This is a genomic window from Actinoplanes subglobosus, assembly GCF_042650585.1.
Lineage (GTDB): Bacteria > Actinomycetota > Actinomycetes > Mycobacteriales > Micromonosporaceae > Actinoplanes > Actinoplanes subglobosus.
This window is the reverse complement of the sequence record NZ_JBHSBL010000018.1, coordinates 510,908-623,006: the sequence shown is the minus strand read 5'-3', so window position 1 is coordinate 623,006 and position 112,099 is coordinate 510,908. Positions and strand designations below refer to the sequence as shown.

The 112,099-nt window shown below is 70.8% G+C and carries 106 protein-coding genes and 1 riboswitch (2 of these 107 cut by a window edge); of the genes, 40 read left to right on the top strand and 66 right to left on the bottom strand.

Annotated features, from left to right (window positions below):
* From ACFO0C_RS24755 to ACFO0C_RS24725, 7 genes are all read right to left on the bottom strand, one after another.
* A protein-coding gene (locus tag ACFO0C_RS24755) for a lysine N(6)-hydroxylase/L-ornithine N(5)-oxygenase family protein (protein WP_378069029.1) crosses the window boundary here: on the bottom strand, nt 1–913 show its 5' portion. 371 nt of this gene lie to the left of the window's left edge; the window shows 913 of its 1,284 coding nt (coding positions 1–913); its start codon is at nt 911–913; the stop codon falls past the left edge of the window.
* A complete protein-coding gene (locus tag ACFO0C_RS24750) occupies nt 910–2,271 on the bottom strand; it encodes a pyridoxal phosphate-dependent decarboxylase family protein (protein ID WP_378069028.1) in 1,362 nt (453 codons plus the stop codon). The genes ACFO0C_RS24755 and ACFO0C_RS24750 overlap by 4 nt, the downstream gene beginning before the upstream one ends.
* A gap of 341 nt (nt 2,272–2,612) precedes the next feature.
* Nucleotides 2,613–4,238, bottom strand: a complete 1,626-nt coding sequence (locus tag ACFO0C_RS24745) for a beta-1,3-glucanase family protein (RefSeq protein WP_378069027.1) — start codon at nt 4,236–4,238, stop codon at nt 2,613–2,615.
* Nucleotides 4,239–4,423: 185 nt separating this feature from the next.
* A complete protein-coding gene (arfA, locus tag ACFO0C_RS24740) occupies nt 4,424–5,935 on the bottom strand; it encodes an arabinosylfuranosidase ArfA (protein ID WP_378069026.1) in 1,512 nt (503 codons plus the stop codon).
* Between the two features lie 40 nt (nt 5,936–5,975).
* Complete coding sequence (locus ACFO0C_RS24735) at nt 5,976–6,821, bottom strand: carbohydrate ABC transporter permease (protein ID WP_378069025.1); 846 nt, start codon at nt 6,819–6,821, stop codon at nt 5,976–5,978.
* Nucleotides 6,818–7,750, bottom strand: coding sequence for a carbohydrate ABC transporter permease (locus ACFO0C_RS24730; protein WP_378069024.1), 933 nt, complete (start codon nt 7,748–7,750; stop codon nt 6,818–6,820). The genes ACFO0C_RS24735 and ACFO0C_RS24730 overlap by 4 nt, the downstream gene beginning before the upstream one ends.
* A complete protein-coding gene (locus tag ACFO0C_RS24725; protein WP_378069023.1) occupies nt 7,750–9,048 on the bottom strand; it encodes an ABC transporter substrate-binding protein in 1,299 nt (432 codons plus the stop codon). Before ACFO0C_RS24725 ends, ACFO0C_RS24730 begins: the two co-directional genes overlap by 1 nt.
* A 304-nt stretch (nt 9,049–9,352) precedes the next feature.
* Here ACFO0C_RS24725 and ACFO0C_RS24720 point away from each other — a divergent pair, with 304 nt between their 5' ends.
* Nucleotides 9,353–10,384, top strand: a complete 1,032-nt coding sequence (locus ACFO0C_RS24720) for a LacI family DNA-binding transcriptional regulator (protein ID WP_378069022.1) — start codon at nt 9,353–9,355, stop codon at nt 10,382–10,384.
* On the opposite strand, the gene ACFO0C_RS49050 is transcribed toward ACFO0C_RS24720, so the two are convergent.
* From ACFO0C_RS49050 to ACFO0C_RS24695, 6 genes are all read right to left on the bottom strand, one after another.
* Entirely contained in the window at nt 10,359–10,451 is a 93-nt protein-coding gene (locus tag ACFO0C_RS49050; protein ID WP_449191285.1) for an MFS transporter small subunit, read from the bottom strand. The two genes, ACFO0C_RS24720 and ACFO0C_RS49050, sit on opposite strands and share 26 nt — an antisense overlap.
* A complete protein-coding gene (locus tag ACFO0C_RS24715) occupies nt 10,448–11,845 on the bottom strand; it encodes an OFA family MFS transporter (protein WP_378069021.1) in 1,398 nt (465 codons plus the stop codon). The genes ACFO0C_RS49050 and ACFO0C_RS24715 overlap by 4 nt, the downstream gene beginning before the upstream one ends.
* A gap of 39 nt (nt 11,846–11,884) precedes the next feature.
* The gene (locus tag ACFO0C_RS24710; protein WP_378069020.1) at nt 11,885–12,895 is read right to left on the bottom strand and encodes a hypothetical protein; all 1,011 of its coding nucleotides are present in this window, start codon (nt 12,893–12,895) and stop codon (nt 11,885–11,887) included.
* A gap of 455 nt (nt 12,896–13,350) precedes the next feature.
* Nucleotides 13,351–14,310, bottom strand: coding sequence for a non-homologous end-joining DNA ligase (gene ligD / locus ACFO0C_RS24705; RefSeq protein ID WP_378069019.1), 960 nt, complete (start codon nt 14,308–14,310; stop codon nt 13,351–13,353).
* Between the two features lie 10 nt (nt 14,311–14,320).
* A complete protein-coding gene (locus ACFO0C_RS24700; protein ID WP_378069018.1) occupies nt 14,321–16,024 on the bottom strand; it encodes an acyl-CoA dehydrogenase in 1,704 nt (567 codons plus the stop codon).
* Between the two features lie 52 nt (nt 16,025–16,076).
* The gene (locus tag ACFO0C_RS24695) at nt 16,077–17,909 is read right to left on the bottom strand and encodes a diguanylate cyclase domain-containing protein (RefSeq protein ID WP_378069017.1); all 1,833 of its coding nucleotides are present in this window, start codon (nt 17,907–17,909) and stop codon (nt 16,077–16,079) included.
* Between the two features lie 193 nt (nt 17,910–18,102).
* Between ACFO0C_RS24695 and ACFO0C_RS24690 the strand changes: the two genes are divergently transcribed.
* From ACFO0C_RS24690 to ACFO0C_RS24680, 3 genes are all read left to right on the top strand, one after another.
* Nucleotides 18,103–19,836: an alpha/beta hydrolase gene (locus ACFO0C_RS24690; RefSeq protein WP_378069016.1), complete on the top strand. Its 1,734-nt coding sequence runs from the start codon at nt 18,103–18,105 to the stop codon at nt 19,834–19,836.
* 106 nt (nt 19,837–19,942) lie between these two features.
* Nucleotides 19,943–20,128: a hypothetical protein gene (locus ACFO0C_RS24685; protein WP_378069015.1), complete on the top strand. Its 186-nt coding sequence runs from the start codon at nt 19,943–19,945 to the stop codon at nt 20,126–20,128.
* An 18-nt stretch (nt 20,129–20,146) separates the two neighbouring features.
* A complete protein-coding gene (locus ACFO0C_RS24680; RefSeq protein ID WP_378069014.1) occupies nt 20,147–21,184 on the top strand; it encodes a WD40/YVTN/BNR-like repeat-containing protein in 1,038 nt (345 codons plus the stop codon).
* Nucleotides 21,185–21,272: 88 nt separating this feature from the next.
* Here ACFO0C_RS24680 and ACFO0C_RS24675 read toward each other — a convergent pair whose 3' ends face one another.
* Nucleotides 21,273–21,911: a response regulator gene (locus tag ACFO0C_RS24675; RefSeq protein WP_378069013.1), complete on the bottom strand. Its 639-nt coding sequence runs from the start codon at nt 21,909–21,911 to the stop codon at nt 21,273–21,275.
* Complete coding sequence (locus ACFO0C_RS24670; protein ID WP_378069012.1) at nt 21,863–23,149, bottom strand: sensor histidine kinase; 1,287 nt, start codon at nt 23,147–23,149, stop codon at nt 21,863–21,865. Before ACFO0C_RS24670 ends, ACFO0C_RS24675 begins: the two co-directional genes overlap by 49 nt.
* A 109-nt stretch (nt 23,150–23,258) precedes the next feature.
* Here ACFO0C_RS24670 and ACFO0C_RS24665 point away from each other — a divergent pair, with 109 nt between their 5' ends.
* The 6 genes from ACFO0C_RS24665 to ACFO0C_RS24640 all read left to right on the top strand — a co-directional run bounded on the left by ACFO0C_RS24665 (nt 23,259) and on the right by ACFO0C_RS24640 (nt 29,897).
* Nucleotides 23,259–24,275 carry a fatty acid desaturase family protein gene (locus ACFO0C_RS24665; protein ID WP_378069011.1) on the top strand — a complete coding sequence of 339 codons (1,017 nt, stop codon included), beginning with the start codon at nt 23,259–23,261 and terminating at the stop codon, nt 24,273–24,275.
* A gap of 108 nt (nt 24,276–24,383) precedes the next feature.
* Nucleotides 24,384–25,256, top strand: coding sequence for a CDP-alcohol phosphatidyltransferase family protein (locus ACFO0C_RS24660; RefSeq protein WP_378069010.1), 873 nt, complete (start codon nt 24,384–24,386; stop codon nt 25,254–25,256).
* Between the two features lie 103 nt (nt 25,257–25,359).
* Nucleotides 25,360–25,806, top strand: a complete 447-nt coding sequence (locus tag ACFO0C_RS24655; protein ID WP_378069009.1) for a hypothetical protein — start codon at nt 25,360–25,362, stop codon at nt 25,804–25,806.
* A 24-nt stretch (nt 25,807–25,830) separates the two neighbouring features.
* Nucleotides 25,831–27,429 (top strand): phospholipid carrier-dependent glycosyltransferase, encoded by a 1,599-nt coding sequence (locus ACFO0C_RS24650; protein ID WP_378069008.1) that lies wholly within the window; start codon nt 25,831–25,833, stop codon nt 27,427–27,429.
* Between the two features lie 38 nt (nt 27,430–27,467).
* The gene (locus ACFO0C_RS24645) at nt 27,468–29,126 is read left to right on the top strand and encodes a GMC oxidoreductase (RefSeq protein ID WP_378069007.1); all 1,659 of its coding nucleotides are present in this window, start codon (nt 27,468–27,470) and stop codon (nt 29,124–29,126) included.
* A 48-nt stretch (nt 29,127–29,174) separates the two neighbouring features.
* Entirely contained in the window at nt 29,175–29,897 is a 723-nt protein-coding gene (locus tag ACFO0C_RS24640) for an SDR family NAD(P)-dependent oxidoreductase (RefSeq protein ID WP_378069006.1), read from the top strand.
* Nucleotides 29,898–30,002: 105 nt separating this feature from the next.
* On the opposite strand, the gene ACFO0C_RS24635 is transcribed toward ACFO0C_RS24640, so the two are convergent.
* Together ACFO0C_RS24635 and ACFO0C_RS24630 are read right to left on the bottom strand one after the other, a co-directional pair.
* Nucleotides 30,003–31,469: a deoxyguanosinetriphosphate triphosphohydrolase family protein gene (locus ACFO0C_RS24635; protein ID WP_378069005.1), complete on the bottom strand. Its 1,467-nt coding sequence runs from the start codon at nt 31,467–31,469 to the stop codon at nt 30,003–30,005.
* Between the two features lie 11 nt (nt 31,470–31,480).
* Nucleotides 31,481–32,059, bottom strand: a complete 579-nt coding sequence (locus tag ACFO0C_RS24630) for a hypothetical protein (protein ID WP_378069004.1) — start codon at nt 32,057–32,059, stop codon at nt 31,481–31,483.
* 89 nt (nt 32,060–32,148) lie between these two features.
* Here ACFO0C_RS24630 and ACFO0C_RS24625 point away from each other — a divergent pair, with 89 nt between their 5' ends.
* Entirely contained in the window at nt 32,149–33,246 is a 1,098-nt protein-coding gene (locus ACFO0C_RS24625) for an MBL fold metallo-hydrolase (protein ID WP_378069003.1), read from the top strand.
* 51 nt (nt 33,247–33,297) lie between these two features.
* Here the strand turns inward: ACFO0C_RS24625 and ACFO0C_RS24620 are convergent, their stop codons facing one another.
* From ACFO0C_RS24620 to ACFO0C_RS24550, 15 genes are all read right to left on the bottom strand, one after another.
* A complete protein-coding gene (locus tag ACFO0C_RS24620; protein ID WP_378069002.1) occupies nt 33,298–34,200 on the bottom strand; it encodes a diacylglycerol/lipid kinase family protein in 903 nt (300 codons plus the stop codon).
* A 43-nt stretch (nt 34,201–34,243) separates the two neighbouring features.
* Complete coding sequence (locus tag ACFO0C_RS24615; RefSeq protein ID WP_378069001.1) at nt 34,244–34,420, bottom strand: hypothetical protein; 177 nt, start codon at nt 34,418–34,420, stop codon at nt 34,244–34,246.
* A 50-nt stretch (nt 34,421–34,470) separates the two neighbouring features.
* A complete protein-coding gene (locus ACFO0C_RS24610; protein WP_378069000.1) occupies nt 34,471–35,037 on the bottom strand; it encodes a GAF domain-containing protein in 567 nt (188 codons plus the stop codon).
* A gap of 46 nt (nt 35,038–35,083) precedes the next feature.
* Complete coding sequence (locus tag ACFO0C_RS24605; protein ID WP_378068999.1) at nt 35,084–36,361, bottom strand: hemolysin family protein; 1,278 nt, start codon at nt 36,359–36,361, stop codon at nt 35,084–35,086.
* Nucleotides 36,362–36,418: 57 nt separating this feature from the next.
* Nucleotides 36,419–37,321 carry a DNA-3-methyladenine glycosylase family protein gene (locus tag ACFO0C_RS24600; protein WP_378068998.1) on the bottom strand — a complete coding sequence of 301 codons (903 nt, stop codon included), beginning with the start codon at nt 37,319–37,321 and terminating at the stop codon, nt 36,419–36,421.
* A gap of 258 nt (nt 37,322–37,579) precedes the next feature.
* Entirely contained in the window at nt 37,580–38,752 is a 1,173-nt protein-coding gene (locus tag ACFO0C_RS24595) for a Pecanex-like protein 1 (protein ID WP_378068997.1), read from the bottom strand.
* Between the two features lie 43 nt (nt 38,753–38,795).
* Nucleotides 38,796–39,578 carry a DUF4142 domain-containing protein gene (locus ACFO0C_RS24590; RefSeq protein WP_378068996.1) on the bottom strand — a complete coding sequence of 261 codons (783 nt, stop codon included), beginning with the start codon at nt 39,576–39,578 and terminating at the stop codon, nt 38,796–38,798.
* A 34-nt stretch (nt 39,579–39,612) separates the two neighbouring features.
* Nucleotides 39,613–40,323: a hypothetical protein gene (locus ACFO0C_RS24585; RefSeq protein WP_378068995.1), complete on the bottom strand. Its 711-nt coding sequence runs from the start codon at nt 40,321–40,323 to the stop codon at nt 39,613–39,615.
* Between the two features lie 178 nt (nt 40,324–40,501).
* Nucleotides 40,502–41,275, bottom strand: a complete 774-nt coding sequence (locus ACFO0C_RS24580; protein ID WP_378068994.1) for a hypothetical protein — start codon at nt 41,273–41,275, stop codon at nt 40,502–40,504.
* The gene (locus ACFO0C_RS24575; RefSeq protein ID WP_093619758.1) at nt 41,272–41,952 is read right to left on the bottom strand and encodes a sigma-70 family RNA polymerase sigma factor; all 681 of its coding nucleotides are present in this window, start codon (nt 41,950–41,952) and stop codon (nt 41,272–41,274) included. Before ACFO0C_RS24575 ends, ACFO0C_RS24580 begins: the two co-directional genes overlap by 4 nt.
* A gap of 612 nt (nt 41,953–42,564) precedes the next feature.
* Nucleotides 42,565–43,536 carry a hypothetical protein gene (locus ACFO0C_RS24570; RefSeq protein ID WP_378068993.1) on the bottom strand — a complete coding sequence of 324 codons (972 nt, stop codon included), beginning with the start codon at nt 43,534–43,536 and terminating at the stop codon, nt 42,565–42,567.
* Entirely contained in the window at nt 43,533–46,022 is a 2,490-nt protein-coding gene (locus ACFO0C_RS24565; RefSeq protein WP_378068992.1) for an AAA family ATPase, read from the bottom strand. The genes ACFO0C_RS24570 and ACFO0C_RS24565 overlap by 4 nt, the downstream gene beginning before the upstream one ends.
* Nucleotides 46,019–47,173: an exonuclease SbcCD subunit D gene (locus ACFO0C_RS24560; RefSeq protein ID WP_378068991.1), complete on the bottom strand. Its 1,155-nt coding sequence runs from the start codon at nt 47,171–47,173 to the stop codon at nt 46,019–46,021. The genes ACFO0C_RS24565 and ACFO0C_RS24560 overlap by 4 nt, the downstream gene beginning before the upstream one ends.
* Before the next feature lie 21 nt (nt 47,174–47,194).
* Nucleotides 47,195–48,940, bottom strand: a complete 1,746-nt coding sequence (locus ACFO0C_RS24555; protein ID WP_378068990.1) for an ATP-binding protein — start codon at nt 48,938–48,940, stop codon at nt 47,195–47,197.
* A 131-nt stretch (nt 48,941–49,071) separates the two neighbouring features.
* Nucleotides 49,072–49,764 carry a pyrimidine reductase family protein gene (locus ACFO0C_RS24550; RefSeq protein WP_378069148.1) on the bottom strand — a complete coding sequence of 231 codons (693 nt, stop codon included), beginning with the start codon at nt 49,762–49,764 and terminating at the stop codon, nt 49,072–49,074.
* A gap of 368 nt (nt 49,765–50,132) precedes the next feature.
* Between ACFO0C_RS24550 and ACFO0C_RS24545 the strand changes: the two genes are divergently transcribed.
* Both ACFO0C_RS24545 and ACFO0C_RS24540 read left to right on the top strand, forming a co-directional pair.
* Nucleotides 50,133–50,843: an amino acid-binding protein gene (locus tag ACFO0C_RS24545; RefSeq protein ID WP_378069147.1), complete on the top strand. Its 711-nt coding sequence runs from the start codon at nt 50,133–50,135 to the stop codon at nt 50,841–50,843.
* An 87-nt stretch (nt 50,844–50,930) separates the two neighbouring features.
* Complete coding sequence (locus ACFO0C_RS24540; protein WP_378068989.1) at nt 50,931–51,971, top strand: GNAT family N-acetyltransferase; 1,041 nt, start codon at nt 50,931–50,933, stop codon at nt 51,969–51,971.
* 165 nt (nt 51,972–52,136) lie between these two features.
* Here the strand turns inward: ACFO0C_RS24540 and bsaP are convergent, their stop codons facing one another.
* Together bsaP and bioB are read right to left on the bottom strand one after the other, a co-directional pair.
* Nucleotides 52,137–52,304, bottom strand: coding sequence for a biotin synthase auxiliary protein BsaP (bsaP, locus tag ACFO0C_RS24535; RefSeq protein ID WP_378068988.1), 168 nt, complete (start codon nt 52,302–52,304; stop codon nt 52,137–52,139).
* On the bottom strand, nt 52,304–53,299 hold the full coding sequence (bioB, locus tag ACFO0C_RS24530; protein ID WP_378068987.1) for a biotin synthase BioB: 996 nt from the start codon (nt 53,297–53,299) through the stop codon (nt 52,304–52,306). Before bioB ends, bsaP begins: the two co-directional genes overlap by 1 nt.
* Before the next feature lie 84 nt (nt 53,300–53,383).
* Here bioB and ACFO0C_RS24525 point away from each other — a divergent pair, with 84 nt between their 5' ends.
* The 5 genes from ACFO0C_RS24525 (at nt 53,384) to ACFO0C_RS24505 (ending at nt 57,425) form a co-directional block, all read left to right on the top strand.
* Nucleotides 53,384–54,517, top strand: coding sequence for an 8-amino-7-oxononanoate synthase (locus tag ACFO0C_RS24525; RefSeq protein ID WP_378068986.1), 1,134 nt, complete (start codon nt 53,384–53,386; stop codon nt 54,515–54,517).
* Between the two features lie 437 nt (nt 54,518–54,954).
* Complete coding sequence (gene bioD / locus ACFO0C_RS24520; protein ID WP_378069146.1) at nt 54,955–55,662, top strand: dethiobiotin synthase; 708 nt, start codon at nt 54,955–54,957, stop codon at nt 55,660–55,662.
* Between the two features lie 56 nt (nt 55,663–55,718).
* Nucleotides 55,719–56,471: an ROK family protein gene (locus ACFO0C_RS24515; RefSeq protein ID WP_378068985.1), complete on the top strand. Its 753-nt coding sequence runs from the start codon at nt 55,719–55,721 to the stop codon at nt 56,469–56,471.
* Nucleotides 56,471–57,196, top strand: a complete 726-nt coding sequence (locus ACFO0C_RS24510) for an HAD family hydrolase (RefSeq protein WP_378068984.1) — start codon at nt 56,471–56,473, stop codon at nt 57,194–57,196. The genes ACFO0C_RS24515 and ACFO0C_RS24510 overlap by 1 nt, the downstream gene beginning before the upstream one ends.
* Before the next feature lie 67 nt (nt 57,197–57,263).
* Complete coding sequence (locus ACFO0C_RS24505; protein WP_378068983.1) at nt 57,264–57,425, top strand: hypothetical protein; 162 nt, start codon at nt 57,264–57,266, stop codon at nt 57,423–57,425.
* On the opposite strand, the gene ACFO0C_RS24500 is transcribed toward ACFO0C_RS24505, so the two are convergent.
* Nucleotides 57,347–57,988 carry a class I SAM-dependent methyltransferase gene (locus tag ACFO0C_RS24500; protein ID WP_378069145.1) on the bottom strand — a complete coding sequence of 214 codons (642 nt, stop codon included), beginning with the start codon at nt 57,986–57,988 and terminating at the stop codon, nt 57,347–57,349. The genes ACFO0C_RS24505 and ACFO0C_RS24500 overlap by 79 nt on opposite strands.
* 75 nt (nt 57,989–58,063) lie before the next feature.
* On the opposite strand from ACFO0C_RS24500, the gene ACFO0C_RS24495 reads away from it, so the two are divergent.
* On the top strand, nt 58,064–61,093 hold the full coding sequence (locus ACFO0C_RS24495) for a putative bifunctional diguanylate cyclase/phosphodiesterase (protein WP_378068982.1): 3,030 nt from the start codon (nt 58,064–58,066) through the stop codon (nt 61,091–61,093).
* Between the two features lie 306 nt (nt 61,094–61,399).
* Here the strand turns inward: ACFO0C_RS24495 and ACFO0C_RS24490 are convergent, their stop codons facing one another.
* Nucleotides 61,400–61,951, bottom strand: coding sequence for a hypothetical protein (locus ACFO0C_RS24490; RefSeq protein ID WP_378068981.1), 552 nt, complete (start codon nt 61,949–61,951; stop codon nt 61,400–61,402).
* A gap of 990 nt (nt 61,952–62,941) precedes the next feature.
* Between ACFO0C_RS24490 and ACFO0C_RS24485 the strand changes: the two genes are divergently transcribed.
* The 5 genes from ACFO0C_RS24485 (at nt 62,942) to ACFO0C_RS24465 (ending at nt 66,869) form a co-directional block, all read left to right on the top strand.
* Nucleotides 62,942–63,289 (top strand): histone-like nucleoid-structuring protein Lsr2, encoded by a 348-nt coding sequence (locus ACFO0C_RS24485; protein ID WP_378068980.1) that lies wholly within the window; start codon nt 62,942–62,944, stop codon nt 63,287–63,289.
* 65 nt (nt 63,290–63,354) lie between these two features.
* Complete coding sequence (locus ACFO0C_RS24480) at nt 63,355–64,212, top strand: SDR family NAD(P)-dependent oxidoreductase (RefSeq protein ID WP_378068979.1); 858 nt, start codon at nt 63,355–63,357, stop codon at nt 64,210–64,212.
* A gap of 168 nt (nt 64,213–64,380) precedes the next feature.
* Nucleotides 64,381–65,448, top strand: coding sequence for an NAD-dependent epimerase/dehydratase family protein (locus ACFO0C_RS24475; protein WP_378068978.1), 1,068 nt, complete (start codon nt 64,381–64,383; stop codon nt 65,446–65,448).
* 324 nt (nt 65,449–65,772) lie between these two features.
* Nucleotides 65,773–66,495, top strand: a complete 723-nt coding sequence (locus tag ACFO0C_RS24470) for a HipA family kinase (protein ID WP_378068977.1) — start codon at nt 65,773–65,775, stop codon at nt 66,493–66,495.
* A complete protein-coding gene (locus ACFO0C_RS24465) occupies nt 66,492–66,869 on the top strand; it encodes a DUF3037 domain-containing protein (RefSeq protein WP_378068976.1) in 378 nt (125 codons plus the stop codon). The genes ACFO0C_RS24470 and ACFO0C_RS24465 overlap by 4 nt, the downstream gene beginning before the upstream one ends.
* A 490-nt stretch (nt 66,870–67,359) precedes the next feature.
* On the opposite strand, the gene ACFO0C_RS24460 is transcribed toward ACFO0C_RS24465, so the two are convergent.
* Together ACFO0C_RS24460 and ACFO0C_RS24455 are read right to left on the bottom strand one after the other, a co-directional pair.
* Nucleotides 67,360–68,376, bottom strand: coding sequence for a transglutaminase domain-containing protein (locus ACFO0C_RS24460; RefSeq protein WP_378068975.1), 1,017 nt, complete (start codon nt 68,374–68,376; stop codon nt 67,360–67,362).
* Between the two features lie 5 nt (nt 68,377–68,381).
* A complete protein-coding gene (locus ACFO0C_RS24455) occupies nt 68,382–69,218 on the bottom strand; it encodes a MerR family transcriptional regulator (RefSeq protein WP_378068974.1) in 837 nt (278 codons plus the stop codon).
* 55 nt (nt 69,219–69,273) lie between these two features.
* On the opposite strand from ACFO0C_RS24455, the gene ACFO0C_RS24450 reads away from it, so the two are divergent.
* Both ACFO0C_RS24450 and ACFO0C_RS24445 read left to right on the top strand, forming a co-directional pair.
* Complete coding sequence (locus tag ACFO0C_RS24450) at nt 69,274–70,341, top strand: ATP-dependent DNA ligase (RefSeq protein ID WP_378068973.1); 1,068 nt, start codon at nt 69,274–69,276, stop codon at nt 70,339–70,341.
* Nucleotides 70,342–70,376: 35 nt separating this feature from the next.
* Nucleotides 70,377–71,945 (top strand): alpha/beta hydrolase, encoded by a 1,569-nt coding sequence (locus ACFO0C_RS24445; RefSeq protein WP_378068972.1) that lies wholly within the window; start codon nt 70,377–70,379, stop codon nt 71,943–71,945.
* On the opposite strand, the gene ACFO0C_RS24440 is transcribed toward ACFO0C_RS24445, so the two are convergent.
* Nucleotides 71,896–72,357, bottom strand: a complete 462-nt coding sequence (locus tag ACFO0C_RS24440) for a potassium channel family protein (RefSeq protein WP_378068971.1) — start codon at nt 72,355–72,357, stop codon at nt 71,896–71,898. The genes ACFO0C_RS24445 and ACFO0C_RS24440 overlap by 50 nt on opposite strands.
* 56 nt (nt 72,358–72,413) lie before the next feature.
* On the opposite strand from ACFO0C_RS24440, the gene ACFO0C_RS24435 reads away from it, so the two are divergent.
* A complete protein-coding gene (locus ACFO0C_RS24435; RefSeq protein ID WP_378069144.1) occupies nt 72,414–72,881 on the top strand; it encodes a GNAT family N-acetyltransferase in 468 nt (155 codons plus the stop codon).
* Here ACFO0C_RS24435 and ligD (ACFO0C_RS24430) read toward each other — a convergent pair.
* The 3 genes from ligD (ACFO0C_RS24430) to ACFO0C_RS24420 all read right to left on the bottom strand — a co-directional run bounded on the left by ligD (ACFO0C_RS24430) (nt 72,870) and on the right by ACFO0C_RS24420 (nt 75,128).
* The gene (ligD, locus tag ACFO0C_RS24430) at nt 72,870–73,889 is read right to left on the bottom strand and encodes a non-homologous end-joining DNA ligase (RefSeq protein WP_378068970.1); all 1,020 of its coding nucleotides are present in this window, start codon (nt 73,887–73,889) and stop codon (nt 72,870–72,872) included. The two genes, ACFO0C_RS24435 and ligD (ACFO0C_RS24430), sit on opposite strands and share 12 nt — an antisense overlap.
* Nucleotides 73,890–73,959: 70 nt before the next feature.
* On the bottom strand, nt 73,960–74,463 hold the full coding sequence (locus ACFO0C_RS24425; protein WP_378068969.1) for a hypothetical protein: 504 nt from the start codon (nt 74,461–74,463) through the stop codon (nt 73,960–73,962).
* 185 nt (nt 74,464–74,648) lie between these two features.
* Complete coding sequence (locus ACFO0C_RS24420) at nt 74,649–75,128, bottom strand: hypothetical protein (protein ID WP_378068968.1); 480 nt, start codon at nt 75,126–75,128, stop codon at nt 74,649–74,651.
* Nucleotides 75,129–75,192: 64 nt separating this feature from the next.
* Between ACFO0C_RS24420 and msrB the strand changes: the two genes are divergently transcribed.
* Complete coding sequence (msrB, locus tag ACFO0C_RS24415) at nt 75,193–75,591, top strand: peptide-methionine (R)-S-oxide reductase MsrB (RefSeq protein WP_378068967.1); 399 nt, start codon at nt 75,193–75,195, stop codon at nt 75,589–75,591.
* Here the strand turns inward: msrB and ACFO0C_RS24410 are convergent.
* The 4 genes from ACFO0C_RS24410 to ACFO0C_RS24395 are packed head-to-tail and all read right to left on the bottom strand — an operon-like array spanning nt 75,569 to nt 77,745.
* A complete protein-coding gene (locus tag ACFO0C_RS24410) occupies nt 75,569–76,045 on the bottom strand; it encodes a dihydrofolate reductase (protein ID WP_378068966.1) in 477 nt (158 codons plus the stop codon). The genes msrB and ACFO0C_RS24410 overlap by 23 nt on opposite strands.
* A complete protein-coding gene (locus ACFO0C_RS24405) occupies nt 76,042–76,839 on the bottom strand; it encodes a thymidylate synthase (protein WP_378068965.1) in 798 nt (265 codons plus the stop codon). The genes ACFO0C_RS24410 and ACFO0C_RS24405 overlap by 4 nt, the downstream gene beginning before the upstream one ends.
* Before the next feature lie 10 nt (nt 76,840–76,849).
* Complete coding sequence (wrbA, locus tag ACFO0C_RS24400) at nt 76,850–77,452, bottom strand: NAD(P)H:quinone oxidoreductase (RefSeq protein ID WP_378068964.1); 603 nt, start codon at nt 77,450–77,452, stop codon at nt 76,850–76,852.
* A gap of 38 nt (nt 77,453–77,490) precedes the next feature.
* Complete coding sequence (locus tag ACFO0C_RS24395) at nt 77,491–77,745, bottom strand: isoamylase early set domain-containing protein (protein ID WP_360330614.1); 255 nt, start codon at nt 77,743–77,745, stop codon at nt 77,491–77,493.
* A 51-nt stretch (nt 77,746–77,796) separates the two neighbouring features.
* On the opposite strand from ACFO0C_RS24395, the gene ACFO0C_RS24390 reads away from it, so the two are divergent.
* The gene (locus tag ACFO0C_RS24390; protein WP_378068963.1) at nt 77,797–78,258 is read left to right on the top strand and encodes a GNAT family N-acetyltransferase; all 462 of its coding nucleotides are present in this window, start codon (nt 77,797–77,799) and stop codon (nt 78,256–78,258) included.
* On the opposite strand, the gene hemQ is transcribed toward ACFO0C_RS24390, so the two are convergent.
* The 3 genes from hemQ to hemE form a co-directional block, all read right to left on the bottom strand.
* Nucleotides 78,230–78,931 carry a hydrogen peroxide-dependent heme synthase gene (gene hemQ, locus ACFO0C_RS24385; protein WP_378068962.1) on the bottom strand — a complete coding sequence of 234 codons (702 nt, stop codon included), beginning with the start codon at nt 78,929–78,931 and terminating at the stop codon, nt 78,230–78,232. The two genes, ACFO0C_RS24390 and hemQ, sit on opposite strands and share 29 nt — an antisense overlap.
* Entirely contained in the window at nt 78,928–80,313 is a 1,386-nt protein-coding gene (gene hemG, locus ACFO0C_RS24380) for a protoporphyrinogen oxidase (RefSeq protein ID WP_378068961.1), read from the bottom strand. The genes hemQ and hemG overlap by 4 nt, the downstream gene beginning before the upstream one ends.
* Nucleotides 80,314–80,386: 73 nt before the next feature.
* Entirely contained in the window at nt 80,387–81,421 is a 1,035-nt protein-coding gene (gene hemE / locus ACFO0C_RS24375; protein WP_378068960.1) for a uroporphyrinogen decarboxylase, read from the bottom strand.
* An 82-nt stretch (nt 81,422–81,503) separates the two neighbouring features.
* Between hemE and ACFO0C_RS24370 the strand changes: the two genes are divergently transcribed.
* Complete coding sequence (locus tag ACFO0C_RS24370) at nt 81,504–82,070, top strand: DUF3000 domain-containing protein (protein ID WP_378068959.1); 567 nt, start codon at nt 81,504–81,506, stop codon at nt 82,068–82,070.
* On the opposite strand, the gene ACFO0C_RS24365 is transcribed toward ACFO0C_RS24370, so the two are convergent.
* On the bottom strand, nt 82,067–83,041 hold the full coding sequence (locus ACFO0C_RS24365; protein WP_378068958.1) for a S1C family serine protease: 975 nt from the start codon (nt 83,039–83,041) through the stop codon (nt 82,067–82,069). The two genes, ACFO0C_RS24370 and ACFO0C_RS24365, sit on opposite strands and share 4 nt — an antisense overlap.
* 146 nt (nt 83,042–83,187) lie before the next feature.
* On the opposite strand from ACFO0C_RS24365, the gene ACFO0C_RS24360 reads away from it, so the two are divergent.
* Complete coding sequence (locus tag ACFO0C_RS24360; protein ID WP_378068957.1) at nt 83,188–84,495, top strand: ribonuclease D; 1,308 nt, start codon at nt 83,188–83,190, stop codon at nt 84,493–84,495.
* Between the two features lie 151 nt (nt 84,496–84,646).
* Here the strand turns inward: ACFO0C_RS24360 and ACFO0C_RS24355 are convergent, their stop codons facing one another.
* A complete protein-coding gene (locus ACFO0C_RS24355) occupies nt 84,647–85,510 on the bottom strand; it encodes a hypothetical protein (RefSeq protein WP_378068956.1) in 864 nt (287 codons plus the stop codon).
* Between the two features lie 248 nt (nt 85,511–85,758).
* Between ACFO0C_RS24355 and ACFO0C_RS24350 the strand changes: the two genes are divergently transcribed.
* From ACFO0C_RS24350 to ACFO0C_RS24340, 3 genes are all read left to right on the top strand, one after another.
* On the top strand, nt 85,759–86,955 hold the full coding sequence (locus ACFO0C_RS24350) for a thiolase family protein (protein WP_378068955.1): 1,197 nt from the start codon (nt 85,759–85,761) through the stop codon (nt 86,953–86,955).
* The gene (locus tag ACFO0C_RS24345) at nt 86,952–89,012 is read left to right on the top strand and encodes a 3-hydroxyacyl-CoA dehydrogenase NAD-binding domain-containing protein (protein WP_378068954.1); all 2,061 of its coding nucleotides are present in this window, start codon (nt 86,952–86,954) and stop codon (nt 89,010–89,012) included. The genes ACFO0C_RS24350 and ACFO0C_RS24345 overlap by 4 nt, the downstream gene beginning before the upstream one ends.
* Nucleotides 89,013–89,142: 130 nt before the next feature.
* On the top strand, nt 89,143–89,952 hold the full coding sequence (locus ACFO0C_RS24340; protein WP_378068953.1) for a hypothetical protein: 810 nt from the start codon (nt 89,143–89,145) through the stop codon (nt 89,950–89,952).
* A gap of 19 nt (nt 89,953–89,971) precedes the next feature.
* On the opposite strand, the gene ACFO0C_RS24335 is transcribed toward ACFO0C_RS24340, so the two are convergent.
* Genes ACFO0C_RS24335 through dxs form a run of 6 tightly spaced genes read right to left on the bottom strand, consistent with a single transcriptional unit; the run spans nt 89,972 to nt 97,883 of the window.
* Complete coding sequence (locus ACFO0C_RS24335) at nt 89,972–91,189, bottom strand: sensor histidine kinase (protein WP_378068952.1); 1,218 nt, start codon at nt 91,187–91,189, stop codon at nt 89,972–89,974.
* Nucleotides 91,186–91,860 (bottom strand): response regulator transcription factor, encoded by a 675-nt coding sequence (locus tag ACFO0C_RS24330; protein WP_378068951.1) that lies wholly within the window; start codon nt 91,858–91,860, stop codon nt 91,186–91,188. The genes ACFO0C_RS24335 and ACFO0C_RS24330 overlap by 4 nt, the downstream gene beginning before the upstream one ends.
* A 32-nt stretch (nt 91,861–91,892) precedes the next feature.
* Nucleotides 91,893–93,209 (bottom strand): outer membrane protein assembly factor BamB family protein, encoded by a 1,317-nt coding sequence (locus ACFO0C_RS24325; RefSeq protein ID WP_378068950.1) that lies wholly within the window; start codon nt 93,207–93,209, stop codon nt 91,893–91,895.
* Nucleotides 93,210–93,239: 30 nt separating this feature from the next.
* Nucleotides 93,240–94,595, bottom strand: a complete 1,356-nt coding sequence (locus ACFO0C_RS24320) for an outer membrane protein assembly factor BamB family protein (protein ID WP_378068949.1) — start codon at nt 94,593–94,595, stop codon at nt 93,240–93,242.
* Nucleotides 94,596–94,614: 19 nt separating this feature from the next.
* Complete coding sequence (locus tag ACFO0C_RS24315; RefSeq protein WP_378068948.1) at nt 94,615–95,931, bottom strand: outer membrane protein assembly factor BamB family protein; 1,317 nt, start codon at nt 95,929–95,931, stop codon at nt 94,615–94,617.
* A 41-nt stretch (nt 95,932–95,972) separates the two neighbouring features.
* Nucleotides 95,973–97,883 (bottom strand): 1-deoxy-D-xylulose-5-phosphate synthase, encoded by a 1,911-nt coding sequence (dxs, locus tag ACFO0C_RS24310; RefSeq protein ID WP_378068947.1) that lies wholly within the window; start codon nt 97,881–97,883, stop codon nt 95,973–95,975.
* A 143-nt stretch (nt 97,884–98,026) separates the two neighbouring features.
* A riboswitch (ZMP/ZTP riboswitch) is annotated at nt 98,027–98,109 on the top strand.
* Between the two features lie 13 nt (nt 98,110–98,122).
* Between dxs and ACFO0C_RS24305 the strand changes: the two genes are divergently transcribed.
* Nucleotides 98,123–98,983: a bifunctional 5,10-methylenetetrahydrofolate dehydrogenase/5,10-methenyltetrahydrofolate cyclohydrolase gene (locus tag ACFO0C_RS24305; protein ID WP_378068946.1), complete on the top strand. Its 861-nt coding sequence runs from the start codon at nt 98,123–98,125 to the stop codon at nt 98,981–98,983.
* An 884-nt stretch (nt 98,984–99,867) separates the two neighbouring features.
* On the opposite strand, the gene ACFO0C_RS24300 is transcribed toward ACFO0C_RS24305, so the two are convergent.
* Both ACFO0C_RS24300 and ACFO0C_RS24295 read right to left on the bottom strand, forming a co-directional pair.
* Nucleotides 99,868–101,199: a class I SAM-dependent RNA methyltransferase gene (locus ACFO0C_RS24300; RefSeq protein WP_378068945.1), complete on the bottom strand. Its 1,332-nt coding sequence runs from the start codon at nt 101,197–101,199 to the stop codon at nt 99,868–99,870.
* Nucleotides 101,196–103,223 (bottom strand): APC family permease, encoded by a 2,028-nt coding sequence (locus ACFO0C_RS24295; RefSeq protein ID WP_378068944.1) that lies wholly within the window; start codon nt 103,221–103,223, stop codon nt 101,196–101,198. Before ACFO0C_RS24295 ends, ACFO0C_RS24300 begins: the two co-directional genes overlap by 4 nt.
* 113 nt (nt 103,224–103,336) lie before the next feature.
* Between ACFO0C_RS24295 and ACFO0C_RS24290 the strand changes: the two genes are divergently transcribed.
* Entirely contained in the window at nt 103,337–104,002 is a 666-nt protein-coding gene (locus ACFO0C_RS24290) for a potassium channel family protein (protein WP_378068943.1), read from the top strand.
* Nucleotides 103,999–104,685, top strand: coding sequence for a potassium channel family protein (locus ACFO0C_RS24285; protein WP_378069143.1), 687 nt, complete (start codon nt 103,999–104,001; stop codon nt 104,683–104,685). The genes ACFO0C_RS24290 and ACFO0C_RS24285 overlap by 4 nt, the downstream gene beginning before the upstream one ends.
* Here ACFO0C_RS24285 and ACFO0C_RS24280 read toward each other — a convergent pair.
* The 4 genes from ACFO0C_RS24280 to dut all read right to left on the bottom strand — a co-directional run bounded on the left by ACFO0C_RS24280 (nt 104,653) and on the right by dut (nt 107,086).
* On the bottom strand, nt 104,653–105,465 hold the full coding sequence (locus tag ACFO0C_RS24280) for a DUF3159 domain-containing protein (RefSeq protein WP_378068942.1): 813 nt from the start codon (nt 105,463–105,465) through the stop codon (nt 104,653–104,655). The genes ACFO0C_RS24285 and ACFO0C_RS24280 overlap by 33 nt on opposite strands.
* Complete coding sequence (locus ACFO0C_RS24275; protein WP_360289424.1) at nt 105,462–105,839, bottom strand: OB-fold nucleic acid binding domain-containing protein; 378 nt, start codon at nt 105,837–105,839, stop codon at nt 105,462–105,464. Before ACFO0C_RS24275 ends, ACFO0C_RS24280 begins: the two co-directional genes overlap by 4 nt.
* An 88-nt stretch (nt 105,840–105,927) precedes the next feature.
* Nucleotides 105,928–106,605 carry a DUF3710 domain-containing protein gene (locus ACFO0C_RS24270; RefSeq protein WP_378068941.1) on the bottom strand — a complete coding sequence of 226 codons (678 nt, stop codon included), beginning with the start codon at nt 106,603–106,605 and terminating at the stop codon, nt 105,928–105,930.
* Between the two features lie 28 nt (nt 106,606–106,633).
* The gene (gene dut, locus ACFO0C_RS24265; protein ID WP_378068940.1) at nt 106,634–107,086 is read right to left on the bottom strand and encodes a dUTP diphosphatase; all 453 of its coding nucleotides are present in this window, start codon (nt 107,084–107,086) and stop codon (nt 106,634–106,636) included.
* Nucleotides 107,087–107,177: 91 nt separating this feature from the next.
* Here dut and ACFO0C_RS24260 point away from each other — a divergent pair, with 91 nt between their 5' ends.
* Nucleotides 107,178–107,672 carry a DUF3093 domain-containing protein gene (locus tag ACFO0C_RS24260; protein WP_378068939.1) on the top strand — a complete coding sequence of 165 codons (495 nt, stop codon included), beginning with the start codon at nt 107,178–107,180 and terminating at the stop codon, nt 107,670–107,672.
* Here the strand turns inward: ACFO0C_RS24260 and ACFO0C_RS24255 are convergent.
* Both ACFO0C_RS24255 and ACFO0C_RS24250 read right to left on the bottom strand, forming a co-directional pair.
* Nucleotides 107,641–108,459 (bottom strand): hypothetical protein, encoded by an 819-nt coding sequence (locus ACFO0C_RS24255; protein ID WP_378068938.1) that lies wholly within the window; start codon nt 108,457–108,459, stop codon nt 107,641–107,643. The genes ACFO0C_RS24260 and ACFO0C_RS24255 overlap by 32 nt on opposite strands.
* 143 nt (nt 108,460–108,602) lie before the next feature.
* Nucleotides 108,603–108,899 carry a DUF4193 domain-containing protein gene (locus tag ACFO0C_RS24250; RefSeq protein ID WP_045743100.1) on the bottom strand — a complete coding sequence of 99 codons (297 nt, stop codon included), beginning with the start codon at nt 108,897–108,899 and terminating at the stop codon, nt 108,603–108,605.
* Between the two features lie 345 nt (nt 108,900–109,244).
* Here ACFO0C_RS24250 and ACFO0C_RS24245 point away from each other — a divergent pair, with 345 nt between their 5' ends.
* Entirely contained in the window at nt 109,245–109,799 is a 555-nt protein-coding gene (locus ACFO0C_RS24245) for a LytR C-terminal domain-containing protein (protein WP_378068937.1), read from the top strand.
* Nucleotides 109,800–109,819: 20 nt separating this feature from the next.
* On the opposite strand, the gene ACFO0C_RS24240 is transcribed toward ACFO0C_RS24245, so the two are convergent.
* Nucleotides 109,820–110,641, bottom strand: coding sequence for an inositol monophosphatase family protein (locus tag ACFO0C_RS24240; RefSeq protein WP_378068936.1), 822 nt, complete (start codon nt 110,639–110,641; stop codon nt 109,820–109,822).
* Between the two features lie 216 nt (nt 110,642–110,857).
* Here ACFO0C_RS24240 and ACFO0C_RS24235 point away from each other — a divergent pair, with 216 nt between their 5' ends.
* On the top strand, nt 110,858–112,099 hold the 5' portion of the coding sequence (locus ACFO0C_RS24235; protein ID WP_378069142.1) for an RNA polymerase sigma factor. Its footprint extends 348 nt past the window's final position; the window shows 1,242 of its 1,590 coding nt (coding positions 1–1,242); it begins with the start codon at nt 110,858–110,860; its stop codon lies off the right edge, out of view.

The window sequence follows — 112,099 nt, the reverse complement described above, 5'->3', positions numbered from 1 at the left end:
GCGCCAGCGTGTACCGCTCGCCGTCCCAGATGACGCCGTCCAGTGCGGTGCCGGTGAGCAGCGTCGTCGGCACCGGGCCGGTCAGGCTCTTGGCGTAGAGCGCCTCGTAGATCGCGTCGACCAGATCGCCGCTGATCCCCTTGTAGAGGTTGCGCTGCTCGCGGCCGAGCCGGTCACGGACGTCCATCGGCAGCGCCTGGTGGTAGCGGATGTAGTCTGGGGAGGTCATCTCCAGGGTCAGCTTCGTGTACTCCATCGGGAAGTACCGCGGCGACCGGGTGATCCAGCTCAGGTGGTAGCCGTGCGTCTCGATCTCGTTGAGCAGGTCGAGGTAGATCTCGGCGGCGCTCTGCCCGCTGCCGATGATCGTGATCGAGTCCATGCCCTGGAGCCGCTCCCGGTTGGGCAGGTAGTCGGCGCTGTGCACGAACGGTCCCTGGTCGACGGCGGCCGGGATCCGCGGCTCGGTGCCGATGCCGAGCACCAGCCGGCGGGCCCGGAAGGTCTCGCCGCCGGTGTGCACGAGGTAGGCCTCGCCGTCGTGGGTGACGGTCTCGACCCGGGTGTTCCACCGGATCGACGTCAGCTGGCGGGCCGCCCACTTGCAGTACTCGTTGTACTCGGCGCGCAGCGGGAAGAAGCTCTCCCGGATGTAGAACGGGTAGAGCCGGCCCACCTGCTTGAGGTAGTTGAGGAACGAGAAACGACTGGTCGGGTCGGCCATGGTGACCAGATCGGCGAGGAACGGGACCTGGATCGTGACGCCGTCGAGCATGAGCCCCGGGTGCCAGTCGAACTCGGCCCGCTGCTCCAGGAAGATGCCGTCGACGTCGTCCAGGTCCTCGGTCAGCGCGGCCAGGCCGAGGTTGAACGGGCCGACGCCGATCGCCGCGAAGTCGTAGGTGCGCGTCATGCCATCACCGCCGCGGCCTCGTCGCGCTCACCGGTCATCTCCCGCCCGATCCCGCGGATCAGGTCCAGCACGTCGCGCAGGTTGTCCATCGTGGTGTTCGGGTTGAGCAGGGTGAACTTGAGCCAGTAGTGGCCGCCGACGGTGGTACCGGCGACGATCGCCCGGCCTCCGTAGAAGAGCCGCTGCCGCAGTTTCGGCATCAGCTCGTCGCACTCGGCGATCGCCGTGCCGGCCGGGCGGTAGCGGAACAGCACGGTGCTCAGCGTCGGCGCGGCCAGCGCCTCGAAGTCCGCGTCGTCACCGATCAGCCGGTGGGCGTCGTGCGCGCGGTCGACGACGGCGTCGAACATGTCGCCGATCTGCTCGGCGCCCATGGTCCGCAGCGTCATCCACAGTTTCAGCGCGTCGAAGCGCCGGGTGGTCTGCAGGCTCTTGTCGACCTGGTTCGGCACGGCGGCGGTGCGCGGGTTCAGGTAGTCGGCGTGCACCGCGATCCGGCGCATCGTCTCGCCCCGGCGCACCACGATGGCGCTGGAGCTGACCGGCTGGAAGTAGCTCTTGTGGAAGTCCACGGTGACCGAGTCGGCGCGCTCGATGCCGTCCAGCAGGTGCCGGCGCCGGGTGGAGACGAGCAGGCCGCAGCCGTACGCCGCGTCGACGTGGAACCAGATGCCCTGGCTCTCGCAGACCGCGGCGATCTCGGCGACCGGGTCGATGCGGCCCAGGTCGGTGGTGCCGGCGGTGGCGACCACGGCCATCGGGACGCCCCCGTCGCGGCGCACGCCCTCGATCGCGGCGGCCAGCGCGGCGGTGTCCATCTTCCCGGTGCCGTCGGTGGCGACGCCGACCACCGCGTCGGCGGCCATGCCGAGGATCCCGGCGGACTTGCTGACGCTGAAGTGGCTCTCGGTGGTCGCGAAGATCCGCAGCCGCGGGATCGCGCTCCGATCACCGAGGGAGGCGAGTGTCTCCTCCCGGGCCAGCAGCAGCGCCTGCAGGTTGGACTGGGTCCCGCCGCTGGTGAAGATGCCGTCGGCGCCCGGACCGAAGCCGATCCGGCCGGCCGTCCAGTCGATCAGGCGGCGCTCGATGAGGGTGCCCGCGGTGCTCTGGTCCCAGGTGTCCACCGACGAGTTGACCGCCGAGATCAGCACCTCGGCGCTGAGCGCGGGGATGGCGACCGGGCAGTTCAGGTGGGCGACGTAGGTGGGCTCGTGGAACCAGACGGCGTTGTCCAGGTAGAGCCGGGCGACTTCGTGCAGCGCCGCGCCGGTGTCACCGAGGGGCCGGTCCAGATCGACGCCGTCGACCTGGTCCTGCAGATCGGCGACGGCTGCGCCGGAGTACGGCTGCCGCACTGCCTTCACCCTGTCGGCCAGCAGTGCCGACGCGTGCCACACACCGGACGTGTAACTGTCCAACGTGGAGCCGGAAAACAGATACGGGGACTCGGACCGCTCCAACGGAGGCCTCCAATAAGGTAAACCTTACCTAACTCAGGGGAGGCTAACCGGCCGGTAGGCCGAAGGGAACTTGGACCGGGTCACCCGGAGTGCCGCGGACCACTCCCGAGCCCCCGCGAAATGGGCGCGACCTGCAATTGCATGCTCAACGAAACATTCATCGGAGCCGAGGTGACAAGTGCCACATACTGAACGAAGCCCACTCTAGACAGAGTGGGCTTCGTCGATGAGGAAGATCAGAAGGCGGTCAGTGTGATCCCGGCCGCGCGCGGATCTCCGTCGTGCACCAGCGACTCCTGGGCCTGCACGTCGTCGAAGGCGAAGGCGTAGGCCCGGCCGTCGGCCATGTTGGCGTGGATGGCCTTGGCGTAGGGGTTCGCGGGCCCACCGGTGTAGAAGTCGGCGGCCGTCCCGCCCGGCTGGGTGTCGATCCGCCCGAGGGTGGTCCGCCACAGCGCCGCGCACAGCGTCCGGGCGATCGGTCCGACCACCTGGTCGTTCGGTGCGCCGAGAGCACCGTCACAGCCCCACACGTTCGCGGTCGACGGCTTCGTGAACGACGCCACGGTCCGGCCACTCGTGTCGGTGAAGTTCATGACGTTCCCCGAGGTCCGGCCGGTGTACTTCACCTCCGGACGGTCCCCGAACGGGACGACGGTGAGATTCTTCGAGGTGTACGCGTTCCACGCGCTCGTGATGTACGAGTCGAGGTAGGTGGCGCTCATCAGCCCGGCGTCGGCCGCCTTGCCCGGGGCGAGGACCCGCAGCACCGTGCCGTCGGACCGGGTGACCACGCTCTTCGCGAAGTCCGGGTTCGCCTTCACCGCGTCGATGACCTTCTGCCGGCCGTTCGCCACCAGGTCACCGGTCTTCGTGGTGACACCGTTGCCGCCGAGCACCGAGACGCCGTGCGGGACCGCGAACATGTCCACCTGCGAGCTGTTCAGGAACAGGCCCGAGCCGTTCAGGGTGAATTCGCTCCAGTCGAAGAGGATGTCCCGGTTCGGGTCGCCGCCCGCCCACGGGGCCGGCTGGACCAGGCCGTCGGTGGTGAGCCGGAAGTCCAGCTTCTTCCCGAACGAGAAGTAGATCCGGCCGGAGATGTTCTTCAGCACCTTGATCGTGGTGCTCTGCCCGTTCGCCGGGCCCGGGATCGAGACGTCCGGCGCCGGCACCGGCACCGTCCCGCCACCGGTCCACGGAGTGAACGCGCCGTTCGCGTTCACCGAGCCGAGCTTGCCGGTCTCCAGGTTGACGCCCAGCACATAGAGGAAGACCTGGTCGTTACGCCCGGTCCGGTTGGTCACCGTGACCGGCAGCGTGCTGCCGGCCGGCGGGACGGTCGGCGCCTTCGTCGTCGGGGCCGTCGTCGGCGCGGTCGTCGCGGGAGTGGCCGGCGCGGTGGTCGGCGCCTTCGTCGTCGGGACCACCGTCGGCACGGTCGTCGCCGGGGTCGTCGGGACCGTGGCGCCACTGCCGCACGGCGCGCCGTTGAGCTTGCAGTTGACCGGCTGCCCGCCGGTGCCGACGAATCCGAACGTCACACTCGCGCCCACCGGAACCGAACCGTTCCAGGCACGGTTGGTGAATGTGCGGTGACTGCCGGAAGCCGTCATGTCGACCTCCCAGAAACTGCCGACCGAACCGCCCGCGGGCAGATCGAATTCGACTTTCCAGGACGTCAGCGCGGACGTTCCGCCGTTGGTGATGGTGACCTCGTCCTGCCAGCCCGAGCCCCAGTCGGACACCGTACGCAGGGTGGCGGTGGCTGAGGCGGCCGAGGCGGGCAGGGCGATCCAGGCAGTGGTGAGCGCGGCGACCGTCGCCACAGTGGCGAGAATCAGGCTCCGTTTACGGCGCATGGGGGTGCGGCCTCTCCGAGAGTTGGCGGTCCGGGACGGCCGCCATTGTTACTCGCGAGAAACCGCTCTCACAGAGCCTTTAATGCTCCTTTAAGGTCAATTTGCCAGACGTTCTCGCCGTGCCCCGATAACAGTTTTTTCGAGCGTGTGACCTGCGGTCCCCCGGAGGCCACACGCTCGACCGGTCACGGGCGGGAGAGACGGACGGCGTTCCAGGAGACGCGGGGCAGGGTGATCGTGGCGGTGCCGGCGTCCAGGGTGACGGCGCCGGACGGGCGCAACGTGACCCGCTCCGGGTCCTCCTTGGAGTTGTAGGCGTAGACGTCGTCGTCGGTCAGGGTCCAGGACTCGGCGACGGTCAGGTCCGCACCGAAGGCGGTCAGGTCCACGGCGAACTCGACCGGGTTCTCGACGTCACGGTTCACGGCGAAGACCGTCACGTCACCGGTGGCCGGGTCGTGGGTGGCGACCGCGTCGACCAGCGGGGCCGTGCCGTACTTGGCCGTGTCGTAGGACGGCGCGTCGATGTGCAGGCGCAGCACGTCACCCTTGGCCAGGGCCGCGGTCTTGGCGAACGGGTGGAAGATGGTCTGCTTCCAGGCCGGCCCGCCGGGCTCGGTCATGATCGGCGCGATCACGTTCACCAGCTGCGCCTGGCAGGCCGCGGTGACCCGGTCGCTGTGCCGCAGCAGCGAGATCAGCAGGTTGCCGACCACGACCGCGTCGGCCACGTTGTAGCGGTCCTCGATGACCGGCGGGGCGACCTTCCACTCCTCGGGCAGCGGGGCGTTCTGGAAGCGGGACAGGTACCAGACGTTCCACTCGTCGAACGACAGGTTGATCTTCTTGGTGCTCTTCAGCCGGGCGCCGACCGCGTCCGCCGTGGCCACGATGCTGTTGACGAAGAAGTCCATGTCGACAGCGGACGCCAGGAACGATCCCAGGTCGCCGTCGTGCTCCTCGTAGTAGGCGTGGCAGGACACGTAGTCGACCACGTCGTACGCGTGCTCCAGCACCGTCGACTCCCACGTGCCGAACGTCGGCATCGAGCTGGACGAACTGCCGCAGGCGACCAGTTCCAGGTCGGGTTCGGCCGAGCGGAGCGCCCGCGCCGTGCTGGCCGCCAGGAGCCCGTACTCCTCGGGGGTCTTGTGCCCGGTCTGCCAGGGACCGTCGAGTTCGTTGCCCAGGCACCAGAGCTTGATGCCGTAGGGCTTCTCCGCGCCGTTGGCGCGCCGCTGCTCGGAGAGCGCGGTCCCCTCCGGGTGGTTGACGTACTCGTGGACGTCGAGCGCCTCCTGCACGCCGCGGGTGCCGAGGTTGACCGCGTACATGATCTCGACGTCGGCCTTCTCCGCCCACTTGGCGAACTCGTCGATCCCGACCTCGTTCGTCTCGATGCTTCGCCAGGCCAGGTCACGCCGGCGGGGGCGCTGCTCGCGCGGGCCGACGCCGTCCTCCCAGCGATAGCCGGAGACGAAGTTGCCACCGGGGTAGCGGATCATGCTGACGCCCAGCTCACGGGCGAGCGCCAGCACGTCGGTACGGAACCCGTCCTCGTCGGCGAGAGGGTGGCCCGGCTCGTAGATGCCGGTGTAGACGCAGCGGCCCATGTGCTCGACGAACGAGCCGAAGGTGCGGCGGCTGACGGGCGCCACGACGGCAGCCGGATTCAATGCGACACGCGCACGGAGCATGGTTGTTCCCTTTACACAGAAAGAAGAGGAGATGCGCGGGTTACTTGACGGAGCCGAGAGTCAGGCCGCCGCGCCAGTACCGCTGCAACATCAGGAAGGCCGCGATCAGGGGGACGATCGCGATCAGGGCGCCGGTCACGATCACGTTGAACGTGGCGCCCCCGCTGTTGCCCATGATCGCGGACATGTACCAGGCCCGCAGGCCGACCGTGAGCGGGTAGAGCTGGTCGTCGCTCAGCATCACCAGGGGCAGGAAGAAGTTGTTCCAGGACGCGACCATGCTGAACAGCAGGACGGTGACCAGGGCCGGCTTCATCGCGGGCAGGGCCACGCTGGTGAACACCCGCACCTCGCCGGCGCCGTCGATCCGGGCCGCCTCCAGCATCTCCTCCGGGACCGAGTCGGCCACGTAGACCCGCAGCAGGTACACGCCGAACGGGTTGAGCAGCGAGGGCAGGATCACCGCCCAGACCGTGTCGACCAGGTTCGCCTGCGACATCAGCAGGTAGGTCGGCAGCACCAGGGCGGTCGCCGGCACCATGATCAGCCCGAGGAGCAGTGCGAACAGGGCGTTGCGGCCCGGGAAGCGCAGCTTCGCGAAGGCGTAACCGGCCAGCGCCGAGATGACCGTCGATCCGACGCCGCTGACCACCGCGTAGAACGCCGAGTTGCGCAGCCAGGTGACGTAGACCCCGTTGTCCTGTTCGAACAGCACCTTCAGGTTGTCGATCAGGTGGAAGTCGGAGAACCAGAGCGAGGCCGACTGGAAGAGCCCCTCGTTGTTCTTGGTCGCCGCCACCAGCAGCCACCAGAACGGCAACAGGAAGTAGATCGCCATCAGGCCCATGACGACGTGAGCGGCGACGCTGCCTTTCTTGAGGTTCATTGCAGCGCGCTCCGTTTCCGGGTGGCGAAGAGGAAGATGTACGACCCGACGAAGACCACCGCGCCGAGCAGGAACGAGATCGCGGCCGAGTAGTTGTACTGCTGGAACGAGAACGCCTGCTGGTACGCGTAGATGTTGGGCGTGTAGTGCGTGGTGATCGCGCCCGGGTTGAGGGGCTGCAGGATCAGCGGCTCGGTGAAGAACTGCAGCGTGCCCATGATGGTGAACAGGGTCGCCAGGACCAGCGCGGAGCTGATCATCGGCGTCTTGATCCGCAGGGCGATCTGCACCTCGCTCGCACCGTCGATGCGGGCCGACTCGTAGGTCTCCCGGGGCAGGCCCTGCAGCGCCGCGTACAGGACGATCATGTTGTAGCCGGCCCACTGCCAGGTGACGATGTTGCCGAGCGACGCCAGCACGGTGCCGGTGGAGGTGAAGTCGATGCCGGTCCAGGCGAACGGGCCGACGCTGTCGCTGTACAGGAAGCCCCACATCAGCGTGCCGATGACCACCGGCACGGCGTAGGGGACGAAGGCCGCCAGCCGGAAGAACCGGGAGAACCGGGAGGTCGCGGCGTCGATCAGCAGGGCCGCGACCAGCGCGATCCCGATCATCACCGGGGTCTGCAGCAGACCGAAGATCAGGACCCGGACCACGCCCTCACGGACCAGTGGGTCGTCGATCGCCTGCTTGTAGTTGTCGAACCAGGCGAAGACCTCCCCCTCGATGAGGGTGGAGCGGTACAGGCTGATCTTGAAGGCGTACGCCATCGGGAGCAGCAGGAACGCGATCAGGAGCACCGCGAACGGCAGGACGAAGAACCAGCCGGTGGCCGCCTCCTTCACCCGCGCCGCCCGCCGGGAGCCGGTTCCGGCCGAGGGGCCCGCGGCCGCCGGAGCGGCCGCGGGGGAAGTCTGGACCTCGGTCATTACTGAACCTTGAAGCCCTGCTGGGTGGCGTAGGTCTTGATGTTCTCCTGCGAGGCGTCCAGCGCCGCCGTCCAGGAGGTCTTCTTCTCGATCGCCTGGCCCAGGTTGGTGGTCAGCTGGTTGAAGTTGTAGCTGTTGAACGGGCTCCAGTCGAGCTCACCGATCGCGCTGTAGGCCGGCACGAAGACCTCGTTGACCTTCTGGCCGCCGAAGAAGTCGTAGGTCTTGCCGGTGAAGGCGTCCGACTCCAGGACGGGGGTGACGGTCGGGAAGAGGAACGCCTTGTCGATGCCGATCTTCCAGGCCTCGGTGTTCTTGGCGCCGAAGATCTCGATGGCGACCTTGGCCGCGATGTCCGGGTACTGGGCCTGGTCGGTCACCGCGAACGAGGAGCCGCCCCAGTCGCCCTGGGCGTTGGCGCCGGCGGTCCACTGCGGCAGCGGGGCGACCTTCCACTTGCCGGCCGCACCACCGGCGTTGGCCTGGATGTAACCGGGGCCCCAGCCGGCCGCGAGGTAGGTGGCGTACTTCTCCGAGCCGAGACCGTTGTAGAAGTCGGTGGTGTGGAAGGCGGTCGTGTCGGCCAGGCCGTTGTTGACCATGCCCTCCCAGTACTCGAAGACCTTCTTGGCCTCGGCGCTGTTGACGTTCACGCCGATGCTGCTCGGGTTCGCGATGTCGTAGGTGTACGGCTTGGCGCCGGCCTGCCAGAACAGACCGGTCATGAAGCCACCGTCGTTGGCGCCGAAGTCGGTCATGAAGCTCTTGCCACCGGAGGCGGCCTTCAGCTTCTCGGCCTGCGCCTTGTACTCGTCCCAGGTGGTCGGGACGGTCAGGTTGTACTTCTTGAAGATGTCGTCGCGGTACATCATCGCCATCGGGCCGGCGTCGACCGGGATCGCGTAGACCTGGTCACCGGAGCTGACCTGGCTCCAGGCCCAGCCGGCGTAGTCGCCCTTGACGTCGTTCGCGCCGTACTTGCCCAGGTCGACCAGGTGCTTGGTGAGCGCGAAGGTGGGGATCTCCTGCAGCTCCAGCATCACCACGTCGGGCGCGCCCTTGCCGGCCTTCAGCGCGGTCTGCAGCTTGGTGTACTGGTCCTGGCCGGTGCCCGCGTTCGTCCACTCGATCTTGACGTCGGTGTGGGTCGCGTTGAACTGGTCGACGACCGCCTTGAACTCCGGGTACCAGGCCCACACCTTGACGGTGACCGTGCCGGTGGGCTTCTCGGCCGGCTTGTCGTCGCCGCCGCCGCTGCAACCGGTCAACGCGAGGGCCGTGGCCGCGACCGCCGCCACAACTGATCGCCGACTGACTCTCCGTGCACTAAAGTTGCCGATGTTCACTGGGTCCTCACAGACGAGTAGATGCGTATCCAGTTGATCAAATCTGAGACCCGCGAGGGCTCAGAGAGCCGACCTCCGGTGCTGGCACACCGGGGGTCGGCCGTTAGGCCGGGCCTCGCACGACCGAACAGTCTTCACTGCTGGTCGGGCGATGTTGCTACGCTTTTGCAGCGCTGCAAAGCAAAGCATGCACGGCACCCCGAACGACGGCAAGGGGTAACCTGCCGGAAACTTGGGGCGGTCAGAGGGGGCAAGAATGCGTCGAGAAGTCACTCTGCGTGACGTCGCGGAGTTGGCCGGCGTCTCCAGCCGAACCGTCTCCAACGTGGTCAACGGCTACGCCAACGTCACGGAACACACGAGAGAGCGCGTTCAGCGCGCGGTGGAACAACTCGGGTACCGGCCGAACGTCCTGGCCCGGAACCTCGCACAGGGCCGGTCCGGTCAGATCGCGGTCGTCGTGCCGTACCTGGACACCCCGTACTTCTCCGAGTTGTTGCAGAGCGTGATCCGCGCGGCGAGGGTCAGCGGCTATAACGTTTTGATCGACCAGACCGACGGCGACCCCGAGCACGAGCGGGCGTTCATCGCCCACGGCTCGCGCCGGCTGCTCTTCGACGGCGTCATCTTCAGCCCGCTCGGCCTCGACCAGCAGGCCCTCGCCGACCGGGACCGGGCGCTGCCCCTGGTGATCCTCGGCGAGCGGTCCAGCGACGGCAGCTTCGACCACATCGGCATCGACGACGTGGCCGCCTCCCGGCAGGCCACCGAGCACCTGCTCGACCTGGGCCGGCAGCGGGTCGCGGCGATCGGCGACCAGCCCTACGCCACCGGTGAGGCGGCGCAACGGCGCACCCGCGGCTTCCGCGAGGCCCACGCCGCCCGCGGGATCGCCGTCCGGGACGATCTGATCATCAGCACGCCCCGGTTCAACCGGCCGGACGGCGCCAGCGCGATGGCCCACCTGCTCGACCTGCCCGAGCCACCGGACGCCGTCTTCTGTTACTCCGACCTGGTCGCGCTCGGCGCCATCCGGACCATCGTCTCCCGCGGGTTGCGGGTCCCCGAGGACGTCGCGGTGATCGGTTACGACGACATCGAGGACGGGCGTTTCTCCAACCCCACGGTCACCACGATCTCCCCCGACAAGGAGATGATCGCGACGACCGCGGTGGAGAGGTTGCTGCTGCGCATCGGCAGTGCGACCCCTCCGGACGGCCTGGAGGTACGAGCTCCGCACCGCCTGATCATCCGGGAGAGCACTACTGGAAGAGTTTCGCCGCGGTGATCAGGGTCTGGATGACTCCATAGCCCAGAAGTACGACCACCAGCCCCCAGGACAGCACGAGCCTCATCGGGCGACCTCCTCTTCCTTGGCGGTGACCGGTTCGTGGTGGTGCTCGGGCACCGGGCGGATCAGCAGGTTCGCCACGAAACCGACGGCCAGGACACCGACCATGGTGAACAGCGCCGGACGGTAGGCGTCCGCGGTCAGCGTGCCCGGTTTGCCCTGCGCGTCGAGGAACCCGTTGATGATCAGCGGACCGGCCACCCCGGCGGCCGACCAGGCGGTCAGCAACCGGCCGTGGATGGCACCCACCTGGAACGACCCGAACAGGTCCCGCAGGTAGGCCGGCACGGTCGCGAACCCGCCGCCGTAGAACGAAAGGATCACCCCGGCCAGCAGCACGAACAGCGCTGTCGCGAGGTGACCGGCGACGGCCAGCGACGCGTACAACACCATGCCGCCGCCCAGGTAGAGCATGTAGATGGGCCGGCGCCCGATCAGGTCCGAGGTCGACGACCAGGCGAACCGGCCGGCCATGTTGAACAGCGACAGCAGGCCGACGAACCCGGCCGCGGCGGCGACCGTGACGGTCGAGACGCCGGCGCCGTCCCGGAAGAAGTCCTGGATCATCGGGCTGGCCTGCTCCAGGATGCCGATGCCGGCCGTCACGTTGCAGAACAGCACGATCCAGAGCAGCCAGAACGAGCGGGTCCGGATCGCGTTCGCGGCGGAGACGTGTGCCGTGGTGACCAGCGGCTTCTCCCGCACGGTCGCCGGGTCCCAGCCGGCCGGGCGCCAGCCCGCACGCGGCACCCGGATGTTGAAGACCCCGAACATCATGATCACGAAGTACGCGACACCGAGGGTCAGGAACAGGGCGGTCAACGCATCCCCGTCGGCGACCGAGGTGGCCACCGCCGGGTCGTAGCCGTCGTCGTAGAACGACATCAGCTGCCGTGACGCCGGCCCGGCGATCATCGCGCCGCCACCGAACCCCATGATCGCCAGCCCGGTGGCCAGGCCCGGCCGGTCCGGGAACCACTTGATCAGCGTGGACACCGGGGAGATGTAGCCGATGCCCAGGCCGATCCCGCCGAGCACGCCGTAACCGAGGTAGAGCAGCCACAGCTGGGTGGTCGCGATGCCGAGTGCCCCGACCAGGAAGCCGGACGCCCAGAAGACAGCGGACACGAACATCGCCTTGCGGGGACCGCCGCGCTCCACCCAGGTGCCGCCGACCGCGGCCGACAGGCCGAGCATGACGATCGCGATGCTGAACACGATCCCGATCGCCGTCTGACTGGTGCCGAAGTGCTGGACCAGCGAGTTCTTGTAGACGCTCGTGGCGTAGGCCTGACCGATGCAGAGGTGCACGGCCAGCGCCGCCGGCGGGATGAGCCAGCGACTGTACCCCTCCGGGGCGATGGAGTGTTCCCGGTCGAACACGGACAAGAGGGCCATCGCCGCACGATACCCATCGAGGTGAGTGAATTGAAAGGGTTACTTCGCGTTCACAGTGAAACCATTCACTTCGCCGATTCCCTCCGGAGCGACCGGGTAGGACGCGCCCCGGAGGGTGTGCTCGTCCTGCCACGCGAGCGAGATCCCCAACGCGGTCTTCGGCGAGCCCGGCTCGACCTCGAACTCAGCGAGCCGGCGGCCGGTCACCACCTCGATCAGGGCGACCCGGCTCTCCAGCCGACCGCCGGCACCCTCCCGCTGGTAGGCGACCGCGAGCACCGCCCTCTCCGGTGTGCCGCTCGGGGAGAGCCGCAGGTCGGACACCGCGACGCATCCCGATCCGGTGAGGGGCAGCTCGGCGACCAGCCGGCCGGTGGAGACGTCGTGGACACGCGGCACACACTCGTCCTGCATCCGGGTCACCGCCAGCCAGCCGCCCTGCATGTCGGAGAGCCGCAGGTCGCCGAAGACCGGGGTGAGGCCCAGCCGGGTGCCGCCGACGACGGTCTCCTCCCGGCCGGTGGCCAGGTCGTGCATGACCAGCCCGGCCGGCCGCCACAGGTAGGCCGTGGTCCCGTGGGCGGTCACCAGGGCCACCGACTCGCCCTGCCGGCGCACGTCGCGCTGGACCCGGATCCGGCCGTCCGGACCGGTCACCACCAGCCGGAACTCCAGCCCGGTCACGTTCGGGCCGTCGGTGCGCTCCCTCCCCGGCGTCAGGTCGTGCGAGCCGAACGCCACCTGTGCCCCGTCCGGCAGCAGCACCAGACGTTCCCAGTTGCGGGAGCCGACGACCTCGTGCCCGGTGATCGTGCCGTCCGGGAGCAGTTCGCCGATCCGCTTCCCGCCGCCGAGCTCGATCGTCCCGCCACCGGGAACCCGGTAGGTGCCGACGCCGTCGTCCAGGATCAGCGGCTGGGCCGGCTTCGCGACCACCGGCACCGCGCTCGCCGACACCCCCGGCGCCGGGGCACTGGTCCCCGCGGCGGGCAGGGGCGACGGGGGTTGCCGCCACTGCCCGCCGCCCACCGCGGCACCGGCGGCCACCATCGCCACCGCCGTCGGAGAGGTCGAGCAGCACGCGGCAGGTGATCACGGCCCGCTGCGGCTCGGGCAGCTTGGCCAGCGCGTCCCGGGCGACCGCGACCTCCGGCGGCCGCAGATGCGGGTGTGCGGAGTCGTCGGCCGGTGGTCGTTCCCGGCGGACCTTGCGCCACCACGAGGTGGCCCAGTTCAGGCCGACCCGGAAGACCCAGCCGGCCGGGTTGTCCAACCGGCTGACCGTGGACCAGCGCGCGTAGGCACGGGACATCGCCTCGGCCACCGCCTCGGCGGCCAGGTCGTCCCGGCGCAGGGTGACCGCGAGCGCGCGGTGGACCCGGTCGGCGTTGGCCCGGTAGAAGGCCTCGAAGCCGTCATGCTCCGAGGCCACCGGATCCGCGCCGAGCATCGTTGTCGAGACCGCCATGCCCGGTACACGCGGCAGGCCGGTGATCGGTTCCCGGTCAGTCGGAGGAATTCTCGTCAGGGGCCTCCAGGCCCGCCTTCTCGTCGCGGGCGGCCCACTCCAGCAGGGTCTCCAGCGAGTACGCCTCGTCGTCGATGGCGGCGTGCAGGTCACCGAGACGGGCGAAGCGCTCGGGCACCGTACGAATGGTGAAGTCCCTGGGGTCCAGATCGTGAATCTCATCCCAGGTGACCGGGGTGGAGACGGTGGCCCCGGGGACGCCGCGCACCGAGTAGGCGCTGGCTATCGTGTGGTCCCGCGCGTTCTGGTTGTAGTCGATGAACAGCGCGGACGGGTCGCGGTCGCGGCGCCACCAGGCGGTCGTCACGTCCTCGGGGGCGCGCCGCTCGACCTCGCGGGCGAAGGCGAGCGCGGCACGCCGCACCTCGGAGAAACCCCAGTCGGGACGGATCCGCACGTACACGTGCAGGCCCCTGCCACCGGAGGTCTTCGGGTAACCGGTCATGCCGAGCTCGCCGAGGACCTCCCGGACGACCGGGACCACCCGCTGGACCGTGCCGAACGGGCAGTCCGGCATCGGGTCCAGGTCGATCCGCCACTCGTCGGGGCGCTCGGTGTCGGCACGGCGCGAGTTCCACGGATGGAACTCCACGGTGGACATCTGCACGGCCCAGATCACGTCGGCCGGTTTCGTCACGCACAGCTCGTCGGCGTGCCGGTGGTAGCGCGGGAACGTCACCCGCACCGTCTCCAGCCACGGCGGAGCACCGTTGGGCACCCGTTTCTGATGCACCTTCTCGCCGGACAGGCCGGACGGGAACCGGTGCAGCATGCAGGGTCGCTCGCGCAGCGCGCGGACGATCCCGTCACTCACCGCCAGGTAGTACTCGACCAGGTCGAGCTTCGTGGCACCGAGCTCCGGGAAGTAGACGCGGTCCGGGTTGGAGACCCGGACCTCGTAGTCGCCGACTTCGACGGTCGTGGCTTGAGCGGCCATGCCGTCGAACCTAGCCCAACCAGGCGTCGTCCATGTCCCGAAGCAGCGTGTCACCCGAGTCGAGCAGGTCCAGCATCGGCCCGATCCGGGGCAGCTCGTGAGTCACGAAGTACCGGGCGGCCAGGCGTTTTCCGTCGTAGAAGGCGCCCTCTTTGCCCTCGGCGGCGAGCAGTTGCTCCAGCCAGAGCCAGGCGATCACCAGGTGGCCGGCGGCGTCCAGATATGCCGTGGCGTTGACCAGCGCCGTCGACGGATCGGCCCACAGCTTGGCGGTGGTCGCGGCGAGCCGGTCGGCGGCTTCGGTGACGGGGACGCCCAGCTCGGGAGTCCGTGCGGCGGTGGCCCGGATCCGGTCGAGCAGCAGCCCCAGCCCGGCGCCGCCCTTCTGCGTGACCTTGCGGCCGAGCAGGTCGAGGGCCTGGATGCCGTCGGTGCCCTCGTGGATCGAATTGAGGCGGTTGTCCCGGTAGAACTGCTCCACCGGATACTCCCGGGTGTAGCCGTAGCCGCCGTGGACCTGGATGGCGTGGTCGTCGGCGAGGCGGCACCACTGCGACGGCCAGGCCTTCACGATCGGCGTCAGCGTGTCCAGCAGCAGGTCGTTCTCCGCCGAGGGCTCGTCCAGCAGCTTCGCCGCATAGAGGACGAGAGCGAGACCCCCTTCGACGTACGACTTGGAGGCGAGCAGCATGCGGCGGACGTCGGGGTGCTCGACGATCGGGACCGGAGGCGCCGTGGGGTCCTTGTCACCGATCGGCCGGCCCTGCTGACGCTCCCGGGCGTAGGCCAGCGCGTGCAGGTAGCCCGTGTAGCCGAGGGCGACAGCGCCGGAACCGACGCCGATCCGCGCCTCGTTCATCATGTGGAACATGTACTGCAGGCCGCGGCCCTCCTCGCCGACCAGCTCACCGGCCGCGTCGTCGAAGGCCAGCACCGTGTTGGTGGTGCCGCGGTAGCCCATCTTGTGGTTGAGACCGGCCAGCACGACGCCGTTGCGCTCGCCGGTCTCCAGGCTCTTCTTCGGCACGATGAACAGCGACAGGCCCTTGACCCCGGCCGGCGCTCCGGCGACCCGGGCCAGGACGAGGTGGATGATGTTCTCGCTCAGCTCGTGGTCGCCACCGGAGATCCACATCTTGCCGCCGTTGATCCGGTAGGTGCCGTCGTCCTGCCGGACCGCCCTGGTCGCCACGTCGCTCAGCGAGGACCCGGCCTGCGGTTCGGAGAGGCACATGGTGCCGGTGAAGCGGCCCTCCAGCATCGGGTGGACGTAACGCCGGATCTGGTCCTCGGTGCCGTGCGTCAGGAGCAGGTGGGCGTTGCCGGAGGTGAGCATCGCGTACGCCGAGGTGCCGGTGTTGGCGGCCTGGAACCAGAGGAAACAGGCGCGCTGGAGCACGTGCGGCAGCTGCAGGCCACCGTGCTCGGCGTCCATGCCGGCCGCGATCAGGCCGGACTCGGCGAACACCGTCAGAGCCCGGCCGACCTCCGGGATGATCGTCACCCGCTCGCCGTCGAAGGTCGGCTCGTTCAGATCGCCGGTGCGGTTGTGCGGGGCGAAGTCACGCTCGGCGATCTGCTGGGACACGTCCAGGAAGGCGTCGAACGTCTCCCGGGAGTGCTCGGCGAACCGCTCCCGGGCGGTCAGCGCCTCGGCGTCGAGCCATTCGTAGAGCAGGAAGTCGAGATCCCGCCGGGAGAACACCTTGGACACCGCGGTCACCACCGTTTCGGTCGGAACTTAATGCACCTTGCGTGCACGAAGTTTAGTCCGCCGCACGGTGCCGGCCCACCCTGACGGTCACCCCTTCCGGAATCCGGGTGGAGTGCTTGATCTCGTACATGGCGTGGTCGGCGGCGCGCAGGGCCTCGTCCGGGTCGGTCGCGGCCGGGGCCAGGTGCACCCCGACGCTCGCGCCGATGCCGATCTCGTGCCCGTCGATCCGGAACGGCAGCTCCAGGACGTACCGTACGCGGCCCGCCATCGAGATCGCGTCGTCGGGCGCCACCGTGCCGGGCATCAGGATGACGAACTCGTCACCACCCACCCGGGACAGCACGTCCTCGGTACGCACGCAGGCGCTGAGCCGGTCGGCCACCTGGCGCAGGAGCTCGTCACCGACCTCGTGCCCGTGCCGGTCGTTGACCGGCTTGAACCCGTTCAGGTCGACGAAGAGCACGGCCACCGCGTCGGCCCGCAACGTCGAGTTGAGCTTGTCCTGCATCCGCCGGCGGTTCGGCAGGCCGGTCAGCGGGTCGTGCTGGGCCTCGTGCTCCAGCCGCTCCTGGAACGCCCGGTTCTCCGAGATGTCCCGGGCGTTGATGACCACGCCGTTCAGCGACGGGTTGGCCATCTGGTTGGAGGCGGTGAAGTCGAACCAGCGGAACTGGCCGTCGGCGGTCCGGACCCGGCACTGCAGGCGCATCACCCCGTCCGGGTCGGCGAGCAGCGCGCCCAGCTTCTCCCGCATCTGTGGCTGGTCCTCGTGGTGGACCACGTCGAAGACGCTGTGCCCGGCCAGGGAACCGGCCTTGAAGCCGAGGATGGAGGTGGTGCTCGGGCTGCTGAAGATGATCCGGCCGCCGCCGTCGAGCACCGACACCAGGTCCGGGGCGTGCTGGAAGAGCGCCTGGAACCGCTCGTCGGCACGGCGCCGGGTGATCTGGGTCCGGTAGCCGAGCAGGGTGATGCCCACGACTCCGATCACGAGCATCGCGAGCAGGGTCAGGTTGAGCGTCTGGCTGCGGTTGTAGATGACACCGTCGAAGGACGCCTTGGTCTGGGTCCGGATGTAGTACCAGCCGCTGTGATCGATGTCGATCACCACGGCGATCATCTTCTCCTCGCCCTCGACGTACTCGACGAACGCCGAGGTCCCGCTCCGGTTCTGCAGGATCGCCGAGTTGACGGTGGTGCCGAGCACCTCGTCCAGGCTGGCCGCGCCGACCCGGCCGTTGGTGTCGACGATCGTCGTGCGGTGGTAGTCGCTCTTCAGCTCCCGCATGTAACCCTGCAGGGAGGTGGACGAGATGTGGTTCAGCCCGACCAGGTAACCGGCCATGACACCGTCGCGCTTGTACGGCACGGCCACCGCGGCCACGTAGGAGTCGGGTTTGGCGGCGTCACCGCCGGCCACCTGCATGACGCTGGAGAAGCCGTAGTCGTCGGTGGTGGCGTCGGTGGCCGCCGCGGTGTCGAGTTGCGCCCACATCTGCTGCCAGCCCGCGTCGTCGGTGGCCGGCAGCGCCGAGTCACCGCTCACCAGCAGGACGTTCCGATTCACATCGGTGATCATCAGTCCGTACTGGAAGGTGTTGGTCTTCTTCGCCGCGGTGGCGAGCGCCGCCTTCGCCTGGACCGGTGTAAGGCCCTGACCCGTGGAGGCGAGCAGTGCGCCGATCTTGCCCAGCTCGACCGTGGAGTAGTACTGGAGCTGACCGGTGAGCTCAGCGTTGTTGTCGCCGAGCGCGGTGGTGTCGGTCCGGTGCACCCTCTCCACCGCCTGAACGGTCGAGCGGTTCACCAGGATGCCGGCGACACCGGCCCCGGCCAGCAATAACACACTGACCAGCACCGCGATCCAGTTACGCAGCCGCATTGAGTTCCTCCTCACCGCATGTCATCGGCAGGAGAGGCCCGGAGTGAATGAACCCTGGGCAATAAACCAGGGAATACCCCGAGGGAAATGAGGCGGCGCTCGGCGGGATCGACCACGATGATGGAGAAGCAACGCATCGGGTCGATGTCGTGACACCCGGTGTGGGACCCGGCCCGACGAAACGGAGCACCGGATGCTCAGAAAGGTCGTTGCGTCCCCGCCCGGGTGGTCGGCGGCGCTCCGCTCCCGGATTCCCTCTCCCCGGCGGCCTCTCGAGGAGGCCTCCCTCACCCGGCCGGCACCGCCGGCCCGCAGGCGGATCGTCCGGTCCAGCCTCAGCGTGACCGGCGTCGGCCTCGCCGCCGTCTTCTACTGTCTCTCGTTCACCCCGTCACTGCTGCCGCGAGCCTGGTTCCTCCAGGGTGTGGTCGCCGGCATCACCGCGTCGATGGGCTACGCGCTCGGTGCCGCCGTGGGTGCGCTCGCCCGGCGGCTGCACGGCCCGTTCCACCGCCGGACGGTTCTGATCGCCTGGGCCATGCTGGCGGCGGTCATCCCGGTGATGGTCGTGATCTTCCTCTGGCTCGGCACCCGCTGGCAGCGTGACCTGCGGGTTCGTCTGGGGATGCAGCCGGTCCCGGAGTACGACGTGGCCCGGACCGTCGGGGCCAGTCTGCTCACCTTCGGCATGCTGCTGCTGATCGCCCGGCTGCTGCGCCTGTCGACGTACGGGTGCGCGCTCCTGCTCCGGCGGGTCGTCCCGCAGCGCGCCGCCTACTGCGCCGGCACCCTGGTGGTGGCCGTCCTGGCGTACTCCGCCTTCGACAATCTGCTGATCGCCAACCTGTTCACCACCGTCGACCGCCTCGCCGCCGTGGAGAACAGCGGGACCGGCAACGGCGTCACCGTCCCGGCGTCCACCCTGCGCTCCGGCGGCCCGCGATCGCTCGTCGCGTGGGACTCGCTGGGCCGCCAGGGCCGGGCGTTCGTGGCCGGGACACCCAAGGTCGAGGAGCTGAGCACGTTCGCCGGACGCCCCGCACAGGAACCGATCCGGGTCTACGCCGGCCTCACCTCCGCGGAGACCCTCCACGAGCGGGCCGCGCTGGTGGTGAAGGAGATGGACCGGACCGGGGCGTTCGACCGGGCGGTGGTCGCCGTGATCACCCCGACCGGCACCGGCTGGATCGACAACCGGGTCCCCCGCTCCCTGGAGTACATGTACGCGGGGGACACCGCCCTGGTGTCCATGCAGTACTCGTATCTCCCGAGCTTCTTCGCCTTCATGGGCGACCGGTCCGAGGTGGCCGACGCGGCCGAGGCGCTGATCGGCGCGGTCCGGGCCCGGTGGGCCATGATGCCGGCCGGGACACGACCACGGCTGCTGCTGTTCGGCGAGAGCCTCGGGACGTACGGGATGGAGATGACCTTCGGCACGCCGGAGCGCCTGGTCGACGGGGCGGACGGGGCGCTGCTACTGGGGCCGACCTTCGCGAACCCGACACATCGGGCACTCACCCTCGGCCGGGCCCCGGGCAGCCCGATCTGGGACCCGACCTATCCGGATCTGCCGGTGGAGTTCGCCGACGACGCGGCTGAGCTGCGTGACCTGGCCGGCCCCCGGCCACGGGTGGTCTACCTGCAGAACGCGACCGATCCGGTGGTCTGGTGGAGCTGGGACCTGCTCTGGCAGAAACCACAGTGGCTGATCGGGCAGCGGGCGCCGGACGTCACCCCCGACATGCACTGGTACCCGGGCATCACGTTCTGGCAGATCAGCTGCGACATGGTCTTCTCCAACCAGGTGCCGACGGGGCACGGGCACTCGTACCGGTCGGAGACGGTCGACGGGTGGGCCGCTCTCGCACCGCCGCCGGGCTGGACGACGGCGGACAGCATCCGGCTGCGGGCACTGCTCGACGGCTGATGCCCGATCGGCCCGTTTGTTCGGCTGACCCGGAACGAGTGATGCCCGTCGACGCCCCTGCTCCGTTGAGAATCGAAGGTGGGGAGCGCCGAAAAGGGGGCCGGTGATGAGTGATGCACTGAGCGGGTACCGACGGTTGCCGGGACGCGAGCCCCGGCCGGTCACGCAGGGCCTGGTGGCCATCATCGCCGCGGTGCTGATCCTGGGGTGCGGCCTCCTGGCCGGGCGCCTCCTGGCCGACGAGGGCTCGACGCCGGCCCCGCTGCCGAGCCCATCGAGATCCATCCCGTGACACGGTAGGTTCCCCGGCATGACGTTGCATCGAAAACTGTCCATAGCAGTGCTCGCCCTCGTCGTGACCGCCGGCACCGGATTCACCCCGGGCCCCGGACTGTCCTGGCAGCTCACCGACACCGGCTCGACCGCACGGTTCCGCGGTCTGGCCCCGGTCAGCAAGACCGTCGCGTGGGCGGCCGGCTCCGCCGGGACAGTGCTGCGGACCGTCGACGGCGGGCGGACCTGGGCGTCGGTCGGCCCACCCGAGGCCGCCGGGCTCCAGTTCCGCGACATCGAGGCGTTCGACGCCCGGCACGCGGTGGCCCTGACCATCGGCAACGGCCCGGACTCCCGGATCTACTCCACCTCGGACGGTGGCGCCTCCTGGACCGAGACGTTCCGCAACGACGAGCCGGCCGCCTTCTACGACTGCCTGACCTTCCTCGACCGGCGGCACGGGCTGGCCCTGTCCGACCCGGTCGGCGGGAGGTTCCGGATCCTGGCCACCCGCGACGGCGGCCGGAGCTGGCAGGTGCGGCCCACCGGCGGCATGCCGGACGCGCTGCCCGGCGAGTTCGCCTTCGCGGCCAGCGGCACGTGTCTGGTCTCGGCCGGGCGGCACGCCTGGTTCGCCACCGGCGGCGACGCCACGGCCCGGGTCTTCGCGTCCAAGGACGGCGGATGGACCTGGTCGGTGACCGATTCACCGGTGCCGAGCGGCCCCAGCGCGGGCATCTATTCGCTGGCGTTCCGCGATCCGGCGCACGGCATCGCGGTCGGCGGCGACTACGCCGCGGAGACGTCCGCGCCGGACGGTTCGGCGGTCACCCGGGACAGCGGGCGGCACTGGACCGTGTCGAAGAAGGTGCCCGGCGAGTACCGGTCCGGGGTGGCGTGGTGGCGTGGGCGTACCGCGCTGGCCGTCGGCCCGACCGGCAGCGACGTCTCCTGGGACGGCGGCGTCACCTGGCGGCGTTTCGACACCGGGAGCTTCGACGCGGTGGAGTGCACCGGCGACGGCTCCTGCTGGGCCTCCGGCCGGGACGGCCGGATCGCGAGACTCAAGGCCTGAGCGAACGTGGCGTCCGGCCGGGACAACCGGATCGCGAGACCCAAGGCCTGAGCGAACGTGGCGTCCGGCCGGATCACACGGCCGGGCGTCACACGTTCAGGTAGGTCAGCACGGCCAGGACCCGGCGATGGTCGTCGTCCGACGGCGGCAGCGCCAACTTGGTGAAGATGCTGCTGATGTGCTTGCTGACCGCCTTCTCCCCGACGAACAGCTTGGTGGCGATCGCCCCGTTGGACCGGCCCTCGGCCATCAGCGCGAGCACCTCACGCTCCCGCCCGGTCAGGGCGGACAGCGGCGACGAACGGCGGGCCAGCAGCTGCGAGACGACCTCCGGGTCCATCGCGGTACCACCGGCGGCCACCCGGCGCACCGCGTCGACGAACTGGGCCACGTTGGCGACCCGGTCCTTCAGCAGGTAACCGACCCCGCCCGCGCGGTCGGTCAGCAGCTCCCGGGCGTAGAGCGGCTCGACGTGCTGGGAGAGCACGAGCACCGGCAGCCCCGGCACCGTGCGCCGGGCCTCGATCGCCGCCTGGAGACCCTCGTCGGTGAAGGTGGGTGGCAATCGCACATCCACCACCGCCACGTCCGGCCGGTGCTCGATCAGGGCCGGGAGCAGGGACGGCCCGTTGTCGACGGCGGCCACCACCTGGAAGTCGAACGCCTCCAGCAGCCGGGTCAGGCCGTCCCGGAGGAGGGCGAGGTCTTCGGCGAGGACAACGCGCACGGCAGCTCCATGGTCACGACGGTCGGTCCGCCCGGCGGGCTGGACAGGCTCATCGTGCCATCGAAGGCGGCAAGACGGCGTTCGATGCCTTGCAGGCCGGTGCCGGCCGACGGGTCGGCTCCGCCCCGGCCGTCGTCGCTGACCCGCATGACCAGCGTCTCCCCGGTGTGCCACAGCTCCACGGCACCGTTGCGGGCCGCGCTGTGCCGGACCGCGTTGGCCATCGCCTCGGCCACCGCGAAGTAGGCGGCCGACTCGACCGGCGTGTCCAGCCGGCCCGGCACCTCGGTGGTCACCGTGACCGGCATCGGCAGGGCCATCGCCAGCGCGCGGACCGCACCCTCCAGGCCGCGCTCGGCGAGCACCGGCGGATGGATGCCGCGGACCAGGTGACGCAGCTCGACCAGGGCCGCCGAACTGGTCTCCCGTGCCTCGGCGAGCAGCTTGCGGGCGGTGGCCGGGTCGGCGTCGACGATCTCCTCGGCCAGCCCGATCGTCATGCCCAGCGAGACCAGCCGGGCCTGCGCACCGTCGTGCAGGTCACGCTCGATCCGGCGCAACTCGGCGGCCTGGGCGTCGACCGTGTCGGCCCGGGTCACGGTCAGCCGGCTGACCCGCAGGCGCAGCTCGGCGGCCCGGGTCGGGGCGAGGAACAGGCGGTGGAACAGGGCCTCGGCACGGCGCGGGTACGGCGCGGCCGCGAGCCCGATCAGCAGGATCAGCACACCCTGCGGCAGTGACAGGAAGCCGTCGCCGAGCGACTCGATCGGCCAGATCGCGCCGTAGCCGTACTCACCGGTGCCGAGCCAGACCCACAGCGGGACGAGCAGGATGCCCTCCAGCCCGTAGGCCGGCAGGGCCAGCGTCAGCACACCCAGCACCAGGCCGGCCGCCGCGCCGGGCAGCAGCCAGGCGACGTCCCGCCAGGTCGCCGGATCGGTGATCACCCAGTGGTAGTACCGCAGGCTGCCGAACACCACCCGTTCCGGACGGGGACGGTACGGCCGGACGATGGTCACGCCCCGTCCGGCGGCGAGCCGGCGGGACACGTCGGCGCGCATCCGGATCAGCAGGGTCACCAGGGGCAGCAGGAGCAGGCCGATGCCGAGCACCGGGGTCAGCACCAGACCGGCCACGAACAGCGCGAACAGTGGGAAGTTCAGCACGGCGAGGGGTACGGCGAGCAGCCCGCCGCCGAGAGCGCGGACACCGTCGCGCATCCAGTCACGGGAGTCCATGACACTCATCCTGTGTCACTGGCACCACCGTGTCGGTAGTGCCAGCCCTACCACCCTTCGGTGGCCTGGCCCTCCTGACCGGAGATCATCGAGGCTGTTCGCTGGAGGCATGACGACGACAGCAGCAGGGACGCGGACCACGGGAAGCGACTTCGCCGAGCTCAATCGCCGGATCAACGCGGCCGGCCTCCTGAACCGCCGGCCCGCCTACTACGCCGTACGCCTCGGTCTGGTGTCCCTCGCCCTGATCGGTGGGTGGACCGCCTTCGTCCTGGTCGGCGCCTCCTGGTGGACGCTCGCCGTGGCGGTGTTCCTGGCCGTGGTGTTCGCCCAGACGGCGCTGGTGGCGCACGACCTCGCGCACCGCCAGGTGTTCCGCACCAACCAGCCCAGCGCGCGGGCCGGCCGGATCGCCGGGAACCTGGCGATCGGCATGTCCTACGGCTACTGGATGGACAAGCACACCAAGCACCACGCCAACCCGAACCACGACGACCTGGACCCGGACGTCGGCCCGGACGTCCTGGTCTGGTCCCGCGAGCAGGCCCGGGGCAAGGGTTTCGTGGTCCGGCACCAGGCGTGGCTGTTCTTCCCGCTTCTCACTCTTCTGGGGGTGTCCCTCAAACGGGACAGCGTGCGGGCGCTGGCCGGCGGTGGGATCAAACGACGCGGCCTGGAGGCCGCACTTCTGACGATCCACTTCATCGGGTACGCCGCCGCGCTGCTCCTGGTCCTGTCGCCGCTCCAGGCGCTGGCGTTCCTCGTCGTGCACCAGGCACTGTTCGGCGTCTACCTGGGCCTGACCTTCGCCCCGAACCACAAGGGCATGCCGCACCCCGACGGCACCGAGGACTTCCTGCGCAAGCAGGTCCTGACGTCGCGGAACGTCCGGGGCGGGCGATTCGTGGACGCGGCGCTCGGCGGGCTGAACTACCAGATCGAGCACCACCTGTTCCCGGCCATGCCGACACCGAACCTGCGCCTGGCCCAGCCGATCGTGCGGGACTACTGCGCCGAGATCGGGGTGCCCTACGAGATGACCGGGCTGATCGAGTCCTACCGGCAGGCTCTGCGCCACCTCCACGACGTCGGCGCCGAACTCCGCGTAGAGTTTCGGGCACGGTAGTTCATTTCGACTACTTCCCGCCGTGATCGGAATTACCCCTGGTAGTAACCCTGGTTCACCGGCGGGCCACATAGCGTTTTCAGAGGATTAAGGTCTAAAGTGCCGCGCGTGAAGGTGACCTTGCAGGAGATCCGGGAACGGACCTACAAGCCGGTCGACGCGTGGTGGACCGTGCTTCTGGTCGACCCACTGGCGTCACGACTGGTGCGTCTTGTCGCGCCCTACCGATGGATCACGCCCAACGTACTGACTCTCATCGCGTCGATCTTCGGGTTCGGCGCGGCAGCATGTTTCGCAACCGGGGAGCGGTGGGCGCTCGTCGCCGGCGGCATCCTGTTCCACATCAGCTTCGTCGTCGACTGCATGGACGGCAAGATCGCGCGGCTGAACGGGACCGGCACGATGTTCGGGCAGTGGCTCGACTTCGTGCTCGACCGGGTCCGGGTCTTCTTCATCGCGCTCGCCCTGTTCGGCGGCCAGTTCGTGCGGACCGACGACGTCGCGTACCTGTGGCTGATGGCCATGGCGATCTTCCTGGACCTGTTCCGGTACCTGAACAGTGCCCAGATGACGAAGGTCCGCCGCACCATGCGGGACCAGATCAACGCGTACCGTCTCCCGCTCGCGGCCGGCACCGACGCCGACGCCGCCGAGATGGCGGAGCCGGCCGACGAGATGCCGGAGCCGGCCCCGGCCGGTGGCGGCTCGCTCAAGAGCCGGATCGGCGAGACCCTGCGCCGCAACCGGATCCGCACGCACCTGTTCAGCGGCATCGAGTACGAGATGTTCGTCTTCATCATCGCCCCGATCACCGGCCTGATCTTCCCGGTCACCATCGTGGCCGGGACCGCCCTGCTCGCCTTCGAGTTGTTCCTGATCTACAAGCTGTTCCGGGCATGCCAGCAGTTCACGGGCAAGCTGGCCGCCGCCAAGGCCGCCTTCGACGAGTACGAGGCGGAGCGCGTCCCCTCCTCGGTCTGAGGTCACCGTTCATCGAGCACCCCCGGCGCCCCGGCTCCGGGGTGCTCCCTTTCCGCCATCGGAAAGATCTCAGCGTCCGCCGATCGCGGGCGAAGAGACGGCCATGACAGAGCCCTCCCTCGGCGTCTCCCTCACCGTCAAGCTGCGGCTGGTGAGCGCGAACTCGGGGCGCCCGCGCGGCGGCTGCACGGTCAGCCTCTGGCAGTGCGGCGCCCACGGGCCGGCCGGCAGGCAGGTCGCCGACGCGTCCGGCTGGGTGTCGTTCGGCAGCGTCTTCCCCGAGGCCCAGGCCGGGCACTGGCCGCACGTGCACTTCGCGGTCCACTCCGGCGGTGCCGACGGCGACGGCGGTTGCGTGCTGCACACCGCCCAGCTGGCACTGCCGGGTGACGCGTGCGCCAAGGCGTACTGCGCGGCCCAGCGGCGGCGCCTCGACGGGATGAGCATCGGCCGGGACGGCTGTTTCACCGGAGGGTGGGCGCTGGAGATACCGTCGGTGACCGGCGACGCGGCCCGCGGACTGGTGGCGACCCGCACAGTGGGCGTCTGACCCGGCCCCCGCTAGATTGGCCCGATGCCACGACGCCGCTTGATCTACATCCTGGCGGTCGTGGCGATGCTGGGGCAGATGGCGTTCGCCATGGTGACCACCGCGATCCAGCAGTCGCCGACCATCGACGAGCCGGTCTACGTGGCCACCGCCGAGGTCTACCGGCAGCAGCACAGCCTGCGCTACAACCCGGAGCATCCGCCCCTCGGCAAGCTGATCATCGCGGCCGGGACCGCGTTCGCCGGCGCCGAGCTGGACCCGGCCTACCGCGGCAACCAGACCCGGCTCGGCCGGCACCTGCTGTACGAGTCCGGCAACAACCCGTTCCACCTGATGCTGCTGGCCCGGCTGCCGGTGATCCTGCTCACCCTGCTCTTCGGGGTGGTGGTGCTCCTCTTCGCCCGTGACCTGGCCGGGGCGTGGGGAGGGCTGATCGCCCTGGCGATGTACAGCTTCTCCCCCGACGTGATCGCGCACGGCTCGCTGGCCACCCTGGACGTGCCGGCCGCCGGGATGCTGCTCACCGCCTTCTGGGCGGCCTGGCGCGCACGGACCCGCCCGACACTCTGGGTACCGGTCGCGGGGGCGGCTCTCGGGGCGGCCCTCGCCACTCGCATGAGCGTGCTTCCGGCCGTACCACTGCTGGTCCTGCTCGCCGGATGGTCCGCCTGGCGGGCCCGGACCGATGACCGGAAGCGCCGCCTGCTGATCGCCGCCGGAGCGGCACTGGGCGCCGGGGTGATCGCGGTGGCCGTGGTGTGGTTCGTCTATCTCGTGGTGGATCCGCGGCTGCGCTGGACCACCCCGCCGAACCTGCCCGACGTGCGGGGCCTCAAGCGTCTCGCGGTGGACCTGCTGCCGTTCCCGCAGGCCTACACCGACGGCATGCTGGTGCAGTTCAAATTCGAGAACCGGCTGTTCAACGGCTTCCTGCTGGGCGAGTCCTACAAGGGGTCGCCGTGGTATTACATGCCGGTCGCGATCCTGATCAAGACGCCGCTCGGGATGCTGGCGCTCTGGTTCGGTGGGCTCTTCACCATGCTGATGGTGCCGCGGCTGCGGGCGGCGGTGCTCTACCTGCTGCCGGTCTCGGTGGTGCTGCTGCTGGTCACGATGACCGGGGCGCGCAACTACGGCACCCGTTACGCGATCCACCTGCATCTGTTCCTGGCCGTCGCGGCCGGGGCGGTCGCGTTGATCCGCTGGAGGGCCTCCCGGGTCGCCGCGGCCCTGCTCGTCCTCTGGGTCGCCACCAGCTCGGTCCGGACATATCCGTTCTATCTGCCTTACTCCAACGAGGCGTTCGGCGGCACCGCGCAGACCCACCTCAACCTGCACGACGCGAACGTCGACTGGGGTCAGGACCTGGCCCGGCTCGGGCAGCATCTGCGGACGAGGTATCCGGGCGAGCAGATCTGGCTGGTCTACAAGGGTTCCGGGGTGCCGGCCTACTACGGGATCCAGGCGCGGGATCCGTACTCGGTGCCGCTCGACGAGATCCACGGCCTGCTCGTCGTCTCCGACTCCCGGGTGGCGCTCGCCGGACCCCGGCTGAAACAGATGATCGCCACATCTCAGGAGATAGACCACGTAGGGTATTCGATCAGGATCTATCGACGCTGACCCTTCCGGTTACTGGCCGGTAATGCTTAGGTGACACGATGACGCACTTCGACATCGTGATCGTGGGCAGCGGCTTCGGTGGCAGCGTCAGCGCTCTGCGGCTGGCGGAGAAGGGATACCGGGTCGCCGTGCTCGAGGCCGGCCGCCGGTTCACCCCCGACACCCTGCCCAAGACCTCCTGGGACCTGCGCAACTTCCTCTGGGCACCCAGACTCGGCATGCGCGGCATGCAGCGGATCACCCTGCTCAAGGACATCATGGTGCTGTCCGCGGCCGGCGTCGGCGGAGGATCGCTCGTCTACGCCAACACCCTCTACGTGCCGCCCGCGCCGTTCTTCGCCGACCCGCACTGGTCCGGCATCACCGACTGGTCCGCCGAGCTGGCACCCTTCTACGACCAGGCGTCCCGGATGCTCGGCGTCGTCGAACAACCCACCATGACGTCGTCGGACGTCGTCATCGAGCAGGTCGCCCAGGACATGGGAGTCGGGCACACGTTCCGGCGTACCCCCGTCGGGGTCTTCTTCGGTGAGCCCGGCAAGACCGTGCCCGACCCGTACTTCGGCGGAGCCGGACCGGACCGCACCGGCTGCGTCGAGTGCGGCAACTGCATGATCGGATGCCGGGTCGGCGCCAAGAACCGGCTCGACGTCAACTACCTCTACCTGGCCGAACGCGCCGGTGTCACGGTCCACCCGGACACCGAGGTCACCACCCTGCGCCCGGACGGGGACGGCTGGCGGATCGAGACCCGGCGCGGGAACTTCACCGCCGGGCAGGTCATCCTCTCCGCCGGGGCGCTCGGCACCCAGCGGCTCCTGCACGCGATGAAGGACCGCGGGGTGCTGCCGGCCCTCTCCGGCTCCCTCGGGCAGCTGACCCGGACCAACTCCGAGGCCCTGCTCGGCGCGGCCACCAAGGACGTGCCGGCGCAGCCGTTCTCCCAGGGCATCGCGATCACGTCGTCGTTCCACCCGGACGCCGACACCCACATCGAACCCGTCCGCTACGGGCCGCGCAGCAACGCCATGGGGCTGCTGTCCACCATCCTCGTCGACGGAGGCGGGCGGGTGCCGCGACCGCTGCGGTTCCTGTGGCAGGCGCTACGGCATCCGGTCGTCCTCGGCCACTCCCTGTCGGTACGCCGGTGGAGTGAACGGACCATCATCGCCCTGGTCATGCAGACGGTCGACAACTCGCTGACGGTGCGGCGCACGCGTACCGGACGGCTCACCACCTCACCCGGCCACGGCAGGGCCAACCCGACCTGGATCCCGGTCGGCCACGAGGCGGTCCGCCGGATCGCCGACCGGATCGGCGGATACCCCGGCGGCACCGTCGGCGACATCTTCAACATCCCACTGACCGCACACATCCTCGGCGGCGCCACCATCGGGGACTCGCCGTCCACCGGGGTCGTCGACGCCTACCACCGGGTCTACGGCTATCCCGGGCTGCACGTCATCGACGGTTCGGCGGTCCCGGCGAACCTCGGCGTCAACCCGTCCCTGACGATCACCGCCCTCGCCGAACGGGCCATCGCCCTCTGGCCGAACAAGGGCGAGACCGACGTACGCCCGGCCGTCGGGACCGCCTACCAGCGCCTCGACCCGATCGCACCCCGGTCTCCGGCGGTCCCGGCCCACGCCCCGGCCGCCCTCCGCCTGATCCCGTCCCCCCGCCCCCGGCCCGCCTGAGGCCGACGCCCCCCTTCAGCACCGCCGATTCTCGTAGCATCGACGGGTATGACTCTTTCTCTCACCGGAAAGACCGCGCTCGTCACCGGCGGCTCCCGCGGAATCGGGCGGGCGGTCGTCCAGCGCCTGGCCGCGGACGGTGCCCGGGTCGTGTTCACCTACCACTCGGCGGAGGACGCGGCCCGGTCGCTGAACGCCGAGACCGGCGCCGAGGCGGTCCGCTGCGACCAGGCCGACCTCGGCACCCTCCCGGCGATCTTCGAACCGGTCCGCGACGGCCTGGACATCCTGGTCAACAACGCGGCGGTGGCCTTCGCCAGGCCGATCGCCGAGATCACTCCCGAGGACTTCGACCGGATACTCACAACGAACACGAAGTTTCCGACATTTGCCCTGAAGGCGGCTATCCCGCTGCTCCGCGACGGCGGCCGGATCATCAACATCTCCAGCATCAACACCGCCGTCCCGGCACCCGGCGGCGCCCTCTACAGCGCGAGCAAGGCCGCCCTCGAACAGATCACCAAGATCGCCGCCCGGGAACTCGGCCCCCGCCGCATCACCGTCAACACCGTCTCCCCCGGCGCCACCGACACCGAGATGCTGCGCTCGGTCAACACCCCCGAAGGCCTCGAACAGGCCGCCGCCGTCACCGCCCTCCAGCGCCTCGGCACCCCCGCCGACGTGGCCGCGGTCATCGCCTTCCTGGCCGGCCCCGACTCCGCCTGGATCACCGGCGGGAACCTCCACGCCGGCGGCGGCTTCCTGATCTGACCACGATCAACCCTTCGCGGTACGCCGTCCGCCTCCCACAACCGCAATCCACCCCTCCCGTGGCGTCGGCTGTGGTGGGGGCGGTCCGGCCGTACAAGGAAGGGGTCAGAGAACGAAAGCGTCCGTCCACAGCTGCCGGGAGCGGCCCGACAACGCCTCCATCAGGCCGACCGCCTGGCTGTCGGTGAGGCCGGCGACGAAGTCGACGACCGCGCGGCCCCGGGCCCGGGAGAGGCGGTCGGGGGTGGCGTCGGGGAGTTCGTTCTCGGCGAGTTCGACCAGGTCGCGGAGGCGGCGTGGGAGGCGCTGGGCCTCGTCGGGGTCGGTGATCCAGGCGATCAGGGCTCCGACGAGGGAAGCCAGCAGGCGGGCCTGGCCACGCTGGTGGAGGGCGAGGTCGGGGCGTTCGAGGACGAACCGGTTCTGGACGAACTTGAGGATCTGCACCTCGTGCCATTGGGCGCGGCTGAGCTGGGCGTGGCTGCTGCGGATCGCCGGCTGGCCGACGAGTTCGACGGCGTCGACGAGGCGGCGGGTCCAGTTGGCGGAGAAGGCGGCGACCCGGGCCTCGGCCTCCAGTGAGCCGTCGAAGGGCCGGGCGAGGAGGCCGTCGACGAGTTCGGCGCGGACGAGTTCGACGGCGTCGGCGAACGCCTCGTCGTCGGCGATCCAGTCCTCCTTGCGGCGCAGCTGACGGCGCAACGACTCGATGGCACCGCCGGCCCGGGTGAGGTCGGACTCGCTGCCCCAGCGCTGCCAGGCCATCAACTCGGTGGCGACGAGGCCCTGCTGGAGGACACCGACGCGGTGCACGTCCTCCAGGTCGTGGATGGCGTAGGCGATGTCGTCGGCCGCGTCCATCACGGAGGCCTCGACGGTCTGCTGCCAGTCGGCGACCCGGCCGGCGAACGGGGCCCGGGCGGCGCGGACGTCGGCGATCTCGGTGGAGTAGGCGCCGAACTTGAGGGACCCGCCGTCCGGGTCGTCGGGGACGACAGCGGCGCCGCGCGGGGGCGGGTCCATGTAGCGGGGGTGCGGGTCGGGGTGGTTGAGCCGGGTCCACGGGTATTTCAGGATGGCGGCCCGGACCGCGTTGGTCAGGTTGAGCCCGATGGTGGCCTGGCCGCCGATCTCGGTGCTGGTGACGATCCGGTACGACTGGGCGTTGCCCTCGAAGCCGTCGGGCAGCCCGAGCCGGTGCCGGGCGAGCCGGTCGAGGACCCGTTCGCCGAGGTGCCCGAACGGCGGGTGACCGAGGTCGTGGGCGAGAGCCGCGGCCTCGACGACGTCGGGGTCGCAGCCGCCGAGTTTCTCCGCCAGATCGGGAGCACCAGCCTGGAGGCGCTCGGCGACGGCCCGGCCCACCTGGGCCACCTTGAGGCTGTGGGTGAGCCGGTTGTGCACGAGCAGTCCCGCCCCGCCGGGGCTGATCACCTGGGTGACCCCGGCGAGGCGGGCCAGGAACGGTGAACTGACGATCCGGTCCCGGTCGACGCGGAACGGGCTCTGCGCCAGATCTCCGGGAGCTACCAGACTGTCACCGAAGAGGCGCTGGGCACGTGGATCGTCCATGCCCGCAGAATCTACCGACTCTGCAGAGCGTCCAGCGCGACGGCCATCGCCACCACGAGCCGGCGGTCCAGGTACTGGTCGTAGATGCTGACCTGGTACGTGTCCCGCAGCCCCCACTTGCGCACCACCGAGAAGGCCGGGCGGCCCTGGATGGTGAAGTCGAAGTGGTACGGCAGCCACGACAGGTAGTCGATGAACCGCCGCAGCACCGCGACCCACGGGTTGCGCTCCTGCCCGGCGATCTCACCGTAGCCGGGCTGCTCGACGATCCAGCTGGAACGCAGCAGGGAGGCCGCGAAGTTCTTCCGGAACAGGCCGATGGGCTGCCCGTTCGCGTCGAACACGTCGTACGTGGCCCCGAGGTCGATGACCTGGCGGGCCTTGAAACCGAGCACCGGGTACTGCTTGGTGTCGTCGGTGTAGAGGGTCACCTGCTCCTTGAACGCGAGCCGCTTCTGCTGAGCGAACGCGAGGATGCCGGCTTCGTCTCCGGTCGGGGAGACGGCGTGGACCTCATATTGGTTGACCATGAGGCGGATGCGCTGACGCACGATGAGGTGAGTCTGCTGCTGAAGGGTGTCTTGCGTCACCGCGCGAGTGTGTCATACCGGTCACTTGCTGAGGCAATGCTGAGGGCCACGCTGGCCGTGACGAACCGGGGCGGGTCAGACTGGAGACCATGGCGAAACGAACGCGTACCGTGATGGCTCTGGCGCTGGCCGCCGCGGCGGTGTGGGCCGCACGCGACATTCCCGCACAACTGGGCGCCCGGGCCTCCGGTTCCCGCCGATCCCGGGTCGAATCGTCGCCGCAGTATTCCGGCGGCAAGTTCCGCAACACTGTTCCGGCGACCGAGATCGTCGCGGCGTCCATGCCCCGGCTCGCGGTGGCCGCGGCCACCGGCCGGGAGGCACGGCGGCCGCATCTTCCGGTTCCGCTGATCACGCCGGCTCCGGGCGGCGACGCGCAGGGACTTCACATCACGTGGTACGGGCACTCGTCCGCCCTGATCGAGATCGAGGGCCGCCGGGTCCTGCTCGACCCGGTGTGGAGCGACCGCTGTTCCCCGTCCCGGCTGGCGGGCCCGCGGCGGCTGCACGAGCCGCCGGTGGCGCTGCGCGACCTGCCGCCGATCGACGCCGTGGTGATCTCCCACGACCACTACGACCACCTGGACATGGCGACGATCCAGACGCTGGCCGACCTGCAGGCCGCGAAATTCCTGGTCCCGCTGGGGGTGGGCGCGCACCTGGAGCGCTGGGGCGTGCCGGTCGGCCGGATCGTCGAGCTGGACTGGGACGAGCGGGCCACCGTCGCCGGGGTGGAGTTCGTGGCGACGCCGGCCCGGCACTTCTCCGGTCGTGGCCTGACCCGTGACGAGACACTCTGGGCCAGCTGGGTGATCAAGGGCCCGACGCGGAAGGTGTTCTACTCCGGCGACACCGGCTACTTCCCGGGTTTCGCGGCCATCGGGGCGGAGCACGGCCCGTTCGACGCCACACTGGTGCAGGTGGGCGCCTACGGCGACGGCTGGCCGGACATCCACATGACGCCGGAGGACGGTGTGGCGACCCACGTCGACGTGCGGGGCGGGCTGCTGATCCCGGTGCACTGGGCGACGTTCAACCTGGCGCTGCACGACTGGCCGGAGCCGGCCGACCGGACCTGGCGGGAGGCGAAGGCGCGCGACGTCGCGCTGGCCGTGCCGCGGCCGGGTGAGCGGGTCGACGTCGACAACCCGCCGCCCGTCGACGGCTGGTGGCAGCAGATCAGCTAGCCGCTGTCGCGATCCTGGGTGGTTCACCACCGGAGACGGTGGTGAACCCGCTCAGGATGGCTTCGGGACGCAGATCTGCACCGCCCCGGGCACCACCTCGGCGGTGAACTTCTTCGTCTTGGCGCGGGCGCCGCCGTCCAGCTCGTACTCCAGTTTCGAGGCCAGCGTGACGTCGATCCGGCGGGCCCGGGTGGTCCGGACGAACGGCGAGTGGTCGGAGCGGCTGACCGCCATGGTGCCGAGGGCGCGCGCCCACTGGACGGCGTTCTGCGCGGTGGCGACGCCGACGTCGAGCCAGCCGTCGTCGGGGGCCGCGTCGTCGAAGGCCCGGATGCCGCCGGTGATGGTGCCGACGTTGCCGATCAGAACGCAGCTGGCCTCGCCGTCGAACCAGTCGGTGCCGTCGACCCGGATCGTCGCGTGCGGCGCCTCGCCGTTGACGTGCCGCAGCCCGGTCCAGACATAGGCGAGCTTGCCGAGCCGGTCCTTGAGCGCCCCGTCGGCGTCCTTGATCATCGCGCCGTCGAAGCCGACGCCGGCCATCACCGCGAAGTGCTCACCGGCGAGCCGGCCCAGGTCGAATCGGCGCCGCTCGCCGGTGAAGGCGATGTCGACGGCCCTCTCCAGATCGGTGGGGATGCCCAGGTTGCCGGCGAGCAGATTGCCGGTGCCGGCCGGCATGATCGCGACCGGGGTCTTCGCGCCGCCCTTCTCGCTCGCGAGGACGTCGAGGGTGCGCTGGACCATCCCGTCGCCACCCCAGACGACGAGCAGGTCCACACCCTCGCGGAGGGCCTTGCGGACCTTCTTCGGCGCCTTGCGGCTCTTGGGCACCTCGTACCAGAGCAGCTGCTCGACGTCGCGGCCGGTCAGCAGCCGGCGCAGCTCGTCGAGGCCGCCACCGAGGGTCTTGCGCTGGTGGGCAACGACGGCGATCGTGCGGGGGGTTCGCATGCCGCCGCCGTTACCCGATCCGGGGGCCACCCGAAACCAGCGCTCAGCGGAAGCCGAAACGGCGCCGCTTCTTCCGGCCGAAGATCGTCTGTGCGGTGTCGGCGCCCTGCCGAAGCCAGCGTGAAGCCCGGTTGTTCGGGCCACGGCGGCGTTCCACGACATCACCGAGCTTGCGGGCGCCCGCCACGCCGAGCGGGACGAGGATCGCGGTAAGGATCATTCTGCGAAGGAAATTCCAGATCATGCCGTACGAGTACCCAGTCGGCGTGATCAGTTCACGGTTTCCCGCATGCGTTGTTCGGCGGCCGCGCTGCGGATCACCATGAGGCGCAGCTCCAGCTCGTCGGCGACGATCGAGGCCAGGTGCTGGAGTGCGGTCAGCTGGCGTGCGCCGGCCTCCCGAGGCACGCTGTCGATCACGTTGACGGTGCCGAGGCGGTAACCGTCGTGGGTGCGGATCGGCGCGGCGGCGTAGAACCGCAGGCCAAGCTCGCCCCGGACCAGGGGGTGCTCCAGGGTGCGCGGGTCCACGGCGGCGTTGTTGATCACATAGACGTCGTCCTGGGCGATCACCGAAGCGCACAGGCCGGGCTCCTTGCCGACCTCACGGACGCCGGTCAGGCCCTGGCAGGCGGCCAGCCACACCCGGTCCTGCTCGACCAGGGAGACGGTGGCGATCGGCGTGCCGAAGAGGGCGCCGGCCACGAAGGCGATCCGGTCGTACGCGTCCTCCACCGGCTGGTCGACCAGACGGTAACGGCGCACCGCGGCGAGCCGGGCCTGCTCCCGGGGGTCCACGTTGTCCAGGTATTCGTAGGCGTTCGACGACTCTGTCATGGACGGCAGCCTATTCCCGGAACCGCCGCCGGAGTCGCACAGATCGTCAGTCGTTCTCCGCGGGATGAGCACGGACCCGGACCTCGGTGATGGCCCGGCCCGTCACCTGGGTCACCTCGGCGGTGAACTCGGGCAGGGTCACCACCTCCCCCGGCTCGGTGGGGATGTGCCCCAGCTTGGCCAGCACCATCCCGGCGACCGTGGTGTAGTCGCCCTCATCCTGATGGTGCCCGTGGAAGCCGACGTCCGGCAGGTCGTGGATGGGGAACGAGCCGGGCATGAGCAGGGCGCCGTCGGGTTCGCGCACGGTGGCCGCCACGTCCCGGTCGGTCTCGTCGTAGATCTCGCCGACGATCTCCTCGACCAGATCCTCGATGGTGACGATGCCTTCGATGGCGCCACGCTCGTCGACGACCAGGGCCAGGGGCTGGCGTTCGGCGCGCAACTGTTTGAGCGCGTCGGTGACCCGCAGTGTCTCCGGCAGGAACAGCGGTGGCCGGGCCAGGTCGTCGACCGGGCCCTCCGCACCGACCAGGTCACGCAGGTGGACCACGCCGATCACGTCGTCCAGCCCGGCCGGGCCGATCACCGGCGCCCGGGAGTGCCCGCCGTCGATCAGCGCACGCAGCGCCTCGGCCGCCGATCGGCCGCTGGGCAGCGAGAGCACGTCGCGGCGGGGCACCAGGATCTCCCGCAGGATCCGGTCGGCGATCCCGAATGCGCCGGAGATGATGGTCCGTTGCTCGGCGGAGAACTCCTGCTGGGCGGCGACCAGGTCGCGGATCTCCTCGGTGGTGACCTCCTCGCGCTGGGCGTGCGGGTCGACACCGGCCAGCCGGACCACCCCGTCGGTGGATTTCCCGAGCAGCCAGACGGCCGGGCGGGAGATGTTCGACAGCACGTCGAGCGGCCGGGCCACGAGCATCGCCCAGCCCTCGGCCCGCTGCATGGCGATCCGTTTCGGCGCCAGCTCGCCGAGGACCAGGGTCACGAAGGTCAGCACCAGAGTGGTCAGGAAGGTGGCGACGCCGTCCGCCGCGAAACCGAGGAAACCGAGATGTGCGGCCACCGGATCCTTGAAGGTCGTGGTGGCCACCGCCGAGGCGAGCAGCCCGCCGAGGGTGATGCCGATCTGGATGGTGGCCAGGAACCGGTTGGAGTCGCGGGTCAGGCGGGCCAGTACCCGGCCGGACCGGGACTCCCGTTCCAGGCGCTGCACCTGACCCTCGCGGAGCGAGATGAGGGCCATCTCGCTGCCGGTGAACACGGCGTTGAACAGGATCAGGAGGAATACCAGAAGGACCGGAACGCCCAGGCCATCCATCACTTCGCCCTTCGGGACAAATCACACATTCCCGAACAACTTAGCGACCGATGCGGGTCAGAACCTGGAGAACGACCGCAGCGGCATCCGGGGACCGAACTTCGGGGCGCTGATCCCGCCCAGTGCCAGCAGATCGCAGACCCGGCCACGGTGCCCGCGGAACGGCTCCAGCAGCTCCAGCATCCGCTCGTCGGTGCCCCGCGCCTCACCGGCCAGCGCATACGCCACCGTGTTGGGGATGTGGAAATCACCCACACTGACCGCGTCCGCATCGCCGTGCGACAGGCGCACCGTCTCGGCAGCGGTCCATGGGCCGATCCCCGGCAGCGCCGTCATCCGCGCCGTCGCCTCGGCCGCGTCGGCGCACTCCTCCAGCCGGGCGGCGACCTGAGCGGCACGCAGCAGGGCCTGGGTGCGGCGCTGCTCCACACCGAACGGATGGAACACCCAGTACGGGGTGGCCGCCACGGCCGCCGGATCCGGGGGCAGCACCAGATCGGCCGGGCCGGGCGCGGGCTCACCGAAGTGCCGGCAGACCGCCCGGTACGACCGGTGTGCCTCCTTGCCGGTCACCTTCTGCTCCAGGATCGCGCGCAGCAGACGTGGGAAGACCCGGCCGGTGGCGGGTAGCCGTACCCCCGAGAAGGTTCTGGCCAGGCGCTCGATCAGCGGATGCCGCGCCGCGAGGGCCGGGAGGCCGCTCACATCGTCGCGGAGACCGGCGATCGCGTCCGCGCGGTCGGCGGCCCAGGTCGCGCCGGGCCCGTGGGCGGTCGCCACGAGCTCCCCGGCGGAGCGGGCAAGATGAAGAGTGGCCGGACCCTGCGGCGTACGCATGGCCAGCCAGAACCCGTCCTCGCGAACGACGCCGCACGGATCGTGTTTCGGCACCAGCAGAGGCCGCACCGAGGGGCCGAAGGCATACCGCTCCGGAGGGCTCAGCCGGCGGGTCACGGTCACCGCGCAACTATGCCATCTCGCACCGCCCGAGGGCGGGCACGCCGATGGCCCTGACCGTGCTCCGGGGTCAGGGCCATCGGGCCGTGACCGGACACCCGAGAAAGGTCCGGTCACACTGTGCGGAACCGCCGCCGACCGTCCGGCAGGGGGAAGGACGGCCGCCGGGGCTGATGGGGGGCCCGGTCCGGGTTCGGCAGAACCCGGACCGGTTCAGCTCCGGCGGAACGACGCCGGTTCCGCGGTAAGTGGTCGTGCCGGTCAGCGGACCCGGACGCGGATCGAGTCGAAGGCCGGCGTCTGGTTGGCGCGCTCCATCATCGGGATACGGTGCGAACCGTCACCGGCCCACGAGGAGCACTGGAACTCGCCCGCCTGGGGCAGGCCCGGCACCTGGATGGCGACGGTGTCCGGCTGAGCGCCACCGCGGCTGTCCTCGGTCGCGACGAAGAACGCCGGGACCGGGTCCGGAGCGGGAGCGGCGTTGCGGTTGTCCAGGATCCGGCACGCGGTGTGGAAGTGACCGCGGACCAGGCCGCCCTGGAGCACGCTGGACTCCACGTAGTAACCGCCCTGGCCGGCCGCGAGGAAGCGGTCCCGGATCAGGTTGCGGGTGCTCACCTGGATGGTGAACGGGGTGTTCCGGTTCACCTGGCGGGGCGCGTTCGTGATCAGCAGGGTCGGGTTGTTCGCGGCCGCACCGACCTCACCGAACTCGGTCGAGACGCACCGGTTGCCCTTCTGGAAACCGTCGTGGTCCTCGAGCTGGCTGGTGTCGCAGCTGTTGGTGAGGACACCGAGGCCGGCGCCGGGGGGCGGCGTGGTGGCGGCCGGCGGGTTCTGGTTCCCGCCGTTGTTGTTACCACCGTTGTTGTTGCCCTGGTTGCCACCGTTGTTGTTGCCGCCGTTGTTGGCGGGCGCGGTGGTGGCGGCCGGGCTGGGAGCGGCGCTGGCACTGGCGTTGCCGCCGTTGTTGTTACCGCCGTTGTTGTTACCGCCGTTGTTGTTGCCCTGGTTGCCACCGTTGTTGTTGTTGCCGCCGTTGTTGTTGCCACGGCCACGGCGGGCCAGGGTGTTCGCGTCGGCGTTGGCCACGTTGTTCATGACCCACTCACGGCAGCGAGCCTGGACCTGGGCGGTCGTCGCCACGTCGCCGGCACCGTCGTCCGCGTGCTGCGTGACCCGGCCGTTGTTCGTGGTGTACGTGCCCTTCCGGGTCTGGGTGGACAGGCGTGACCGGGCCGGGGCCTGCAGGTTCTCACAGGCGGCGAGGGCCTGGTCAGTGACCTTGTCCTCAGTGCTCGCGCTGGAGATCTGCGTGACGGTCACGACGCCACCGAACGCGGCCAGGGCGGCAGCGGCGACGACGACTACGCGGCGCCGACCGCTGAACCACGCCGGGGAATTGGCGCGCCGGTACTTGGACCTTCGCATGGGTGACACCTTTCTCTGTCGCCGTGGGTGGGCGATGTTTGACCTACCGCGCGCGGAAGATGCGCATGGTGGTGACGACCCCGACCACCAGCGCGGCAGCGAGGACCAACAGGATCACGGTGTTGCTGAGGCCGGGCACGTTCTCGCCCTCGGTTGCGGCAACCAGCATCTGGTTGTCGATGGGCACGGGGCCCTGACCAGCGGCCGCCGCCGGCGCCGGCGCTGTGGGCAGCGCCGCGTAGTCGACGATCTTGCTGCTCTCCAGCAGCGTCATGTGCGTCAGCACAAACTGGTTGGTCTGCTGCGCGAGCTTGCGGACCGAGTCGTTGCGGGTGGTGCCCCGGATGGTGGCGATGGCCGGGAAGATGCCGCCGTGGGCGGCACGGAGCCGATCGATGAAGATCTGGTCGAACTGCTCCGGGGTCGCGGCGTTCTCCATCTCGTTCAGCCAGGCCTGCTGGTTGCCGTTCGGCTGGTTCGGCAGCATGATGCCGAGCTTCGCGGCGACCGCACGGTCCAGGGCGTCGAGCGAGACGTGCTGCAGGGCGATGTCCGCCCCGATCTTCTTGACGACCGGGTTCTTCGATTTGACCGCCGCCATGTTCCCGGCGGGGATCTCCCAGAGGCCGGCCAGGCGAACCTTGACCACGAAGTCACGGTCGGCGGCACTGACGACGCCGGCGCCGCTGTCGGTGAGGCCGGTGTTCGGCGGCACGGGCACCACCGGGGTATCGGCGGCGTGGGCCGTCCCGGCCGGCGTCACCATGAACGCCAGGGACAGAGCCAGCGTGGCGACCAGCCATCGGGGAATACGGCGGGTCCTCATCTCGTCCTCCTACCTTTCCGCTGCCAGTGCCGGGTCAGTAGCTGTAGTCGCCGCCGGCGTCACCCGAGGTGTCGTCGGCGGGGGGAGCGACCGGCTTGGAGACCGCGGGGAGGCAGGTCAGGTTCTTGGTGCCGTTCGGCTGGATGACGAACCAGGTGCCGCTGACGTTCTGGCCCTTCCACTGACCCGGCTTCTTGTCGCCGATGTAGCGGTAGAGCGGCCAGCCCTTGAGGGTCAGCTGCTTGGTGCCGTCCTCGCGGGTGACGGTGCCGACGAGGGACTCGTCCACGCCGGTCAGCTTCGGCTCGCCGTCGTTGGTGAGCGCCGCGGGCCAGATCTTGGCGCAGTCGTCGTTGCAGTTCGACTTGGCCGGGCTGTCCTCGTCCTTGTCGAAGCGGTAGAGGACGAAGCCGTTCTGGTCCTGAACCGTCGTGCCCATCCGGGCGACCTTGGTGGCCTTGAGCTCGGTGGTGGTCAGCTCCTCGCTGATCTCCGGGGTGTTCGCGTCACCCGGCGCGGCCTCGGCCGTCGCCTCGGCGCTCGGGTCCGTCTCGGGCTCTGCTCCGGCGGTCGCACCCGGCGTCGCCACCACATCGTTGGACGCCGGCTCAGCGGCGTTGCCGTAGTCGGCGGGTTCGAATCCGGCCGGGGCGCAGCCTGTCAGTGCGAACGCCGCAACCAACGACGCGCCGAGAACCTTCAACTTCCGCTTCTCCGGTGCCACGGGGCCCTCCAGCTGATACATGGCTCTGGCATTTCCGGGCAGTAGTACGGAGACAGGTTCAAGACGGTTGAACATTCGGGTCGATCAAATCAATGATTTTTCGGTTGAACCTTCCGGCCGTCCGGCACGTAAAAGAAGAACCCCGGCATGAAAAATGGCCCGGTCGCTGAGCGACCGGGCCATTTCCGTGTTCGTACGGTTACGGAACGCGAACCAGGGTGTCCCCCGCGCCGCTGTCCGTGATCTCCTGCACCTGCACGTGGGCGATGTCGTCGACCGGGGTGGACGTGACGGCCTGGAGCATCAGCGGCTCCTTGTTGGCAGCCGTACCCCAGCCCTTCTCCCCGACCGTCCAGGCGGCGACCTTCTCCGAGGTGCCGTCCCGGCGGACCAGGAACAGGGCGCACTCCTTCGGCCCGGTGACACCGGCGACCGCGAAGGAGACCTGGGTGCCCCAGTCCTTCTTCAGCAGGCCGACCACGGCGCTGACACCCGTCCGGGTGTTGCTGCCGGTGTAGTTCTCACCGGGCAGCTTGGTGCCACCGATGTTGACCCCGCCCACGGGCAGCGGGTCCAGCTGGTTGCCCGCCTCGGCCGGGGTGGCGGGCGTGCCCGAGCCACCGTCCGGAGCGAGCCACTGGCCGCCGGCGAAGAGCGCACCGATGGACAGCATCGCGAAGACCACCACGGCGGCGGCCAGCGAGTAGAGACGACGGCTGTTGGCCCGCTGCCGCTCGACGCCGACCTCGCGCAGCATCTTGTTCAGCACGGCGCCGTCACGCTCGGCCCGCTCGGCGGCCTCGAAGGCCTCGCCGTCGACGGTCGCCAGGACGTCGGCCACCTCGACGAACGACTCGAGCTCGTACGCACACTGCGCGCAGTCGATCAGGTGGTCCTCGAAGCTGGCGGCGTCACGATCGTCCAGGATGCCGAGGGCGTAGGACGCGACGTCGTAGTGCTGGTCCTGCGTCATTCCGTCACCCCCCGCTGCTGGAGCGCCGTACGCAGAGCACGCAGCGCGTAGTAGACCCGCGACTTCGCCGTGCCGAGAGGCAGGTTCAGTGCCTCGGCCGCCTCCGGCACCGTGCGTCCGCGGAAGTAGGTCTCGATGAGAATCTCCCGATGCGAATGGCTGAGCTGCCGGAGCGCGTCCGACACCGTCATCGACTGCAGAACCTTGTCGGTCTCGTCGGACGTGGTCGGGAAGCTCTCCAGCTCCCGATCATACGTCTCGGCGGGACGGGCGTTGGCGCTGCGATGCTCGTCGATGGCGATACGCCGGGCGACCGTCACCAGCCACGGGCGCAGCGACTGCTGCCCCTGTGCGCCGAGCCGGTGCGCGTTGCGCCAGGCACGGAGCAGCGTCTCCTGCACGATGTCCTCCGCGCGCTGCCGGTCACCACCGGTCAGCCGCAGGACGAACATCAGCAGAGGACCGGCGTGCTCCTCGTACAGCAACCGGACGAGCGTGTCCTCGTGTCCGGGCGTGCTGCTGGGAGCGGCCTCGTGCCGCGGCGACTGCCGCGGGATCACCGTGCCCTCGTCGCGGTTGTTGCCGCCGTCGAGAGCCTGCCACCTACCACCGGAGTGTTGCCGTGCCATCACACGCACCCTCTCCGGCGCGAGCCGATCCTCGGCCACCGCATGCATCGATACCTCCGCCCGGACCTTTCCCCGTCGCCCGATATACGGCCGGGAGGCCCGGCCGGGATCAAAGCCGGGGCGAGAATTTCCGGGACACTTGGTCTCAACGGTCCTCCGCTGCGTTCGAGAGGGAGGGCGTGCCCACGCCGCCGATCACCCTCCGTATTGATCAACGCCGATTGGGACGCCAGGTAAGGGCGAATGATACTCAGTGACATTCGACCCTGGACATGTCCCCGAGAATAATTCTCGCCGTCCGTAGAGAGCGCGATCTCGCAGCGTGAACTTACGATTCCGTTCCGTTGTCATGCGTGCGTAATCTGTGGTGAATGAGCGCTCCGGCGAGCCGAACGGGTGATGCTCGAATGCCGGTCGGACCCTTTCGGGCGACACCCGTAGGGGAGCGCTCCCATTCCCGATTCCGCAGTTCCCGGCCCTGCGCCGGCGACCACTCCGCGACCACCGCGAGCGGGTCGGCACAACGTCGCGGCCGAACCGCCGACAGCGTTCCGGGATGCGGATCGACTTCTCACCCAGCGGGACGGAGCGAACTTTTCTGAGATCGCCCCGGTCCACTGGACGGGAAGGATGTGTGCACGAGCACAGAGAGTGCGGTCCTCAGCGGGTGTGACTGGTCGCCAACGCCAACGCACGGTGCAGGACCCGGGCGTCGCCGAGCATCCCCCGCAGGCGCCGCTCCAGGCCCGCGATCGGCACCAGGTTCTGCGGGGCACGGGGGTCCTTGTACGCCGACGAGGCGAACCGCGGCAGCGTCGCCACCGACACCTCGGCCAGCTCGATCGCCTGCTCCGCGGTCAGCTCCGGCGAGCACTCCACCCGCACGATGCCCGACCACGGCGCGCCCGACGAACCGGGCAACCTCAGATACCACGACCAGCCGCCCCACACCGACCCCAGATGGAACACCGGGGTCCGCTGGCTCGGGCGCAGCCGGGGCACGATCGCCTCCTGCGCGGCCGGCAGGTAGTGCTTCTGCTGCGTCTTCACGTAGCCGATCGTCCGGGGCAGCTGCCGTCGGTTGCGCAACGGTCCGTCCACCACGAGCAGATCGGCCCCGTCCGAGCCGCCGTCCCGGGCGGCCGCCGAGATCTCGATCTCCAGCGCCGTCAGCGGGCCCTGGACGGCCGCCGGCAGCTTGCTCGCCTCCCCGTTGCCGCCGACCCGGTGCACCTCGTAGCGCACCGAACCGGCCTGCACGTCGGTCGCCGACGGACTGGCCGTGAAGAGGCCACGACTCACCCGTGCGCCGACCAGCTCGGCGGCGCCCCGGGCCAGGTCGCACCGGACCACCCCGGCCGCGTACGACGCGGCCAGCCCGGCATAGGAGGTGCCGTCGTCCTCGGCCGTCCACAGCCCGGCGTCGTTCCGCCGCACCCCGTCGACCAGGAACACCACTTCCGGGACCGTCGCCGACCGGGACACGTCGATCGGCGCCCACTCGGCGGCCGGCACCTCGACGTCGACGTCGACCTGGGCGCTGCTGGACGAGCCCGGCCCGTCCCCACCGTTGTCGCCCTCGAAGGAGGAGCCGTAGGACGGGTCCCACGCGTCGACGAACATCCTGGTCACAGGCCGACCCTCTCCACGTGGGCGGTACGTGCGTCCTTGTGCACCTCGAACCGGACCGGCACCCGCTCGGCGAGCGCGTGCACGTGGGTGACCAGCCCGACCATCCGGTCGCCACGGGCCGCCAGGTTCTCCAGGGTCGCCGCGACCACGTCGAGGGTGGCCGCGTCCAGGGTGCCGAAGCCCTCGTCCAGCACGATCGACTCCAGGCTGGCCGCGGTGGTGCTCATCCCGGCCAGCTGCTCGGAGAGGGCCAGCGCCAGCGCCAGCGAGGCCTGGAACGTCTCGCCGCCGGAGAGCGTCCGCACGCCACGCCGCAGCCCCGCGTCGTGGTGGTCCACGACGGAGAACTCGCCCTTCTCGTGCATCAACTCGTACTGCCCGCCGGTCAGCTCCCGCAGGATCCGGGACGCCCCGTCGACCAGCAGGTCCAGCGCCTCCTCCAGCAGCCAGCGCTCGAAGTTGTTGGCCCGCAGGTGCCCGGCCAGGGATTTGGCCACCCGGCTCTCCCGCAGCAACGCGTCCCGCTGCTCCAGCGCGGCACGGGCCTGCTCCCGGCGCTCGGTCAGCCGCTGCCAGGCCGCACCGGCCCGCTCGGCGGTCACCGCCGCGGCCCGGATCAGCCCGGCCTCGTCCGGGGACGCCGGGCCGGGCACACCGGCCGCGATGAACAGGTCGACGATGTCGGCCCGGGCCCGCACCGTCTCCTGGTGCGCGGCGGCCACCCGGCTCTCCGCCTCGTCCCGCGCCGCCCGGCGCCGGCCGTGCTCCCCGGCGGCCCAGCCGACCAGCGCGTGCCAGGCGCCGGCCAGGTCGTCCCGGTCGGCCGGCGGCGGGCCGAACCGGGCCAGTCCGTCCCGGACCGAGTCGAAGGTGCGCCAGGCGGTCCGCTGCCGCTCCTCAGCCGACCGGACCACCGACTGTGCGGTGCGCAGCGCCTCCCGGGCCCCGCGCACCGCCGTGCCGGCGCCCTCCAACCGGCGCTGGAGCGCGCCCAGCTCGGTCAGCCGCTGCTGCAGCGACTCGACCCCGGGCAGCGCTTCGACGGCCTTGCGGACCTCGGCGAGCCGGGTCAGGTGATGCTCGTACTGCCCGCGCTTGCGCTCCAGGTCGAACGCCGCGTTGCGGGCGATCGCGTCCCGCTCGCGCCAGCGGGCCTGGGCCGACTCGGCCTCCTCGCTGGCCACCTTGCCGGCCTGCTCGGCCAGCCGGACCGCGGACTCCTGCGGCACCTGCGGCACCACGCCCACCGTCTGCTCGCAGACCGGGCAGGCGTCCCCGGCGTTCAGGTGACCGCGCAGCGCCGCCGCCCGGTCCCGCTGCTGGGCGTCCCGGTAGTCCTGGCGGGCCTGCTCCAGCAGCTGCTGGGCGCCGAGGTGCTGGGCGTGGGCCAGCTCGGCAGCGGCCTGGGTGTCCCGATACTCGACGTCGGCCACCGACACCTTGCCGGCGAACCACTCCTCCTGCTCGATCAGGCGGCCCAGCTCGGTGTGCCGGTCCAGCGCCACCCGGAGCTGCCCGGGATCGCCCGCCGCGGTCAGCTCACCGCGGACCTTCTCCTCGGCCTCCTCGGCCGCGTGCACCTCGGCGGCGGCCCGGTCGGCGGACTCCCGCGCCGCGGCGACCGCGCCGGCCGCCTCCTCCAGACCGGCGGGGGTACGCACCGAGCCGAGCGCCGCGAGCTCGGCATCCAGCGCGTCCCGTGCATCGGACGCGGCCACCTCGGCCTCCCGGGCGGTGCGCAGTCCCGGCACGGCGGCCTCCACCGCGACGGTCAGCGCCCGCATCCGCTCCAGCTCGGCGGCGGCCTGCCCGACGGCCTCGTCGGTGGCGTCCTCCAGGGCACCGAGCTGCTGCTCGACCACGGTCAGCTTGGCCTCCGCCCCCTTGCCCCGCTCCGCCGCCTTGACCTGCACCTCCTCGTAGACGTGCAGGCCCAGCAGGTTGACCAGGATCTGCTGCCGGGTCGCCGGTTTCGCGTGCAGGAAGTCGGCGAACTGGCCCTGCGGCAGCACCACACAGCTGGTGAACTGCTCGTAGGGCAGGCCCACCGCGTCCAGCACGGCGGCGTCCATCTCGGCCGGGGTGCCGGCCAGCACCTCACCCAGGTCCGCCAGGTCCATCCCGGTGTCGAGCTTGGTGACGTCGAAGCCGGGCGGCATCAGCTGCAGCCCGGCTCCCGCCGTCTTCACGTTGCCCCGGCCGTCCCGGCGGACCACCCGGGTCGCCACGAACCGGTCGCCGGCCGACTCGAAGACCAGGCGCACCCGGGCCTCGGCCGACGACGGCGCGAGGGCGTTGCCGATCCCCCGCGCGCCACCCCACCGGGGGACGGTGCCGTAGAGGGCGAAACAGATCGCGTCCAGCACGGTGGACTTGCCCGAGCCGGTCGGGCCGACCAGGGCGAAGTAGTCGGCGTCGGTGAAGTCCACGGTCGTCTGGTCCCGGAAGACCGTGAACCCGGCCATGTCGAGCCTCAGTGGCCTCATTTGTTGCTGCTCACCTCGTCGTACAGCGCGTCGAAGAGCTCGCGGACGCCCTCCTCGGCGTTACCGCGACTGTCCAGGTAGTCGCCGAAGAGCTCGCGCGGGGACCGGCCGGCCCGCTCGGCGCTGCGGGCGCCGTCACGGCTCGGCAGCATGTCCGGGTCGATGCGCACCTCCAGAGCGTTCGGCAGGAGCTCCTGCACGTCCTCGCGGAGGCCGGGCCGGGGCGCTTCCCGCACCAGGACACGCAACCAGGCGTCCGGAAGGTTCACCGTGGCGAGCTGCTCCAGCGTGCCGCGCACGGTCCGCAGGGTGAGCGCCGAGGTCACCGGCACATCGCGGACATGAGCCGCCTTGTCGGTGGAGACGTCGACGATCGCGACCGAGCAGACGTTCTCCTCCTCGCCGAAGTCGACGGCGAGCGGACTGCCGCAGTACCTCGTCGGGCACGGGGAGATCACCGTCTGGTTCCGGTGCAGGTGGCCCAGGGCGACGTAGTGCGCGTTCGCCGGGAACACGGTGGCCGGCACGGCATACCCCATGATCGTGTGCGCCTCGCGCTCGCCGCCGCCGGTACTGGCGCCGACGATCGTCAGGTGAGCGGTGAGCAGGTTGACCGCTCCGGGCTCCGAGAACGGCTCACTGAGCTTGGCGATCAGGCGGGCGACCAGGTCGGCGTAGGTCTGATTGGCCTCGGCGGCGGTGAGCTCGTACATCTCGGCGGCCCGGATCGCATACCGCTGGGAGAGGAACGGCAGCGCGACGAGCCGCCACCGCTCACCGCCCTCGGTCGTCCCCTCGATCAGAAGATCATTCAGATCACCCTTGGGGTACGACCCCCGCAGCTCGATCCCGGCGGCGTCGGCCCACGGGCGCAACGCGTCGAGAGCGGCCCCGTTGTCGTGGTTGCCGCCGATCGCCACCACCCGGGCGCCGGTCTTGCGCAACGCGGACAGGGCGCGGGTCACCAGCCGGGTCGCCTCGGCGGTCGGCGCGGCGGTGTCGTAGAGATCACCGGCCACGATCACCAGATCGGGGCGCTCGGCCCGGGCGATCTCGACGACCTGGGCGAGAACCTTGATGTGCTCCTCATTGCGGTTCTTGCCCTTGAGAACCTTGCCGACGTGCCAGTCGGAGGTGTGCAGGATGCGCATCGCTGAACCCTAGTCCGCTCGCTAGAAGGGAATGTCGTCGTCGCCCCCTGGTCGCCCGCCTATCACCGCGAAGGGGTCGGCGCCCTGGACGATCGACCGGAGCGTCTCGGCCGGCGGCGGCCCGGACTCCGACTTGCGGGTGGCCCACGCCGGGAACGGGAACTCGACACAGAGCGGGACCGGGATGTCCGGCTGGTTCACGAACATCGTGCCCGGCCGGGCCAGCAGGGCACGCTGGCGCATGGCCGGGGGCAGGAACCCGTACTCCGGCCTCGACGCCTCGGCCGGGTCGAGACGGCCGACCACGCGGATCGCCGAGTTCGTCACGATCCGCCGCTCGACCTCGCTCGCGGTCTGCTGGGCGCCGATCAGGATCACCCCGAGCGAACGGCCACGCTCGGCGATGTCGAGCAGCACCTCCTTGATCGGGGAGGAGCCCTCGCGGGGGGCATACTTGTTCAGCTCGTCGAGGACCACGAACAACAGCGGGCGGCCGGTGCCCGACTTCTCCTTCTCCTCGAACTCGGTCTTCAGCGTCACACCGACCACGAACCGCTGCGCCCGGTCCGGCAGGTTGTGCAGGTCGACCACGGTCACCTGGGCGCTGTCGGCCGTCTTGATCCGGTGCGGGCGGCGCTGCGCCAGGTCACCGCGGATCAGCCGGGACAGGTCGCGCTTGCTGCCGATCAGCCGCCGGGCGAACGCGTTGACCGTGCCCATGTTGACCGCGCTGCCCGCCCAGGTGGACCGGGTCTCGTCGTCGGTGAGCTGCTCGACGACGTGGTCCACCAGGTCCTGGTACGAGCTGATCCGCTTGCCGTCGATGCTGATGCCGCCCTCGGCGGGCACCGCATACCGGTTGAGGTGGGCGGTCACCGAGTGGACGACCATCGTGTACTGCTGGCGCTCGTCGTCGGCGTCGGCGAACACGTAGGGCAGCAGTTTCTGCTCGCAGAACTCGGCGAGCGTCCAGTAGAACGCGTCGACCCCGGTCAGCCGGCTGGCCACGTCGGGCGCGCCGGACGAGTCACCGGCCCGGGGTGGCGCGTAGACCCGCACGTCCGGGAAGGGTGCCGCCGGCAGGCCCAGCAACGCATACGCCTCGCGGGTCCGGTCGTCCAGCTTGGTGTTGGGGTGATCGAGGAAGAGCAGGTCCTCGCCCTTGACGTTGAAGATCAGCGCGCGGGCGTTGGTGCCGTCGGCGCCCAGCTGACCGGACCGGAACACCGAGTAGAGCAGGAACGTGGCGAAACTGGTCTTGGTCGCCACCCCGGAGATGCCGGAGATCGACACGTGCGCCCCCCGGGTGCCGTCGAGGAAGTCGGCGTTGAGGAAGACCGGGACCCCGTCACGGCCGGTGCCCATCGGGACCCGCCGCTCCATCCGGTCGAAGTGCAGCGCCGCGTCACGGGCCTCGCCCGACGCCCGGTGCACGACCGCACCCGGCGCCGGCGGCACGTAGAGCTCCGGATCGACACGGGTGGTGGTGATCTCGGCCGCCTCCTGCACCATCGCGGGCAGCGTGCCGTCGGCGATGGCGAACACGTCCGAGTCGAACTGGGCGCCCTCGTGCCGCGCGCGCACCTGGGTGACCACGCCGGCGATCGTCACCGGCTCGCGGTCCGGCAGATCGCGCCTGGTCACCACGACGTCGTCGAGCTGGAGGTAGCTGCCCGGGGTCACGGCCGTCCAGAACTGCAGCGGTGTCGCGTCCGCTGTACCGAGCACCCGGCCGACGGGGGAAGTTTCGTCAGACACGGGGATCATGGTGCCTCAGACGTACGACAAAATGCCCGCGCCCTTCGTTGTCCACAACTTCTGGTGTCCATCCACAGAGTTATGCACAAGATCTTGCCCTGATTGCGGAGGCGCGCCCTGATGTGCACCGATCGCCCCGCTCAGCTCCGGGCGTACCGCAGGAAAAGCATGTCCTGATGGGTCAGGGAGTGCCGCAGCGACATCCGTCGCGGTGACCCGGGCGGGCCGTGCGCGATGCGGCCGACCTGGCCGCCGGCCAGCAGCGGGGCGACCGTGAGGCACAACTCGTCGACGAGATCGGCGGCGATCAGCGCGCCGAACAACCCCGGACCGCCCTCGCAGAGCACCTGGGTCGCGCCGCGCCCGTGCAGCAGCCGCACCCCGGCGGCCAGATCGACCTCGTCGTCACCGACCGCGATCACCTCGGCGACGTCACGGACCGGAGCGGACGCGGGCGCACCACGATGGGTCAGCACGATCGGCCGGATCGGCGCGTCCGAGAAGATCAGCTGCTCCGGATCGAGGTCGAGCGAGCCCGAGACGATCACCATGAGCGGGAACTCGGGCAGCCCGGCGGAGACCCGCCAGGCCCGGCCGGCCCCGGTCAGGCGCAGCGCGTCGTACCGCTCGGCCCGGACCGTGCCGGCCGCGACGACCAGGCCGTCGCACACCGTACGCAGATGGTCGAAGATCTCCTTGTCGCCGGGACCCTGAAGGCCGGCCGAGAGACCGTCAACCGCGACCGCCCCGTCGGCGCTGGCGATGAAATTCGCCCGCAGGACGGGATGATCGGCGCGAGGGTAACGGGCGAGCAGCTCGTCCCGGGAGAAGATCACGGGCCCGGCGGGCCGGTGACCGGCGGTGTCGGCTCGGGCTTGCGGTGCTGGCAGTCGCACCAGGACGCCCCGCGGCAGTCCTCGTGCCGGCGCTCCCGGCAATCCTTGCAGATCATTCCCCGACCCTATCGCTCCCACGTTCCCGAATGCTGGGAAAGTGATCCACTCTCCGGGAGGACGGCATTGTCCGACACCCGACCGGTGAACCGCCCGGACCGGCACGGACTTCTACGGTGAGTTGTGATTCCGGGCATAACGCGACAGCTTGACGGCTGGGACACGGCCGTGCAACGGGTCCGAAACGCCAGGTGGGCAGGGTGTTCAACAGGGACGGCGCCACCGGCCGTCGCGACGGGAGGAGTTACATGTTGCTGCGGGTTCGAGTCACCCTGCCGGACCGTCCCGGCGCGCTGGGGCAGGTCGCGCGCACTCTCGGGGTGGCCGGCGCCGACATCGTCCAGGTCGTGGTGCTGGAGCGGCTCGGCGGCCGCGCGGTCGACGACTTCACCGTCGTGTGGCCCGGCGCGACCCGGGTCGAGCGCCTCCTCGCCGGCCTGGCCGCCATCCCGGGCGTGCAGGTCGACGGCGTGTGGAAGGCGATAGGAGCACCGGTCAACGGCGGCCACGACGCCGAGCTGCTCGCCCAGGTCGCGGCGAACCCGGTGGACGGCCTGGCCACGCTGGTCGACGCCGTTCCGGGACTGCTCGCCGCCGACTGGGCCGCGGCCGCCATGGTCCCGGCCGACTGGGCCGCGCGCAACGGCTCCGGCGGCGGCAGCGGGCCCGGCGTGGTCTACGCGAGCTGGCGTGCCCCGTCCCCGCTGCACCTGCCCGAGGTGACCCCGCTGCGGGCCCGCCCGATGACCGAGCCGGGTGGCGCGCGATTCGCGGTGGCCCCGTTCGGCCGTGCCGGGCTGGTGCTCGTCGTCGCCCGTACCGACGAGGACGACCTGCCCGCCGCCGCCTTCCACGTCACCGAGGTGGACCGGGTCGCCCAGCTGGTCAGGGCCGCCGCCGTCATCCTCGGCGACCGGCTGGACTCCGTGGGAGCCGCTGCCGCCGCCAACCGGGTGTGACCGTCCTAACCCCGGTTTTCGCAGCTCAGGCAATACCCACGCAACAACGGGGGTGCACTCTGGAAGTAGGAGGAAGGAGTGCCCCACATGGCGTTGTGGCGAGTCAGGGCGACGGTCGACGACCGGCCCGGTTACCTCTCGGTGCTGACCGCGAGCCTGGCCCTGCGGTCGGTGAACATCCTGGCGGTCCAGGTGCACACCACCGAGGACGGCGCGGTCGACGACTTCCTGGTGGACGCTCCGGACCATCTGACCGAGGCTGATCTGCTGGCCGCGGTGGCCAAGGGCCGCGGGCGCGAGGCGTTCGTGGCCCGGGCCGAGGCCCAGGGGCTGGCCGATCAGCCGACCCGGTCGCTGGCGCTGGCCGGGCGGCTGGTGCACGAGCCGGAGTCGCTCGGTGAGTCGCTGGTGGCGCTCCTCGACGCGACCGAGGTGCGCTGGCGCCCTCAGGGCGGTGACGCGCCCGGCTTCCACGGCGGGCGGATGACCCTGACAGACCCGTCCGGCGGTTCGCTCGAGGTGCTCCGGGCACTGCCCGCGTTCACCCCCGCCGAGTTCGCCCGGGCGCAGGCGCTGGTCGAGGTGGCCACCGCGGTCCACCGGCGGCACCGCGAGCAGGTGGCACTCCTGCTGCCGGACGGCACCGAGATGGTGCTGCGCGCCGCCGGGCCCGACGATGCGGGCGCCGTCAGCGAGTTCCACGACGAGTGTTCGCCGGCGACCCTGCGCCAGCGCTATCCCGCCGGGGTCCCGGCTGACGGCCGGCTGCGGCGCCTACTGGAGCCGGCCGGTGGGCTGACCCTGCTGGCGGTGGCCCCGGGCGGCGCCGTGGTGGCGATGGCGACCCTGCTCGCCGAGGGTGATCTCGGCGAGGTGCGGGTCCTGGTGACCGACGACTGGCAGCGGCGCGGCCTGGGCACGGCGATGCTGCGGCGGCTCCGGGCCCACGCGGCGAAGGCCGGGGTCGCCGCCGTGGTCGCGCACATCGGGGCCGGCAACGCGGCGATGCTGCGCACGCTGCGGCGGGTCGGCGCCGGGCCGATCGAGCGGGACGGCGCGATGGTGACGGTCACTCTGCGGACCTCCGGCCCGCGGGTGAGCGACGAGACACCCGCCACCTCGGGCTGACTTCCGGCGCTGCCGGCCCGGCTTCCGCCGATACCGACCGGCTAACAGCCCGGTGGGCTGACCTCCGGCACGGCCGGCTGACTTCCGGCACCGCGGGCGACGAGGCTCCTGGTGATCGGGTGAGAGGGGTGGCGGCGAGCTCCGGCCCGCCGCCACCCAAGGGTCTCAGCCCCGGCGCTCGCCGTGCTCGACGCAGGAGGCGGTCCAGCCGGTCGGGACGACCTGCACCTTCATCCGGCGGCGGCAGTCGGAGCAGTAACGCGGCGGCTCCAGCTCACGCGCGCTCGCACACTCCGGGTGGATGCCGGGCTCGCCACACCGATCGCAATACATCAGAAGGTCGCCGACAGGGACTTGACCGGCATCTTCAGGTCCTGCAGGAGCTCCAGGTCGGCGGTCGCCGGGCGGCCCAGCGTGGTCAGGTAGTTGCCGACGATCATCGCGTTGATGCCACCGAGCAGGCCGTCCCTCGTACCGAGATCGCCGAGGGTGATCTCGCGACCGCCGGCGTAGCGCAGGATGGTCCGCGGCATGGCCAGCCGGAACGCGGCGATCGCCCGCAGCGCGTCGCGACCCTCCACCACCGGGCGGTCACCGAACGGGGTGCCGGGCCGCGGGGTGAGGAAGTTGAGCGGGACCTCGTGCGGGTCGAGCTCGGCCAGCTGGGCGGCGAACTCGGCCCGCTGCTCCAGCGTCTCCCCCATGCCGAGGATGCCGCCGCAGCACACCTCCATGCCGGACTCGCGCACCATGGTCAGCGTGCTCCAGCGCTCCTCCCATGAATGGGTGGTCACCACGTTGGGGAAGTAGGAGCGGCAGGTCTCGAGATTGTGGTTGTAGCGGTGCACACCCATCTCGGTGAGCTCGTCGACCTGCTCCTGGGTGAGCATGCCGAGGCTGGCGGCGACCTGGATGTCGACCGCCTCCTTGATCGCCCGCACGCCGGCGCGCATCTGGTCCATCAGGCGCTTGTCCGGCCCGCGGACGGCGGCGACGATGCAGAACTCGGTCGCCCCGGTGGCCGCGGTCTGCTTCGCCGCCTCCACGAGGGAGGGAATGTCGAGCCACACCGCCCGGACGGGGGATGCGAAAAGGCCCGACTGCGAGCAGAAATGACAGTCCTCGGGACAGCCGCCGGTCTTCAGCGAGACGATGCCCTCGACCTCGACCTCCGGGCCGCACCATTTCATCCGGACGTCGTGGGCGAGCTGAAGGAGCTCCGGGAGGTCCTCGTCGGGTAGACGAAGAACCTGCAGGATGCCCGCCTCGTCGAGGCCGGCGCCGTCGTCGAGCACCCGGGTACGGGCGTGGTCGAGGATCTCTGGCATGCCCGTACCCTACAGAGTTCCCAGTCCGGTAGGACTGTCGGAGCTGGGTGATACTTTGCCAGTCTGGTGATCAATGGGGGTGTCTTGGCGGACTGGTTGGAGGCGCTCGACCGGCTGGCCCACGAGCGGGCCAAGGCGGGGCTGACCCGTCAGCTGCGGCCACGGACGCCCGGCGACACCGTCATCGATCTCGCCGGGAACGACTACCTCGGTCTCTCCGACCATCCCCGGGTGGTCGGTGCGGCACGGCTGGCGCTGGAGACCTACGGCCTGGGTGCCACCGGTTCCCGGCTGGTCCGCGGCACCACCGACATGCACACCGGCCTGGAGGACGCCCTGGCCGGCTGGATCGGCTGCGAGGCGGCGCTGGTCTTCTCCTCCGGCTATCTGGCCAACCTGGCCGTGGTCCGGGCGCTGTCCGCGGTCTGTGACCTGGTCGTGTCCGATGCGTACAACCATGCGTCCCTGATCGACGGCTGCAAGATTTCCGGGCTTCCGGTCCGGGTCGTGCCGCACAACGATCCGGCCGCCGTCGCCGCCCTCCTCGACGCGCATCCCGGCCGGGCCGCGGTCGTCACCGAGTCGGTCTTCTCCGTCGACGGCGACCTCGCCCCGCTGGCCGACCTGCACGCGGTCACCTCGGCCCGCGGCGCTCTGCTGATCGTCGACGACGCGCACGCCCTCGGCCTGCTCGGTGACTCCGGCGCGGGTGGGGTCGCGGCCGCCGGTCTGGCCGGTGCGCCCGACGTGATCGTCACCGCGACACTGTCCAAGTCGCTCGGCGGCGCCGGTGGTGTGGTGGCCGGCCCGGCCGCACTGGTCCGGCACCTGGTCGACACCGGGCGCAGCTTCATCTACGACACCGCCCCGCCCCCGGCCGTGGTCGCCGGCGTGCTCGCCGCCGTCGAGGTGGCCCGGTCCGCCGACGACCGGCGGGCCGTGCTGTTCCGCCGGGGCGCGCGTCTCGCGGCCACGTTGCGGTCCACCGGCCTGGTGGCCCGTGACCCGGCGGCCGGCGTGCTGTCGGTGCCCGCCCCCGGGCCGGAGGCCGCCGTGGCCTGGGCCGCCGACTGCCGTGACCGTGGCGTGGCGGTCGGCTGTTTCCGGCCACCGTCGACACCGGACGGCAGTTCGCGACTGCGGCTGACCGTCAACGCGGGCGTCCCCGAGGAGGCTTTCTCCCGAGCCCTGACCGTGATCCTGGAGTGCGCACCATGACCGCCGACCCCCCTCAGGCGACCCACCGTTCCCATCTTTCGGTGGTTCCGCCGCCACCCCGTCCGGAGCGCGGTGGTGGTGGCCACGGGCTTCCGGCACCGGTCCGGGTGGCCGCGGCCGTCCCCGACCCGTTGCAGGCGCACGGCGGCGGGCACCGGCTGGAGCCGCGGCCCGCGCCGGCCGCGGAGGGAGCCCTCAAAAAGGCCGCGGAGGGAGCCCCCGAAAAGCCAGAAACGCCAGACTCACCAGAAATGGGCGATACCTACGAAAAGTCCGATCCGGACAGCGCGCCGGCGCTTCACGACGAGCCCGAGGAAGCCTCTTCCGACGACGCGGTGGCGCCATCGGCCGTACCGGATGAAAACGAAGCCGAGCCGGAAGCGGACCGCGAGCCGGAAGTAACGGAAAAGCTCGCCAATCCCCATGAATGGCACGGAATCGTGCTGGTCACCGGGACCGACACCGAGGTCGGCAAGACCATCGCGACCGCGGCGATGGCGGCCGCCGCGCAGGCGGCCGGTCTCCGGGTCGCCGTGATCAAACCCGGTCAGACCGGCATCGCGACCGGTGCTCCCACCGACGCCGACGTGGTGACCCGCCTGGCCGCACCGGACACCGTGCGCACCCTGGCGGAGTATCCGGAGCCCCTCGCCCCGCTCGCTGCGGCGAAGGTCGCCGGCCTGCCGCCGCTGGAGCTGTTCGACGTGGTCGACGCGGTCCGCGCCGAGGCGGCGAAACATGATCTGGTGCTGGTCGAGGGCGCCGGCGGCCTGCTGGTGCCGATGGGCCTGCGGCCGTCCGGTGAGGCGTGGACGTTCGCCGACCTGGCGACCACGCTGGGCGCGGCCACGATCGTGGTGGCCCGGGCCGGGCTCGGCACGCTCAACCACACGGCGCTCACCCTGGAGGCGCTGAACCGTCGCGGGGTCCACGCCAAGGTCATCCTCGGGGCGTGGCCGGCCGAGCCGGAGCTGGTGCACTGGGCCAACCTGGGTGAGCTGGTCCCGCACCTGATCGGGGCGCTGCCGTCGGGCGCCGGGTCGATGGATCCGGGGGTGTTCCGGCGGTCCGCTCCGGGCTGGCTGACCCCGGCGCTGCACGGTGTCCTGGACAACTGGCGGGTGTGGGCGGAGGAGGCGGGCTGACCGGACACCCGGCACAATTGCTGTCCGGGGAGGTGATCCGCATGCACACTGGCCGAGTGGCTTTCACCCTGACGATCGACTGTGGCGGCGGCGGCATCAAGGGATCCGTCCTGGATGAGGCCGGCACGATGCGGGCCCAGCCGATCCGGGTGCCGACGCCCTATCCCCTGCCACCGGAGTTGTTCGTCAAGACGCTGGTGTCGCTCGGTGAGCAGCTGCCGCACGCGGACCGGGTCACCGTCGGCATGCCCGGCATGATCCGGCACGGTGTGGTGGTGGCGACGCCGCACTACGTGACGAGGTCCGGCCCGCGGACGAAGGTGGATCCCGATCTGGTACAGGCGTGGCACGGTTTCGACGCCCGCACCGCGCTGGCCGACGCGTTCGGGCTGCCCACGCTGGTGCTCAACGACGCCGAGGTGCACGGTGCCGGGGTGGTCGCCGGGACCGGGTGCGAGCTGGTGCTGACCCTCGGCACCGGGCTGGGTTGCGCGCTCTTCGACGGCGGCGAGCTGGCCCCGCACCTGGAGATGTCGCAGGCCCCGGTGCGGTGGGGGATGTCCTACGACACCTATATCGGGGAGCACGAGCGCCGCCGGCTCGGTGACGCGCTCTGGTCGCGCCGGGTCCGCAACGTGGTCGAGGGTTTCCGGCCGGTGTTCCTGTGGGACCGGGTCTACCTGGGCGGCGGCAACTCCCGGCTGATCACCCCGACCCAGCTGGCCCGGATGGGCGACGACGTGGTGGTGGTGCCCAACACGGCCGGCATCGTCGGCGGTGTCCGCGCCTGGTCGCTGGGACAGCGCTGATGGTGATCCGGCCGGAGGCGGTGTTGCTGGACTTCGGCGGTGTGCTCGCCGACGCGCCGTTCCGGGCCGACCCGCCCGAGCTGGTGCTGCGTCTCTACAACCTGACCGGGGGTGCGCTCTCGCCCGGGCGGATCCAGCAGTCGCTGTCCGACGGCGCCGCCGCCTACGCCCGCTGGCGCGACGAGGACTGGCCCGACGAGCTGCCGCATCTGGCCGTCTGGGAGCGGTTCGTGATCCACGGCTGGCCGCCACTGGCGCAGGCCCGGGTGCGCGGCTCGGTCGCCCGTCTCAGCTACGACTGGGCGTGGCGCGACGGCTGGGCGCTGCGGCCGGGGATTCCCGAGTTCCTCGCCGCCTGTGCGGGCCGGGGCATCCCGCTGGCCGTCGTCAGCAACACCCTCTGCGGGGCGGCGCACCGCGACTACCTGGCCAAGACCGGTGTGGGGCGGCTGTTCGCGGCGCAGGTCTACAGCGACGAGGCGGGCGTCCGCAAACCCAATCCGCAGATGATCTGGAACGCCACCGACGCCCTCGGCATCTCCCCCGCCGGCTGCTGGTTCGTCGGCGACAGCCGGCGGCGCGACATCGCCTGCGCCCGGCGCGCCGACATCGGCGCGGCCATCCTGATGCCTTCCGGCCGGGAGGATTCCGGTGGAGACCAGGCCGAGCCGGACGCCACCGTCGCGGACGGCTTCGAACTTCTCGATCTGGTACGGGGAACGTAGGGTCCCGTGGCCCGCGGCGGGCGGCGCGGGCGGCCCGTCCGGAGACCCGCCTTCCGGCGGCTCATGCATGCCCCTCGCCGTCACCCCCGGCCCGTCGTCACCGCTGTCCGGCACCTCCGAGACAGCGGTGGGAGCCAGCCGGGGTGCCGGTCAGGAGGCGGTGACCTGCCAGACGGCGGTGCGGCGGATCGGCATGCTCTCCAGCTCCTCGATCACCGGGACGTCGTAGACCGCCCGCTGGATCAGGCCCTCCGGCAGATAGGCGCGGCCCGGGTCGCCGACCAGGACCAGAGATCCGCGACCGGCCGCCCGGCGCAGGAACGGCAGCACCCGGCCGGCCATCTCCCGGCTGTAGAAGACGTCACCGGCCAGCACGACACCGAACCTGTCGTCGCTGTCGAGCAGGTCCGCCTCGACCGGCGTCACCCGTACCCCGTTGGCCTCGGCATTGGCCTGTGCCGCGGCGAGCGAGAGCGGGTCGATGTCGTTGGCCGTCACCGGCGCCGCCCCGGCTTTGGCGCAGGCCACCGCGACCAGACCGGAACCGGTCGCCAGATCGAGGACGCTGCGCCCGGCGACCAGGTCCGGGTCGTCGAGGACGTGCCGGGCCAGCGCCTGCCCGCCGGCCCAGGCGAACGCCCAGAACGGCGGCGGCTGTGGTGAGCCGGACGACTCGGTCGCCTCCCACAGGGCGATCGGGTCCTCCGCCTGGAACAGCGAGACCTCGGGCACGAACGGGACCGGCGCGAGCACGGTGTGGGCGCGGACGAACTCCAGAAGCACACCGGTGATTGTGCCGTCGACACTCAGATGCGCCGCGACCGGGCCGATCAGTCCGACAAGGGGATCTGTCGGGAGGGAGCACCGATGCCGACACGGTGGCCTGCCACCATCTTCGGTGCCTGGATGGTGGTGCTCGCCGTCGCCTTCGGGCTGCAGCCGGGACTGCAGGCACCGCTGCGGCTGGTCGCCGGGGCGTCCGCCGTGGTGGCGCTGTATCTGGGGATCCGCCGGAGTCAGCCCGACGACGTCAAACCGTGGTGGGTGCTGGCCGGCGCGGTCGGCATCTCTGCGGCGGGCGGCGCGGCGACGGAGGCACCGGCGTTCCTCTCCGAGCGGGTCACCTGGCTGGAACCGGCCGGGGTCGCCCTGCTCCTCGTCGCGTACGCCGCCCTGGCCGTCGCCCTGGCCGGTTTCGTGGACCGGCGCACCAGCTCGTCCCGGGACATGGCCGGCCTGCTCGACGCGCTCACCGTCACGTCCGGGGTGGCGCTGCTGATCTGGACGTTCGTGGTCGGGCCACGGCTGGACGGCTCGGCCGCGACCGGCTGGACCGAGATCGCCATGCCGGTAGCCGACCTGCTCTGCCTCGGCCTGCTGATCCGGCTCGCGACCATGCCCGGCCGGCTCGTGGCGCCCGGCTATCTGCTCGGCGCCGGTGTGGTGGCGCTGCTCGTCGCCGACGTGGGCCGGGCGTCCGGGTTCGGTCATCTGGCGCTGTACACGGCGGCGGCGATGGCCGCGCTGATCCCGTCGATGGCGGAACTGACCCGGCCGGCCGAGACGCCGCCCGCCGAGACCAGTCACGCGCGCCTGGCACTGCTCGGGTTCGCGGCGATGGTCGCGCCGACGGTGCTCCTGGTGAAGATGTTCCGGGACGGCCAGTTCGCCGGCCTGACCGTGGTGGCGGCACTCAGCACGCTGATGGTGGCGCTGGTCCTGGCCCGGATGGCCGGGATCATGGCGAGCCACCGGCAGGCGATGTCCCGGGAACGCGCGCTGCGGGAGGCCTCGGCGGCTCTCGTCTCGGCCGCCGACAGTGAGGCGGTGGGGCTGGCCGTACGCACCACCGTCGCCCAGCTGATCCCCGGCGACGTCCCGCACGGGGTGGTCCTGGCCATCGCGATCGCCCAGTCCGAGCCGCAGTCACCGGAGGCCGCCGCACAGGCCGCCGTCGACCGGGCCACCGGCACCGCCGCCCGTCTCGTCACCACCCGTGACGTGGATTGGGCGGTGGCGGTACGCCTCACCCAGTTCACCAGGACGCTCCGCTGCCCGATGGTGCTCAAGGACCGTCCCGGCGGTGACCCGCTCGTCGGCGTCCTGCACGTGGGCGCCCCGACCTGGGCACTGCTGGAACTCCAGCGGTCGGTCGAGGTGCTGGCCGGCCAGGTGGCGCTGGCGCTGGAACGGATCGCGCTGGGGCACGAGGTGACCAGGCGCAACAGCGAGACCTACTTCCGGACGCTGATCCAGAACACCGCCGACGTGATCACGATCCTCGACGAGGAGGACCGGATCCGGTACGCCAGCCCGTCCGCGGTCGGTGTCTTCGGCGGCGACCCGACCGGGGCTCTGCTGCCCGAGGTGATCCACCCCGGCGAACGGGCCCGGCTCGGCGACGTGCTGGCCGCCGTCCGTGGCGGTCACCAGCTGGAGCAGCAGCTCGATTTCCGGGCGCGGGGCAACCGGCGTACCGAGGTCCTGCTCGAACTGCACTGCCGCGATCTGCGCGCCGAACCGACCGTGTCGGGGCTGGTCATCACCATGCGCGACGTCACCGAGCAGCGCCGCCTGCAGAACGAGCTCACCCACCAGGCGTTCCACGACGCGATGACCGGCCTCGCCAACCGGGTGCTCTTCAACGACCGGCTGGGTCACGCGGTCGCCCGCAGCACCCGGGACGGCTCGGTGATCGGTGTCCTCTTCATCGACCTGGACGACTTCAAGATGGTCAACGACACCCTCGGCCACGCCGTCGGCGACCAGCTGCTGACCGAGGTGGCCCACCGGATCGCCGGGGCGCTGCGGGCCGATGACACGGCGGCCCGGCTCGGCGGCGACGAGTTCGCAGCCCTGGTCGAGAACGTCAACGACCCCGGCGCCGTCGAGGAGACCGCCAACCGGATCTTCGCGGCCCTCGCCGAGCCGATCATCACCGACGCCAAGCCGCTGTACGCGATGGCCAGCATCGGCATCACCACCACACCCGAGGGCAGCGACGCCGACGAGTTGCTGCGCCAGGCCGACCTCGCCCTGTACGTGGCCAAGGGCGCCGGCAAGAACCAGTGGCGCCGATACCAGGCGCACCTGCACAACGAGATGGTCGAACGGCTGGAACTGCGGTCGGCCCTCGACCACGCCGTCAACGAGGGCCACTTCCTGCTGCACTACCAGCCGATCGTCGATCTCGCGTCGGGCACCGCCGCCGGCTTCGAGGCACTGGTCCGCTGGCACCACCCGAAGCGCGGCGTGATCACCCCCGACCAGTTCATCGAGGTCGCCGAGGAAAGCGGCCTGATCCTGCCGATGGGCCGCTGGGTGCTGGAGGAGGCGCTGCGCACGGTCGCCGAATGGCGGCGGATCCTGCCACCCGGGCAGGCACCGTACATGAGCGTCAACGTGTCGGTCCGGCAGTTCCGGGAGAGCGGCTTCGTCGAGCAGGTCCGTACCGCGCTGGCGCACACCGGAGTGCCGCCTCAGTCGCTGATGCTGGAGATCACCGAGACGTTGCTGGTCAAGGACGACGAACGGATCTGGACCGACCTGGGCGTCCTACGCGAGATGGGCATCCGGATCGCCATCGACGACTTCGGCACCGGGTATTCGTCACTCGGCTATCTACGCTCCCGGCCGATCGACGTCATCAAGATCGACAAGACCTTCATCGACGACATGGTCCTCGGGCAGCAGCCGATGGCCCTCGTGAGCGGGATCGTCAGCCTCGCGCAGTCGCTGGGCCTGACGGTCGTCGCCGAAGGCATCGAGGACGTCACCCACCGGGACGTCCTCATCCGGCTGGGCTGCCCCCTCGGCCAGGGTTTCCTCTTCTCCAGCCCGCTCGGCCCGACCGAGGTGCTGGCGTGGCTCCGAAACCCCCAGTCGGTAGCCGTCTGACAGACCTGACCACCGCCACCCGCCTCATGCCCTCGACCGCACACCTGCCCACACGCCTGCCGCAGCAATCACCGGCCTCAGGCCCCGCTGCGGCCATCACCCACTTCACGCCCCGCAGCGGCCACCACCCGCCTCACGGTCCCGCAGCGGCCATCACCTACTTCACGGCCCCGCAGCGGCCATCACCCACTTCACGCCTCGCCGCGGGCGCCGCCTGCTGATCCTGCAAGGCTGGCTCGCCGCTGTCTCGGCGGCGTTGAGACAGCGGCTGGAGCCAGCCACGAAGATCCATTCCGCCGGCGGGACTCAGGCGTCCGGGCCCCGGCGGCGGAGCTCGTCGACCTGGGTCATCGCGGCACGGAGGTCGGTCAGCCAGTCCTCCGTGTGACGACCCACCAGCTTGACGCACCAGGCCAGTGCCTCCGACCGGGAACGGGCCACGCCCGCGTCGACGAGCGTGTCGAGGACCTGCCGCTCGGGCTGACGGAGACGGGTCATCACGGGGGCCGACAGGTGGGTGAACAACTCGGAAGCGTCACCGCACCGTGCCCCCCAGGCGACCTTGCGCTGGTAGCGGTGCTCGACCTGGCGGGCCACCCGGATCCGGGCGTCGCGCGTGTCCTCCCGGAACTGGGCGATCCGGCCGGCCTGGGCCGCGGCGGCGTCGGCCTCGGTCACGTCGTCACCCAACTCGGGACGGGACAGGCGGCCCCAGATGACGATCTCGTCGCGATCGATGACGACCTCGGGCCGCTCGGTGAACCAGCCGTCCGGGATCGCACCGGCGATCCAGGCCCCTGCGTCGTCAGCGGCGGGTGGCTCAGCGCGCCCACCCTGCTGGGCAAAACGGACTCTCATCTCAACCTCCCTAACTTACGTGATTACATGCTTACACCCTTCCAGCACTTTCGCCCAGCACGCGGGAGCGAGCACCACGCACGTGATCGGCCAGAGCGCCCGACGGGAACCTCCGCGGTCAGGGCCTGCCGCGCCGTCACCGCGAGTTCGCGAGCCGCAGCTCCGACACCTCATGAGCGCTCGATGAGGGGTCTGCGCGACGGCTCGCGCACGGCAGGCCCTGGCCTTGGCAAGCTCCAAGCGCAGACGACCAGCGAGGATGCATGACCGGTCGAGCCCAACGCCTGGTGAGGACAGCGCTGCCGACGAGAGCAGCAGGCCGGGCGGGCCTACCAGAGCAGCAGGCCGGGCGGCCGGCCAGACGAGACGCGTCGATATGGGCCGCCCCATAGACCACGGTCCGAGCCGCCCTGGTCAACCGGCCGGCGGCAAGCCGGCCCGGAAACCACGATGCGAACCGGCCGAATCCGGCGGCCAACGGCACGCCGGCACCGAACCGGAGGAACGCATCAGCCGACCAGCGGAGAGGTGATGCGGAAACGGCGAACCGCCCCGGCACCGGAGAATCGGCGACGAGGCGGCTCGGGTCGAGGGCCACCGAACGGGTGGCGGTGGGCGCGCAAGGTCCACTACGCTGCGGGCCAGCGCCCGGGGCCGGGCGCCGGCGGGGCTCAGGCCGGCTGGGAGGCGACGATCGCGGTGGCGACCGCGAAGGCCACCAGGGCGGCCAGTGTCACGACTTGCACGGCGCGTCTCATCTACCCTCCAGAGGAAGTGGGAGCGCTCCCACCAGCTACGTTACCGCACATTCACATCGGCGAAAAGGTCTGCGGGCCGGTTCGTACCAGGCAATTGCGACATGCCAGAACGGGCAATTTGCACTAGCCGCCTTCCGGGCGACAGAATGAATGGGACGACGAGCATTCGCGAGCTGGACTGGCGTGTGCGCGCAGCGTCAGCCGAATAACTCGCTGTAGGAGTCGAACAACCATGGCCAAGCAGATAATTACCGTGCTGACCGACGACCTCGACGGTACGGAAGCGGACCGCACCGTCGAATTCGGCCTCGACGGCGTCAACTACACGATCGACCTGTCCGAGAAGAACGCCGGCAAGCTGCGTAAAGCTTTGGAACCGTTCCTCGGTGCGGCCACCCGGCTGGGCCGGAACGGTAACGTTCCGACCCCTGCCCGTCGCGCAGTTCCGGCCGTCTCGAGCCGTTCCAGCCGCGACCAGAATCAGGCCATTCGGGAGTGGGCCAACAAGAACGGCTACACCGTCTCGGAACGTGGACGGATCCCGAGTGAGGTCGTCGAGGCGTACCACAGCAAGCGCTAGATTCAGCGAGGAAACGGCGCCGCCCGCGACGGGCGGCGCCGTTTGCCGTTCGAAAGGGGAGGCTCGTGGCCGTCGTGATCGTGACCGGGGCGTCCAGCGGGATCGGCCGGGTGATCGCGCTGCGCCTGGCGGCCCGCGGCGACACCGTGGTCCTCGCCGCCCGTCGTGCCTCCGAGCTCGGCTCGCTGGCCTCGGAGATCACCGCCGCGGGCGGGTCGGCGGTCCCGGTGCCGACCGACGTCACCGACACGGCGGCGGTTGATGCGCTGGTCACACGGGCTATGACGGTGACCGGGCGAATCGATGCTCTGATCAACAACGCAGGCGTCGGCGGTGACAAGTCGGTCCTGGCCGACGAGGCCGAGGTGCGAGCCATCGTCGAGGTCAACCTTCTGGCCCCGATCCGGTTGATGCGGGCGATCGTCCCGATCATGCGGGAACAGCGGGCCGGTTCGATCGTGAACATCGGGTCGGTGGCCGGCGAGATCGGTATCAACGGAGCCTATTCGGCGAGCAAGTTCGGGCTGCGCGGGATCAACGACTCGGTGCGCCGGGAACTGGTCGGGACCGGTATCGGCGTCACTCTCGTCGAGCCCGGGCACATTGCGACCGAGATGACCGCACACCGTTCCGGTCTGCCCGGCCCGGAAATCGTGGCCGCCGCCGTGGAACGAGCACTGACCCGACCACGGCGCCGGATCGTCGTACCCGGAAAGTATCGAGCCGCCATCCTCCTGGCCAATGCCCTCCCGTCGGTACCGGATCGTCTCTACGCGGGCCGGGCGGCGGCGGAAAAGAGCCGGACCACCGGAAACGGGGACCGGAGCACCGGAAACGTGGACCGGGCGGCCGGAAACGGCGACCCGATGGCCGGAAACGGCGGCCCGCCGGGCGGAAAGCGGCACGACACGAATTTCGGATAGCCGGCCGGCGCAGCGCCAGGCATCGATAGCTGGGGCGCCGGGCCATTCATGGCCCGCTCACAGGAAATCCACAACCTCGGGCCATTCGAATGGAACGGCACCGGCTCGACGTAAAGCATCGGCCGAAAAGGGTGGTTCAACGTCACGGCCGGGGGTACCGCAACACCCATGCGTGTAGTCATCGTGGGCGCCAGCGGGAACGCCGGTACGGCCCTGCTGCGCCGCCTGCGCGCCGAACCCGACCTGGATCTGACCGGCGTCTGCAGGCGCCCGCCCACCCCGGCCGGCCCGTACGCGGACGTCACCTGGCACCCGGTCGACATCGGCTCGGACGACGCCACCGACCGGCTGGCGGAGATCTTTTCCGGCGCCGACGCGATCGTGCACCTGGCCTGGCAGATCCAGCCCAGCCATGACCAACGCCGCCTGTACCGGACGAACGTCCTGGGCAGCCGCGCCGTCTTCCGCGCCGCCATCCGGGCCGGAGTACCGACTCTGGTGCATGCGTCGTCGGTCGGCGTCTACGCACCCGGCCCGAAACGGGCGTTCGTCCGCGAGACGTGGCTCCGCACCGGCATCACCGAGTCGTCCTACAGCCGGCACAAGGCGCTGGTGGAGCGCATGCTCGACGAGATCGAGTCGGACCACCCGACACTGCGGATCGTCCGGCTGCGCCCCGGGTTGATCTTCCAGCGCGATGCCGGCGCCGAGATCACGCGCTACTTCGCCGGGCCGCTGCTGCCCACGAGCCTGCTCCGTTTCGGCCGCATCCCGGTCGTGCCCCGGCATCCGGGTCTCCGTCTGCAGGCGGTTCACGCCGACGACGTGGCCGACGCCTATCTGCGCGTCCTCCGCGCCGACGTGCGGGGCGCCTTCAACCTGGCGGCCGGGCCCGTCCTCGACGCCGACATCATCGGTCGCGCTTTTCACGGCGTACCGCTGAGCGTCCCTGGTCTGCTCTTGGAAGGCGCCGCCGCGCTGACCTGGCAACTCAGGTTGCAGCCGGTCGACCGTGGCTGGGTGCGGCTCGCGCTGAAGTCCCCGCTGATGAGCTGCGACCGAGCCGCCGCCGACCTGGGCTGGCGCCCGGAAACCGACGCGGTGAGCGCTTTCCGCGAACTCCTCACCGGCATCGCCGACTCCGCGGGCACCGACAGCCCACCCCTGACGAACGATCCCGGTCTGCCCGGACGCCCCGGCGGCCTCCTGCGAGGCCGTCTCCCCGGAAACCCCTGATCCGGTACGCCGTCCGCAACCCCAGCCACACCCACATCTCCCGCCGCTCCGGTCAGACCGGCCACCACCCCCGAGCGGCCGTCTCGCCACCTCCCGGCAGAGCAGCCGGTCCAGGCAGGGCGGCCGGTCCAGGCAGGGCGGCCGGTCCAGGCAGAGCGGCCGGTCCAGGCAGAGCGGCCGGTCCAGGCAGAGCGGCCGGTCCAGGCAGAGCGGCCGGTCCAGGCAGAGCGGCCGGTCCAGGCAGAGCGGCCGGTCCAGGCAGGGCAGCCGGTCCAGGCAGGGCGGCCGCTCGGGGGTGGTGGAGGCGGCCGTAGGGTGGGCGGCGTGCTTCGTCAGGTCACCGCCATCCGGTATGTCACTCCGTTACGGGAAGGCGGGTCGCTCCCCGGTGTGGTCGAGGCCGATGATCTCGGCACCTATGTGGTGAAGTTCCGCGGGGCGGGTCAAGGACCCCGGGCTCTGGTCGCCGAGGTGATCGCCGGTGAGCTGGCCCGGCGGCTCGGGCTTCCGGTGCCGGAGCTGACGCGGGTGGAGCTGGATCCGGTGGTCGCGCGGGCCGAGCCGGACGAGGAGGTCCAAGAGCTGATCAAGGCCAGCGCCGGGGGCAACCTGGGGATGGACTTCCTGCCGGGAGCGCTCGGATACGACCCGGTGGCGCACCATGTCGAGCCCGGCCTCGCCAGCCGGGTGATCGCCTTCGACGCGTTCGTGGAGAACGTGGACCGCAGCTGGCGCAACCCGAACCTCCTGATCTGGCACGGCGGCCTGTGGCTGATCGATCACGGCGCGACCCTCTACTTCCACCACAACTGGCCGCGGGCGGAGAGTGTCGTCCACCGGCCCTACAAGTGGGACGACCACGTGCTGAAGCCCTACGCACAGGAGCTCGCGACCGAGGGGCCGGCACTGGCCGCGCGGATCACCCCGGAACTCCTGACCGAGGTGATCGCCGAGGTCCCCGGCGAATGGCTGGAGGACGGCGACCGCGATGCCTACCTGAACCACCTGTCGCTGCGGGCGGAGCGACCGGAGGCGTGGCTGCCGTGACCACCAAACTGACTCCCTACGAGTACGCGATCATCCAGGCCATGCCCCGGATCGAACGCGGTGAGCTGGTCAATGTCGGCGTCCTGCTCTACAGCCAGCGGCACGACTTCCTGTGCGCGGGGACGCATCTGGACGAGACGCGCCTACGGGCACTGGACCCGGCGGCTGACGTCGCGGGCATCCGGGCGGCCCTGAACGCATGGGAGCAGACCTGCACCGGCGGCGGCGCCTCCGAGCAGATGCGGCTGGGCGAACGTTTCCGCTGGCTGGTAGCTCCCCGGAGCACGATCCTGCGGGCCGGCCCGGTCCACATGGGCCTGACCCTCGACCCCGCAAGCGAACTGGAACGACTCGTCAACCTCCTGGTCCGCTGACCCCCTCTCGCGGCCGCCCGCCGCGCCGAACCCGTTCCGGCAGCGGGACACCTCAAAAGGTCAGGCCACCCGAGGCAGGTCAGCCGTCTACTCCATCGTGTCGCTGACCGCGAGACTCACCGCGGAGACACAATCCAGCACGAACCGGAGGCAGACGGAGCAGCGATCCGAAGGCAGGCGGACGCAGCGATCCGAAGGCAGGCCGGCGAGGTGGTCCCCTAACGCCTAACGCCTGACGCCGGACGCAGCGATCCGAAGGCAGGCCGGCGAGGTGGTCGTCCCCCAACGCCTGACGCCGGACGCAGCGATCCGAAGGCAGGCCGGCGAGGTGGTCCCCTAACGCCTGACGCCGGACGCAGCGGTCCCAAGGCAGGCGGACGCAGCGATCCCCGAAAGGTGGACGCGAGCAGGGAACCGACGGCTGACGAGCGCAGAGGACCGCAAGCAGGCGGGCGCAGAAACTCGGGGCCGGGCCGCCGTGGGTGTGGGATCAACGTGCTGGTGGGGCTGGGTGGTGGAGGTCGACCTCGTAGCGGATGCCCCGTGGGGAGTGGCAGGTCACGGTGTCGCCGACGTGGAGGCCGGGGTTGTTGGCGTAGCGCGTGGCCAGCTCCTGCTCGGCTGTGGTGTCTCCCGCGTCGGCAGCGGTCAGCAGCGCGGCTGTCTCGTCGATCAGGGTCATGTCGGTGGTGTGCCAAGGCGGTAGGTCTGCCCAGGCCTCGGCCAACGGGCGGCCGCCCAGGTCGCCGATGTGGGTGGTGTCGGCGCCCCAGAAGTCCCACAGCAGGGTTTCGTCGCCGAAGCGGTGGGCCAGCTCGGTCAGGACGTATTTGCGGATCATCAGCGGGCCTCGGACGGGGATGCCGGGGCCGACACCGTAGGTCTCGGGGTCGATCTCGCCGCGCCGGAAAGCCAGCCAGCACTGGGCCGCCGGGCGTAGGCCGCCGGGGCCCAGCGGGACGTCGGTGACGTCGACGGGGAAGCCGGCCGCCGGGTCGAGCTGGGTGTCGGTGGCGATCCAGCGGTTGCCGTCGTGGAACTCCGTGATGACGTGGTCGAGGTGGAAACCGGGATCGAAGTAGTCGGCGAAACCGACCCGGCTCCGTGCCGGAATGCCCCGGGCCCGGAGCGCCGCGACGGTGAGCAGGGTGAAGTCGCGGCAGCAGCCGACGATCCGCTGGTCCGCCGGGCGGGGCTCGTCGAGCGGTGTGCCGGGCGGGAGGGTGTCGAGCATCGCCCGCACCCAGCGACTGTCGATCTCGGCCAGCCGGTCGGGCGGGAAGTCGAGACCCGAAGCCCGATAGTGCACGACGAGGTTGCGCACGGCCGCGCCGACCGCGGCGACCTCACCACGAACATCAGCAGCGCCGGCCAGAGATCGCCGCGGGGCCTCGGCAGGAGACGGTGGTGGGGCGCCGGTGAGTGAGGGCGTGCTGGTGGACAGGGCGGCCAACCGGGAGAGGTAGGGGCCCGGGTCGGAGAAGCGGGTCTGTCGTGTGTAGTCCATCGGTCTCACCCTTCGAATGGTTGGGCCACGTGCACGAACGGGTCGGTGGGGGCGAGCCTGTCCCAACTGTCCAGGTAGATCTCGCGCGGCGCGGCCGTGATGATCAGACCGGCGGCGCGGACGTGGTCGCCGACCGCCTCGTAGGCGCCGACGATGCGTGGATAGAAGCAGTCGTCGCGGGTGACCTCGGCGTAGGCGATCAGACGCTCCGGCTCTAGCCGGATGGTGATGCGGCCGGCCGGCTCCAGGGAACCGGTGAACGGCACGCAGACCTCGACCTGTGCCTCACTGTCCGGGGTCACCTGACCGTGATAGATCACCCAGTGCTCGCCGGTCGCCGTGGCGCCCTGCTCCTCCAGGTGGCGGCGGATCTCCCACTCGGCGGCGCCCATCTCCGGCACCAGATGCTCCTGGTCGACCTCGAGGTGCAGCGTCGCCACCTTGCGGCCGGGGCTCGCGGCGATGTGGACGGCGTAGCTCACCTCGGGCTCGTCACCGTGCGCGAGCCGGGTGCGCAGCCAGGAATAGCTCTCGCGCCGGGCCGCGGCCGCCGCCTCCTCACCGGCCCACCACCGGTCGAGCCGCCGCGCCGCTTCGGCGTCGGGCAGGTCGAGGATCTCGGCGATGACCGCGAGCGGCATGCCGAGGCGCCGGAGCAGGCCGATCCGCCCGGCCCGGCCCAGCTGGCCGGCGGTGTAGCGCCGATAGCCGCTGGGATCCACCTCGGCCGGTGGGAGCAGCCCGGACCCCTCGTAGAGCCGCAACGCCTTGATGGTGAGCCCGGCCCGCCGGCCGAACTCCCCGATGGTCATGGCGCGATCCCCCGAAACACCGCTGTTCATGGATTCGATGGTGGAGCCTGCCCCAGGGGACGAGTAAAGGGGGCACACTGATCGAATGCAGCTCCCGCTGAACCCGCCGGTCAAGCCGATGCTCGCCAAACCCGTCGCGGACATCCCGCCCGGCCAGATCTACGAGCCGAAATGGGACGGGTTCCGGTCGATCGTGTTCCGGGACGGCGACGAGGTCGAGATCGGCAGCCGCAACGAGAAGCCGATGACCCGGTACTTCCCCGAGGTGGTGGCGGCGATCCTGGCGAACTTCCCGGAGCGGGCGGTGATCGACGGCGAGGTGATCGTCGCCGACACGGAGCGGAACACTCTCGACTTCGAGGCCCTCCAGCAGCGCATCCATCCGGCGGCGAGCCGGGTGAAGCTGCTGTCCGAGCAGACCCCGGCCGGTTTCGTGGCGTTCGATCTGCTGGCGCTCGGCGACGAGGACCTGACCGGGCTGCCGTTCCACGAACGGCGCGCGAGGCTGATGGAGGCCCTCAAGAACGCCGAGCCTCCGGTGTACGTGACTCCCGCGACCGACGATCTGGAGACGGCCCGCCGCTGGTTCGCCGAGTTCGAGGGCGCCGGACTGGACGGTCTGATCGCGAAGGGCCGTGACCTCACCTATCAGCCGGACAAGCGGGTGATGGCGAAGGTCAAGCACAAGCGCACCGCCGACTGCGTGGTGGCCGGTTACCGGGTGCACAAGTCGGCGGAGAACCGGATCGGCTCGCTGCTGCTGGGCCTGCACGACGAGCGTGGCGTGCTGGTGAGCGTCGGGGTGATCGGCTCGTTCCCGATGACGGTCCGGGAGGAGCTGTTCGAGGAGTTGCAGCCGCTGGTGACCACGTTCGAGGGACACCCGTGGAACTGGGCGGCCCACGAGCAGGGCGAGCGCACCCCGCGAAAGAACGAGGTGAGCAGGTGGAACGCGGGCAAGGACCTGTCGTTCACGCCGCTGCGACCCGAACGGGTGGTCGAGGTCCGTTACGACTACATGGAGGGCATCCGTTTCCGGCACACTGCCCAGTTCGAACGGTGGCGTCCCGACCGCGACCCGCTGACCTGCACTTACGAGCAGCTGGAGCGGCCGGTGCGGTTCGATCTGGCCGAGGTGCTGACCAGCCGCTGACGGGCCGGCGGGTGCGGACCGGATAGGGTCGTTGCGTGCATCGTCGCTCTCGCCTGGCTGTCGCCGTCCTCTCCGTGCTGGTCCTGACCGGGGGCTGCACCCTGCCGTCGTTCGCCCCGGAGGGCTCGGATCAGCCGGCCCGCCAGGGTGGCGCGGCGGCGCCGGCTCCGTCCGGTTCGGGCTCGGCGCTGCGGTGGAAGCCGTGTCCGGAGGTGCCGCGCGAGCTGGTCGGCCGGGCCGCCAAGGGGATGACCTACGAGTGCGCCACGGTCCCGGTGCCGAAGGACTGGGCGGCGCCGGTGGCCGGCGAGACGTATGGCATCGACATGATCCGGATCCGGTCGGACCAGCAACGGGACCGGATCGGCTCGCTGCTGCTGAACCCGGGCGGCCCCGGTGGCTCCGGCATCGACGTGGCGGTCTATCTGTCCTACGGGCAGGCGCTGGGTGGCCTGCCCACCGCGGTCACCGACCGGTTCGACATCGTCGGGTTCGACCCGCGCGGTGTCGGCGAGTCCGACCCGGTGAAGTGCATCGACGCCAAGGATCAGGACGCGAGTTTCGCCGCCGACCCGGACCCGGTTTCGCAGGCCGCGTTCGACGAGGTGGCGGCGCTGAACAAGAAGATCGCCGACGGCTGCGCGACGGAGTACGGCCCGTCCCTGCGCACCTACTCGACCGAGCAGGCGGCCCGCGACCTCGACGCGCTGCGTGCCGCGGTCGGCGACGAGAAGCTGACCTACCTCGGCTTCTCGTACGGGACGTTGCTCGGCGCGACGTACGCCCAGTTGTTCCCGAAGAACGTGCGGGCGCTGGTGCTGGACGGCGCGGTGGACCCGACCGAGGATTACGTGTCCGGTTCGGAGCAGCAGGCGAAGGGTTTCGAGCGGGCGTTCACCAACTTCACCACCTGGTGCGCGAAGAACGCCGGTAAGTGCGCGATCGCGCCGGACGCCCGGGGTGCGGTGACCGACGCGCTGGCCAAGGCGGAGGCGTCGCCGGTGCGCGGCTCGGACGGGCGGGACGCCACGCCCGGCTGGATCTTCCTGAGCGTGATCTCGTCGCTCTACACCGAGTCGGGCTGGACCAGCCTGGCCGACGCGATCGACGGGTTGTCGGCCGGTGACGCCGAGGGTGTCTTCGAGCTGGCCGATCAGTACGCGGAGCGCGAGCCCGACGGCACCTACTCCAACCTGTTCGACGCCAACCTGGCGGTGAACTGCGCGGACACCGACAAGGCACCGACCGCGGCGGACGTCCGGCGGCTGCAGGGCGAGTGGCGTACGAAGTATCCGCTGTTCGGCCCGGCGCTGGCGATCGGGATGCTGCCGTGCACCTACTGGGGCGGGCAGCGCGACCCGTATCCGGTGGGCAGGGCCGAGGGCGCACCGCCGATCGTGGTGGTGGGCACGACCGGTGACCCGGCGACGCCGTACGAGAACACCGCGGACCTGGCGAACATGCTGGGCGTCGGGCACGTGCTGACGTGGGAGGGCGAGGGCCACACCGCCTACCCGTCGACCGCCTGCATCCGGAACGCGGTCGACGCGTACCTCATCGATCTGAAGGTCCCTCAGGAGGGTCTGCGCTGCCCTCCGAAGTGAGGGTGATGCCCTGACGGGCGGCCATCTCCTCGAGCAGGGCCCGGGTCACCCGCAGGTTCGCCTTGAGCTCCTCCTGCTCCTCGTGGCGGAACGCGTCGTTGTTGACGATGAGCTTGCTGGAGAAGTGTGCCGTGATCAGCGGGATCACGAGCAGCACCATGACCGAGATGAGGATCCCGGCCATCACCCTGGCCGGCCACGAGGCGGGGGAGATGTCGCCGTACCCGACGGTGGAGGCGGTCACCACGGCCCACCAGATCGAGTCGCCGATGCTCTCGTTCTCGAAGTGCCGATACAACACCCCGCAGACCACGATCAGGATCGAGTAGGCGAGCAGCAGCTTCCTCGGCGAGTTGGCGAGCCAGACCAGCCCGCCGTAGAACAGTCGCGGCAGTATGAGCAGCGCATTCATCACGTCATCGTGCCCGACGTGAAGGTCCCATGACAGCCCGTGACAAGCTTTCGATCATGCAGATCCGGATCGCCACCCGCGCCGACGTTCCCGCCGTCCTCACCCTGCTCGCCGACGATCAGATCAGCCGGGACCGAGGGTTCGGCAGCGGGGAAGGGCCCGTCCCGGAGGAGGTGGACGCGGCGGTCTGGGCGGCTTTCGAGGCGATCGACGCGGACGACCGCAACGAGCTGATCGTGGCGGTCGACGGCGGCGAGGTGATCGGCACGTGCCAGCTGACGTTCATCCCGGGCCTGAGCCGGGGCGGTGCCGAGCGGATGCTGATCGAGGCGGTCCGGATCGACTCGGGCCGGCGCGGTCAGGGGCTGGGCGGCGAGCTGATCCGGTGGACGATCGAGCGGGCCCGCGAGCGTGGCTGCCGGATGGTGCAGCTCACCACGGACAAGCGGCGCACCGACGCGCACCGCTTCTACGCCGCGCTGGGCTTCGAGGCCTCGCACGAGGGCATGAAGCTAGCCCTTTAGGTCGCGGTCCTTGGAGGGCTGCACCCGTTTGGGCTCGCCGGGCATCTTCGGATGGTCCGGTGGGTAGGGCAGATCGCCGAGGCCGGCCTTCTCGTCGCGCTCGACCCACTCCAGCAGCGGGGTGAGGTCGTGGGCGACGTCGTCGATGCCGGCGTGCGGGTCGCCGGCGGCGGCGAAACGGGGCGGCATGCTGCGCAGGTCGAAGTCGTCGGGCTCGACGGAGGTCAGCTCGTCCCAGGTGACCGGGGCGGAGACGGTGGCCCGGGCGTTGGCGCGCAGGGAGTAGGCGCAGGCGATGGTCCGGTCGCGGGCCATCTGGTTGTAGTCGAGGAAGACCCGCTCGCCGCGCTCCTCCTTCCACCAGGCCGTGGTGATGCCGGACGGGTTGCGGCGCTCGACCTCGCGGGCCAGGGCGATGGCGGCGCGCCGCACGTCCACGAACGACCATCGCGGCGCGATCCGCACGTAGATGTGCACGCCGCGGCCGCCGGAGGTCTTGGGGTAGCCGGTCCAGCCGAGCTCGCCGAGGACCTCGCGGACGACACCGGCGGTGGCGACGACGTCGGCGAAGCCGGTGCCCGGCTGGGGGTCGAGGTCGATGCGCAGCTCGTCGGGCTCGTCGGGGGCGGCGGCACGCACCGGCCAGGGGTGGAAGACCACGGTGCCCATCTGGGCGGCCCAGGCGACGTGGGCCAGGTCGGCCGGGCTGAGCTCGTCCGCCGTACGCATGCTGGGGAATTTGATCTGTGCGGTTCTGACCCACTCGGGAACGCCGCGGGCGGGGATCCGTTTCTGGTAGAACGCCTCGCCCTCGATGCCGTCGGGGAAGCGCTGGAGTGTGGTGGGACGGTCGCGCAGCGCCCGCAGGATGCCGTCGCCGACCGCCAGGTAGTAGTCGAAGACGTCTCGCTTGGTGAATCCGCGGCCCGGGAAGACCACCTTGTCCGGGCTGCTCAGGCGCACCGTGTGCCCGGCGATCTGATGCTCTTCAGCGGCGGCTTTCGGCATGCCCCGAGCCTACGGGCTGGGAACGGTGAAGGCCGCCCGGCGAACCGGACGGCCTTCGCGAAAACGATCGTCAGGCGTTGCGGCGACGGCGCGTGTACCAGACTGCCGTGGCGCCACCGGCCAGCATCAGGCCGCCGAGGGCAAGGGTGCCGCCGAGCGGGGCGCCGGTGACCGCGAGGCGCGTGCCGGCGCTGAGACCGTGGCTGTCGGCGCTGGTCTTGGGGGTCGGCGTGGCGCCCGCGGAGTTGACGCCGGTGCCCGGGGTGCCCTGGGCGGTGCCGGCCGGCAGGCTCGGCGACTGGACCGGGGACGCGCTGATGCCCTGCGAGTAGCCGGGACGCCCCCGGGTCGGCCCGGTGGCCGCGGTGGTGGGGGTCGTGGCGGGCGCCGTGGTGATCACCTTGACCGTCCCGGTCGGTGCCGGGGTGGTGGTGGCCGGCGCGGGGGTCGTGACGGCCGGTGGCCCGGGCACCTGCTGGGCGGTGCCGTAACCGGGGTTGCCGCGCTGATCCCCGGGATCGGGACTCGGCGTCATGACCGCGTGGCCCGCCTTCAGCGTCACGTCAGCCGCCATGGCGGGAGCTCCGCCGAAGGCCAGAGCAGCAAGGACAGAGGCACCGACCGTGGCGAGTCCAGCGGCCGGACGGCGCGAAAAGCTCATGAGGAGTATCCGTTCTGTTGCGGAAGGTACGATCCATGGTCGCACGGGAGCTTAACGGTAATTGCCCGTTTTACCCGGAAACACCCCCCGGCGGGTCTTCAGCCCGGAAGACCACCGAAACGGTGACTCCGCCACAAATGGGACAGAGCAAACACCTTGAGTTCGAACTGGGGGTCCGCCGCGAACAGGCCCCCGCTGTACGGCGCGTGCAGTTGCACGCTGGCGCCCGAATCCAGATAGACCGAGACCACGGTGCGACGCCCGCGCCGCTCGGCCCGCAGGTCCACGACGCGACTCCAGGGGGCGAGGCCCTCTTCGAAGACGGAGGAGGTACGGATCCCGCAGTCACCCACCTCGACCCCGGTACGGCGCCCCGCCAGCAGTCCCGCGGCAGCCCCGAGCATCAGGGGGAACAGGATCAGCGCCGCCCACATCCAGCCGGACGGGCCGAACCCGAGGAACGAGGTCATCACCCCCGTCGTGACACTCGCCACGGCACCGAACACGCCGAGGTAGAGACCGTGGCCGAGACCCTGCTGCCAGGTGGGCCGGAACGTCGCGGGGGATGCACCTTCCATGACCACTCAACTCCGGGCGTACATCACTCCTGGCGGACCGGGGGTGCGACGTACGGTTGACAGCATGACGACCGATCTGCCTACCACTCAGGACGAGTGGCGCATCCGCCTGTCCCCGGAGGAGTTCTACGTGCTCCGCGAGGCCGGTACGGAGCCGCCCTGGAGTGGTGAGTACGTGGAGACGAAGACCGAGGGCGTCTACAACTGCCGGGCCTGTGGCGCGGCGTTGTACGAGAGCGGCAGCAAGTTCGACAGCCACTGCGGCTGGCCGTCCTACGACGACGCGATCCCGGGCGCGGTCCGGGAGATCGAGGACCGCACCCTGGGGATGGTCCGCACCGAGATCAGATGTGCCAACTGCGACTCACACCTGGGTCACGTGTTCCGCGGTGAGGGCTTCACCCCGAAGAACACCCGGCACTGTGTGAACAGCCTGTCGATCAGGCTGGATCCCGCCGCCTGAGATCCTCGATCACGTAAGAGACACCGTTCTCCGCGGTGATCGTCCCGCTGGACTCGGTGACGACCCAGTCGTCGCCGAGCTCCGGGGCGAAGACGTCGCCGGCCACGTCCAGCTCGATCCGGGTCCGCACGATGTGACCGGCCCGCGGCAGGAAGGCGGCGTAGATCTCGCCGCCGCCCATCACCCAGAAGTCGTCGGCCTTGACCTCGTCGAGCGAGTGCACCACGGTGGCGCCGGGCGCCGACCAGTCCCGCGAACGGGTGAGGACGACGTTCTCCCGGCCGGGCAGCGGACGGCGGGGCAGCGAGTCCCAGGTGGCCCGGCCCATCACGACCGCGGCGCCCATCGTCCGCTCCTTGAAGGTCCGCTGCTCACCGGGTACCCGCCAGGGGATCGTGGCGCCGGCGCCGATCACCCGGCCCCGGGCCTCGGCCCAGATCAGGTGGATGGTCATACCGCGACGGGCGCCTTGATCAGCGGGTGGTGCCGGTAACCGGCCACGGTGAAGTCGGCGAACTCGTGCTCGAAGAGGCTCTCCCGCGGCTTGATCTCCAGCGTGGGGAACGGGTACGGCTCGCGGGTGAGCTGCTCTTTCACCTGCTCGATGTGGTTGGTGTAGATGTGCACGTCACCACCGACCCAGATGAAGTCGCCCGGCTCCAGGCCGACGTGCGCGGCGACCATCCGGGTGAGCAGGGCGTAGCTGGCGATGTTGAACGGCACGCCCAGGAAGAGGTCGGCGCTGCGCTGGTAGAGCTGGCAGGAGAGCTTGCCGTCGGCCACGTAGAACTGGAACAGCGTGTGGCAGGGCGCGAGCGCCATGTCCGGGATGTCGGACACATTCCAGGCGGACACGATCATGCGCCGGGAGTCCGGATTCGTCCGGATGCTCTCCACCACCTCGGCGAGCTGATCGACATCACCTCGCGGCGTCGGCCAGGACCGCCACTGCTTGCCGTAGACCGGCCCGAGCGAACCGTCCGGGGCCGCCCACTCGTCCCAGATCGTCACGCCCTGATCGCGCAGCCACTGGACGTTGGTGTCCCCGCGGAGGAACCAGAGCAGCTCCACGGCGAGCGACTTGAAATGCACCCGCTTGGTGGTGACCAGCGGGAACCCCTGGGAGAGGTCGTAACGGAGACGCTCACCGAAGAGGCTGAGCGTCCCCGTACCGGTGCGGTCGCTCTTGGGAGTGCCGGACTCCAGGACGCGCCGCAGGAGGTCTTCGTATTGGGTGTCGACAGCCATGCCGACCAAACTAGCGGAGCTTCCCGCCGATGCTGACGATCCGCCGGGCCAGGTGATCGAGCGCCGCGTGCTGTGCGTCACCCAGCGGGGCGTCGTTGCCGCCGCCGGTGACGTGCGAGACGCCGTACGGGTTGCCGTCGGCGAACTTCAGCGGATCGGTGTATCCGGGCGCGACCACGACGCCACCGAAGTGGTAGATCGTGTTGTAGAGCGCCAGCAGCGTCGACTCCTGCCCGCCGTGCTCGGTCATCGACGCGGTGAACCCGGCGTACGCCTTGTTCGCCAACTGGCCCTGCGACCACTGCGGGCCGAGCGTGTCGAGGAACTGCTTGAGCTGGCTGGCGACGTTGCCGTACCGGGTGGGCGTGCCGAAGAGGACGGCGTCGGCCCAGACCACGTCGTCGGCGGAAGCCTTCGGCTCGTTCTTGGTCCGGTCGAAGTGCTGACTCCACGCCGCATTGGAGGCGATCGCCTCCGCGGGAGCCAGCTCAGCGACCTGACGCAGCCGCACCTCGGCCCCGGCCTTCTCCGCCGACTCGCTCAACCGCGTAGCCATGGAGTGGATGGTGCCGGTCGAGGAGTAATAGATGATCGCCAGTTTCACATCAGCCATGACTAAAGGAGATCTCCCCCGGGGCCCGGCCGAAACGTTTATAGATGAAGTTCGCTGCCGTCCTCGTCGTCCAGCCAGACCCCGTCGGTGGCCAGATAGCGGAACTTGTAGTGGCCGGGCTCGAGCGGCACGCTGACCGTCCGGGTGCCGTTGCGCCGCACCTGGAGTTCGTGCTTCCCGGGCTCCCAGCCGTTGAAGTCGCCGACCACGCTGACCGTCCCGGCCGGCTCGTCCGCCGGCAGGGAGAAGGTCACCCGCGTCTTGCTCCCGAACAACTTACTCGTCTTGATCATGAAGCCCTCCCTTCACCGGTACAACGTCGCACTGCCGCGTATGTTGTGCCGATGCATCCCGAACCTCATGACGAGCTGCGCGTGGCGTCCTTCCGCGACCTGGACACCACCACCCTCTACGAAATTCTCAAGCTTCGCAGCGAGGTCTTCGTGGTCGAGCAGGAATGCGCCTATCTGGATCCGGACGGACGGGACAACGAGCCCGGAACCCGGCATCTATGGTTCGCCCAGGGCAAGAAGGTCCGGGCCTACCTGCGGATTCTCAGCGACCACGGGGTGGAGCGGATCGGCCGGGTGGTGACCGCCCCGGAAGCCCGCGGCGCCGGTCTGGCCGGGCGCCTGATCACTGAGGCGATCACCGTGATCGGCAATCGCCCCAGCGTCCTGCACGCCCAGGCCCACCTGAGCGACTTCTACGGCCGGTTCGGGTACGTCGTGAACGGACCCGAGTACCTGGAGGACGGCATCCCCCACGTCCCGATGATCAGGGAAGGTTCGCGATCAGCTCAGTGACCGAACGGCGGCGGCCGGTGTAGAACGGCACCTCCTCGCGAACGTGCAGCCGCGCCTTCGACGCCCGCAGGTCACGCATCAGGTCGACGATCCGGTGCAACTCGTCGGCCTCGAACGCGAGCATCCACTCGTAGTCGCCTAGCGCGAACGACGCGACCGTGTTGGCCCGCACGTCCGGGTACGGCCGGGCCATCTGGCCGTGCTCGGCCAGCATCGCCCGCCGCTCCTCGTCGGGCAGCACATACCAGTCGTAGGAGCGCACGAACGGGTAGACGCACAGGTAGGCGCGGGGATCCTCACCAGCGAGGAAGGCCGGCAGGTGGCTGCGGTTGAACTCAGCCGGGCGGTGCAGCGCCATCTGCGACCAGACCGGCTCCAGGTGGCGGCCCAGCGCGGTCCGGCGGAACAGCCCGTAGGCGTCCTGCAGCGCATCCGACGAACTGGAGTGCCACCACACCATGATGTCGGCGTCGGCACGCAGCCCGGACACGTCATAGGTGCCGCGGATCGTCACGTCCTTGCCCGCCAGCTGCTCGAACAGGCCGTCGACCTCACCGGCCAGCTCGTCACGCAACGCCGGCAGCGGCGACGACGCCCGGAACACCGACCACATCGTGTACCGGATGGTCGCGTTCAGCTCTTTGATGCGGGAAGCATTGGTCTGCTCGGTCATCGATTTCCCTCCAGGAACTTGCTCACATCGTCCGCCGCACGCTCTCCGCTGGCCACACACACCGGGATGCCGACACCGTCGAAGGCCGCACCGGCCACCGCCAGCCCCTCCGGCAACCCGGCCCGCAGCCGCGCCACCCGGTCGGCGTGACCCGGCGCGTACTGCGGGAGGCCACCACCCCAGCGCTGCACCCACGACTCCGCGGGCTCCGGCAGGGCGGCACCGATCAGCTCACCCAGCTCCCGGCGGGCCACGGCCAGCAGCGACGCGTCGTCGAGCTGCAGCCGCTCCTCCTCACCGGCACGTCCCAGCGACACCCGCACGACCACCGGGCCGGGGCCCTGCGCCAGGTGCGGCCACTTGGTGGTGAAGAACGTGGCCGCCTTGACCAGCGTGCCCTCCCCCGGCGGAACCAGGAAACCGGACAGGTCGGGCAACATCGTGCCGGGCGGCAGGGCCAGGGCGGCGAGGGCGACACTCGCGTACTCCAGGGCCGCGATCTCCGCGCCCGCCGCACCGAGCAACCGCGCCGCCGGCTTGGCCGGGACCGCCAGGATCACCGCGTCCACCTCGTCCACCCGCGGCGCCGGCGCCGACCCAAAGATCAACTTCCAACGACCCTCAGGGGTACGGGAAAGCTCGCGCACCGGCAGCCCGAGCACCAGGCGCGCCCCGGACGCCGACACGGCGGCACCGACCAGACGGCTCATCCCACCGTCGACAGCCGCGAAGACCGGCCGCCCCGGTGTCCGCCGGCCACGCGCCTGCGCCGCACGGACCGCACCGGCCAGGGTGTGCTCGGTCTCCGCAGTGAACGCCAGCTGTGGCATCGTCACCCGCAGCGACAGCCGGTCGGCACGCCCCGCGTAGACCCCGCCGAGCATCGGGTCGACCAGCCGGTCCACCACCTCGTCACCGTAACGCTCGCGGACCAGCGCACCGACCGCCACGTCGGCGCCCGGCGCCAGCAGCGGGACCCCGCGGTCCACATCGGCGCCACCGGCCGGCCGGGCCACACCGTCCAGGGCGGACAGGTCGCCGGGCACCCCGACCAGGGTGCCGCCCGGAATCGGGGCGAGCCGGCCGCCGAGGGCCAGAGCCGCCGGACGGCCCGCCGGATGCACCAGGGCGTCACCGAGGCCGAGCCGCTGGACCAGTGCCACCGCCGCCGACCCGGCGCCGTCGGAGCCACTGTTCAGAAACGACTCGGCGCCCCGCTCGACCCGGCGTCCGCCCAGCTCACCGGTCTGGAGCTTGCCACCGGGGGCGCTGCTCCGCTCGTACACGACGATGTCGGTCCCGGACGGGTGGAGATCCCGCAGCCGCACCGCCGCCGCAAGGCCCGCGATGCCGCCGCCGATGACCGCGATCCGCTTACGCACGCTCTTCACACTCCCAGGTCGCGCCCGACACCGAACTGCAGGGTCCACCGCTGTGACGCCGCCCGGCAGGGTCCTAGGACCCGGAAACCTCGTGCACCAGCGCCACCAGCCGGGTCAGGATCTCCGGATCGGTCTCCGGCATGACGCCGTGGCCGAGATTGAAGACGTGCCCCGGGGCCGACTTCCCCTGCGCCAGCACCCGGCGGGTCTCCCTCTCGACGGTCTCCCAGCCCGCGAAGAGGATCGCCGGGTCCAGGTTGCCCTGCACCGCGCGGTCCGGGCCGATCCGCCGGGTCGCCTCGTCCAGCGGTGTGCGCCAGTCCACGCCGACGACGTCGGCGCCGGCCTCACCCATCGCCTCCAGCAGCAGGCCGGTGCCGACACCGAAGTGGATCCGGGGCACGCCGGCGTCGATCAGGCCGTTGAGCACCCGCGCCGAGTGGGGCATGACGTGACTGCGGTAGTCGGCTTCGGAGAGCGCGCCCGCCCACGAGTCGAAGAGCTGGACGGCGCTGACCCCGGCGTCCACCTGGACGCGCAGGAACGTCAGCGTGATGTCGGCGAGGCGGGTGAGCAGGGCGTTCCACAGGTCGGGTGCCCCGTACATCATCGCCTTGGTCTTGAGGTAGGTCCGTGAGGGACCGCCCTCGATGAGGTAGCTGGCCAGCGTGAACGGCGCTCCGGCGAAGCCGATCAGGGGGGTCTTGCCGAGCTCGGCGACGAGCAGCTCGATCGCCTCGGTGACGAAGCCGACGTCGGCCGGGACGAGCTCGCGCAGCCGGGCCAGGTCGGACTCGGCGCGGATCGGCTCGGCGACCACCGGGCCGGTGCCGGCGACGATGTCCAGATCGATGCCGGCCGCCGCGATCGGCACCACGATGTCGCTGAAGAAGATCGCCGCGTCCACGTTGTGCCGTCGCACCGGCTGCAGGGTGATCTCGGTGACCAGGTCGGGCCGGCGGCACGACTCGAGCATGCCGACGCCCTCGCGGATCTTGCGGTACTCCGGCAGCGAACGCCCGGCCTGCCGCATGAACCAGACCGGTGTGTGCGTAACGGGCAGACCACGACACGCCCGGACGAAGGGGGAATCCTCAAGAACCGTCACCGAAACATCGTGCCACGCGAGTGAATCGTCCCGGCGGCGCGCCGAGCACGGGACGGCGGCGAGATCGGCATAGGCTTCCCCCATGGCGTCCCCCTCCGCTGCCCCCGAGGCGTTCACCCGCGCCGTGGCCGGGTTGCGCGCGGAGTCGCCGCGGCCGGAGATCCTGCTCGAGGAGATCGCCGCGCCCCAGCGGCTCGCGCCGTTCGCGTTCGCTCTCAGCGCCACCGTGCTCCGTGCCGGTGACGAGGTGGCGAGCGGCCGGCTCATCCTGCTGCACGACCCGGCCGGGCACGACGCCTGGCGCGGCGACCTGCGGCTGGTCACCCTGATCACGGCGGAGCTGGAGGACGATCTGGCCTCCGACCCGCTCCTGCCCGAGGTGGCCTGGACCTGGCTGACCGACGGGTTGGACCAGCACGCGGCGGCCTACACGGCGATCGGCGGCACGGTCACGCAGACCGCGTCGACCCGGTTCGGCGAGCTGGCCGGCCCGGACCCGACCGCCGACCTGGAGGTGCGGGCGTCCTGGACGCCGACGTCCGGCGACTTCGGTGCGCACCTGCGTGGCTGGCTGGCGATGCTCGCCTCCACGGCCGGCCTGCCACCGCCCGGAGTCGCCTCGATCAGCGACCGGCAGTTGCGGGTCTAGCCGTTTCCGCAGGCCCCGAGGGTCTCGCAGGCCACCTCGATCGGGATGGCCAGGCCGATGCCCTCGGCGTCGCGGGCCTTCGCCGTGGCGATGCCGACCACCTCGCGACTTGAGTTGATCACCGGCCCGCCGGAGTTGCCCGGGTTGATCGGGGCGTCGAACTGGATCGTGGGCCCGTCCTCGGTGTTGCGGAACGCGCTGATCACACCGGTGGTGACCGAGTCCTCGAGGCCGAGCGGCGCGCCGGCGACCAGCACCTGCTGGCCGGATTTCACCTCGCCGGCGGCGATGCCGAGCGCCTTGATCTCCCGGTTGGCCCGCAGCAGGGCCAGGTCCTTGTCCTGGTCCACCTTGACGATGGTCGCGTTGATCCGGGTGTTGCCGCGTTCCAGCGTCACCTGCCGCTCGCCGCCGTCGAACGTCTCCTCCACCACGTGGAAGTTGGTGAACAGGCTGGTTCGCCCGTTGGCCTCGCTGACCGCGAACGCGGTGCCGGTGAACTCGCCGGCCCGTACCCGGAAGACACTGGGCAGCACGTCCTCGGCGATGCCCTCCGAGTCGAAGTTGGCCGAGGTCTGCTGTTTCTCCAGCTTCTCGACGCGGTCCTTGGAGGCGTTGACCGTGTCGGCGATTTCGTCGCTGTTCTGGATGATCTGCTCCACCCGGAACGCCTGCCAGCCAGAGACCAGGACCAGGGCGGCGACCAGCCCGAAGAGGATCGGCTTGTACCGGCTCTTGCGCTCGCGCGGTTCCGGTGGGGTGTAGGCCTGCTGGTACTGGGGCTGCTGGGGGGCCTCGTAGACCGGCTGCTGATACTGGTACTGCTGCTGGTATTGAGGCTGGTGGTACTGCTGGTACTGCTGCTGCTGAGACCACGGGTCCGACGCCGGGTACTGCTCCTCCTGCCAGTTCCACTCCTGGGCACGACGCCCCCCGTTGGCTGGTGTGAAGGGCTCGAACGGGCTGGACATACGGCGCGGCCTCCCGGTGGTCTCGGCGCTGCGACAGTGGGTACGGACCGGAGCCGCAAACGGATGAACCCCCCGGAAGATCGAGAATCGACGCGCCGGGAGCCCTGCTGCGCACAGCGGGGGTGCTACCCCCGTACGGTTACGGAGTGACCGACGAAGCACCCCTGCGCCGTCGGGACTCGCCGGACACGGCAGGGGACGGACCGCACGTTGTGCCGCCCGACCCGACATCTGGCGGTCCCGAGGACTCTCGCCCCGCGACACCCCTGACCGCCCCGCGTGACGGCACGCCCGCTCCGGTGGAGACCCCGGCCGAGCTGGCCGACGTGGTCTCCCGGATGGCGGCCGGCACCGGCCCGATAGCCGTGGACGCCGAGCGCGCCTCCGGGTACCGCTACACCCAGCGCGCCTACCTCGTGCAGTTGCGCCGCGCCGGCTCCGGCACGGTACTCATCGACCCGCTGCCGCTCGACGATCTGCGCACCCTCGACGCGGCCCTCGCCGACACCGAGTGGGTGCTGCACGCCGCCAGCCAGGACCTGCCCTGCCTGGCCGAGCTGGGCATGCGACCACGCCGGCTGTTCGACACCGAGCTGGCCGCCCGGCTGGCCGGGTTCGAGCGGGTCGGCCTGGCCGCGCTCACCGAGCAGCTGCTCGGCTATTCGCTGGAGAAACACCATTCGGCGGCGGACTGGTCGACCCGGCCGCTGCCCGAGTCGTGGCTCACCTATGCCGCCCTCGACGTGGAGCTGCTGACCGACCTGCGGGACATGCTCGCCGACGAGTTGGAGCGCCAGGACAAGACGGCGTGGGCGGCCGAGGAGTTCGCCGCCCTGGTCGCCGGCGCCGACCGCCCGCCGCGGGTCCGCCCCGACCCGTGGCGCCGCACGTCCGGCATCCACCGGGTCCGCGGCGCGCGCGCCCAGTCCCGGGTCCGCGCGCTCTGGTATGCGCGTGACGGTGTCGCCGCCCGCCGCGACTCGGCGCCCGGCCGGGTTCTGCCCGACTCGGCGATCGTCGCGGCCGCCGAGTCGGATCCGAAGGACGAGCGCACCCTGCTCGGCATTCCCGGCTTCGGTGGGCGCTCGGTGCGCCGGCTCGCCCGGATCTGGCTGGACGCCCTCGACCAGGCGCGTTCCCTGCCCGACGATGCCCTCCCGGTGAATCAGCCGGTCGAAGGACCGCCACCGCCGCACCGCTGGGCCGAGCGTGACCCGGTCGCCGCGGCCCGGCTGGCCCGCTGCCGCCAGGTCGTCGTCGCCATCGCCGAGCAGCACAACCTGCCGCCGGAGAACCTGATCAGCCCGGACTTCATCCGCCGCCTGGCGTGGTCGCCGCCGGACGAGATCAGCTCCCGCACGGTCGGTGACACGCTGCGCGGTTTCGGTGCCCGCAACTGGCAGGTGGGGTTGCTCGCCGATCAGCTCACCGAGATCCTGCCGGATCCGGCTTAGATCTCTTCCGCGGTACGGACGTCAGGAGCACCGTGGCATCACCGCGATGTCCGCGGCGCTCCCGGCCGAACCGCGACCGCCGGGCTGAATGCGGTGGTCACCGACAGGAAGGCCCGGCCTTGATGGGCCGGGCCTCGTCCGTACCCCGTGATCAGCTCTTGGTCTCGATCTGAGCCCGCAGCTTGGGGAACTCGGCCTTCACCTGCTTGGCCTTCTTGAAGTACCACATGATCATGCCGATGCTGCCCTCGTCGGCCCAGCTGCAGACCGCGACGTCGACACCCTCGGCGTCGGCGTCCCCGCACTTGGCAGCGCCGCCGAGTCGGCCCGTCGGGGCCTCGGTCAGGTTGGTGACCTTGAGGCCACCGCTGCCGACGCCGGCGAAGGTGCCGGCGAGGGCCACCTGCGGCAGAGGCACCTCGGTCTCGACGGCGATCGCGATGACGATGTTCTCGTTGTCGAGGTCACCGTAGAACGCGCCGACCGAGCCCTGCGCGCCGTACTCGTCGGCGATGCTGTCGCGGAGTTCCTCGGTGATGTCGGCGAACTCGGCGTCGGTCAGCTTGGGACGGCCGCCGAGCTTGGCCGGCTCGGTGATCGTGATGGTGGCCCGCGGCGGCGTGGTGGTGGGCGCCACCGTGGGTTCGGTGGTGGACTCGGTGCGCGTGCCGCCGGTGGAGACCGCGTCGACGGCGTCCTTGGCCTCCTCGGACGCGTTCTTGCCGATCAGGTAGAGCGAGGTGACCACGCCGACGCAGAGGACCAGGCACAGCGCCACCACGCTGATGACGATCGGCGTCATCTTCGATTTCGGTGGGGGCGGCGGCGGGAAGCCGTACTGCGGGGGTGGGGCGTACTGCTGGTTGGGGTCGTACGCCTGCGGCTGTCCCGGGTACTGCATGGTGGGATCGGGCTGCGGAGGGTACGGCGGCGGCTGGGGTGGGCCCCAGCCGGCGGGCTGCCCACTCGTCGGGTAGCCGGGGTTGTGCTCACCGGGGTGCGGTGGGTACGTCATCGACGCTCCAGAAATCGTGAAGTCGATGGATCTTATCGGTGCTCAGGGGCCCTGCACGGTCCCTCGACCGGTGACTTCACACACCGGTTCGGCTGGTACCCGATTTTCCGTTCAGTCCCGGTTCGCGGGGTCGATGATGACGTACGGCTCGGCGAATGTGACCTTTTCTCGGAGCCCCTGGCCGCTACTAGTTACTGGCGAGTAGCATTGCCGACACATTTGGGTTCACGCCCGCAAGGAGGCTTGCTGTGCCCCGTGAAGTACGCGAGGTCGTCTTCGTCGACGGCGTCCGCACCCCGTTCGGCAAGGCGGGCGGCATGTATGCCGAGACCCGCGCCGACGACCTGGTGATCCGCTGCATGCGCGAACTGCTCAAGCGGAATCCCAACCTCCCGCCCGAGAAGGTGGAGGAGGTCGCGATCGCGGCCACCACCCAGATCGGCGACCAGGGCCTGACACTCGGCCGGACCGCCGCGCTGCTCTCCGGCCTGCCGAAGACCACCCCCGGCTACTCCGTCGACCGGATGTGCGCGGGCGCCATGACCGCGGTGACCAATGTCGCCGGCGGGATCGCGATGGGCGCGTACGACATCGCCATCGCCGGTGGCGTCGAGCACATGGGCCGGCACCCGATGGGCGAGGGCGTCGACCCCAACCCGCGGATCCTGGCCGAGAAGCTGGTCGACCCGTCCGCCCTGGTGATGGGCTCGACGGCGGAGAACCTGCACGACCGTCTGCCGCACATCACCAAGGAGCGGGCCGACAAGTACGGCCTCAACTCCCAGATCAAGACCGCCAAGGCGTACGCCGACGGCAAGATCCAGCCGGACCTGGTGCCGGTCGCGATCCGCTCGGCCGAGCTGGGCTGGGGCCTGGCCACCGTCGACGAGGCCCCGCGCCAGACGTCGCTGGAGAAGCTGGCCACCCTGAAGACCCCGTTCCGCCCGCACGGCCGGGTCACCGCCGGCAACGCGGCCGGTCTCAACGACGGCGCGACCGCGGCGATCCTGGCCGACGAGGCGACCGCCCGTGAGCTGGGCCTGCCGGTCGCCATGCGGATGGTCTCCTACGCGTTCGTCGGCGTCGAGCCGGAGATCATGGGTTACGGCCCGATCCCGTCGACCGAGAAGGCGCTGAAGAAGGCCGGTCTCACCATCGACGACATCGGCCTGTTCGAGCTGAACGAGGCCTTCGCGATCCAGGTGCTGGCCTTCCTCGACCACTACGGCATCGCCGACGACGACCCGCGGGTCAACCCGTGGGGCGGCGCGATCGCCATCGGCCACCCGCTCGCGTCCTCGGCGATCCGCCTGATGACGCAGCTGGCGCGGCAGTTCGCCGAGCGCCCCGACGTGCGCTACGGCATCAACGCCATGTGCATCGGCATCGGCATGGGCGGCACCGTTATCTGGGAGAACCCGTACTGGGAAGGCGCGGCCAAGTGATCGAGAACCCGAACGAGGTAGTCACCAAGGCGATCCTCCGCCTGGTCCAGGTGCCCGGGCTGGACAAGCCGGCGGCGCTGATCACCCTCGACAACGGCTTCGACTACAAGAAGCCGAACAGCTTCGGCCCGGGCGGCCTGAAGTCGCTGGACGAGGCGATCACGGCGGCGACCGAGGCGGACCCGGCGTTCATCGCGGTCACCGGCAAGCCGTACATCTTCTGCGTCGGGGCCGACATCACCGGCATGCCGCTGATCAACTCCCGCGAGCAGGCCGTCGCTCTGGGCGAGCTGGGCCACCGGGTCTTCGCGCGGCTCCGTTCCTCCACCATCCCGACGTTCGCGTTCATCAACGGCGCGGCGATGGGTGGCGGTCTCGAGGTGGCGCTGCACTGCCACTACCGGACCGTCTCGACCGGTGCGGCCGCCCTGGCGCTGCCCGAGGTCGCGATCGGCCTGATCCCCGGCTGGGGTGGCTCGCAGATCCTGCCGAACCTGATCGGCATCATCAACGCGGCCACGGTCATCCTGCAGAACCCGCTGACCCAGAAGCAGCTGCGGCCGAAGCAGGCCAAGGAGATGGGTGTCGCCGACGCCCTCTTCGAGGCGGCCGACTTCCTGGAGGACTCGCTGGCCTGGGCGGCCGGTGTGGTCAAGGGTGACGTCACGGTGGAGCGCCCGGAGATCGAGCGCAAGGACTGGGACGGCGTCCTGGAGTTCGTCAAGGCGATGCTGGACGAGAAGCTGCACGGCGCCGTCCCGGCCGCCAACAAGGCCGTCGAGCTGCTCGCGCTGGCCAAGACCGCCTCCTTCGAGGACGGCACCGCGGCCGAGACCGAGGCCCTCGCCGACCTGATCCTGGGTGACGAGTCCCGGGCCAGCCTGTACTCGTTCGACCTGGTCCAGCGGCGCGCCAAGCGCCCGGTCGGTGTGCCGGACAAGTCGCTGGCCCGCAAGGTCACCAAGGTCGGCATCATCGGCGCCGGTCTGATGGCCTCGCAGCTGGCCCTGCTGTTCCTGCGCCGCCTCCAGGTCCCGGTGGTCCTCACCGACCTCGACCAGGAGCGGGTCGACAAGGGCGTGGGCTACGTGCACGCCGAGATCGACAAGCTGGTCGCGAAGAAGCGGATGGACGAGGGCACCGCCGCCAAGCTGCGCCTGCTGGTCAGCGGCTCGGTCGACAAGTCCGTCTTCGCCGACGCCGACTTCGTGATCGAGGCCGTCTTCGAGAACCTCGACCTGAAGAAGCAGATCTGGGCCGAGTTCGAGAAGATCGTGAAGCCCGAGGCGATCCTGGCGACCAACACCAGCTCGCTGTCGATCACCGAGATGGCGGCCGACCTGGAGCACCCCGAGCGGGTCGTCGGCTTCCACTTCTTCAACCCGGTCGCCGTCCTCCCGCTGCTGGAGATCATCCGCGGCGAGAAGACCGACGACGCGACGCTGGCCACCGCGTTCGAGGTCGGCAAGACCCTCAAGAAGTCGTCGGTGCTGGTCAAGGACGCCCCGGCGTTCGTGGTCAACCGCCTGCTGACCCGGGTCACCAGCGAGATCTTCCAGGCCGTCGACGCGGGCACCCCGCTGGACGTGGTGAACGTGGCGATGGACCCGCTGGGTCTGCCGATGCGGCCGATCGCCCTGCTCCAGCTGGTCGGCCCGGCCGTGGCCTACCACGTGGGCGAGACGTTGCACGCCGCGTTCCCGGACCGGTACGTGGACTCCCCCAACCTCAAGCGCATCGTCGACTCCAAGCTGCCGGTGATGGTGGACAAGGAGATCAACCCCGAGGTCGTCGCGCTGCTGGAGGTCGGCGACGCGCCGCTCACCGCCGACGAGGTCCGCCAGAAGGCGCTCGACGGCCTGGCCGAGGAGATCCGGATCATGCTCGACGAGGGCGTGGTCGCGGAGGCACAGGACATCGACCTGTGCATGATCCTGGGCGCCGGCTACCCGTTCCACCTGGGTGGCGTCACGCCGTACCTGGACCGCAGCGGCACCGCGGAGAAGGTCACCGGCAAGCGGTTCCTCGCCGACGGAGTGGCGAACGTCCGCTCCTGACGCACATGGTGCACGTGATGCCCCCGCGCCTGGTCCAGGTGTGGGGGCATCACGTTTTCACTCGTCAGCGGGCCGCCGGGCCGCCGGTTCGTCGGTAGTATCCACCGACATCACAAGCTCTGGAGCATCGATGACATACCCGCCACCCCCCGGTGAGCCGAACCCTTCCGGATTCCCGCCGCCCCAGCAGCCGTTCGGGCAGCAGCCTCCGCCGCCGCCGTACGGTCAGCCGCAGCAGCCGCAGCAGCCGCAGTACGGCCAGCAGTACGGCCAGGAGCCCGCACAGTACGGCCAGCAGCCCCCGCCCCCGCCCGGCTTCGGCCCGCCGCCCGGTGGGTTCCCGCCGGCGCCGCTCCCGCCGAAGCGCAAGTCACGGGTCCTGCCGATCATCCTGATCACGCTGGGCGTCCTCGCGGTCCTCTGCATCGGTGGCATCACCGCTGTCGTCTTCTTCACCAAGGACGCGATCGAGGACGCCGCCGCGGTCACCATCACCGAGCCTGCGACGCTCGGCGGCCGGCCGAAGCTGGACAGCCAGGAGTTCGCCGCGATGACCGCGGACATGGAGAAGGACCTGGCCGCCTACCCGGGCGCGGAGAGCTCGTTCGGCGCCTTCTACGGCTCGCCGGACGACGAGAGCATGGTCGCCGCGCTGGCCACCAAGGCCCTGATCGCGAACCCGCAGCAGGAGCTGGACGCCTCCTTCAAGGAGTTCGGCAAGGACGCGCCGATCAGCGGTCTGACCAACGCCGACACCGGCACCCTGGGCGGTGTCGCGCAGTGCGGCACCAGCTCGGTCTCCGGTATCGACGTCGCCGTCTGCGGCTGGGCCGACCAGGGCAGCGTCGGGATGATCATGTGGTTCTTCAAGAAGGCCCCGGACATCCAAGCCGAGTTCCCGAAGCTCCGCGCCGAGATCGAGTCGAAGAAGACCAGCTGACCCCCGGCGGGCGTTCCCCTCACCTGGTGCGGGGGACGCTCGCCGACGCGGCCACCACCGGTGTCGTGTCGGCGGCCGGCAGGGCCACCGTCACCTCCAGCCCGCCGCCCTCCTGGGCGACCGCCGACACCGTGCCTCCGTGCGCGTCGCAGACCGCCCGCACGATGGAGAGCCCCAGCCCCGAGCCGCGGGACCCGGTCCGCTCCCAGCCGCCCCGCCGGAACGGCTCGAACAGCCCCGGCACGTCGGCCGGCTCCACCTCGTAACCGGTGTTGCCGACGATCAGCCGGGTCTGCCCGCCGGACGACTCGGTGCGCAACCACAGCCGGCCGAGTAGATGGTTGTAACGGATCGCGTTCTCGATCAGGTTCCCCGCCAGGCGGTCCAGCAGACTCGGGTCACCGACCACCGGCGCGGCCCCGAGATCGGTGGTGACCTCCAGTTTCAGCCGCTCCGCCTCCACCTTGACCGCGGACAGCGCGTTCTGCACGCTCAGCGACAGGTCGGCCGGCACCTTGCGGACCAGCCGGCGACCCGACTGCGCCTCCGACCGGGCCAGCACCAGCAGCGCGTCGACCAGGCCGTTGGCCCGCTCCGAGGCGTTGCGGACCACCTTGGCCATCCGTCGGAACTCGGCCACATCCGCCTCGTCGTCACTGAGTGTGACGTCGATCTCGGTCCGCATGACCGCGAGCGGGGTACGCAGCTCGTGCGACGCGTTCGCCACGAACCGTTTCTGCGACTCGAAGGCGGCGGCCAGCCGGTCCAGCATGGCGTCGAACGTACGGGCCAGCTCGGCCACCTCGCCGTCCGCGCCGGAGTAGCGGATCCGCTGGTCCAGGGTCTCCTCGCCGAGCCGCTGCGCGGTCTGGGTGACGTCACGCAGCGGGCGCAGGGCACGGCCGGTCACCGCGTACGCCAACGCGATCCCGACGATCCCGACCGCCGCCAGCGCGCTGAACCCCTTGATCAGCAGCTCGCGGGAGGCCTGGGCGACCATGTCGTTCTGCCAGTCCAGCGCCTCGTGGGTGGTCCCGTCGGTCAGCGTCACGATGGAACCCGGCTGGAGCTCGTCGACCGGGTGCAGCGACTCGCTGACCAGCAGCCAGGCCAGCAGCACCAGCACCGCACCGGCGCCGACCAGCAGGATCCCGTTGAGCAGGGTGAGCCGCAGCCGCAGCGTCGGCCGCACGTCGAGCCGCAGGCCACGACTGCGGAGCCCGGGGTAGACGGTCACGAGGCCACGACCGGCTCGGGCACCCGGTAGCCGGCGCCCACCACGGTCTCGATCAGCGGTGGATCGCCGATCTTCTTGCGCAGGGTGTTGATGGTGACCCGGACCGTCGTGGTGAACGGATCGGTGTTGGCATCCCAGACCCGCTCCAGCAGCTCCTCGCTGGACACCACCCCGCCCTTGGCCTTGAGCAGCTCCTCCAGCACGCAGAACTCCTTGTTGGTGAGCTCCAGCGTCACACCGCCCCGGGTCACCACCCGGCGCGACTGGTCGAGCACCAGGTTGCCGACGCTGAGCACCGGCGGCGCGACCGGGGTGGCCCGCCGGCCCAGCGCCTGCACCCGGGCCACCAGCTCCTTGAAGTCGAACGGCTTGGCCAGGTAGTCGTCGGCGCCCAGCTCCAGGCCCTCCACCTTGTCCTCGACCGAGGAACTGGCGGTCAGCATCAGCACCCGGGTCAGCGCGCCCGACTCGACCAGGGCCGCGCAGATCTCGTCGCCGTGCATGCCGGGCAGGTCACGGTCGAGCACGACCACGTCATACCTCGTCACGTACGCCATCTCGTGGCCCTCGAGGCCGTCGTAGGCGACGTCCACCGCCATCCCCTTGCGGCGCAGGCCCCGCACGATGGCGTCAGCCATGTCCCGCTCGTCTTCGACCACCAGCACCCGCACCGCGACCTCCAGGCTCGTAGGTGCAGGCTACGTCAGAGACGCCAGACCGCGATCGACGAGTCCAGCCGCCGGCAGACCATGGCCGCGGCGGTGAACTGGCAGTCACCGGCGATCCGGTCGGCCTGCCCGAGGATGCGCACCTTGCCGTCGGACAGGCGCAGGATCCCGTAACGGAGGGCGTAACCGACGGCCTGGTGGCGGTAGACCCAGGCGGTGCCGGGTTCCGGGCCACGACCGCCGCTGGTCCACTGCCCGTCGACCTCGACGATCCCGCCGGTCCGCGGGTCGACCACGGCCAGTGCCGGGTCGGTCTGGCTGGTGTGGGCGACGAGCACCCGGTCGCCGATCACCTCGGTCGCGTCGTACCCGTCGGTGTGCCACCGGCCCTGCCCGGTGGCCGGGTCGACGACGCTGAGGCCGTTGATGAAGCCGATCAGGCAGATCATCGGGCCGCAGTCGGCGGGGTAGCCGCCTTCCGGGAGTACGACGTCGTCGCGCCGCCAGCGTTCGGTCAGGGTCTGATCGTCGTAGGCGATGGTCTCGTCCTCGCCGTACGCGGCGACCAGCAGCCCGCCTATCGACCAGGCCACGAAGTCCTCGCCGGGCGGCCGCGGCAGCCGGGTGCTGGTGACGACCGTGCCGGTGAGCCCGTCGTGGGCCTCCACCAGCCCGTCGCCGTCCACGGTGAAGAACCGCGCCGGATAGCCCGCCCAGTAGTAGCCGGCCGACATCGTCACCTGGCCGCCGGCCGGCTGCTCGACCGACCAGCGCACCACCCCGGTCCGCGGGTCGAGGGCCCGCCAGACGCGGTGGCCCTCTGCCCGGCCCGGGACGGTCTCCTCCTGGATCAGCAACTGGCCGCGGTCGGCGGTGAGGCCGTAGATGCTCGCCGGCCGCTTCCAGATCGGTTCCGCGACGCCGGCCCGCACCGCCATCAGCCCGGGGACCGCGGATTGGGTGTCGTTGTAGCCGACCAGCAGCACGTCGTCGCCGATACCGGCGACCGTGTAGACGTCACCGGTGACGGTGACCTGGAAGGAGGCGAGCGGTGTCAACTCCGGCAGGTGATAAGCCTGGATGACGTAGGTCCGCACCACCGTGCCGAACGGTTCGGGCTGCCCCACCACGTAGAGACGGTCCCGGTCGGTCTGAATCTGGTCGCTCAGGTCGATCGGGAGGACGACCGGGGCGGGCGGTGGTTGCGGCGGCGGTCCGCCACCGCCGAGGAGCACCACCAGGACGGCGGTGAGAAGACCGAGGATCCATCGGTACGGCAACGGCGGCCGTGGCACCGTGGCCTCCGCCTCACCGGCCGGCATCTCACCGAGGTCGATCAGGGCATCCCGCAACGACTGCCCCCATGTGTACGTGTACCGGTATCAGATCCGATAGGCCCAGACCCGCAGTCCCCGGACATCCCGACAGACTACGTATCGATCGTCCCCGCCGCAGTCCCCATCCAGACCGTCGGCGGCCCCCAGATAGCGGACCTCGGTCGCGCCCGGCAGCACCGCCCCGAAGGCGCGCCCGCCGCCCTTCTCGTCACGCCACAGCAGCAGCGCATGCGCCCCGAAACCCTCGACCTCGCCGTCCCAGCCGGTCAGGTCGGCCCGGGGCGCCCCGGTCGTGGTGTCGACGAGCAGACCGGGACCGTCGTCCCCGGCGGGGGTCAGCAGCACCGCCCCGTCCCGGACGGCCAGCTCCGCCTCGGACGGCGCCGACCAGGCGACCCGCCCGGTCCGCCGGTCGAGGACCTGCACCTCGCGGTCACCGGCGGCGCAGAGCAGACCCGTGCAGGTGTCCGGCCCTCCGTCGGTGTGCAGGTCACGGACCCAGAGCCGGTCCAGGGTCCGTACGTCGTACCCGGCCTGCAGCCCGGCCTCCGGATAGCCGATCAGCGCCACGTCGCCGACCACGTCGCTGGTGCCGGGCCCGGCACCGGCCTCCTGGGGCAGTCCGGTCTCGCGCAGCACCGCACCGGTCCGGCCGTCGACCAGGCTCAGCCGGTCGGAGGCGGTGATCAGGACGGCGGCCGGGCCGTCGCCGCCGGCCGGTTCCGCGGTCACCGAGCCGCCCGGCGTGGCCGTCCACAGCACCGTGCCGGTGGCCAGGTCGAGACCGCGCACCTCGGTCCGGACCGGCGGCTCGACGTGCGGCTGCCCGTCGGCCGAGAAGTAGAGCATCCCCGGGTCGCCGGACTCCTGGTCGTAGAGCGTCCCGGGCCGGAAGATCCGGTCGGTGAGGACGGCCAGGCCGTCGCGCACCGGGGTGATCCGGTTCCCGGTGGTCCAGCGGATCGCCCCGGTGTCCGCGTCCAGCACGGTGCTGGACAGACCCGCGCCGACCAGCAGCAGGTCGCCGATCCGCCGTACCCGGACCGCGCCGAAGACGCCGTTGGCCGGGTCGAACGTGGCGCTGATCGGCACCTCGGCGCTCCACAGCCGGTGCGGGGAGGGCTGCGGGTCCCATGCGGTGAGGGTGCGGCTCCGCCCGGCCAGGACGAGCGTGAACACCCGCCCGCCGGCGATCTGGATGGCGGCCTCGGCGCCCGCCTCGGCCGGGATCAGCCCGAGCGGGCGCCAGAACGTGCCGCCCCGCGGTGCCGCGCCGGCCAGGGTCAGGACCATAACCACCGCCAGGGCCACGCCGAGCGGGCGGTACCGCCACGGGGGCGGATGACGGCGACCGGTGAGCCGATCGGGCGGGGCGTCCAGATCCAGCTCGATCAGCGCCACGCCACAACCTTCCTGAGGATCACGCCGCCTCGGCCCGGTAGGACCAGACGACCAGCTCGCCATACATCGACCGGCAGATCAGCCGCTCGGGGGCGGACTGGCACTCGCCGGTGCCGGCGGGCAACTCGGCGAGCACGCGCGGCCGGGACAGGCGCGGGGCCGCGACCGCGACCATGGTACGCGGATCCGCCCCGATATCCCGGATGACCAGCACTTCGCCGCCGGCCGTGGCGCCACCGAGCGGCCGCCAGCCGGTCAGGTCGACGAGCACCCGGCCGGTCGCCGGATCGACGAGCGCGGTCGGTGAATTCGGGCCGTCGGCGTAGGCGATGAGCCGCTTGCCGATGGTCTCGATGGATCGCCAGCCGGGCCGGTGCCAGCGCTGGTCACCGGTCGCCGGGTCGATCGCGCGCACCCCGTCCAGGCCGATCAGGCAGGCGAGCCGGCCGCACGGCTGGACCTCACGGGTGCTGTCGGCCGGTTCGGTCCACAGCGGCCGCAGTGTCGTCGCGTCGAACGCGGACACCTCGATCCCGGACGGCCCCGGGTGCCGCAGCAGGACCGCCCCGCCGACGACCAGCGGGTTCTCCGGGTCGTAGTTGGCGGCCGGCACCTTCCGCTCGGCGAGCAGGGCACCGGTGCGCCCGTCGTACAGCCGGGCGGTCAGGTCGTCGCGGACCATCAGCATCCGGGCCGTCTCCCCCGGCGGACCGGGCACGGCCAGCAGGACCGCCGTCGACGGGACCTCGACCTGCCAGCTGGTCGCGCCGGCAGCCGGATCGAGGGCCTCGACGGTCCGTTCCACCCGGCGGCCGGTGCCGGAGGACTGGCTGCGCACACCCTCGACGGAGAACACCAGGCCGGTGCCCTCGAAACTGACCACGCTGCGGGTGTTGTGCCACAACTGGTCGCCGGTCGTCAGCGAGACCGCCGTGGTGCCGGGCTCGGTGCTCCCGGCGCCCCACGGCCGCAGCAGCAGCAGGCCGTCACCGGCACGCAGCCGGTAGACCGGGATCTTCTGGTCGACCCGCCACTGCCGGGCGCCGGTCGCCAGGTCGTAGGAGGCGAGCACCCCGGCCGACTGGACCACCAGCTGGCCGGTGCCGGTCACCAGGTACGGATCGGCGGACCCGATCTCGACCCGGGTCAGGGCCGCCAGCAGCGGGGGCGGCGGCGGGCCGGACGCGGTGAGACCGAAGAGCACCAGCGCCGCGACGACGGCCGGGGCCAGCCAGGACGGCAGTGTGCGCCGCCCCGGCTGCCCGTACGTCATGGGCTCGCCCCGGTCGTAGCCGAGGTCGATGACCACTGGCCCGCGGACGGCGTCGACACCCATCCGCTAACGGTAACTTTTCAGTAACGAAGTTGCCCAGTGCCTCAGACGCGGATGTCAGGCTCCGCGAGACGAGACACCCACTCCGTCACCTCACGGGCCACGTCCTGCGAGGTCAGCCCCAGCGACGCCAGGATCTCGGCACGGGTGCCGTGCGGGTGGAAGCCCACCGGCACACCGAAGTCCCGCAGCGGCGTGGACACGCCCGCATCCCGCAGCGCGCTCGCCACCGCGTCGCCGACACCGCCGGCGCGCACCCCGTCCTCCAGGGTCACGACGGCCCGGTGCTGGGCGGCCAGGCCGGTCAGCTCGATCGGCACGGGACGGACCCAGCGCGGGTCGACGACCGTCACCCCGTACCCCTGCTCGGTGATCCGCTCCGCCGCCTCCAGAGCGAGACCGGTGAAGGAACCCACCGCGACCAGCAGAATGTCCTGCCGCTCGCCCTCGCGCAGCACGTCGACCTGTCCGACCCGGCGGATCGCCGGGGTGTCCGGCGCGACCGAACCGGTCGGGAAGCGCACGATCGTCGGGCCGTCCTCGACCGCGACCGCCTCGCGCAGCTCCTCCCGCAGGGTCGCGGCGTCGCGCGGCGCGGCGATCCGCAGCCCCGGCACCACGCCGAAGACGCTCATGTCCCACATGCCGTAGTGACTCGGCCCGTCCGGCCCGGTGATGCCGGCCCGGTCCAGCACGAACGTCACCGGCAGGTTGTGCATCGCCACGTCCAGCAGGACCTGGTCGAAGGCCCGGTTCAGGAAGGTCGCGTAGACCGCCACCACCGGGTGCAGGCCACCCATCGCGAGACCGGCCGCCGACGTCGCCGCGTGCTGCTCGGCGATGCCCACGTCGTACGTCCGCTCCGGATACTTCTTGGCCAGCGCGGCGATCCCGGTCGGCTCGGCCATCGCGGCGGTGATGCCCACCACGTCCGGCCGCTCGTCGGCGATCCGGACCAGCTCCTCGGCGAAAACGGCCGTCCACTTGAGCGACGGCTTGGCGGTCAGCGCCCCGGTCTGCGGGTCGAACGCCCCCGGACCGTGCAGGCAGTCCGCCTCGTCCTGCTCGGCCGGGCGGTAGCCGTAGCCCTTGCGGGTCACCGCGTGCACGATGACCGGCGCGTTGAAGCCCTTGGCCCGCCGCAGCGCCGACTCCATGGCCTGCTGGTCGTGGCCGTCGACCGGGCCGATGTATTTCAGGCCCAGGTCCTCGAACATCGGCTGCGGGCTGACCGCGTCCTTGATGCCCTTCTTGACCGCGTGCAGCACCTCGAAGACCGGCTTGCCCACCACCGGCGTCTGGCCCAGCGCGTCCTTGACCAGGTCGAGCACCTTCTCGTAGCCCGGGTTGAGGCGCAGCGTGGACAGATGGTCGGCGAGACCGCCGATGGTCGGCGCGTAGGAGCGGCCGTTGTCGTTGACCACGATCACCAGACGGTTGCGCGTGGCGGCGATGTTGTTGAGCGCCTCCCAGCACATGCCACCGGTCAGCGCGCCGTCACCGACCACGGCGACCACGTGACGATCCTCACCGCGCAGCGCGAACGCCTTGGCCAGACCGTCGGCGTAGGACAGGGCGGTGGAGGCGTGCGAATTCTCGATCAGGTCGTGGTCGCTCTCCGCCTGGCTCGGGTAGCCGGTGAGACCACCGCGCTGACGGAGCAGGTCGAAACCGTCCTGGCGACCGGTTACGATCTTGTGCACATACGACTGGTGGCCGGTGTCGAAGAGGATCTTGTCGCGTGGGGAGTCGAAGACCCGGTGCATGGCCAGGGTCATCTCGACCACACCCAGGTTGGGACCGAGGTGGCCGCCGGTCCGCGAGACCTTGGCGACGAGGAAGTCACGGATCTCCGCCGCGAGCAGGGTCAGCTGCTCCGCGGTCAGTCGCTTCAGATCACCCGGATTGGTGATGCTGGTCAGCAGGCCGGCCGGGGTCGAGGGGGAGTCGCTCATGAGGGTGGAGTCTATCCGCGCCGGGCGAGGACGCGACTTGAGCGAACGGACCGTCACCATTCCTCCACACAATCGCGACCTCCCCCGACCGGCGTACCGCCACACCCCGGGTGGGCGACCGGGAGAACCGTCCGGCATCCTGGAAGGCACGCAGCGACTGGCGGCACAGGGATGGTCGAACCATCGGGGAGCTCGTCACGCGGAGTCGACCGCCTGGGCTCCCGGCTGAGGAGTCACACATGTCCACTGCTCGTCTCCTGCCCGGCGCGCCCGTTGCCGAGGCGGTCCTCGACGACGTCAAGGCCCGGGTCGCCAAGCTGAAGGACCGCGGTGTCCGGCCCAGTCTCGCCACCATCCTGGTCGGCGACGACGACGCCTCCGCCGGCTACATCCGGATCAAGCAGAAACAGGCCGCCGAGCTCGGCTTCGAATCCCCGCACGAACACCTCGGCGGCGACGTCACCCAGGCCGACCTGCTCAAGGTCATCGCGGGGTACAACGACGACAAGGACGTGCACGGCGTCCTGATCCAGTACCCGATCCCCGCCCACCTCGACTACGACGCGGCGCTGCAGACCCTCGACCCCGACAAGGACGTCGACGGCATGCACCCGCTCAACATGGGCCGTCTCGCCGTCGGCCTGCCCGGCCCGCTCCCCTGCACCCCGGCAGGCATCGAGGCGCTGCTCGCGTTCCACGGCGTCGAGGTCTCCGGCCGCGAGGTGGTCATCCTCGGCCGCGGCGCGACCCTCGGCCGTCCGCTGGCCATGCTGCTGGCCCAGAAACGGCCCACCGCCAACGCCGCGGTCACCGTCGTGCACACCGGAGTCAAGGACTGGCCCCGCTACGCCCAGCGCGCCGACATCCTGATCGCGGCGGTCGGTGTCCCCGGCATCGTCAAGCCCGAGCACATCAAACCCGGCTCGGTCGTGATCGGCGCCGGCGTCCGCTACGAGGGCCGGCGCCTGCTGCCCGACGTCGAGGAGTCCTGCGCCGAGGTCGCCGGCGCGATCACCCCCCGCGTCGGCGGCGTGGGCCCGACCACGGTCGCGATGCTCTTCCGCAACGCGGTGGCCGCCGCCGAGAGAGCCAACCCCTGACCCATTCGGTACGCCGCGGACAGCCCTCAATCGCATCCCACGCAGCCCCGCCCGCGCCACGCGGCGGGGCTGCCCACTCAAACCCTCCAGCGCGCCCACCGGGCTGGCGCGTCCCAACACCACCAGCCGTCGCCCACACCGGTAATGCCACCCCCGAAAGCGCTCTGAGTCTTCACCACCGGAGGTTGATCGCGCGGGGCGTGAAACCTGCGGTCCGGTCGCGGTTGTCGCTGGTCGGGGTGAGGAGGGTGGCCTGGTGCGCGAACGACTTCTCGGTAGGAGTGTCAGGTCGGCACCCAGAGCCGGATACGGGTGCCGTCACCGCCCTCCTGGGGGCGGTGAACGCACCCAGACCCGACGACGGGTACATCCGACGCCCTGCCGAAGGACGGCACGCGCACCCGGTCCGACATTGGGCCCGCCCGACGCCCCACCGAAGGGCCGCCCGCGCACCCGGTCCGACATTGGGCCCGCCCGACGCCCCACCGAAGGGCCGCCCGCGCACCCGGTCCGGCATTGGGTGCTCCAGACGGTCCTCGTCACGGGGGCGATCCTTGACGAGTCGACCTGAACAGACAGGATGCGAGATTCGCCGCTGAACCCACGCCCCGGCCTCTGAGTCTTCACCACCCGGGGGCTGATCACGCGGGGCCGTGGAACCCCCGTGTCATAACCGCGGTTGCCGCCGGTCGGCGTGACGAGGACAGCCGGGCACGTCACGACGCCCCACCATCGGCGATGGCGAGTGCGGCTGCCGGGACGTCCCCCTTCCCCGACGACCCATCCGCAGCATCGCCGCCCCGACCCGGGTCCGGTCCGCCGGGCAGTTTCCTGTGTCCACAGTCAGGGTCGGCTTCCGGTCAGCGACGGCCGGCGGTCTGGGTTCAGGCGGGGAGCAGGTGGGCCACGCACTCCACGTGCTGGGTCATCGGGAAGCAGTCGAACGCCCTCAACCTCTCCAGGCGCCAGCCCAGGGAGACGAACGTCTTCAGGTCGCGGGCCAGGGCCGCCGGGTCGCACGCCACGTAGGCGATCGCCCGTGGCCGGGCCGCGGCCAGCGCGCGTACCACCTTGGCGCCGGCGCCGGCCCGGGGCGGGTCGAGCACGACCAGGTCGACCGGGCCGGTCACCCGGCGCCGGGTGAGCGCCACGTCGACCCGGGCCTCGACGACGTCGGCCAGCGGGCGGCCGTCCGCACGGATCAGCCCGGCCAGGTTGGCGCGGGCCGAGGCCGCCCCGGTCGGGGACGACTCGACGACGGTGACGCGGGCGCCGGTGCGTTCGGCGACGGCGGCGGCGAACAGCCCGGCACCCCCGTAAAGGTCCCACGAGGTTTCGCCGACGGCTGGGCGCAGCATCTCCAGGACGGCGTTAACCAGGGTGTCCGCGGCCGACGGGTGGACCTGCCAGAAGCCTTGCGGCGGGATCCGCCAGGCGCGGCCGGCGGCGAGTTCGATCACCTCGGGCGGGCCGGAGAGCCGGAACAGCGCGCCGCCCTCCTGCGCTTCGGAGAGGTCGTCGCCGGCGGCCGGGCCGGCTGATCCGGACGGGCGGCCGAGGACCGCGACGTCGCCGCCGGTGGACGCGACCGCCTGCAGGGCGTCGACGTTGGGCCAGTCGTTGGCGAGCACGTCGAGGTCCTGGATGGCGGGGTGGGCGATCCGGCAGCGGTCGATCGGTACGACCTGGTGCGAGCGGTGCTGGAGCAGGCCGGGGCGGCCGGCGGCGTCGATCGCGTACCGGATCCGGCTGCGCCATCCGAGCAGTTGCCCCGGATCGTCACCGGGACGGTCCAGCGGTGGCGGCAGCGCTTCCACCCGTACCGCATGCTCGTCGGGGTCGAGACCGGCCAGACGGGTCAGCTGTTCCCGGACCACCTCGGTCTTCCACCGCAGCTGTGCCTCGCCGGAGGCGTGCTGGAGGTCGCAGCCGCCGCAGCCGCCGGGCCGGGCGTACGGGCAGGGTGGGGTGACCCGGTCCGGGGAGGCCTCGTGGATCTCCACGGCGTCGGCCCGGAGGTAGCCGCGGTGGAGTTCGGTGATCTCGGCGGTGACGCGTTCGCCGGGCAGCGCGTGCCGGACGAAGACGACCCGTCCGTGCGGGCCGCCGATCCGGGCGACGCAGTGGCCGCCGTGCGCGGGCGCGCCGACGACGACCTCGACGCGGTCGCCCTCGATCAGGTCCTCGGCCGACTGCCGGTCGTCGGCGATGGTCATGGCTGGTCACCGTCCTCGGGTTCGAGACCGGGCTGGACGCGGGGGCCGCGGGCGGGCGCCCGGCTCAGCACCCGGTCCAGCCGGTCGAGGTCGCGGTCCTGGCTGGAGCGCAGCTGCCACGGCACGCTGACCACCATCACACCCGGTTCGAAGAGCAGCCGGCCCTTGATCCGCAGTGCGCTCTGGTTGTGCAGCAGGTTCTCCCACCAGCGGCCGACCACGTACTCGGGGACGAACACGGTGACCACGTCGCGTGGTGAGGCGCGGCGCGTGTTCTTCACGAAGTCGAGGATCGGGCGGGTGATCTCCCGGTACGGCGAGTCGACCACCGTGAGCGGCACCGGCAGCTGCCGTCGCTCCCATTCGGCCTGGATGCCCCGGGTGTCGTTGTCGTCGACGTTCACGGTGACCGCGGTGAGCGTGTCCGGCCGGGTGGCCTGCGCGTAGGCGATCGCCCGCAGGGTCGGCTGGTGCACTTTGCTGACGAGGACGATGGCGTGGTTGCGGGACGGCAGGACGGGCCGCTCGTCGGTCGGTTTGAGTTCTTCGGCGACCCGCGTGTAGTGCCGGTGGATGGCCACCATCAGCGCGTAGATCACGATCATCGCGGCGATCGCGATCCACGCTCCGAGCAGGAACTTGGTGATCAGGACGACGATCAGGACCGCGCCGGTGAGGACCATGCCGAACGTGTTGATCGCCCGGGAGCGGATCATCCGGCGCCGCCGTTGCGGGTCGCGCTGTGTCTTCAGCAGCCGGTTCCAGTGGATGATCATGCCGAGCTGGGACAGCGTGAACGACACGAACACGCCCACGATGTAGAGCTGGATCAGCCGGGTCACCTCGGCCTCGAAGGCCACGATCAGCACCATGGCGGCGACCGCGAGGAAGAGGATGCCGTTGCTGAACGCCAGCCGGTCGCCTCGGGTGTGCAGCTGGCGGGGAAGGTACCGGTCCTGGGCGAGGATCGAGCCGAGTACCGGGAAGCCGTTGAACGCGGTGTTCGCGGCCAGGAAGAGGATCAGGGCGGTGACCGCGCCGACCAGGTAGAGCAGGATCGACCCGCTGCCGAAGACGGTCTCGGCGAGCTGGGTGGTGACCGTCTTCTGGACGTAGCCCTCGGAGGCCGCGTTCGGGATGATCTGCAGCGTCGGGTTCTCGACGAACTTCAGGTGGGTCGCCTGGGCCAGCAGGATGATGCCGTAGAGCATCACGATCGACAGGCTGCCCAGCAGCATCAGCGTGATCGCCGCGTTCCGGCTCTTCGGCTTCTTGAATGCGGGCACGCCGTTGGAGATCGCCTCCACACCGGTGAGCGCCGCGCAGCCGGACGAGAACGTCCGTAACAGCAGGAAGGCGAAACCGGCCTGGGTGAAGTCGTCCTCGGCGACGATCGTCAGGTCGGCGCTGGGCGCCCGCAGGTCGTCGCCGAGCACGAAGACCCGGACCAGGCCGGTGAGGATCATGCCGACGATGACGATGATGAAGAGATAGGTGGGTACGGCGAAGGCGACCCCGGACTCCCGCAGGCCGCGCAGGTTGAGCGCACTCAGCACCAGGATCGCGATGATGGCGATGACGACCTTGTGGGTGGCCACCCAGGGGACGACCGAGCCGAGGTTGCTCACCCCGGACGAGATCGACACCGCGACCGTGAGGATGTAGTCGACCAGCAGCGCGCTGGCGACTCCGAGCCCGGCCTTGGATCCGAGGTTGACCGTCGCCACCTCGTAGTCGCCGCCGCCGGAGGGATAGGCGTGCACGTTCTGCCGATAGCTGGCGACCACCGTCACCATGACCACCGCGACCGCGAGCGTCACCCAGGGCGAGTAGAGGTAGGCGGCCGCGCCGGCGATCGAGAGGGTCAGGAGGATCTCGTCGGGCGCGTACGCCACGCTGGAGAGCGCGTCGCTCGCGAAGACCGGGAGCGCGATCCGCTTGGGCAGCAGCGTGTGCTGCAGCTTGTCCGAGCGGAACGGCCGGCCGAGCAGCAGCCGTTTGGCTAGAGAGGTGGTACTTGCCACGAGTGCCAAGCGTACGGGCGCACCTTTCGGCGTGTGGCCCGCCCCGGACAGCGTCCACACGCAGGGCATGGCAGGCTCACACTGGTCCGTACAGATTCGGGAGGGCACGAACCGTGCACGTGGTCATCATGGGGTGCGGCCGGCTCGGTTCGACGCTGGCCCAGAAGCTCGACGCCCAGGGCCATCAGGTGGCCGTGATCGACCGCGACGCGGACGCTTTCCGCCGCCTCGGCGACGGTTTCGGCGGCGTCACGGTGAACGGCATCGGCTTCGACCGTGACGTGCTCCGCGCCGCCGGCATCGAGCGGGCCGACGCGTTCGCGGCCGTCTCCAGCGGCGACAACTCCAACATCATCTCGGCCCGGCTGGCCCGTGAGACGTTCGGTGTCTCCCGGGTGGTGGCCCGGATCTACGACTCCCGGCGCGCGCAGGTCTACGAGCGCCTGGGCATCCCGACCATCGCCACGATCCGCTGGGCCGCCGACCGGATGTACCGGTTCCTCGTGCCGGATCAGCGGGTCGAGGTGTTCCGCGACCCGACGAGCGTGGTCAGCATCGTCGAGACCCCGCTGCACCGCGACTGGATCGGCCGCACGGTCAAGTCACTGGAGGACCGGACCGGCGCGCGGGTCGCCTACCTGGCCCGGTTCGGCATGGGCACCCTGGCCCAGCCGTCGGCCGTCCTGCAGGACGGCGACCAGGTCTACATGCTGGTCACCGACGAGACCGTGGACCAGGTGCTGGACATCGCCCAGGGCGCCGACAAGGAAGGGAACTGACCGTGCGCATCGCCATCGCGGGAGCCGGCAACGTGGGCCGGTCGATCGCCCAGGAGCTCATCGGCAACGGGCACGAGGTGATGCTGATCGAGCGGCACCCCCGGCAGCTCTGCCCGGAGCGGGTGCCCGAGGCCCGCTGGGTGCTCGCCGACGCCTGCGAGCTGAGCAGCCTGGAGGAGGCGGACCTGGCCGGCTGTGACGTGGTGGTCGCGGCGACCGGCGACGACAAGGCCAACCTGGTGGTGTCGCTGCTGGCCAAGACCGAGTTCGCGGTGCCGCGGGTGGTGTCCCGGGTGAACCGGGCGGAGAACGAGTGGCTCTTCACCGAGCAGTGGGGTGTCGACGTCGCGGTGAGCAAGCCCCGTCTGATGGCCGCCCTGGTCGAGGAGGCGGTGACGGTCGGCGACCTGGTCCGGCTGATGACCTTCCGGCAGGGCGAGGCCAACCTGGTGGAGATCACCCTGCCCAAGGACGCGCCCTACGAGGGCAAGCCGGTGCGCTCGGTGCCGATGCCACGTGACGCCGCTCTGGTCGCCATCCTGCGCGGCAAGCGGGTGCTGGTGCCGACGCCGGACGACCCGCTGGAGTCCGGCGACGAGCTGATCTTCGTGTGCACCAGCGACGTCGAGGACCAGGTCCGTGCCGTGGTGCTAGGCGACCGGGGTCTCCCGCCGCTGGGCTGACGTCACCCGGTGGATGGCCCAGATGGTGAAGGCGAAGGTGGCGGCGTAGATCGGCCAGCTGACCAGGATCCGGACGATGCCGATCGCGTTCGCCTCGCCCATCAGATAGAGGACCCCCTGGATGCCGGCGCGCACGCTCAGCGAGACGGCCCAGAGCACGGTCAGCCACTGGAAGGTGCGGAACAACCGGGCATTGCCGAACCAGTCCTGCTTGCCCCGGTTGGCCATGATGCCCCACGCGTAGCCGATCAGGGGCTTGCGGAAGGCGACCGAGATCAGCAGCACCGCGGCCTGGCCGAAGGTGAGCAGAATGCCCGGCAGATAGAAATTCTTCGCATCCCCGGTACGCCACGCGAGCCACGCGCCGAGCGCGATGCCGAACAGGCCGTTGACGGCGTGCCGGACCGGCTGCCGGCGGGCCAGCCGGACACCGCCGATGGCCAGCGCCGAGCCGACCGAGCCGACGATGGCCCAGAGCAGCGACTCGCGTTTCTCCAGGCCCAGGGCCTCGAGGCTGAGGATCACGTTGAGCAGCACGAAGGCCAGCACCGGGACGCTGGACTCGATCAGGCCCCGCACACCGCCGAGCTGGTCGGCGATCTGCTCGCTCATCGACGGGAAGGGCTCCTCGTCGCCGGGCTGCCCTTTCGTGACGGCGTGCAGGTCCTGCTCCGCGATGATCTCGGCGGCCAGCTTCTCCTCGGCCTCCCCGACGAGCTCACCGAGCCGCTCCTCGACCGACTCGTGCGCGGCGTGCCGCGGCTCGCTTCCGGGTGTCACCGGGGCGCCTCCAGCTCGTAGTAAGGGTTGTAGATCACCTTGCGGTCGTCCCGGATCGCTATCCGCCCCCGCGCGGTGAGCTGACGCCCCGGTTCGATGCCGGCGATGGACCGGCGCCCCAGGAAGACCAGCGTGACCACGTCGCTGCCGTCGTAGAGGTCGGCCTCCAGCGTAGGCAGGTTGGTCCGAGGAGTGTACGCCACCGTGCGCAGCCGCCCCGACACCGAAACGACCTGCCCACGGCGGCACTCGCCGGCCGGGACCGCGCCGCACTTGGCGCTGTCCCGCTGCAACTCCTCCGCGTCCAGCTCCGAGTCCGTCGCCGTCAACCGGCTCAGGAACCGGCGGAACCCGGTGCGCTCTTCGGTCGTCATGACTTCGCCGTCACCCTTCGTCGACGCGACGCAGTCTGCGCGTGTGCTCGGCACCCACGCTACGCCCGAAGCGCACCGGTGATCTAGGTCACTGCGGCCGATTGCCGTTCGCGGCCTGCTGGGCGGCCGCGGCCTGCCCCTGCTCGGCCATCTCCCGCGGCAGCCGCATCGGAAGCGGCTCACGCACCGGGCGGGGCTCGTTGTCCCGGACCACGACCAGGCCGGACAGCACGTCGGCGAGGACGCCCTCACGACCCGGGTCGGAGGCGGCCGCACCCTGGTAGAGCGCCCGCACCATCCAGCGCGGGCCGTCCACGCCGACGAACCGCACGTCGGCCGGGCCCTCCGGGGTGTTCACCCGGGCCACCAGCTCCACGCCGTACCGCCCGTCGACCTCGCGGGGGGTGACGCCGTCGGCGGCCATCGCGCCGGCGATCTCGGCGCGCACCTCGCTCCAGATGCCCTCGGTCTTCGGCGCGGCGAAGACACCCAGCTGGAGGGCGCTCTCGCCGTCGACGAGGACGACCTGCTCGACGCCGCCGTCCGGGTTGGCCTGCACCCGCACCTCGACGCCCTCGATCGCGGGGATCTGGAGGCTGCCCAGGTCGAGCCGCTGCACACCCTCCGGGGCATACCGGACGTCCCACGGGCCGAACTCGGGCGCCGGCGGTGTGCCGTCGGAGGCGAGGCTGTCGGCGAGCGCCTTGGAGGGCGGCGCGTCGGCCGCCCGGACGTGCTTCGCGGCACCGCGCTTACGGGAGAACATCACTGCCAGCCTTTCCGTTTCGCAAAGCTCAGAGGGCCTGGTGGCCGCCGGTCGAACCGTGCCCGCCCGTGCCGCGCGCGGTGTCGTCGAGGGCGTCCACGGCGTGGAAAGCCGCCCGTTCCACCCGCTGGATCACGAGCTGGGCGATGCGGTCGCCCCGGGAGATCTTGACGGTGTTCTCCCGATCGTGATTGATCAGGTTCACCAGGATCTCGCCACGGTAACCGGCGTCGACCGTACCGGGCGCGTTGAGGACCGTCACCCCCAGTCGCGCCGCCAATCCGGAGCGCGGGTGAACCAGGCCCACGAAGCCCTCCGGAAGAGCGATGGCGACACCGGTGCGGACCTTGACCCGGGCGCCCGGGGCGATCTCCGCCTCCTCGGCCGCGACCAGGTCGGCGCCGGCGTCACCCGGATGCGCGTAGGCCGGCAGGGGCAGATCCGGGTCGATCCGGAGGACCTGGACGTTCACATCGGTCACGGCGGGTGTTCCTTCACTGGGGTACTGCGGGCGGCACCTACCCTGCCATCCTGCCGCGCCCCGCCACGGAGGCGCGCCGTACCCTTCGAGGGTGACACCCGAGTCCCCGGTCCGCACGGTCGCCGCCCATCAGGAGCGGCTGAGTCTCCCGTGGTGGGCGTGGCCGGCCGCCTTCGTGGGCGGTGCGATCCTCGCCACCGAGCTGATGCTGGGGCTCCCCGAGCTGCCCGTCTGGCTGCCCTACGCGGTGCTGCTCCCGCTCAGCCTGCTGATCCTGGCCCCGCTGAGCCGGCTCCGGGTCGAGGTCACCCCCGACGAGTTCCGGGTCGACGACGCCCGCCTGCCGGTCGAGTTCGTCTCCGGCGTGGTCGCGCTGGACGCCGCGGGCAAGCGGGAGGCGCTCGGCGTCGGCGCGCACCCGCTGGCCTTCGTGGTGCAGCGGGCCTGGATCGGCCCGGCCGTGCAGGTGCTGCTCGACGACCCGGCCGACCCGACACCGTTCTGGGTGGTCAGCACCCGTCACCCGGTCGAGTTGGCGACGGCGCTGCTGGAGGTCAGCCGCCGAGCTCGCGCCGAGCGGGCTTGATCAGCGCGGGTGCCGGTTTGCGTAGATCGGCGTGGACGCTCTCGCCGACCTGCCGGGTGGCCCGCCGGTTGAGGTAACTGGCGACCACCGCGCCGGTCAGCATCGGGCCGAAGGTGGTCAGGTTCCGGCCGAACCGCTTCATCAGCGATTTCTGCAGCTCCTTGCGGGTGGCCGTGCCCAGCACGGTGGCCACTCCGACGCCCGGGACCAGCGGGTTCACCCCACGCCTCCCGGACCACGCCTCGACCAGCCGCAGGGCCCGCTCGCCGACGGTCCCGGTGATCGGACGGCGGTAGATCTCGTGGAGCTCGCCGATCAGCTTGATCTCGATCGCCACCACGGCGACCGTCTCGGTGGCCAGCAACACCGGCGCGGAGAGCAGGGCCGGCGTGGCGACCCACTCGACCGCGGCGATGCCGCCCCCGGCCGCGCCCACCCCGGCCGTGGCCCGGGCGGCGTTACGGATCAGGCGCTCGGCCAGCTCCGTGTCGTCCAGGCCGGGGAAATGCCGGCGCAGGGTCTCCCGGTCCCGGACCGGGATGTGCGGGGCCAGCGTGGTGACCTGGTCGGTGACCCACTGCAGGGCCGCCTTCGGCCGGAACAGCCGTCCGGCGCCGCTGCCGCGGACCTGCCCGGCGAGCCGGCCGAGAAGCCGGCGCCGGCCACCGGGCTCCAGGTCGTCCGCGGTGAGGGCCGCCACGGTGCGGCCCGCCTCCTCCGGCGCGGGGGTGGTCTCGGCAGGCACGATCTCGGCACCGGGTTCGGTCGCGCGGTCCGGCTGGCTCATCGTCGTCCTTCCCGTGGTCGTCACCGGCATCAGTGCCCGGTCATGACCCAGGGTCAAACCCCCTGTCAAACCCCCCGTGAACGCCGTACGCCCGACCGCGACTACCGCGATCGGGTGATGTGGCGCGCTGCGCGCGAGTGCGCTCAGGCGCACTCGCGGCAGATCAGCTCCCCGTTGCGTTCCACCGCGAGCTGGCTGCGGTGGTGCACGAGGAAACAGCGGGAGCAGCGGAACTCGTCGGTCTGCATCGGCAGCACCTTGACGGTGAGCTCCTCGTCGGCGAGGTCGGCGCCGGGCAGCTCGAAGCTCTCCGCAACCTCGACCTCGTCGACGTCCACTGCGCCCGACTGTGAGTCGGCGCGGCGGGCCTTGAGCTCCTCGAGGCTGTCCTCGCCGAGGTCGACCTCATCGCGACGCGGGGCGTCGTAGTCGGTGGCCATCGGTCTTCACTCTCCTGTATCGATGTGTCACTTGGCGTTTGTAACGCCATTGGCAGGGTTTCGGTTCCCGGTTCCGCCGGCCGATTTCTGACACCCGTTCGGACCTCAGAAACTGCCCCGGTGGGCGCGGAACATTACCGCTGACGCGGCAGGCTTGTACGCACTCCGGCGGCACATTGTTCCCGATGTGACCGAGGCGACATCAAAGTAGGGGCACCAGCCACTGGATCATTGTCAACGCGCCGGAAGCATTCCCTGTTTCCGCGCCCCTGGCGGACAGACGTTAACCTCTCGACAGGCCTGGGCACCTTACCCGGGTCCGTCCCCCGATCCTGGAGCCGACCCATGAGCTTTGCCCGCGTCCGAGCGCTGGTAGTCGTCGGCGTGCTCGCCGTGGCCGCGGTGGTCTTCGTCGTCGTCACTCTCGTCCGGGACTCGCAGCGCGGGAGCGTCAACGGCAGCGACTGCCCGCCCGGGGCGCCGATGGCCGACATCCGGCTCCCGAACGACCCGGCCGTGGTCAAGGTCAAGGTCTTCAACGGGACCAACCGGGCCGACCTGGCCGAGCAGGTCAGCAACGAGTTCGCGAACCGTCGCTTCGTGGTCGAGAAGCCGGGCAAGACCAAGACCAAGGTCGAGGGCGTCGCCGAGATCCGCTACGGGCCGGACACCGTCGGCAAGGCGCAGCTGCTCCGGGCGTACTTCCTGGCCCAGTCGACGATGGTCTACAACGCGAAGCGCAAGGGCGACGTCATCGACATCATCATCGGCGACAAGTTCCAGCAGCTCGCGACGACGACCGAGGTCAACCAGTCGCTGGGCGCCGAGGGCGAGCCGACGCTGCCGCCGGGCGCCTGCCGCAAGCCGGTCACCGAGACCACCGAGCCCGAGACCGAGTGACCCGGCCGTGGCCGGCGCCCTCACGGGCCGCCGGCCGCGTCCAGCTCGACCAGTGCGTCGTGCAGCGCCGGGAAGATCGCCGGCGGGGCGGCCACGAGCATCCGGTCGCCGGCCGGCTCCCCGGAGAGCCCCGCGACGATCAGGCCGGCCTCGGCCGCGATCAGCCCACCGGCGGCATGATCCCACAAGTTGAGACCCTTCTCGAAGTACGCGTCGAGCGAACCCTCGGCGGCCAGGCAGAGGTCGAGGGACGCCGCGCCGAGACGGCGGATGTCACGCACCCGGGTGATCAGCCGGGCGAACACCGCCCCCTGATGGGCCCGTCGTCGCGCGTCGTAACCGAACCCGGTGCCCACCAGGACCTGGTCCAGAGTGGTCCGCTCCGAGCCGCTGAGACGCCGCCCGGCCCGCCAGGCACCACCGCCCAGGGTGGCCGTCCACTCGTCACCGGTGGCCGCGTTGACCACCACGCCGGCCACCACCACGCCGTCGCGCTCGGCGGCCAGCGACACGGCGTACTGCGGCAGGCCGTAGAGGTAGTTCACGGTGCCGTCGATCGGGTCCAGGATCCAGCGGACGGCACCGGGCGCCACGCTCAGGGAGTCGCCGTACTCCTCGCCGAGCACGCCGTCACCGGGTCTCTCCGCCGCCAGCGCCTCCACCACCTGCCGTTCCACTGCCTTGTCCGCCGCGGTGACCACGTCGGTGTCGGTGCTCTTGGTCTGGACGTCGCCGATCGCCTCGGACCGCATCCTGCGGGCCGTCACGGCCGCCTCCCGGGCGATCCGCACCGCCAGGGACAACAGCTCGCCGGGTGTCGATACCACCGGAATCTCGCTCACGTGGGTGTCCTCTCCGCCGATAGCATTCTCATGTCAGGAGTCTCTGACGAGGTCGTCGGGCCCCCGCGGCGTGCTGTGGGCGGAGGATCTCGGTAAGCGGCGCTACAATTCACCCCTGCCCACCGCTTCACGGACACGCCACCGGTACGGTCCGTGACCCGGGGGCCCCCACAAACCGACTCCAGCAACACTCGCCCCCGCGTGCTGCGCTGGACCATGGCCGTGCCCAACCTCATCGCCTCCGGAAGGTCATTCGTGACAGAAGCCCACCAGAACGGTGCCGACGTTCGCTCTCTCACCGAGGCCTTGATCACCCATGCCCAGGGTGCTGGCGGGCAACTCACATCGGCCCAGGTCGCGCACACGCTCGAGTCCGCCGCGGTGAACCCGGCGCAGGCCAAGAAGATCCTGCGCGGGCTGGTGGACGCCGGCATCACCGTCGTGGTCGACGGTTCGGCCAGCACCCGCCGGCCGAAGGTCGCCGCCGCCCGCTCCACCACTCCGGCGTCCCGGGCCACCACCGCCAAGACGGCGCCGGTCAAGAAGGCGGCGCCGGCGCCCAAGCAGGCCGCACCGGCCGTCGGCGGCGACGCCACGGCCGGCCCGGCCAAGAAAGCCGCACCGGTCCGCAAGGCGACCGCGGCCAAGGCCGCGGTGCCGGCCAAGAAGGCCGCGCCGGGCAAGCCCGGTGAGGAGGGCCCCGGCGAGGAGATCGATCCCGCCGAGCTCGCCGCCGCGGTCGAGGACGTGGTGATCGAGGAGCCGGCCGCCATGGTCGCGGCCGCCGCCACCGACGCCGCCAGTTCGGCCACCGACGGCGACTTCGAGTGGGACGACGAGGAGTCCGAGGCTCTCAAGCAGGCCCGCCGTGACGCGGAGCTGACCGCCTCGGCCGACTCGGTCCGCGCCTACCTCAAGCAGATCGGCAAGGTTCCGCTGCTCAACGCGGAGCAGGAGGTCGAGCTCGCCAAGCGGATCGAGGCCGGCCTCTACGCCGCCGAGCGGCTGCGCGCCGCCGACGAGGGCGAGGAGTCGCTCGAGCGCAACTTCGAGCGCGACCTCAAGTGGATCAACCGGGACGGCGAGCGGGCCAAGAATCACCTGTTGGAGGCCAACCTCCGTCTCGTGGTGTCGCTGGCCAAGCGCTACACCGGTCGTGGCATGGCGTTCCTGGACCTGATCCAGGAGGGCAACCTCGGCCTGATCCGCGCGGTCGAGAAGTTCGACTACACCAAGGGCTACAAGTTCTCCACGTACGCCACCTGGTGGATCCGCCAGGCCATCACCCGCGCCATGGCCGACCAGGCCCGCACCATCCGCATACCGGTGCACATGGTCGAGGTCATCAACAAGCTCGGGCGCATCCAGCGCGAGCTGCTCCAGGACCTGGGCCGCGAGCCCACCCCGGAGGAGCTGGCCAAGGAGATGGACATCACGCCCGAGAAGGTGCTGGAGATC

Bases quoted from the DNA above. Each gene is read 5' to 3' on its own strand.
- ACFO0C_RS24715 (WP_378069021.1), bottom strand. From the start codon at position 11,845: ATGGCCCTCTTGTCCGTGTTCGACCGGGAACACTCCATCGCCCCGGAG.
- ACFO0C_RS24595 (WP_378068997.1), bottom strand. From the start codon at position 38,752: ATGCGAAGGTCCAAGTACCGGCGCGCCAATTCCCCGGCGTGGTTCAGC.
- ACFO0C_RS24565 (WP_378068992.1), bottom strand. From the start codon at position 46,022: ATGAGGCCACTGAGGCTCGACATGGCCGGGTTCACGGTCTTCCGGGAC.
- ACFO0C_RS24475 (WP_378068978.1), top strand. From the start codon at position 64,381: ATGCGTGTAGTCATCGTGGGCGCCAGCGGGAACGCCGGTACGGCCCTG.
- ACFO0C_RS24275 (WP_360289424.1), bottom strand. From the start codon at position 105,839: ATGACGACCGAAGAGCGCACCGGGTTCCGCCGGTTCCTGAGCCGGTTG.
- ACFO0C_RS24710 (WP_378069020.1), bottom strand. From the start codon at position 12,895: ATGGTGGCCGCCGGTGCCGCGGTGGGCGGCGGGCAGTGGCGGCAACCC.
- ACFO0C_RS24560 (WP_378068991.1), bottom strand. From the start codon at position 47,173: ATGCGCATCCTGCACACCTCCGACTGGCACGTCGGCAAGGTTCTCAAG.
- ACFO0C_RS24390 (WP_378068963.1), top strand. From the start codon at position 77,797: ATGCATCCCGAACCTCATGACGAGCTGCGCGTGGCGTCCTTCCGCGAC.
- ACFO0C_RS24665 (WP_378069011.1), top strand. From the start codon at position 23,259: ATGACGACGACAGCAGCAGGGACGCGGACCACGGGAAGCGACTTCGCC.
- ACFO0C_RS24365 (WP_378068958.1), bottom strand. From the start codon at position 83,041: ATGTCCAGCCCGTTCGAGCCCTTCACACCAGCCAACGGGGGGCGTCGT.
- ACFO0C_RS24670 (WP_378069012.1), bottom strand. From the start codon at position 23,149: ATGGACTCCCGTGACTGGATGCGCGACGGTGTCCGCGCTCTCGGCGGC.
- ACFO0C_RS24495 (WP_378068982.1), top strand. From the start codon at position 58,064: ATGCCGACACGGTGGCCTGCCACCATCTTCGGTGCCTGGATGGTGGTG.
- ACFO0C_RS24450 (WP_378068973.1), top strand. From the start codon at position 69,274: ATGCAGCTCCCGCTGAACCCGCCGGTCAAGCCGATGCTCGCCAAACCC.
- ACFO0C_RS24455 (WP_378068974.1), bottom strand. From the start codon at position 69,218: ATGAACAGCGGTGTTTCGGGGGATCGCGCCATGACCATCGGGGAGTTC.
- ligD (WP_378069019.1), bottom strand. From the start codon at position 14,310: ATGGCCGCTCAAGCCACGACCGTCGAAGTCGGCGACTACGAGGTCCGG.
- ACFO0C_RS24340 (WP_378068953.1), top strand. From the start codon at position 89,143: ATGACATACCCGCCACCCCCCGGTGAGCCGAACCCTTCCGGATTCCCG.
- ACFO0C_RS24315 (WP_378068948.1), bottom strand. From the start codon at position 95,931: ATGGGTGTCGACGCCGTCCGCGGGCCAGTGGTCATCGACCTCGGCTAC.
- ACFO0C_RS24300 (WP_378068945.1), bottom strand. From the start codon at position 101,199: ATGACCATCGCCGACGACCGGCAGTCGGCCGAGGACCTGATCGAGGGC.
- ACFO0C_RS24620 (WP_378069002.1), bottom strand. From the start codon at position 34,200: ATGCGAACCCCCCGCACGATCGCCGTCGTTGCCCACCAGCGCAAGACC.
- ACFO0C_RS24540 (WP_378068989.1), top strand. From the start codon at position 50,931: ATGGCGTTGTGGCGAGTCAGGGCGACGGTCGACGACCGGCCCGGTTAC.
- ACFO0C_RS24685 (WP_378069015.1), top strand. From the start codon at position 19,943: ATGAGTGATGCACTGAGCGGGTACCGACGGTTGCCGGGACGCGAGCCC.
- dxs (WP_378068947.1), bottom strand. From the start codon at position 97,883: ATGAGCGACTCCCCCTCGACCCCGGCCGGCCTGCTGACCAGCATCACC.
- ACFO0C_RS49050 (WP_449191285.1), bottom strand. From the start codon at position 10,451: ATGAGGCTCGTGCTGTCCTGGGGGCTGGTGGTCGTACTTCTGGGCTAT.
- bioB (WP_378068987.1), bottom strand. From the start codon at position 53,299: ATGCCAGAGATCCTCGACCACGCCCGTACCCGGGTGCTCGACGACGGC.
- ACFO0C_RS24395 (WP_360330614.1), bottom strand. From the start codon at position 77,745: ATGATCAAGACGAGTAAGTTGTTCGGGAGCAAGACGCGGGTGACCTTC.
- ACFO0C_RS24485 (WP_378068980.1), top strand. From the start codon at position 62,942: ATGGCCAAGCAGATAATTACCGTGCTGACCGACGACCTCGACGGTACG.
- ACFO0C_RS24645 (WP_378069007.1), top strand. From the start codon at position 27,468: ATGACGCACTTCGACATCGTGATCGTGGGCAGCGGCTTCGGTGGCAGC.
- ACFO0C_RS24610 (WP_378069000.1), bottom strand. From the start codon at position 35,037: ATGACAGAGTCGTCGAACGCCTACGAATACCTGGACAACGTGGACCCC.
- ACFO0C_RS24425 (WP_378068969.1), bottom strand. From the start codon at position 74,463: ATGGCGGCTGACGTGACGCTGAAGGCGGGCCACGCGGTCATGACGCCG.
- ACFO0C_RS24440 (WP_378068971.1), bottom strand. From the start codon at position 72,357: ATGAATGCGCTGCTCATACTGCCGCGACTGTTCTACGGCGGGCTGGTC.
- ACFO0C_RS24370 (WP_378068959.1), top strand. From the start codon at position 81,504: ATGGCGTCCCCCTCCGCTGCCCCCGAGGCGTTCACCCGCGCCGTGGCC.
- ACFO0C_RS24575 (WP_093619758.1), bottom strand. From the start codon at position 41,952: ATGCATGCGGTGGCCGAGGATCGGCTCGCGCCGGAGAGGGTGCGTGTG.
- ACFO0C_RS24490 (WP_378068981.1), bottom strand. From the start codon at position 61,951: ATGAGAGTCCGTTTTGCCCAGCAGGGTGGGCGCGCTGAGCCACCCGCC.
- wrbA (WP_378068964.1), bottom strand. From the start codon at position 77,452: ATGGCTGATGTGAAACTGGCGATCATCTATTACTCCTCGACCGGCACC.
- ACFO0C_RS24655 (WP_378069009.1), top strand. From the start codon at position 25,360: ATGACAGAGCCCTCCCTCGGCGTCTCCCTCACCGTCAAGCTGCGGCTG.
- ACFO0C_RS24605 (WP_378068999.1), bottom strand. From the start codon at position 36,361: ATGGATGGCCTGGGCGTTCCGGTCCTTCTGGTATTCCTCCTGATCCTG.
- ACFO0C_RS24255 (WP_378068938.1), bottom strand. From the start codon at position 108,459: ATGAGCCAGCCGGACCGCGCGACCGAACCCGGTGCCGAGATCGTGCCT.
- ACFO0C_RS24625 (WP_378069003.1), top strand. From the start codon at position 32,149: ATGGCGAAACGAACGCGTACCGTGATGGCTCTGGCGCTGGCCGCCGCG.
- ligD (WP_378068970.1), bottom strand. From the start codon at position 73,889: ATGCCGAAAGCCGCCGCTGAAGAGCATCAGATCGCCGGGCACACGGTG.
- ACFO0C_RS24355 (WP_378068956.1), bottom strand. From the start codon at position 85,510: ATGACGTACCCACCGCACCCCGGTGAGCACAACCCCGGCTACCCGACG.
- ACFO0C_RS24305 (WP_378068946.1), top strand. From the start codon at position 98,123: ATGTCCACTGCTCGTCTCCTGCCCGGCGCGCCCGTTGCCGAGGCGGTC.
- ACFO0C_RS24690 (WP_378069016.1), top strand. From the start codon at position 18,103: ATGCTCAGAAAGGTCGTTGCGTCCCCGCCCGGGTGGTCGGCGGCGCTC.
- ACFO0C_RS24585 (WP_378068995.1), bottom strand. From the start codon at position 40,323: ATGTATCAGCTGGAGGGCCCCGTGGCACCGGAGAAGCGGAAGTTGAAG.
- ACFO0C_RS24410 (WP_378068966.1), bottom strand. From the start codon at position 76,045: ATGACCATCCACCTGATCTGGGCCGAGGCCCGGGGCCGGGTGATCGGC.
- ACFO0C_RS24460 (WP_378068975.1), bottom strand. From the start codon at position 68,376: ATGGACTACACACGACAGACCCGCTTCTCCGACCCGGGCCCCTACCTC.
- ACFO0C_RS24270 (WP_378068941.1), bottom strand. From the start codon at position 106,605: ATGTTCTCCCGTAAGCGCGGTGCCGCGAAGCACGTCCGGGCGGCCGAC.
- ACFO0C_RS24635 (WP_378069005.1), bottom strand. From the start codon at position 31,469: ATGGACGATCCACGTGCCCAGCGCCTCTTCGGTGACAGTCTGGTAGCT.
- ACFO0C_RS24745 (WP_378069027.1), bottom strand. From the start codon at position 4,238: ATGCGCCGTAAACGGAGCCTGATTCTCGCCACTGTGGCGACGGTCGCC.
- ACFO0C_RS24730 (WP_378069024.1), bottom strand. From the start codon at position 7,750: ATGACCGAGGTCCAGACTTCCCCCGCGGCCGCTCCGGCGGCCGCGGGC.
- ACFO0C_RS24650 (WP_378069008.1), top strand. From the start codon at position 25,831: ATGCCACGACGCCGCTTGATCTACATCCTGGCGGTCGTGGCGATGCTG.
- ACFO0C_RS24720 (WP_378069022.1), top strand. From the start codon at position 9,353: ATGCGTCGAGAAGTCACTCTGCGTGACGTCGCGGAGTTGGCCGGCGTC.
- ACFO0C_RS24695 (WP_378069017.1), bottom strand. From the start codon at position 17,909: ATGCGGCTGCGTAACTGGATCGCGGTGCTGGTCAGTGTGTTATTGCTG.
- ACFO0C_RS24405 (WP_378068965.1), bottom strand. From the start codon at position 76,839: ATGGCTGTCGACACCCAATACGAAGACCTCCTGCGGCGCGTCCTGGAG.
- ACFO0C_RS24245 (WP_378068937.1), top strand. From the start codon at position 109,245: ATGAGCTTTGCCCGCGTCCGAGCGCTGGTAGTCGTCGGCGTGCTCGCC.
- ACFO0C_RS24420 (WP_378068968.1), bottom strand. From the start codon at position 75,128: ATGGAAGGTGCATCCCCCGCGACGTTCCGGCCCACCTGGCAGCAGGGT.
- ACFO0C_RS24580 (WP_378068994.1), bottom strand. From the start codon at position 41,275: ATGACGCAGGACCAGCACTACGACGTCGCGTCCTACGCCCTCGGCATC.
- ACFO0C_RS24545 (WP_378069147.1), top strand. From the start codon at position 50,133: ATGTTGCTGCGGGTTCGAGTCACCCTGCCGGACCGTCCCGGCGCGCTG.
- ACFO0C_RS24615 (WP_378069001.1), bottom strand. From the start codon at position 34,420: ATGATCCTTACCGCGATCCTCGTCCCGCTCGGCGTGGCGGGCGCCCGC.
- ACFO0C_RS24640 (WP_378069006.1), top strand. From the start codon at position 29,175: ATGACTCTTTCTCTCACCGGAAAGACCGCGCTCGTCACCGGCGGCTCC.
- ACFO0C_RS24680 (WP_378069014.1), top strand. From the start codon at position 20,147: ATGACGTTGCATCGAAAACTGTCCATAGCAGTGCTCGCCCTCGTCGTG.
- bsaP (WP_378068988.1), bottom strand. From the start codon at position 52,304: ATGTATTGCGATCGGTGTGGCGAGCCCGGCATCCACCCGGAGTGTGCG.
- ACFO0C_RS24510 (WP_378068984.1), top strand. From the start codon at position 56,471: ATGGTGATCCGGCCGGAGGCGGTGTTGCTGGACTTCGGCGGTGTGCTC.
- ACFO0C_RS24435 (WP_378069144.1), top strand. From the start codon at position 72,414: ATGCAGATCCGGATCGCCACCCGCGCCGACGTTCCCGCCGTCCTCACC.
- ACFO0C_RS24735 (WP_378069025.1), bottom strand. From the start codon at position 6,821: ATGAACCTCAAGAAAGGCAGCGTCGCCGCTCACGTCGTCATGGGCCTG.
- ACFO0C_RS24590 (WP_378068996.1), bottom strand. From the start codon at position 39,578: ATGAGGACCCGCCGTATTCCCCGATGGCTGGTCGCCACGCTGGCTCTG.
- ACFO0C_RS24505 (WP_378068983.1), top strand. From the start codon at position 57,264: ATGCCCCTCGCCGTCACCCCCGGCCCGTCGTCACCGCTGTCCGGCACC.
- arfA (WP_378069026.1), bottom strand. From the start codon at position 5,935: ATGCTCCGTGCGCGTGTCGCATTGAATCCGGCTGCCGTCGTGGCGCCC.
- msrB (WP_378068967.1), top strand. From the start codon at position 75,193: ATGACGACCGATCTGCCTACCACTCAGGACGAGTGGCGCATCCGCCTG.
- ACFO0C_RS24250 (WP_045743100.1), bottom strand. From the start codon at position 108,899: ATGGCCACCGACTACGACGCCCCGCGTCGCGATGAGGTCGACCTCGGC.
- ACFO0C_RS24555 (WP_378068990.1), bottom strand. From the start codon at position 48,940: ATGATCCCCGTGTCTGACGAAACTTCCCCCGTCGGCCGGGTGCTCGGT.
- hemQ (WP_378068962.1), bottom strand. From the start codon at position 78,931: ATGACCGAGCAGACCAATGCTTCCCGCATCAAAGAGCTGAACGCGACC.